Annotated in this window: 104 protein-coding genes (1 of these 104 cut by a window edge); 59 read left to right on the top strand and 45 right to left on the bottom strand. The window is 66.6% G+C overall.

Annotation, left to right across the window (positions count from 1 at the left end; translation table 11 throughout):
* Both QNJ67_00520 and QNJ67_00515 read left to right on the top strand, forming a co-directional pair.
* Nucleotides 1-430: the 3' end of an ASKHA domain-containing protein gene (locus QNJ67_00520; protein MDJ0607432.1), read on the top strand. It extends 1,628 nt beyond the left edge of the window; the window shows 430 of its 2,058 coding nt (coding positions 1,629-2,058); its start codon lies off the left edge, out of view; its stop codon occupies nt 428-430.
* A gap of 249 nt (nt 431-679) precedes the next feature.
* Entirely contained in the window at nt 680-2,326 is a 1,647-nt protein-coding gene (locus tag QNJ67_00515) for an ABC transporter substrate-binding protein (protein MDJ0607431.1), read from the top strand.
* A gap of 123 nt (nt 2,327-2,449) precedes the next feature.
* Here QNJ67_00515 and QNJ67_00510 read toward each other — a convergent pair whose 3' ends face one another.
* Complete coding sequence (locus QNJ67_00510) at nt 2,450-2,677, bottom strand: hypothetical protein (GenBank protein MDJ0607430.1); 228 nt, start codon at nt 2,675-2,677, stop codon at nt 2,450-2,452.
* A 162-nt stretch (nt 2,678-2,839) separates the two neighbouring features.
* Here QNJ67_00510 and QNJ67_00505 point away from each other — a divergent pair, with 162 nt between their 5' ends.
* The 4 genes from QNJ67_00505 to QNJ67_00490 all read left to right on the top strand — a co-directional run bounded on the left by QNJ67_00505 (nt 2,840) and on the right by QNJ67_00490 (nt 5,641).
* On the top strand, nt 2,840-3,400 hold the full coding sequence (locus QNJ67_00505) for an HD domain-containing protein (GenBank protein MDJ0607429.1): 561 nt from the start codon (nt 2,840-2,842) through the stop codon (nt 3,398-3,400).
* On the top strand, nt 3,397-4,572 hold the full coding sequence (locus QNJ67_00500) for a hypothetical protein (GenBank protein MDJ0607428.1): 1,176 nt from the start codon (nt 3,397-3,399) through the stop codon (nt 4,570-4,572). The genes QNJ67_00505 and QNJ67_00500 overlap by 4 nt, the downstream gene beginning before the upstream one ends.
* Nucleotides 4,573-4,828: 256 nt before the next feature.
* Nucleotides 4,829-5,233, top strand: a complete 405-nt coding sequence (locus QNJ67_00495) for a Rap1a/Tai family immunity protein (GenBank protein ID MDJ0607427.1) — start codon at nt 4,829-4,831, stop codon at nt 5,231-5,233.
* Nucleotides 5,234-5,287: 54 nt separating this feature from the next.
* Entirely contained in the window at nt 5,288-5,641 is a 354-nt protein-coding gene (locus QNJ67_00490; GenBank protein MDJ0607426.1) for a glycine zipper domain-containing protein, read from the top strand.
* A gap of 136 nt (nt 5,642-5,777) precedes the next feature.
* Here QNJ67_00490 and QNJ67_00485 read toward each other — a convergent pair whose 3' ends face one another.
* Entirely contained in the window at nt 5,778-6,929 is a 1,152-nt protein-coding gene (locus QNJ67_00485) for a hypothetical protein (protein MDJ0607425.1), read from the bottom strand.
* Nucleotides 6,930-6,972: 43 nt separating this feature from the next.
* Nucleotides 6,973-7,983 carry a GlxA family transcriptional regulator gene (locus tag QNJ67_00480; GenBank protein ID MDJ0607424.1) on the bottom strand — a complete coding sequence of 337 codons (1,011 nt, stop codon included), beginning with the start codon at nt 7,981-7,983 and terminating at the stop codon, nt 6,973-6,975.
* A gap of 255 nt (nt 7,984-8,238) precedes the next feature.
* Here QNJ67_00480 and QNJ67_00475 point away from each other — a divergent pair, with 255 nt between their 5' ends.
* The 4 genes from QNJ67_00475 (at nt 8,239) to QNJ67_00460 (ending at nt 13,566) form a co-directional block, all read left to right on the top strand.
* Nucleotides 8,239-9,492, top strand: a complete 1,254-nt coding sequence (locus QNJ67_00475) for a sarcosine oxidase subunit beta family protein (GenBank protein ID MDJ0607423.1) — start codon at nt 8,239-8,241, stop codon at nt 9,490-9,492.
* A 20-nt stretch (nt 9,493-9,512) separates the two neighbouring features.
* Nucleotides 9,513-9,806, top strand: a complete 294-nt coding sequence (locus QNJ67_00470) for a sarcosine oxidase subunit delta (protein MDJ0607422.1) — start codon at nt 9,513-9,515, stop codon at nt 9,804-9,806.
* Nucleotides 9,807-9,914: 108 nt separating this feature from the next.
* Nucleotides 9,915-12,974 (top strand): sarcosine oxidase subunit alpha, encoded by a 3,060-nt coding sequence (locus QNJ67_00465; GenBank protein ID MDJ0607421.1) that lies wholly within the window; start codon nt 9,915-9,917, stop codon nt 12,972-12,974.
* Nucleotides 12,967-13,566, top strand: coding sequence for a sarcosine oxidase subunit gamma family protein (locus QNJ67_00460; protein ID MDJ0607420.1), 600 nt, complete (start codon nt 12,967-12,969; stop codon nt 13,564-13,566). Before QNJ67_00465 ends, QNJ67_00460 begins: the two co-directional genes overlap by 8 nt.
* Before the next feature lie 28 nt (nt 13,567-13,594).
* On the opposite strand, the gene QNJ67_00455 is transcribed toward QNJ67_00460, so the two are convergent.
* Nucleotides 13,595-13,966, bottom strand: coding sequence for a helix-turn-helix domain-containing protein (locus QNJ67_00455; GenBank protein ID MDJ0607419.1), 372 nt, complete (start codon nt 13,964-13,966; stop codon nt 13,595-13,597).
* A gap of 237 nt (nt 13,967-14,203) precedes the next feature.
* Between QNJ67_00455 and QNJ67_00450 the strand changes: the two genes are divergently transcribed.
* Nucleotides 14,204-15,634 carry an amidohydrolase family protein gene (locus tag QNJ67_00450; GenBank protein MDJ0607418.1) on the top strand — a complete coding sequence of 477 codons (1,431 nt, stop codon included), beginning with the start codon at nt 14,204-14,206 and terminating at the stop codon, nt 15,632-15,634.
* Nucleotides 15,635-15,784: 150 nt separating this feature from the next.
* Nucleotides 15,785-17,368 (top strand): ABC transporter substrate-binding protein, encoded by a 1,584-nt coding sequence (locus QNJ67_00445; protein ID MDJ0607417.1) that lies wholly within the window; start codon nt 15,785-15,787, stop codon nt 17,366-17,368.
* A 72-nt stretch (nt 17,369-17,440) separates the two neighbouring features.
* Here the strand turns inward: QNJ67_00445 and QNJ67_00440 are convergent, their stop codons facing one another.
* The 4 genes from QNJ67_00440 to QNJ67_00425 are packed head-to-tail and all read right to left on the bottom strand — an operon-like array spanning nt 17,441 to nt 21,354.
* Nucleotides 17,441-18,475: a dipeptide ABC transporter ATP-binding protein gene (locus tag QNJ67_00440; GenBank protein MDJ0607416.1), complete on the bottom strand. Its 1,035-nt coding sequence runs from the start codon at nt 18,473-18,475 to the stop codon at nt 17,441-17,443.
* Entirely contained in the window at nt 18,472-19,512 is a 1,041-nt protein-coding gene (locus QNJ67_00435) for an ABC transporter ATP-binding protein (protein ID MDJ0607415.1), read from the bottom strand. The genes QNJ67_00440 and QNJ67_00435 overlap by 4 nt, the downstream gene beginning before the upstream one ends.
* The gene (locus QNJ67_00430; GenBank protein MDJ0607414.1) at nt 19,513-20,394 is read right to left on the bottom strand and encodes an ABC transporter permease; all 882 of its coding nucleotides are present in this window, start codon (nt 20,392-20,394) and stop codon (nt 19,513-19,515) included.
* 18 nt (nt 20,395-20,412) lie between these two features.
* A complete protein-coding gene (locus QNJ67_00425; GenBank protein ID MDJ0607413.1) occupies nt 20,413-21,354 on the bottom strand; it encodes an ABC transporter permease in 942 nt (313 codons plus the stop codon).
* 570 nt (nt 21,355-21,924) lie between these two features.
* Between QNJ67_00425 and QNJ67_00420 the strand changes: the two genes are divergently transcribed.
* Nucleotides 21,925-23,199 (top strand): hypothetical protein, encoded by a 1,275-nt coding sequence (locus tag QNJ67_00420; protein MDJ0607412.1) that lies wholly within the window; start codon nt 21,925-21,927, stop codon nt 23,197-23,199.
* Nucleotides 23,200-23,232: 33 nt separating this feature from the next.
* Here QNJ67_00420 and QNJ67_00415 read toward each other — a convergent pair whose 3' ends face one another.
* The 3 genes from QNJ67_00415 to QNJ67_00405 all read right to left on the bottom strand — a co-directional run bounded on the left by QNJ67_00415 (nt 23,233) and on the right by QNJ67_00405 (nt 26,468).
* The gene (locus QNJ67_00415) at nt 23,233-24,711 is read right to left on the bottom strand and encodes a M81 family metallopeptidase (GenBank protein MDJ0607411.1); all 1,479 of its coding nucleotides are present in this window, start codon (nt 24,709-24,711) and stop codon (nt 23,233-23,235) included.
* A gap of 100 nt (nt 24,712-24,811) precedes the next feature.
* Complete coding sequence (locus QNJ67_00410) at nt 24,812-25,453, bottom strand: DUF2185 domain-containing protein (GenBank protein ID MDJ0607410.1); 642 nt, start codon at nt 25,451-25,453, stop codon at nt 24,812-24,814.
* Nucleotides 25,454-25,547: 94 nt separating this feature from the next.
* On the bottom strand, nt 25,548-26,468 hold the full coding sequence (locus QNJ67_00405) for a division plane positioning ATPase MipZ (GenBank protein ID MDJ0607409.1): 921 nt from the start codon (nt 26,466-26,468) through the stop codon (nt 25,548-25,550).
* Nucleotides 26,469-26,734: 266 nt separating this feature from the next.
* Here QNJ67_00405 and QNJ67_00400 point away from each other — a divergent pair, with 266 nt between their 5' ends.
* The 8 genes from QNJ67_00400 (at nt 26,735) to QNJ67_00365 (ending at nt 32,758) form a co-directional block, all read left to right on the top strand.
* Complete coding sequence (locus QNJ67_00400) at nt 26,735-27,424, top strand: ParA family protein (GenBank protein ID MDJ0607408.1); 690 nt, start codon at nt 26,735-26,737, stop codon at nt 27,422-27,424.
* A gap of 279 nt (nt 27,425-27,703) precedes the next feature.
* A complete protein-coding gene (locus QNJ67_00395) occupies nt 27,704-28,270 on the top strand; it encodes a DUF2336 domain-containing protein (protein ID MDJ0607407.1) in 567 nt (188 codons plus the stop codon).
* 54 nt (nt 28,271-28,324) lie between these two features.
* Nucleotides 28,325-28,756 carry an arsenate reductase (glutaredoxin) gene (gene arsC, locus QNJ67_00390; protein MDJ0607406.1) on the top strand — a complete coding sequence of 144 codons (432 nt, stop codon included), beginning with the start codon at nt 28,325-28,327 and terminating at the stop codon, nt 28,754-28,756.
* A 358-nt stretch (nt 28,757-29,114) separates the two neighbouring features.
* Complete coding sequence (locus QNJ67_00385; protein MDJ0607405.1) at nt 29,115-29,960, top strand: amino acid ABC transporter substrate-binding protein; 846 nt, start codon at nt 29,115-29,117, stop codon at nt 29,958-29,960.
* An 18-nt stretch (nt 29,961-29,978) separates the two neighbouring features.
* Nucleotides 29,979-30,698 (top strand): hypothetical protein, encoded by a 720-nt coding sequence (locus QNJ67_00380; GenBank protein ID MDJ0607404.1) that lies wholly within the window; start codon nt 29,979-29,981, stop codon nt 30,696-30,698.
* Nucleotides 30,699-30,749: 51 nt separating this feature from the next.
* On the top strand, nt 30,750-31,532 hold the full coding sequence (locus QNJ67_00375) for a class II glutamine amidotransferase (GenBank protein ID MDJ0607403.1): 783 nt from the start codon (nt 30,750-30,752) through the stop codon (nt 31,530-31,532).
* A 28-nt stretch (nt 31,533-31,560) separates the two neighbouring features.
* Nucleotides 31,561-32,022 carry a hypothetical protein gene (locus QNJ67_00370; GenBank protein ID MDJ0607402.1) on the top strand — a complete coding sequence of 154 codons (462 nt, stop codon included), beginning with the start codon at nt 31,561-31,563 and terminating at the stop codon, nt 32,020-32,022.
* 10 nt (nt 32,023-32,032) lie between these two features.
* Nucleotides 32,033-32,758 carry an META domain-containing protein gene (locus QNJ67_00365; GenBank protein ID MDJ0607401.1) on the top strand — a complete coding sequence of 242 codons (726 nt, stop codon included), beginning with the start codon at nt 32,033-32,035 and terminating at the stop codon, nt 32,756-32,758.
* Nucleotides 32,759-32,800: 42 nt separating this feature from the next.
* On the opposite strand, the gene QNJ67_00360 is transcribed toward QNJ67_00365, so the two are convergent.
* Complete coding sequence (locus tag QNJ67_00360) at nt 32,801-34,372, bottom strand: trimethylamine methyltransferase family protein (GenBank protein MDJ0607400.1); 1,572 nt, start codon at nt 34,370-34,372, stop codon at nt 32,801-32,803.
* Between the two features lie 139 nt (nt 34,373-34,511).
* Here QNJ67_00360 and QNJ67_00355 point away from each other — a divergent pair, with 139 nt between their 5' ends.
* Both QNJ67_00355 and bmt read left to right on the top strand, forming a co-directional pair.
* A complete protein-coding gene (locus tag QNJ67_00355) occupies nt 34,512-34,922 on the top strand; it encodes a GFA family protein (GenBank protein ID MDJ0607399.1) in 411 nt (136 codons plus the stop codon).
* A 120-nt stretch (nt 34,923-35,042) separates the two neighbouring features.
* Nucleotides 35,043-36,110, top strand: coding sequence for a betaine--homocysteine S-methyltransferase (gene bmt / locus QNJ67_00350; GenBank protein ID MDJ0607398.1), 1,068 nt, complete (start codon nt 35,043-35,045; stop codon nt 36,108-36,110).
* Here the strand turns inward: bmt and QNJ67_00345 are convergent.
* Both QNJ67_00345 and QNJ67_00340 read right to left on the bottom strand, forming a co-directional pair.
* Nucleotides 36,107-36,316 carry a cold-shock protein gene (locus tag QNJ67_00345; GenBank protein MDJ0607397.1) on the bottom strand — a complete coding sequence of 70 codons (210 nt, stop codon included), beginning with the start codon at nt 36,314-36,316 and terminating at the stop codon, nt 36,107-36,109. The genes bmt and QNJ67_00345 overlap by 4 nt on opposite strands.
* Before the next feature lie 130 nt (nt 36,317-36,446).
* Nucleotides 36,447-37,160, bottom strand: a complete 714-nt coding sequence (locus tag QNJ67_00340) for an HAD family hydrolase (GenBank protein MDJ0607396.1) — start codon at nt 37,158-37,160, stop codon at nt 36,447-36,449.
* 246 nt (nt 37,161-37,406) lie between these two features.
* Here QNJ67_00340 and QNJ67_00335 point away from each other — a divergent pair, with 246 nt between their 5' ends.
* Both QNJ67_00335 and QNJ67_00330 read left to right on the top strand, forming a co-directional pair.
* Complete coding sequence (locus QNJ67_00335) at nt 37,407-38,369, top strand: radical SAM protein (protein MDJ0607395.1); 963 nt, start codon at nt 37,407-37,409, stop codon at nt 38,367-38,369.
* A complete protein-coding gene (locus QNJ67_00330) occupies nt 38,366-38,926 on the top strand; it encodes an HD domain-containing protein (GenBank protein ID MDJ0607394.1) in 561 nt (186 codons plus the stop codon). Before QNJ67_00335 ends, QNJ67_00330 begins: the two co-directional genes overlap by 4 nt.
* On the opposite strand, the gene QNJ67_00325 is transcribed toward QNJ67_00330, so the two are convergent.
* The 3 genes from QNJ67_00325 to argS form a co-directional block, all read right to left on the bottom strand.
* A complete protein-coding gene (locus tag QNJ67_00325) occupies nt 38,914-39,543 on the bottom strand; it encodes a DUF2799 domain-containing protein (GenBank protein ID MDJ0607393.1) in 630 nt (209 codons plus the stop codon). The two genes, QNJ67_00330 and QNJ67_00325, sit on opposite strands and share 13 nt — an antisense overlap.
* Before the next feature lie 90 nt (nt 39,544-39,633).
* The gene (locus QNJ67_00320) at nt 39,634-40,782 is read right to left on the bottom strand and encodes a 2'-deoxycytidine 5'-triphosphate deaminase (protein MDJ0607392.1); all 1,149 of its coding nucleotides are present in this window, start codon (nt 40,780-40,782) and stop codon (nt 39,634-39,636) included.
* Nucleotides 40,783-40,934: 152 nt separating this feature from the next.
* Nucleotides 40,935-42,704 (bottom strand): arginine--tRNA ligase, encoded by a 1,770-nt coding sequence (gene argS, locus QNJ67_00315; protein ID MDJ0607391.1) that lies wholly within the window; start codon nt 42,702-42,704, stop codon nt 40,935-40,937.
* Nucleotides 42,705-42,895: 191 nt separating this feature from the next.
* On the opposite strand from argS, the gene QNJ67_00310 reads away from it, so the two are divergent.
* Together QNJ67_00310 and QNJ67_00305 are read left to right on the top strand one after the other, a co-directional pair.
* The gene (locus QNJ67_00310; GenBank protein ID MDJ0607390.1) at nt 42,896-43,768 is read left to right on the top strand and encodes a hypothetical protein; all 873 of its coding nucleotides are present in this window, start codon (nt 42,896-42,898) and stop codon (nt 43,766-43,768) included.
* Nucleotides 43,769-43,861: 93 nt separating this feature from the next.
* Nucleotides 43,862-44,290, top strand: coding sequence for an META domain-containing protein (locus QNJ67_00305; protein ID MDJ0607389.1), 429 nt, complete (start codon nt 43,862-43,864; stop codon nt 44,288-44,290).
* Nucleotides 44,291-44,307: 17 nt separating this feature from the next.
* On the opposite strand, the gene QNJ67_00300 is transcribed toward QNJ67_00305, so the two are convergent.
* The 3 genes from QNJ67_00300 to QNJ67_00290 are packed head-to-tail and all read right to left on the bottom strand — an operon-like array spanning nt 44,308 to nt 47,098.
* Entirely contained in the window at nt 44,308-44,451 is a 144-nt protein-coding gene (locus QNJ67_00300; GenBank protein ID MDJ0607388.1) for a hypothetical protein, read from the bottom strand.
* Nucleotides 44,452-44,468: 17 nt separating this feature from the next.
* On the bottom strand, nt 44,469-46,064 hold the full coding sequence (locus QNJ67_00295) for a cisplatin damage response ATP-dependent DNA ligase (protein MDJ0607387.1): 1,596 nt from the start codon (nt 46,062-46,064) through the stop codon (nt 44,469-44,471).
* Nucleotides 46,061-47,098, bottom strand: coding sequence for a ligase-associated DNA damage response exonuclease (locus QNJ67_00290; protein ID MDJ0607386.1), 1,038 nt, complete (start codon nt 47,096-47,098; stop codon nt 46,061-46,063). Before QNJ67_00290 ends, QNJ67_00295 begins: the two co-directional genes overlap by 4 nt.
* A 365-nt stretch (nt 47,099-47,463) precedes the next feature.
* Between QNJ67_00290 and QNJ67_00285 the strand changes: the two genes are divergently transcribed.
* The 5 genes from QNJ67_00285 (at nt 47,464) to QNJ67_00265 (ending at nt 53,481) form a co-directional block, all read left to right on the top strand.
* Entirely contained in the window at nt 47,464-47,898 is a 435-nt protein-coding gene (locus tag QNJ67_00285; GenBank protein MDJ0607385.1) for an HIT family protein, read from the top strand.
* Between the two features lie 48 nt (nt 47,899-47,946).
* Nucleotides 47,947-48,861, top strand: a complete 915-nt coding sequence (locus tag QNJ67_00280) for a pseudouridine-5'-phosphate glycosidase (protein MDJ0607384.1) — start codon at nt 47,947-47,949, stop codon at nt 48,859-48,861.
* 94 nt (nt 48,862-48,955) lie between these two features.
* Nucleotides 48,956-51,364: a ligase-associated DNA damage response DEXH box helicase gene (locus tag QNJ67_00275; GenBank protein MDJ0607383.1), complete on the top strand. Its 2,409-nt coding sequence runs from the start codon at nt 48,956-48,958 to the stop codon at nt 51,362-51,364.
* Complete coding sequence (gene pdeM / locus QNJ67_00270; protein ID MDJ0607382.1) at nt 51,361-52,053, top strand: ligase-associated DNA damage response endonuclease PdeM; 693 nt, start codon at nt 51,361-51,363, stop codon at nt 52,051-52,053. The genes QNJ67_00275 and pdeM overlap by 4 nt, the downstream gene beginning before the upstream one ends.
* A gap of 6 nt (nt 52,054-52,059) precedes the next feature.
* Nucleotides 52,060-53,481 (top strand): deoxyribodipyrimidine photo-lyase, encoded by a 1,422-nt coding sequence (locus tag QNJ67_00265; GenBank protein ID MDJ0607381.1) that lies wholly within the window; start codon nt 52,060-52,062, stop codon nt 53,479-53,481.
* A 119-nt stretch (nt 53,482-53,600) separates the two neighbouring features.
* On the opposite strand, the gene QNJ67_00260 is transcribed toward QNJ67_00265, so the two are convergent.
* The gene (locus QNJ67_00260) at nt 53,601-54,764 is read right to left on the bottom strand and encodes a 2-aminoethylphosphonate--pyruvate transaminase (GenBank protein ID MDJ0607380.1); all 1,164 of its coding nucleotides are present in this window, start codon (nt 54,762-54,764) and stop codon (nt 53,601-53,603) included.
* Between the two features lie 105 nt (nt 54,765-54,869).
* Here QNJ67_00260 and QNJ67_00255 point away from each other — a divergent pair, with 105 nt between their 5' ends.
* The 6 genes from QNJ67_00255 (at nt 54,870) to QNJ67_00230 (ending at nt 61,472) form a co-directional block, all read left to right on the top strand.
* Nucleotides 54,870-55,742 (top strand): LysR substrate-binding domain-containing protein, encoded by an 873-nt coding sequence (locus tag QNJ67_00255; protein ID MDJ0607379.1) that lies wholly within the window; start codon nt 54,870-54,872, stop codon nt 55,740-55,742.
* Between the two features lie 30 nt (nt 55,743-55,772).
* Nucleotides 55,773-56,513, top strand: a complete 741-nt coding sequence (locus QNJ67_00250; GenBank protein MDJ0607378.1) for a sulfite exporter TauE/SafE family protein — start codon at nt 55,773-55,775, stop codon at nt 56,511-56,513.
* Nucleotides 56,514-56,789: 276 nt separating this feature from the next.
* Nucleotides 56,790-57,734, top strand: coding sequence for an ABC transporter ATP-binding protein (locus QNJ67_00245; protein MDJ0607377.1), 945 nt, complete (start codon nt 56,790-56,792; stop codon nt 57,732-57,734).
* A 13-nt stretch (nt 57,735-57,747) separates the two neighbouring features.
* Nucleotides 57,748-58,482: an ABC transporter permease subunit gene (locus QNJ67_00240; protein ID MDJ0607376.1), complete on the top strand. Its 735-nt coding sequence runs from the start codon at nt 57,748-57,750 to the stop codon at nt 58,480-58,482.
* 5 nt (nt 58,483-58,487) lie between these two features.
* On the top strand, nt 58,488-60,389 hold the full coding sequence (locus QNJ67_00235; GenBank protein ID MDJ0607375.1) for a Gldg family protein: 1,902 nt from the start codon (nt 58,488-58,490) through the stop codon (nt 60,387-60,389).
* A gap of 30 nt (nt 60,390-60,419) precedes the next feature.
* Nucleotides 60,420-61,472 (top strand): DUF4340 domain-containing protein, encoded by a 1,053-nt coding sequence (locus tag QNJ67_00230; protein ID MDJ0607374.1) that lies wholly within the window; start codon nt 60,420-60,422, stop codon nt 61,470-61,472.
* 21 nt (nt 61,473-61,493) lie between these two features.
* Here the strand turns inward: QNJ67_00230 and QNJ67_00225 are convergent, their stop codons facing one another.
* The gene (locus QNJ67_00225) at nt 61,494-63,098 is read right to left on the bottom strand and encodes a PAS-domain containing protein (GenBank protein ID MDJ0607373.1); all 1,605 of its coding nucleotides are present in this window, start codon (nt 63,096-63,098) and stop codon (nt 61,494-61,496) included.
* 330 nt (nt 63,099-63,428) lie between these two features.
* Here QNJ67_00225 and QNJ67_00220 point away from each other — a divergent pair, with 330 nt between their 5' ends.
* Nucleotides 63,429-64,049: a LysE family translocator gene (locus tag QNJ67_00220; GenBank protein ID MDJ0607372.1), complete on the top strand. Its 621-nt coding sequence runs from the start codon at nt 63,429-63,431 to the stop codon at nt 64,047-64,049.
* A gap of 13 nt (nt 64,050-64,062) precedes the next feature.
* Here QNJ67_00220 and QNJ67_00215 read toward each other — a convergent pair whose 3' ends face one another.
* Complete coding sequence (locus QNJ67_00215; GenBank protein MDJ0607371.1) at nt 64,063-64,878, bottom strand: LOG family protein; 816 nt, start codon at nt 64,876-64,878, stop codon at nt 64,063-64,065.
* Nucleotides 64,879-65,089: 211 nt separating this feature from the next.
* On the opposite strand from QNJ67_00215, the gene QNJ67_00210 reads away from it, so the two are divergent.
* Entirely contained in the window at nt 65,090-65,281 is a 192-nt protein-coding gene (locus QNJ67_00210; protein MDJ0607370.1) for a hypothetical protein, read from the top strand.
* Nucleotides 65,282-65,316: 35 nt separating this feature from the next.
* Here the strand turns inward: QNJ67_00210 and QNJ67_00205 are convergent, their stop codons facing one another.
* Together QNJ67_00205 and QNJ67_00200 are read right to left on the bottom strand one after the other, a co-directional pair.
* Nucleotides 65,317-65,670, bottom strand: a complete 354-nt coding sequence (locus QNJ67_00205) for an AzlD domain-containing protein (GenBank protein MDJ0607369.1) — start codon at nt 65,668-65,670, stop codon at nt 65,317-65,319.
* Complete coding sequence (locus QNJ67_00200; protein MDJ0607368.1) at nt 65,667-66,419, bottom strand: AzlC family ABC transporter permease; 753 nt, start codon at nt 66,417-66,419, stop codon at nt 65,667-65,669. Before QNJ67_00200 ends, QNJ67_00205 begins: the two co-directional genes overlap by 4 nt.
* A gap of 326 nt (nt 66,420-66,745) precedes the next feature.
* Here QNJ67_00200 and QNJ67_00195 point away from each other — a divergent pair, with 326 nt between their 5' ends.
* From QNJ67_00195 to QNJ67_00170, 6 genes are all read left to right on the top strand, one after another.
* Nucleotides 66,746-67,762 carry a tripartite tricarboxylate transporter substrate binding protein gene (locus QNJ67_00195; GenBank protein MDJ0607367.1) on the top strand — a complete coding sequence of 339 codons (1,017 nt, stop codon included), beginning with the start codon at nt 66,746-66,748 and terminating at the stop codon, nt 67,760-67,762.
* An 80-nt stretch (nt 67,763-67,842) separates the two neighbouring features.
* Complete coding sequence (locus QNJ67_00190) at nt 67,843-68,373, top strand: tripartite tricarboxylate transporter TctB family protein (protein ID MDJ0607366.1); 531 nt, start codon at nt 67,843-67,845, stop codon at nt 68,371-68,373.
* Nucleotides 68,374-68,397: 24 nt separating this feature from the next.
* Nucleotides 68,398-69,891, top strand: a complete 1,494-nt coding sequence (locus QNJ67_00185; GenBank protein MDJ0607365.1) for a tripartite tricarboxylate transporter permease — start codon at nt 68,398-68,400, stop codon at nt 69,889-69,891.
* Between the two features lie 93 nt (nt 69,892-69,984).
* On the top strand, nt 69,985-70,734 hold the full coding sequence (locus QNJ67_00180; GenBank protein MDJ0607364.1) for a sulfite exporter TauE/SafE family protein: 750 nt from the start codon (nt 69,985-69,987) through the stop codon (nt 70,732-70,734).
* 208 nt (nt 70,735-70,942) lie between these two features.
* Complete coding sequence (locus QNJ67_00175) at nt 70,943-71,569, top strand: ribose ABC transporter permease (GenBank protein ID MDJ0607363.1); 627 nt, start codon at nt 70,943-70,945, stop codon at nt 71,567-71,569.
* 192 nt (nt 71,570-71,761) lie between these two features.
* A complete protein-coding gene (locus QNJ67_00170; GenBank protein ID MDJ0607362.1) occupies nt 71,762-72,043 on the top strand; it encodes a hypothetical protein in 282 nt (93 codons plus the stop codon).
* A gap of 416 nt (nt 72,044-72,459) precedes the next feature.
* Here QNJ67_00170 and speB read toward each other — a convergent pair whose 3' ends face one another.
* From speB to QNJ67_00150, 4 genes are all read right to left on the bottom strand, one after another.
* Complete coding sequence (gene speB / locus QNJ67_00165; GenBank protein ID MDJ0607361.1) at nt 72,460-73,410, bottom strand: agmatinase; 951 nt, start codon at nt 73,408-73,410, stop codon at nt 72,460-72,462.
* Nucleotides 73,411-73,510: 100 nt separating this feature from the next.
* A complete protein-coding gene (locus QNJ67_00160; GenBank protein ID MDJ0607360.1) occupies nt 73,511-74,815 on the bottom strand; it encodes a multicopper oxidase family protein in 1,305 nt (434 codons plus the stop codon).
* 119 nt (nt 74,816-74,934) lie between these two features.
* Nucleotides 74,935-75,420, bottom strand: a complete 486-nt coding sequence (locus QNJ67_00155) for a c-type cytochrome (GenBank protein ID MDJ0607359.1) — start codon at nt 75,418-75,420, stop codon at nt 74,935-74,937.
* Nucleotides 75,421-75,489: 69 nt separating this feature from the next.
* The gene (locus QNJ67_00150; GenBank protein MDJ0607358.1) at nt 75,490-76,896 is read right to left on the bottom strand and encodes an aminotransferase; all 1,407 of its coding nucleotides are present in this window, start codon (nt 76,894-76,896) and stop codon (nt 75,490-75,492) included.
* 146 nt (nt 76,897-77,042) lie between these two features.
* On the opposite strand from QNJ67_00150, the gene QNJ67_00145 reads away from it, so the two are divergent.
* From QNJ67_00145 to tagF, 7 genes are all read left to right on the top strand, one after another.
* Complete coding sequence (locus QNJ67_00145) at nt 77,043-78,158, top strand: P1 family peptidase (protein ID MDJ0607357.1); 1,116 nt, start codon at nt 77,043-77,045, stop codon at nt 78,156-78,158.
* 232 nt (nt 78,159-78,390) lie between these two features.
* Nucleotides 78,391-79,839 carry a type VI secretion system-associated FHA domain protein TagH gene (tagH, locus tag QNJ67_00140; protein ID MDJ0607356.1) on the top strand — a complete coding sequence of 483 codons (1,449 nt, stop codon included), beginning with the start codon at nt 78,391-78,393 and terminating at the stop codon, nt 79,837-79,839.
* 44 nt (nt 79,840-79,883) lie between these two features.
* A complete protein-coding gene (tssJ, locus tag QNJ67_00135; GenBank protein MDJ0607355.1) occupies nt 79,884-80,405 on the top strand; it encodes a type VI secretion system lipoprotein TssJ in 522 nt (173 codons plus the stop codon).
* Between the two features lie 80 nt (nt 80,406-80,485).
* Nucleotides 80,486-81,820: a type VI secretion system baseplate subunit TssK gene (tssK, locus tag QNJ67_00130; GenBank protein ID MDJ0607354.1), complete on the top strand. Its 1,335-nt coding sequence runs from the start codon at nt 80,486-80,488 to the stop codon at nt 81,818-81,820.
* A 5-nt stretch (nt 81,821-81,825) separates the two neighbouring features.
* A complete protein-coding gene (gene icmH, locus QNJ67_00125) occupies nt 81,826-83,208 on the top strand; it encodes a type IVB secretion system protein IcmH/DotU (protein MDJ0607353.1) in 1,383 nt (460 codons plus the stop codon).
* Between the two features lie 56 nt (nt 83,209-83,264).
* Nucleotides 83,265-86,801, top strand: coding sequence for a type VI secretion system membrane subunit TssM (gene tssM / locus QNJ67_00120; protein ID MDJ0607352.1), 3,537 nt, complete (start codon nt 83,265-83,267; stop codon nt 86,799-86,801).
* The gene (tagF, locus tag QNJ67_00115; GenBank protein MDJ0607351.1) at nt 86,783-87,487 is read left to right on the top strand and encodes a type VI secretion system-associated protein TagF; all 705 of its coding nucleotides are present in this window, start codon (nt 86,783-86,785) and stop codon (nt 87,485-87,487) included. The genes tssM and tagF overlap by 19 nt, the downstream gene beginning before the upstream one ends.
* A 202-nt stretch (nt 87,488-87,689) precedes the next feature.
* Here the strand turns inward: tagF and QNJ67_00110 are convergent, their stop codons facing one another.
* The 7 genes from QNJ67_00110 to QNJ67_00080 form a co-directional block, all read right to left on the bottom strand.
* Nucleotides 87,690-88,445, bottom strand: a complete 756-nt coding sequence (locus QNJ67_00110) for a hypothetical protein (protein MDJ0607350.1) — start codon at nt 88,443-88,445, stop codon at nt 87,690-87,692.
* Nucleotides 88,446-88,554: 109 nt separating this feature from the next.
* Nucleotides 88,555-89,340, bottom strand: coding sequence for a hypothetical protein (locus QNJ67_00105; protein ID MDJ0607349.1), 786 nt, complete (start codon nt 89,338-89,340; stop codon nt 88,555-88,557).
* A 41-nt stretch (nt 89,341-89,381) separates the two neighbouring features.
* Entirely contained in the window at nt 89,382-90,239 is an 858-nt protein-coding gene (locus tag QNJ67_00100) for a transglutaminase family protein (protein ID MDJ0607348.1), read from the bottom strand.
* 25 nt (nt 90,240-90,264) lie between these two features.
* Nucleotides 90,265-90,624 carry a DUF4280 domain-containing protein gene (locus QNJ67_00095; protein ID MDJ0607347.1) on the bottom strand — a complete coding sequence of 120 codons (360 nt, stop codon included), beginning with the start codon at nt 90,622-90,624 and terminating at the stop codon, nt 90,265-90,267.
* A 49-nt stretch (nt 90,625-90,673) separates the two neighbouring features.
* On the bottom strand, nt 90,674-92,161 hold the full coding sequence (locus QNJ67_00090) for a DUF2169 domain-containing protein (protein MDJ0607346.1): 1,488 nt from the start codon (nt 92,159-92,161) through the stop codon (nt 90,674-90,676).
* Between the two features lie 39 nt (nt 92,162-92,200).
* On the bottom strand, nt 92,201-95,431 hold the full coding sequence (gene tssI / locus QNJ67_00085; protein ID MDJ0607345.1) for a type VI secretion system tip protein TssI/VgrG: 3,231 nt from the start codon (nt 95,429-95,431) through the stop codon (nt 92,201-92,203).
* A 123-nt stretch (nt 95,432-95,554) separates the two neighbouring features.
* Nucleotides 95,555-96,070, bottom strand: coding sequence for an Hcp family type VI secretion system effector (locus tag QNJ67_00080; GenBank protein MDJ0607344.1), 516 nt, complete (start codon nt 96,068-96,070; stop codon nt 95,555-95,557).
* 249 nt (nt 96,071-96,319) lie between these two features.
* Between QNJ67_00080 and QNJ67_00075 the strand changes: the two genes are divergently transcribed.
* Nucleotides 96,320-96,448 (top strand): hypothetical protein, encoded by a 129-nt coding sequence (locus tag QNJ67_00075; GenBank protein ID MDJ0607343.1) that lies wholly within the window; start codon nt 96,320-96,322, stop codon nt 96,446-96,448.
* Here the strand turns inward: QNJ67_00075 and QNJ67_00070 are convergent.
* Nucleotides 96,445-98,109, bottom strand: a complete 1,665-nt coding sequence (locus QNJ67_00070) for a sigma 54-interacting transcriptional regulator (GenBank protein ID MDJ0607342.1) — start codon at nt 98,107-98,109, stop codon at nt 96,445-96,447. The genes QNJ67_00075 and QNJ67_00070 overlap by 4 nt on opposite strands.
* 35 nt (nt 98,110-98,144) lie before the next feature.
* Nucleotides 98,145-100,844, bottom strand: coding sequence for a type VI secretion system ATPase TssH (tssH, locus tag QNJ67_00065; GenBank protein ID MDJ0607341.1), 2,700 nt, complete (start codon nt 100,842-100,844; stop codon nt 98,145-98,147).
* 436 nt (nt 100,845-101,280) lie between these two features.
* On the opposite strand from tssH, the gene QNJ67_00060 reads away from it, so the two are divergent.
* The 3 genes from QNJ67_00060 to dctP all read left to right on the top strand — a co-directional run bounded on the left by QNJ67_00060 (nt 101,281) and on the right by dctP (nt 104,323).
* Nucleotides 101,281-101,817, top strand: coding sequence for a TRAP transporter small permease subunit (locus QNJ67_00060; GenBank protein ID MDJ0607340.1), 537 nt, complete (start codon nt 101,281-101,283; stop codon nt 101,815-101,817).
* On the top strand, nt 101,814-103,136 hold the full coding sequence (locus tag QNJ67_00055) for a TRAP transporter large permease subunit (protein MDJ0607339.1): 1,323 nt from the start codon (nt 101,814-101,816) through the stop codon (nt 103,134-103,136). Before QNJ67_00060 ends, QNJ67_00055 begins: the two co-directional genes overlap by 4 nt.
* Before the next feature lie 86 nt (nt 103,137-103,222).
* Entirely contained in the window at nt 103,223-104,323 is a 1,101-nt protein-coding gene (gene dctP, locus QNJ67_00050) for a TRAP transporter substrate-binding protein DctP (GenBank protein ID MDJ0607338.1), read from the top strand.
* Nucleotides 104,324-104,401: 78 nt separating this feature from the next.
* Here the strand turns inward: dctP and QNJ67_00045 are convergent, their stop codons facing one another.
* The 7 genes from QNJ67_00045 to tssA form a co-directional block, all read right to left on the bottom strand.
* Nucleotides 104,402-104,767 carry a hypothetical protein gene (locus tag QNJ67_00045; protein ID MDJ0607337.1) on the bottom strand — a complete coding sequence of 122 codons (366 nt, stop codon included), beginning with the start codon at nt 104,765-104,767 and terminating at the stop codon, nt 104,402-104,404.
* 408 nt (nt 104,768-105,175) lie between these two features.
* Nucleotides 105,176-106,192 (bottom strand): type VI secretion system baseplate subunit TssG, encoded by a 1,017-nt coding sequence (gene tssG, locus QNJ67_00040; GenBank protein ID MDJ0607336.1) that lies wholly within the window; start codon nt 106,190-106,192, stop codon nt 105,176-105,178.
* Complete coding sequence (gene tssF, locus QNJ67_00035) at nt 106,156-107,919, bottom strand: type VI secretion system baseplate subunit TssF (protein MDJ0607335.1); 1,764 nt, start codon at nt 107,917-107,919, stop codon at nt 106,156-106,158. The genes tssG and tssF overlap by 37 nt, the downstream gene beginning before the upstream one ends.
* 2 nt (nt 107,920-107,921) lie before the next feature.
* Nucleotides 107,922-108,335: a type VI secretion system baseplate subunit TssE gene (gene tssE / locus QNJ67_00030; GenBank protein ID MDJ0607334.1), complete on the bottom strand. Its 414-nt coding sequence runs from the start codon at nt 108,333-108,335 to the stop codon at nt 107,922-107,924.
* Between the two features lie 14 nt (nt 108,336-108,349).
* Nucleotides 108,350-109,834: a type VI secretion system contractile sheath large subunit gene (gene tssC, locus QNJ67_00025; protein MDJ0607333.1), complete on the bottom strand. Its 1,485-nt coding sequence runs from the start codon at nt 109,832-109,834 to the stop codon at nt 108,350-108,352.
* 97 nt (nt 109,835-109,931) lie between these two features.
* Nucleotides 109,932-110,426, bottom strand: coding sequence for a type VI secretion system contractile sheath small subunit (gene tssB, locus QNJ67_00020; protein ID MDJ0607332.1), 495 nt, complete (start codon nt 110,424-110,426; stop codon nt 109,932-109,934).
* A 58-nt stretch (nt 110,427-110,484) separates the two neighbouring features.
* On the bottom strand, nt 110,485-112,155 hold the full coding sequence (tssA, locus tag QNJ67_00015; protein MDJ0607331.1) for a type VI secretion system protein TssA: 1,671 nt from the start codon (nt 112,153-112,155) through the stop codon (nt 110,485-110,487).
* Nucleotides 112,156-112,247: 92 nt separating this feature from the next.
* Between tssA and QNJ67_00010 the strand changes: the two genes are divergently transcribed.
* Together QNJ67_00010 and QNJ67_00005 are read left to right on the top strand one after the other, a co-directional pair.
* Nucleotides 112,248-113,339, top strand: coding sequence for a protein phosphatase 2C domain-containing protein (locus tag QNJ67_00010; GenBank protein MDJ0607330.1), 1,092 nt, complete (start codon nt 112,248-112,250; stop codon nt 113,337-113,339).
* 72 nt (nt 113,340-113,411) lie between these two features.
* On the top strand, nt 113,412-114,091 hold a 680-nt coding region (locus QNJ67_00005; GenBank protein MDJ0607329.1), incomplete at its 3' end, for a serine/threonine-protein kinase.

The raw sequence follows: 114,091 nt of genomic DNA, 5'->3' as shown, positions 1-114,091 counted from the left end.
GATGGACCACCTGGAGATCGATTCCGTCGACCGGATTGTCCTGGCCGGCGCGTTCGGCAGCCATATCGACGTCAAGTACGCGATGATTCTCGGCATGATTCCCGACTGCGACCTCGCCAAGGTCTACGCGGCCGGCAACGCTGCGGGAACCGGCGCCCGAATCGCCCTGCTCAACCAGAAGGCCCGGGACGAGATCGAGCGGGTGGTGCGCCAGGTCGAGAAGGTGGAGACCGCGGTCGAGCCCAAGTTCCAGGCGCATTTCGTCGAGGCCATGGGCATCCCCCATGCGAGCGCCCCCTATCCGAACCTGAGCCACGCTGTGCAGCTGCCCGCGCGCCCGGCGCCGGCGTCGGCCGACCCGGAAAAGGGACCGCGCCGCCGCCGCCGCCGGAGCGAACGCACGTCGGCCGTGAGCGAGGACGCGCATTGAGAAGCCGCTCCGGAATAATGGAGACCAAATCAAGAACTGGTGCGGAAAGGCTTCGGAGAAAAAGAGCGACAGTCATGAGGCTAAAGACTTGGCCTGACTACTACTCTTCCGGAGTCATGGCCGATGGACGGCCTTTACATCCGCCGCCATTTGGTCAAGATGCTTGAAACTCCGGGAAAGCCGCAGGGCCACGAAACAATGCGTCGGCCCCGAGACCATTCACCGCATTGAACATCAGGGAGGTTCCAAATGAGTGAAAGACAACATCCGCACATCCCGAAGCTCAAGGAACAGCTAGTCGAGGGGACGATCGACCGCCGCGAGTTTCTGCGCTACTCGACCTTGCTTGGTTTGTCGGCGAGCGCCGCCTACGCCTTCGTCGGCAAGGTGACGGGCCAGCACTTCGTGGCCCCGGCAAAAGCCGCGATGCCCAAGGGCGGCAACCTGAAGATCTCCATGCGCGTGCTCGAGGTGAACGACCCGCACACCTTCGATTGGGTCACCGACTCGAACATCGCGCGCCAGGTCTGCGGCTACCTGACTCAGACCGGCCACGACAACGTCACGCGGCCCTATCTGGCCGAGAGCTGGGAGGTCAGCGACGACCTGAAGACCTGGACGCTCAGAACCCGCAAGGACGTCAAGTGGCACAACGGCCGCCAGTTCACGGCCGAGGACGCCGCCTGGAACCTGAGGCACGCGCTCGATCCCGAGACCGGCTCCTCCGTGGTCGGCCTGATGAAAGGCTACATGCTGAACGAGGGCGCCGACGGGAAGACGGTGCTCTGGGACGCCAATGCCATCGAGGTCGTCGATCCCCACACGCTGCGGCTGAACCTCAAGGCGCCGCAGGTGGCGGTGCCGGAGCACCTCTTCCACTATCCCATGATCATCGTCGATCCGGAGGAAGGCGGCAAATTCGGCGTCGGCTCCAACGGCACCGAGGCCTTCGAGCTGGTCGAGCACCGTGTCGGCGAGAAGTCGATCCTGCGGGCCCGGTCAGAATACTGGGGCGAGGGTCCCTTCCTCGACCAACTGACCTTCATCGATCTGGGCGACGACCCCTCGGCCGCGATCGGCGCGCTGGCGTCGCGTCAGGTGCACGGCATCTATCAGGGCGACATCTCCCAGCTCGACGTCTTCAAGGGCATCCCGGGCGCCGTCATCCACCAAGCGGACACGGCCCAGACTGCCGTGGCCCGCGTCCAGGTCGACCGCGACCAGTTCAAGGATCCGCGGGTCCGCAAGGCCATGCGCCTCGCGGTCGATCCGAACTCGATCCTGCAGATCGCGCACCGCGGCCTGGGCAAGCCGGCCGAGCACCATCACGTAAGCCCGATCCATCCCGACTACTTCCCCTTGCCGGAGATGAAGCGGGACGTGGCGGCGGCCAAGAAGCTGCTCGCGGACGCCGGCCACAGCGACGGCATCAAAATCGAGATCGCCTGCAAGCAGGATCCTTCCTGGGAACTGACCGCCGTCCAGGCGATGGTCGAGCAGTGGAAGGAAGCCGGCATCCGGGTCGACATCAACGTGATGCCCTCGGCGCAGTTCTGGGACAACTGGGACAAGGTGCCCTTCGGCTTCACCTCGTGGACCCACCGGCCGCTCGGCTTCATGGTGCTCAGCCTCGCCTATCGCAGCGGGGTGCCGTGGAACGAATCCAACTACGCCAACCCGAAGTTCGACGAGATCCTGACCAAGGCCGAAGGCACTTTGGACGTGGAGGAGCGCAAGCTCCTGATCAAGGAACTCGAGATGATCATGCAGGAGGACGGCCCGATCGTTCAGCCGATCTGGCGCGCCGTGTTCAGCGTGATGAACGAGAAGGTCAAGGGCTGGAAGCAGCACCCGACCGACTACATCTTCGGCAACACGCTCGGCATCGAGTCGTAGGAGTCGAACCTCGGGAAGCGGTGCCAAAAAGCGCATCTCGAGGCGGAAAATTCGGGCGCTCCGACCGGAAAGGCCGGGCGCCCCTTTTCTTTTCGCGCCGGAGAGGCGTCTTCTACCAGGCGGTCAGTAGCGGCCCTCCCTGCGGTCTTGCCGGCGCTCCTTTTTCCTGACGTCGGCCTTCTTCCTGCTGTCTGAGTCCTGCGAGCTGTTATGGCCGTGGCCGGCGTGATGGCCATGATAGCCGTGATAGCCGTGATAGCCGTAGCGGTGATGATAGTGGCATCCGGGAAGGGCCAGCAGAACGCCCATGGCGAGGGCCGGAACGGCGAGCTTGATGATCGTGGGCCTCATGGCGGTCACGCTCCCTATCTGACAAGTCATTGATGTTTCTTAAATTACGGGGAAAAGACGCGGGCCATCCCCGGTGCCCTGCGTTCGAATGCCGTAGCATTCGCCGGCCGTTTGGTGTTTACCTGAAAACTGGGACGCCGCCCCCAGCGAAGGAGGAACGCCATGGACACCGTCAGCTTCATTCGGATGGATCAGGGAACCCGCGAGGACTACGCGCTGATAGACGCGGCCCTAGCGCGCCACAAGGCGGCGACCCACGCCGACAACATCCTGAACCTGCTGAAGGCCATGCGCGGCGAGACTCTGGGCTTCAAGATCGACCGCTACCAGCATTCGCTACAGACCGCCACCCGGGCGCGACGCGACGGGGCGGACGAGGAGATGCAGGTGGTCGCCCTGCTGCACGACATCGGCGACGTGATCGCCCCGGACAATCACAGCGAGGCCGCGGCAGCCGCCCTCAAGCCCTACGTCAGCGAGACCAACTATTGGCTGTTGAAGCACCACGGCCTGTTCCAGGGCTACTATTACTTCCACCATTACGACCAGGACCGCAACGCGCGCGACCGCTACCGCGGCCACCCGGCCTTCGAGGTGACCGCGGACTTCTGCGAACGCTGGGATCAGACTTCCTTCGACCCGGCCTACGACACCCTGCCGCTCGAGGCCTTCGAGCCGATGGTGCGCAAGATCCTGGCCCGCGAACCGCGCTACGCGGCTTGAGCGGGGTGTCGGACCCCGGGCGCGGCGGCGGACCGGCCAAGAGCGTCCGGGAACCCTTCCGGTTCTTCGATAACCGGGGCAAGTATCTGCTCTTCGCGACCACGACCAGCGAGAAGCGCAAGATCGCCGAGCGCGCCGGCCTGGAGCTCGAGCAGCTCTCGCCCAAGCCGCCGGCGCTCAGGATCTTTCAGGCCGGTGCCGGTGAAGGCACGCTGCTCAACCTTGCCCTGCGCCACCTGCACCTGCGATGGCCCAACGCACCCTTCTTCGTGGTGGTCAAGGAGAACAGCGCCGAGTTCGTGCGCCTGGCGGTCCGTACGCTGGCGGACCGCTTCCGCGAACACCCGGCCCTGGTGATGGTGATCACCAATACCCGCTACACCGAGGCCGCCGCGATCGATCCCGATGTCGGGATCGGGTCCGATGCCACCCACTGGCGCGAGGTCGCCCTCGAGGGAACCTCGGCCTACGGCTTCGCGGCGCAACTCAACCGAGAGGCCGGTTTCATCAACCGGGCCTGGCAGGAGATGGAGGACTGCGCCGAGGAAGAGCGGACCGCGACCAGGCCGAGCGTCCTGGTCCTCTATCGCAAGGACCAGAGCTTCGCCCTGGACCGCATCGTCCCGAGAAAGACGGGGGCGGCCTGGGCCTACGATCTGATTCTGGCCGCGCAGCCCTACCGCAGCCGCCTTCCCGCCGAGACCAAGGCCCGCTGCCTCCTGGCGCCGCTCGCGCGGGCGTTGGCGCCCGGCGGCAGGATGCTGGTGGTGCAGTCGACCGGCGAGGACCCGGGCATGGAGATCGTGCATGAGGTCTGGCCCGACGCCGCGCCCTTCCCCACCCCGCGGCGCAGCCTGCTCGAAGCGCTGCGCAGGGCGCTGGGCAAGGACGCGCGCGGCTTCCGATTTCCCGCCCTCTCGGACGACGCGGCGAAGTTCTTCTACCGCCTGCAGCTCAACCCCGACGAGCTCGACTCCGCGATCGGCACATCGACCCTGCTGGCCGCCTGGAACGCCGCCACCTATGTCGCGCAGATCGACGATGCGCGCCTGACCGAAGCCATGTCGCAGGACGGCTATCTGCGCGCCACGCAGAAGGTTCTCCAAGCCAACGACGGCCTCTGGTTCAAGAACGAATGCCTGGTCGTGACCAGGCCGGAAAAGCGGACGTAAAGCCGATCATGTTTCCTCGGGTCCAATTCGCAGTTCCATATCCGGGCGGGTCGGCGCCGGGGTCACGTTGCTCTTCAGTTGCAGTTCCAGTCGTGGCATTGTACGGGCCGTCGACCTGTCACCTTTGACCCACGTCAACCTCCCGCCACTGGGTGCATGATACGAGCGGCGGTACCTTGTCATCAGACGAGTTTTCCCGGGCGGAAGACGATGAGCAGACGTCAGTAAGACAATGAAACAGATAGGGAGTTGAGCCATGTACAAGAGATCGGTCCTAGCCGCCCTTCTGTGGGCAAGCGTCGCAATCTTCTCGCCGGCGTTCGGCCAGTCGGCAAAGATCGCGGGCTACGACCTTGGAGACTTCGAAACGAGAACGACGGCAAGTCTCGTCAATATCTGCACGATACAGAGCGGGCATAGCGACTACCTCGAAGCGCTCAGCTTCTGTTACGGCTTCTTCGCGGGCGGCGGCGCCTATCACAATGGTTTGGTCGCGGTCGAATCCTACAACCCGATTGTCTGCGCGCCGCCCAAGGCAACGATTAGCGAGGCGGTTGACATCTTCGTCGCCTTCGCCAAGTCGAACCCCCAGACCTCGGAATGGCGGGCTATGCGGACGATCGTGACCGCTCTGGCCGAGCAGTGGCCGTGCAAAAAGTAGAAGCGTTGGCATTGGATGTGATCCTGGAAACGATGGAGCGATGAAATGCATGCGGTGTTGAAGGCAAGAACCGTCGAATTCGGTCTGGTTCAGATGGCGCGCTGGACGGCGCCTCTCCTGGTGGTGTTCGCGCTGGTTCTCGGCGGTTGCGAGATGTCCGAGACCCAGGAACGGACGGCGAAGGGAGTGGGAGCCGGAGCAGCCGTCGGCGCCGCGGGCGGCGCCCTCTTCGGGGCCATGGCAGGGTCTCCCGGGATGGGCGCGGCGATCGGCGCGGGCGTGGGCGCGGCCGCAGGCGGTGTTGGCGGCTACGTCTACGATCAGCACGAGAAGCGGAAAGACAGCGACGCGGAGAACGAGCGGCTGCGCCGCGAGAACGAGGAGTTGCGGCAGCAGCAGAACCAATAGAAGACCCTCAACAAGCGTCTCGATGTTTCTGGGGTGTAACAGCCCCGGTTCTCATTACGTGGCCTGGGTAGTACCCAGGCCTTTTTTTTGCACCGGCACGACATCCGTCGCCGCGAAGTTTTGGTTGCGATCTGCTCTAGTCCCCGAAGGCACCGCCTTCGACGACGAAGGACTCGTCGATGAACCAGAGGCCGCCATGGCGCGAGAGGACCTCGCGGGTCGCCTCGAGGTATCTGCCGGAGGTCATGGCCTCGGCGAGTTGAAGGTCGTCGATCTGGGCGACGTAGACCGCGGCGTTCCAGGCGGTCAAGAGGATCGACATCTGGATCGGCTCGGCCAGCTCCTCGGACCGGGAGTGCAGACCGTAGCGGAACAGCGTGTGGTTGTCCGGCTCGATGGCGAAGCTGCGCCCGGGCGCGGAGCGGCGCAGCTGCTCACCAAGCGCTCTCATGACCATGGGCGCCGGCGTGCGGAACGGGCTCTCGTCCGGCCACACGCCACGGATGATCTCCATGCCGGGGTCCTGGCCGGTCGACTGGATCACCACCATGCGCCCCGCCGGCGCCAGGGCCCGCGCCAGGGGCTCGAGCACCAGCCGTGACTTGGTCTCTGCCGGGGTGCGGGTCCGGTAGGGCTGCGCCGCGATGACCAGGTCGTAGTTGCCCCCATCGCCGCCCTTCTGGGGCACGATGCCGTCGAGTTGGAACTTCCGGTCGGCGCGATAGAGAATCAGGACCGAGGGCGTCACGTAGAGCGGGTTGCCGGTCTTCTCGCTGTTGCGCACCTGCCACCAGTCGACCAGCAGCGGCTGTAGCTCGGTAATCTGGGCATCGAACTCGTGGGCGCTGCCGCCCTCCAGCGCGACCTCACGCCACTGCAGGGTTGCCTGCTTCGCCTTCGATTCGGGACGCAGGTGCGGGGCCTCGCGGTAATGCAGGTTGGTCACGGCCACGACCATCTGAGGATGCTCCGCGAAGCGATCCGGCAGCTTCTCCAAGGTCATGCGGACGTCTTCGACCGAGATCTCCTTGCCGACCACCAGAAAGGGCACGGTCGGAAAGCGCTCGTGCAGCTGTCGCAGGACGTCCGTCAAGACGGTGCCATCGCCCATGCCGGCGTCAAACACGCGAAGCGCCGGAGGGCTCGGCCGCAGGCTCGCGAGCTCGCCGCCGACCCGCCGGGCGATCGCCCACTTTTCGCCGCAGGTCGTGACGAACTGGAGGTACTTCTCCCGGTTGTCGAAGAAGCGGAAGGGCCGCTCCCCGGCGCCGGCGCTCGCTTCGCTCACGGGCCCCCTCGTCGCTATGCCGCCTATTCGGGGAAACCGGCCGTTACTGGGCCGCCATGCCAGCCAGCTCGGGCTTCGTCTCGGAGACCGTTGGCAGCCCCCGTTCCCGACGCGGCGTTCGGCCGAAGAAATCGCGGTAACACTTCGAGAAGTGCGACGCCGAGACAAAGCCGCAAGCCAGCGCCACGTCGATCACCGACATGTCGGTCTGCAGCAGGAGCAGACGCGCCTTGTTGAGTCGGAGCTCGAGATAGTAGCGGGCCGGCGAGCGATTCATGTACTTGCGGAACAGGCGTTCGAGCTGCCGGGTCGATAGCCCGGCGCTCTTGGCCAGTAAGCTCCGGGGCAGCGGTTCCTCGAGGTTCTCGTTCATCTGATCAATCACCGAGAGCAGCTTCGGATGGCGCACCCCGAGGCGCGCCGGCAGGGACATGCGCTGGTGGTCGTGCCGGTCGCGGATGCGCTCGTGCATGAACTGGTCGGCCACGGCGACCGCCAGCTCGTGGCCGTGCTGCATGGCGATGACATTGAGCATGAGATCGATCGCCGCGGTCCCGCCGGAACAGGTGAAGCGGTTGCGGTCAATCTCGAAGAGCTCGGAGGTCAACTCCAGCTCGGGATAGTTCTCCGAGAAGCTCGCCAGGTTCTCCCAGTGAATGGTGCAGCGATAGCCGTCGAGCAGGCCGGCCCGGGCCAGCACATGGCTGCCGGTGCACAGCGCCCCGATATCGATTCCACGTCGCCCGGCGCGGCGCAGCCAGGAGAGCAGCGGCTTGTCTTCCAGGCGGTGGATGTCGAGGCCGCCGCAGACCGCCACCACGTCGCACTGCACCCGGTCGTCGAGCGCGCCGTCGGGCTGCAGCATGATGCCGTTCGAGGCGGTCACGGGCCCGCCGTCCGAACTGTAGAGCCGCCAGCGGTAGAGTTCCTCGCCGCTCGCTCGGTTGGCGAGGCGCATGGCTTCGACGGCCGAGCCGAAGGCGATCATGGAGAATCGCGGCACCAGCACGAAGGCGACCTTGAACGGCAGCTCCTTCACAGGTGAACCCAGCATGGTCAATCAGCCTCGCCCCCGTCCCCGCCCAATTTTCCGGGACATACCAAGACTTTGGCACAAGAATCAGCCTGTCGCTAACGGAAAAAATCCTGGCGGGGAATCGCAAGCCTGATCAGGGCACATGACGCTTTTTGAGCGACCGCCAGGAAGCCTGATATGGTACGCAAGCGGTTGCCGCGTCGGTCGTCGCGTGGCATTGCTTTGCGGGAAGGCGCCCTTGGCGCGGCATCTAGGGGAAGGACAAGGGCGCGGATGAAGTCCCGGTATTCGATCTTCAGCCTGGCGCGTAACGCTCTGAATTATCACGAAGATTGGCCCGAGGCCTGGCGCGCGCCCGAGCCCAAGGCGGCCTACGACGTGGTCATTATCGGCGGCGGCGGCCACGGGCTGGCCACGGCCTACTACCTCGCCAAGGAGCACGGGATCACCGACGTGGCGGTGATCGAGCGGGGCTGGCTGGGCGGCGGCAACACCGGGCGCAATACCACCATCGTCCGCTCCAACTATCTCTGGGACGAGAGCGCGGCGCTCTATGAGCACGCGCTGAAGCTGTGGGAAGGTCTGAGCCAGGAGCTGAACTACAACGTCATGTTTAGCCAGCGCGGCGTGCTCAACCTCGCGCACAACCAGCACGATCTCAGGGAGATCTCGCGCCGGGTCAACGCCAACCGCCTCAACGGCGTCGACTCAGAGTTCCTCGATGCCCAACAGGTCAAGGCGTTCTGCCCGCCGATCGACCTCAGGGCGAAGGGCCGCTACCCGGTGCTCGGCGCCTCGCTGCAACGGCGCGGAGGCACGGCGCGCCACGACGCGGTGGCCTGGGGCTACGCCCGCGCGGCCGATGCCCGCGGCGTCGACATCATCCAGAACTGCCCGGTCACCGGTATCGAGGTGGAGAACGGCCGGGTGCGGGCGGTCGAGACCGCCAGGGGCAGGATCGAGGCCAAGAAGGTCGCCATCGTGGTCGCCGGCCATTCGGCGGTGTTGGCGGAGATGGCCGGCTTCCGCCTGCCGGTTCACGTCCTGCCGCTGCAGGCCCTGGTTTCCGAGCCGGTCAAGCCGGTGATCGACTGCGTCGTCATGTCGGGCGCGATCCACGCCTACATCAGCCAGTCCGACAAGGGCGAGCTGGTGATCGGCGCCGGGGTCGACCACTACGTCGGCTACGGCCAGCGCGGCAGCCTGACCGTTACCGAGGAGACCCTGGCCGCGATCTGCGAGCTCTTCCCCCTGTTCCGCCGCATGCGCATGCTGCGCCAGTGGGGCGGCATCGTGGACACCTGCCCCGACGCGAGCGCGATCATATCCAAGACCCCGGTCGACGGCATTTTCATCAACTGCGGCTGGGGCACCGGCGGCTTCAAGGCGACGCCGGGCTCCGGCTGGGTGTTCGCCCACACCATCGCCAAGGACGAGCCGCACCCGCTCAACGCCGCCTTCAGCCTGGATCGCTTCACCGGCGGCTACCTGATCGACGAGCACGGCGCCGCTGCTGTGGCCCACTGAGCAGTCCGGGAAACGCGCCCATGCTTCTCATCCCCTGCCCCTATTGCGGACCGCGCGCCGAACTGGAGTTCTCCTACGGCGACGAGGCGCATATCGCGCGTCCCAAGCAGCCGGAGAAGCTGAGCGACGAGGCGTGGGCCGACTACCTCTTCATGCGCAACCACGTGAAGGGCGTGTTTTTCGAGCGGTGGGTTCACGTCCACGGATGCCGGCGCTGGTTCAACGTCGCGCGCGACACCGTGACCTACGAGATCCTCGCGGTCTACGAGATGGGCCAGAAACCGCCCAAGATCAAAGCGCGCGGCTACGTATAGGCGATACCGACGTGCAACAAACTTACACCCCTCGTTTGTCATTGCCGGACTTGATCCGGCAATCCAGGAGCGGCCGGCATCCCTGGATGCCCGGGTCGGGGCCCGGGCATGACACTCAAGGGGATCCAGGTGCCCCAGGGCCGGAAAACTAGAATGGCGCAGAGCTTCCGACTTTCAGAAGGCGGTCACGTCGATCGCGGCCGGCCCCTCGGCTTCCGCTTCAACGGCCAAGGCTACCAGGGCTACGCCGGCGACACCCTGGCCTCGGCCCTGCTCGCCAACGGCGTCCACCTGGTCGGGCGCAGCTTCAAGTATCATCGGCCGCGCGGCATCGTGACGGCGGGACCGGAAGAGCCCAACGCCATCGTGCAGGTCGGCCAGGACCCGCAGACCGACCCCAACATCCGGGCGACCCAGATCGAGCTGGTCGAGGGCCTGACCGCCCGCTCCCAGAACTGCTGGCCCAGCGTCGGCTTCGACATCGGCGCGGTCAACAACCTGGCGTCGCGCCTGCTGCCGGCCGGCTTCTACTACAAGACCTTCATGTGGCCTGCCTCGTTCTGGATGAAGTACGAGCACTTCATCCGCCACGCGGCCGGCCTGGGCAAGGCGCCGAGCGGGCGCGACCCCGACCGCTACGACCAGACCTACGCGCACTGCGACGTTCTGGTGGTCGGCGGCGGACCAGCCGGCCTGGCCGCGGCGCGGGCCGCCGCCGCGACCGGCGCCCGGGTCATCCTGGCGGAGCAGGACTTCCAGTTCGGCGGCGACCTCCTGGCCCAGCAAGACGAGAAGATCGGCGCCAAGCCCGCGCTCGACTGGGTCGCGGACACGCTGATCGAGCTCGGCAAGTCGAGCGAGGTCCGCCTGCTGCCGCGCACCACGGTCTACGCCTACTTTGACCACAACTTCCTCGGTCTGGTCGAGCGGGTAACCGATCACCTCGACGAGGCGCCGGACAACCTGCCCCGCCACCGACTCTGGAAGGTCAGGGCGAAGCAAGTCGTCTTGGCGACCGGCGCACTGGAGCGGCCCCTCGTCTTCGCCGACAACGACCGGCCCGGGGTCATGCTGGCCGGGGCCTGCCGCACCTATCTCAACCGCTACGCGGTCAAACCCGGCAAGCAGGCGGTGGTCTTCACCAACAACGACGGGGCCTACGGCACGGCGCTCGACCTGCACCGGGCCGGCGTCCAGGTCGCCGGCATTGTCGATCTGCGGCCGGCGCCGGAAGGCCCCCTGTCCGAGCAGGCCGACGCTCTCGGTCTGCCGATTCTGAACGAGCGGGCCGTCGTCGCGGTCGAGGGCGGCAAGCGGGTCAAGCGGATCCGGGTCGCGCCGCTCGGCGCCGACGGTGCCAGCGTGAGCGGCGAGGGCGAGGCCCTGGACTGCGACCTGCTGCTCTCCTCCGGCGGCTGGAACCCGACGGTCCATCTGCTCTCCCAGTCCAAGGGCACCCTGGCCTGGGACGAGCTGCGCGGTTGCTTCCTGCCCGACAAGGCGGCCCAGGCGACGATCAACGCCGGCGCCTGCAACGGCGCCTTCGGCCTGGCGGGCTGCCTCGAACAGGGCCATGCCGCGGGTGAGACGGCCGCCGCCGAGGCCGGCTTCCCGGCCAAGGGGCGCGGCAAGAAGCCGCCGAAGGCGATCGACCGGGGCTTCCTGCCGGCCCGCTGGCTGTGGCTCGTGCCCTCCAACAAGCCGCTCGGCCGCGGCGGCAAGCATTTCGTCGACCAGCAGAACGACGTGACCGCCGCCGATCTGAAGCTGGCCATGCGGGAAGGCTACCGCTCGATCGAGCACATCAAGCGCTATACGACGACCGGCATGGGCACCGACCAGGGCAAGACCGGGAACGTCAACGCCATCGGCATCGTCGCCGAGGAGCTCGGCGAGCCCCTGCCCGACGTCGGCGTCACCACCTTCCGGCCACCCTATACGCCGGTGACCTTCGGGGTGTTCGCGGGCCGCAACGTGGACGCGCTGCTCGATCCGGTGCGCAAGACGCCGATGCACGCCTGGCACGAGCAGAACGGCGCGGCCTTCGAGGACGTCGGCCAGTGGAAGCGCCCCTGGTACTATCCCCGGGCGGGCGAGGACATGCACGCCGCGGTGGCGCGCGAGGTCAAGGCCTGCCGGGACTCCCTCGGCATCCTCGACGCCTCGACGCTGGGCAAGATCGACATCCAGGGCAAGGACGCGGTGACCCTCCTGAACCGGGTCTACACCAATGCCTGGAGCAAGCTGGAGGTCGGCCGCTGCCGCTACGGCCTCATGCTAGGCGAGGACGGCATGGTGATGGACGACGGCGTCACCGCCCGCCTAGGCGAGCACCGCTTTCTCATGACCACGACGACCGGCAACGCCGCCAGCGTGCTCGCCCACCTGGAGGAGTGGGTGCAGACCGAGTGGCCAGAGCTCGAGGTTTTCATGACCAGCGTCACCGAGCAGTTCGCCACCGCCTCGATCGCCGGCCCCAACGCCCGCGCGCTCCTCGGCGGGCTGACCCGGGACATCGACCTCGCGCCGGAGGCCCTGCCCCACATGAGCTTCGCCGAAGGCACGGTGGCCGGCATCCCGGCCCGGGTCTTCCGCATCTCCTTCACCGGCGAGTGCGCCTTCGAGATCAACGTGCCGGCGAGCTACGGCCTGGCGCTCTGGCAGGCCCTCATGACCGCGGGCGCCAAGTACAGCATCACGCCCTACGGCACCGAGGCCATGCACGTGCTGCGCGCTGAGAAGGGCTACATCATCGTGGGTCAGGAGACCGACGGCTCGGTCACGCCGCTCGACCTCGGCATGGACTGGATCGTCTCGAAGAAAAAGGACTTCATCGGCAAGCGGTCGCTCAGCCGCAGCGACATGGTGAAATCCGACCGCAAGCAGCTGGTCGGCCTGCTGACCGAGGATCCGCAAGCCGTTCTGCCCGAGGGCGCCCAACTGGTCGAGACGGTGCTGGGCAAGCCGCCCATGCCGATGCTCGGCCACGTCACCTCGAGCTACATGAGCCCCAACCTGGGCCGTTCCATCGCCATGGCCCTGATCAAGGGCGGCCGCGAGCGGATCGGACAGAAGGTCTTCGCGCCCCTGGCAGGCGGCAGTACACTGGCGGCGGAGATCACCGCGAGCGTGTTCTTCGACGCGGAAGGAGAGCGGCTCCGTGGCTGAGCAGTTCCTCAGACAGAGCCCCTTGGCCCACCTGGGACTCGAGGGACAGGCACAGGCCGATATGGGCGAGGCCGGCGTTGCCCTGGCGGAACGTCCCTTCCCGGCGATCGTCGACCTGCGCGGCGAATCCGGGGCCCTCGCCGGCCCCTTGAAGGCGGCTTTCGAGATCGACCTGCCGCGTGAGGCCGGAGGCACGGCGCACAAGAACGGGCTGAGCGTTCTCTGGCTTGGTCCAGACCAGTGGTGGCTGGTCGACGAAAGCGGCCGCCTTGCTGCCGTCCAGGTCTCGGACGCGCTGAGCGGCCCGGCCCATGCAGCGACGAACGTCGGCGAGAGCCGGACCCGCATCCGCGTGTCGGGCCCCCGGGCGCGGGACCTGCTCGCCAAGGGCTGCCCCCTGGACCTACATCCCCGGGTCTTCCCCGAGGGTAGCTGCGCCCAGAGCCTGGTCGCAAAAGCCGGGGTTCTGATTCACTGCCTGGAGGACGGCGCCGGCTACGACCTCTACGTCATCCGGTCGTTCGCCGAATATCTCTGGCGGTGGCTCGCCGACGCCGCCCGCGAATACGGCTTCGCCGTTCTGCCGCGCTGAGCCGCCCGAAGGCGGCGACCCGTTCCAATCAGGCCGCGTCTCTCTCCTGCTGGTCCTGGATCATGGCGCTCAGCGCCTCGACCTGATCGGACAGGCTCTCGAGGCTGCGCCGGACCTGCTCGAGCTGCTCGGCGATCTGCATCGGAGTCGCCTGCGGCACTTCCGGCGCGAAGCGGTCCGTGCCTTCGACCAGCCAGGTCGGAGCGACGCCCAGCATCTGCGACAGGGTCAACAGCCGGTTCGTCCGCGGCGAGGTCTCGTCCCGCTCCCAGCTGGTCAGCGTTCGCGTCTTCACGCCCAGGCGCCGGGCAAGCTGGGCGGTCGTCAAATCGGCCCGTTCGCGCGCCGCGCTGATTCGTTGTCCCAAAGTATCGAGTTTGTCGCTGTCGATGACTTTCACGGCATTTCTCCATGAACGAGGGTTCGCAGGAATTGGGACTCGGCGCGGCGTGACCTGCGGCACGGGCTGTCTATCGCAAAGATCGCGACAGCGCGATAGTCTCTTTACTACTTTCTGCAGATTTTCTCTCCGGCAGTTCGGGAGCAGGGGAGATGCGCAGGCGCGGTCTTGAGTCGTATCCGGCCTAGGCCGTCTGCGTCGCGCGCTGCTGACCCGGCAAACACGAAAGGACGCGCCATGTCGACCTGGATCAAGTCCGCGGAATGGGTGGTTGCCTGGGATGAAAGCGAAGGGTGCCACCGCTACCTGCGCAACGCCGACGTGGTGTGGAACCGGGACGGCATCGTCCACGTCGGGCCCGGCTACCGGGGCGCGGCCGACGAGATCATCGAGGGCGACGGCCTCTTCGTGCTGCCGGGCTTGGTGGACATCCATTCCCATCCCGCCTCCGAACCCGCGTTCCGCGGCCTGCGCGAGGAGCACGGCCGGCCGCGCATGTACATGACAGGGCTCTACGAGCGGTGCATCGCGTTCCGGCTGGACCATGAGGGCATGCTGGCCTGCGCCGAGGCGGCTTATTGCGAGCTGCTGCAGAGCGGCGTCACCACCATCGCCGACCTCTCCGAGCCCTACCCCGGCTGGCTCGACCTGCTCGCCCGCAGCGGCCTGCGGGGCTACGTCGCACCGGGCTATGCCGCCGCGCGCTGGCGGCTCGAGAACGACTACGAGCTGAAGTTCGACTGGGATGAGGCCGCCGGCCGCCGCGGCTTCGAGGCGGCGCTCTCGCTGGCCAGCGAAGCCGGGGCGCACCCGAGCGGCCGGCTGAACGGCATGCTCTATCCCGCGCAGATCGAGACCTGCCCCGCCGACCTGCTGCGCGACAGCGTCGAGGCGGCGGCGGAACTGGGCGTTCCCGTCACCACCCACGCCTCGCAGAGCGTCTTCGAATTTCAGGAGATCGTGCGGCGCCACGGCAAGACGCCGGTGCAGTTCGCCAACGACCTGGGAATCCTCCGGCCGGGCATGATCGTCGGCCACGCGATCTTCATCGACGAGCACTCCTGGCTGCACTGGCCGACCCGAGAGGATCTCCGGATCCTGGCCGACAGCGGCGCCGCCGTGGCCCACTGCCCGACGCCCTTCGCCCGCTACGGCACGCTGCTGGAGGACCTCGGCCGCTACATGCGGGCCGGCGTCACGGTCGGCATCGGAACCGACTGCGCGCCCCACAACATGCTGGAAGAGATGGGCCGGGCCGCGGTGCTGGCGCGGATCGCGGCCGGCGACATCGAGACCACCTCGACCGCCGCGGTGCTCCACGCCGCCACGGTCGGCGGCGCCGCCGCCCTGGGCCGGGACGACATTGGACGGCTGGCGCCCGGAAAGAAGGCCGACCTGGTCGTGGTCGATTTGGCGCACCCGCACATGCGGCCGGTGCACGATCCCCTGCGCAGCCTGATCTATACCGCCGCCGAACGGGCCGTGAGCGACGTCTATGTGGACGGCCGCAAGGTGGTCGAGAAGGGCCGTGTGCTCGGCCTCGATCAGGAAGCCGCGCTCGCCCGCCTCCAAGAGGCCCAGGCCCGCATGCTGGAGGCAACCCCCGCCTACGACTACGCCGGCCGCCCGGCCGATGCCATCGTGCCTCTGTCCCTGCGGCTCGGCTGATTGGGCGAAGGCCGGGAGAGTGGCCCGCTCTAGGCAAGGTAGCGGAATTGCGTCATGCTGTTGTCACGAGCGGGGGAAATGCCCGACCCAAACAAAGAGACCCCGGCCGAAGGGGCCCATGGATTACTCGAGACACCCAGGGAGGTATCCATGTCATTGCTAGCGAAACGTCTTTTCACCGGCGCCGTTCTGCTCGCCGGACTTGGGCTGGCGGCCGCCGAAGCCTCGGCGGAGTCGGTCCTCAGGGCCAAGGTCCACGCCGACCTCAAGAACCACGACCCGATCTGGACCACGGCCTATATCACGCGTAACCACGGCTACATGGTCTACGACACGCTCTTTGCCATGGACGAGAAGTTCGAGGTCCATCCCCAGATGGCCGAGGGCGCCGTGGTCAGCGACGACGGGCTGGTCTACACCATCACGCTGCGCGACGGCCTGAAGTGGCATGACGGGACGCCGGTCACCTCGGCCGACTGCATCGCCTCGATCGCCCGCTGGGGCAAGCGCGACGGCATGGGCCAGCAGCTCATGTCCAACATGGCCTCCATGGAGGCGGTCGACGACAAGACCTTCAAGCTGACCCTGAGCAAGCCCTGGGGCCTGGTCCTGCCTGCCCTCGGCAAGATGAGCTCCAACGTGCCCTTCATGATGCCCAAGGCCATGGCCGAGACCGACGCCTTCGAGCAGGTCCCCGAGATCATCGGCTCGGGGCCCTTCAAGTTCGTCAAGGACGAGTGGGTGCCCGGCAGCAAGGTGGTCTACGTCAAGAACGAGGACTACGTGCCGCGAAGCGAGCCCGCCAGCGGCCTCGCCGGCGGCAAGGTGGTGCATTTCGACCGGGTCGAGTGGCTCTACATCCCCGACCAGAACTCGGCGATGAACGCCCTGATCAACGGCGAGATCGACTTCTTCGAGGAGCCCCAGACCGACCTGGTACCGGTGCTGGAAGCCTCGCAGGGCGTGGTCGTCGAAGTGATCGACACCAAAGGCAGCCAGGGCTGGCTCCGGATGAACCACATGCACCCGCCGTTCGACAAGGCGGAGGCGCGCCAAGCGGTGCAGCTCATGGTCGACCAGCCGACCTACCTCCAGGCCATCGCGGGTGATCCAAAGTTCTTCCAGACCTGCCCGGCGATGTTCGTCTGCGATACGCCCTATGCCACGGACGTCGGCTCCGAACGGGTGATGAGCAACGACCAGGCCAAGGCGATCGAGATGCTCAAGGAGGCCGGCTACCACGGGCACAAGGTCGTCCTGATGCATCCGACCGACCTGCCGACCTTGAGCAACGCCACCCAGGTCACGGCCCAGCTGATGCGCCAGGTGGGCTTCGACGTCGAGGTTCAGGCCATGGACTGGTCGACCCTGACCTCGCGCCGGGCCGAGACCAAGGCCCCGGCGGACGGCGGCTGGAACGTCTTCCATACCTCCTGGATCTCGCCCGACCTCATGCACCCGGTCGCCAACATCGGCGTTTCGGGCGGCTGCGAGGAGAAGGCCTGGTTCGGCTGGCCCTGCGATCCGGAAATCGAGAAGCTGCGCGAAGCCTTCGCTTTCGAGACCGATTCCGCGAAGCAGAAGGCGCTCGCCGAGCAGGTCCAGGGCCGCGCCATGGAGATCGTCACCTACGTGCCGATCGGCCAGTACCAGGAGCCGCAGGCCTGGCGGGACAACGTGACCGGCGTCATCAAGTCGCCGGTCCTGGTGTTCTGGAACATGAAGAAGAACTGAGCGGCAACGCTCGTCCGGCCCGCCGGCTTCGATCGCCGGCGGGCCGCTTTCCTTGTTCTCTCCAGACGAATTCTAGCTTGCGGCCGGCGCGTCCGCCGGCTGTCCGACCTCGCGCAGGTGGCAGGCGACCGTGTGGCCCGGCTGGACCTCGACCAGGGCCGGCGCCTCCTCGCGGCAGCGCCGCATCACGTAGGGGCAGCGGGTATGGAACCGGCAGCCGCGCGGTGGGCTGATCGGGCTCGGCACGTCGCCCTGGAGGATGATCCGCTGCCGCTCGATCTCCGGGTCGGGCACCGGCACCGCCCCGAGCAGCGCCTCGGTGTAGGGGTGCAAGGGGGTGGTGAAGAGCGTCTTCTTGTCGGTCAGCTCGACGATCTGCCCCAGGTACATGACGGCGACCCGGTGCGAAATGTGCTCAACCACCGCGAGGTCGTGCGAGATGAAGAGGTAGGTCAGGCGGTATTCTTCCTGGAGGTCCATCAGCAGGTTGATCACCTGGGCCTGGACCGAGACGTCGAGCGCGGACACCGGCTCGTCGGCGACGATCAGACTGGGGCTCAGGGCGAGCGCCCGAGCGATGCCGAGGCGCTGGCGCTGCCCGCCGGAGAACTCATGAGGGTACTTCAGCATGTGCTCGCGCTTCAGCCCGACCCGCTCGAACAGTGCTGCGACCTGTTCTTTGCGCGCCGAGCGCGTGGTGCCGTTGCGGTCGTAGTTCTCCAGCGGCTCGGCCACGATGTCGCCGGCAGACATGCGCGGATTGAGCGAGGAATAGGGGTCCTGGAACACGATCTGCATCTGCCTCCGGTAAGGCAGCAGGTCGGCGCCGTGGAGCCGGGTGATGTCCCGGTCGTGCAGGTTGATCGTGCCGTCCGTGGTGTCGATCAGGCGCATGATCAGCTTGCCCACCGTGGTCTTGCCGCAGCCGCTCTCGCCGACCAGGCCCAGGGTCTCGCCCCGTCGGACGTGGAACGACACGCCGTCGACCGCGTAGACGTGGCCGACCGTCGACGAGAAGAGGCCCTTCTTCAACGGGAAGTACTTCTTCAGCCCTTCAACTTGCAGGACCGTCTCCGTCGCGTTCCCGTTGCCCGCGCCGCCGGTCATGGCTCCGCCAGTCTCCCGGCCTCGAAGCAGGCAACGCGGTGGTTTGGGCGCAGGGCTTCGAGCGCTGGCGACGCGCCGCGGCAATGCTCGGTCGCGTGGTCGCAGCGCGGCGCGAAGGCGCAGCCGGGAATGTCCTGCAGCAGCGAAGGCACGGTCCCCGAGATCTCCTGGAGCCGGTAGCGCGTGTCCTCGACGACGCGGTTGAGCCGGGGAATCGACCCCATGAGGCCCCGGGTGTAGGGGTGCAGGGGTCGACCGAAGAGCTCCCGGGCCGGCGCTTCCTCGACCTTGCGCCCGGCGTACATGACGATGACCCGCTCGGCCATCTCGGCGACCACGCCCAGATCGTGGGTAATCAGGATGATCGCGGTCCTCAGGTCCTCCTTGAGTTCCAGCATGAGATTGAGGATCTGCGCCTGGATCGTGACATCGAGCGCGGTGGTCGGCTCGTCGGCGATCAGCACCTTGGGATTGCACGACAGCGCCATGGCGATCATCACCCGCTGACGCATGCCGCCTGACATCTGATGGGGATACTCGGTGAGGCGCTGCCGGGGATCCGGAATGCGCACCAGGTTGAGCATCTCGGCGGCGCGGTCGTCGGCTGCCTTCCTGGAGAGGCCCTGGTGCAGGATGATGGATTCCGAGATCTGTCGCCCGACCGTGAGCACCGGGTTGAGCGAGGTCATGGGCTCCTGGAAGATCATGGAGATCGCGTTGCCCCGGATGTCGCGGATCTCCCGCTCCGACGCGGTCAGCAGGTTGCGCCCCTCGAAGAGGATGCGTCCCGAGACGATGCGCGCCGGCGGCTGCGGCAGGAGCCGCAGGATTGACATTGCCGTGACGCTCTTGCCGCAGCCCGACTCGCCGACCACGCAGAGGGTCTCGCCGCGGCGCAGCGCGAAGGAGAGTCCTTCCACTGCACGCACCACGCCGTCTCGTGTCTCGAAGTGAATCCTGAGGTCGTCAACCTCGAGGATCGGATCCGACGCCTCCTGCGGTCGATCGGCTTCCGAGAGCGCGGCCGGCCCGGCCATCTAGCGCATCCGCCGCGCGATGCGCGGGTCCAGGGTGTCACGCAGGCCGTCGCCCAGGATGTTCACGGTCAGCACCATGAAGGCGAGGCAGAGGCCGGGGAAGAAGATGATCCAGGGCTTGATCTGAAAGAACACCCGGCCCTCGGCCATCATGTTGCCCCAGCTCGGCACCTCGGGCGGCGTGCCTGCGCCGAGGAAGCTGAGCAGGGCCTCGACGATCATCGCCGAGGCGCAGACGTAGGTTGCCTGGACCATCAGCGGCGCGAAGGTATTCGGCAGGATGTGGCGCAGCAGGATCTTGGGCAGGCGCGTGCCCGAGGCGACCGCCGCCTCGACATAGGGCTGCTCGCGGATGGTCAAGACGACCGCGCGCACCAGCCGGACCACGCGCGGGATCTCGGGCACGGTGATGGCGATGATCACGTTCTGCACGCTCGAGCCGAAGAGCGCCATGAGGGCGATCGCGAAGAGGATCCCCGGGATTGCCATCAGACCGTCCATCACCCGCATGACCGTGGCGTCGATGATGCGGACGTAGCCGGCCAGGAGCCCGATGACGAGGCCGATCGCCGTGCTGAGGACGGCGACGCTGAGGCCGACCGTCAGCGAGATCCGAGTGCCGAAGACGGTCCGGGCGTAGACGTCGCGGCCTAGGTGGTCGGTGCCGAACCAGTTGGTCTCGCTGGGCGGCTTCAGGCGGTTGATCGGGTTCAGCTCCAGCGGGTCGCTGGCCAGCCAGGGCGCGAAGACCGCGACCGCGGTCATGGCGGTCAGGATCGTTACGCCCACGACGACGGTGGGATTGCGCCGGCCGAATTCGAGGGTCCGTTCGAGGCGCCCCTTCGGCGCCTCCAGCGCCAGGTCTCCCGGTACCGCAACCATCGATGCCGCTTTCCCCGTCTAGTAGCGGATCCTCGGATCCAGGAAGGTGTAGGCGATGTCGACCATGAGATTGATCAGCACGTAGATCCCGGCGAACAGCAGGATGATGCCCTGGATGATCGGGTAGTCGCGCCGCAGGATCGAGTCGACGGTCAGCCGTCCCAGCCCGGGAATGTTGAACACGCTCTCCGTGACCACCACGCCGCCGATCAGCAGCGCGATGCCGATGCCGATGATCGTAACGATCGGGACCGCGGCGTTCTTCAGGGCGTGACGCAGCAGGACCACGGTCGAGGCCAGACCCTTGGCGTGGGCCGTGCGGATGTAGTCCTCGGTCAGGACCTCCAGCACGCTGGCCCGGGTGATGCGCGCGATCAGCGCCGTATAGAGCAGGGCGAGGGCCAGGCTGGGCAAGGTGATGCTGCGCAGGAACGGCAGGAAGCCCTGCTCGATCGGCACGTAGCCCTGGACCGGGAACCACTTCAGCTGGATCGCGAAGACGTACATCAAGATATAGCCGATCACGAAGACCGGCACGGAGAAGCCGAGGACCGCGACCACCATGGTCAGGCGGTCGATGATCGAGCCCGCCTTCCAAGCGGCCAGCACGCCGAGCGGGATGGCGACCACGACGGCGATCACGATGGTCGCGAGCGACAGCGCCAGGGTCGGCTCGATCCTCTGCCGGATAAGGTCGGCGACCGGCAGGTTGGAGAAGATCGAGATTCCGAGGTCGCCGTGCAGCAGATGCCACACCCAGGTGCCGAACTGAATGTAGATCGGCTGATCGAGGCCGAGCTTGGCGCGGATCCGCTTGATGTCCTCCGGGCTCGCGTAGTCGCCGGCGATCACCGCGGCCGGATCGCCGGGCGTGAGGTGCAGCAGAAGAAAGACGAAGATGCCGACGACCGCCATCACCGGGATGGTCGAGAACACGCGTCGGATGATGTAGGTGTGCATGCGGCGCCCGATGAAGTGCCTGGCCGTGTCGGCGGCAGTGTTTCAAGTGTAGTCGCCACGTCGCGTCGCGGTAAAGGCGCGTGAGAGCGATGCCTCCGCCTGCCGCCCTGTGTGGGCCGGGGGACCGAAGAGAGGTGCAGAGGACCGACACGACCTGCCAGGCGGACGCCTTGCGCCCCCTCTAACGCCGCGATCGCGGTCGATCTCCTTCTATTGCCCGTCCGAAACGCCGATTCTGCCCTCGTCCTCGGTAAAACTGCCGGAAGTCTGTCGGCTGCATTATTGGCAAGGATTTACGGACATTACCTACGAGATCCAGAATTGTTAGCGTTGCGTCTCTGGGAAAGAATGCCTCCTGCTGTGGCAAAAGCCACACTTAGGAAGTTCGTCTTGCGATAAAGATGGATTATGGGGGAGCAGTGAGTGCTGTTTGATAATCAAAACGAACGGATAACCGGTAAGAACACCAACCGTTTGGCCGATCTGAAGCCGATCTAGGTTTGTCCAAATTCGATTGGTCAGGCACTCCCCCGGGCAACTCCAGACCGTGTTCGCCGGAGGAGGCAGATCATGACATATCGAAACGCGACAAGAACTGCTGCAATCGCGTGCTGCTGCCTGTTTGCCACAGCATGCGCCGAGTGGAATTCGATCTATCGGACCCAGGATCTCAAGAACGAATCACTCGTGACCGATGCGAAGCAGCGTGTCGTCTTGAACGTGCCCGCGCGCGGCGGGCCCGCGGTCAACATGCCGGCAAGAATCTACTGCGCGGAGCCCAGTCCGGACGTTGCGCAAGCCCTCTCCCAGAGCCTGTCAGCCGCCCTTGAGGTGGAGATTGGGAGCAAGGGAAAAGGGTCCGGGCAAGTCGCCCAGTCATCGGTGGAGAGCATTGCCCAGCTGGGCGAGCGCTTGGCCACGATCCAGCTTCTGCGTGACGGTTACTACCGAACCTGTGAGGCCTACGCGAACGGCGCCGTGTCGGATACCACCTACGCCATGATCCTCGGGGGCATCGACGACGTGATGGCCACGCTCCTTTCGGCGGAACTGGCGGCGGGCGCTTTTGGGCGTGCCCTCGCAAAGGCAGGCGGCGAAAGCGCCGCCGGAACGGGGCTTGGACCGGGCGTGGATCCCGAAAAGATTGCGGCAGCTCAGAAGGAGCAGGTTGACTTCCAGGCCGAGATAGCCGCGGAGGAAAAGCGAAAGGAGCAGGCGGAAGCTGCCGGCAATCAAGACGACGTCAAGAAGTCTGAAGTCAAGCTGGCAGAGCTCCGTGTCAAAGAGCAGGGCGCCGCCGATCGACTTCGGGAAGCAAAAAGGCCGAGTGCATTCGCTTCGGCTTCCAGTCGACCGGGCCAAAGCATCGGCCAATTGTTACGGCAAGGGTCTACGAACAGCGCACAGGCTGTAACGGCAATACACCGGACTTTCATCGAACAACCCAATCTCGATGCCTTGTTCGTCGCCTGCGTAACGGCGCTCGACCGGACGCATCCCCTCAATAAAGACGGTGTAGATCCCTCGACACCGATGGTGTTGTACACCAGCGGTGAGTATCTCAAGGGAAAGCCAAGAAGAACCGTCTTCACCGAGGTTTGCGAGAATCTCTTTTCGGTACCTGCTGCAGACGCTCAGGGACAAATTCCGAACGCCAATCACATGCCCTTCTTCAAGATACTCGACATCGGGTTTAAGATCAGAACAGAAACCGGCCGACAGAAGGTGCATATGAGCTGTCTTCGCCAGATCGAGGATGCCGATAGATCCTGTAAACAGGGCGACCAGAACTACTGCGTTCACAGGGATAAACTTCTAATCTTCTGCAATGGGGACAATAACTAAGCGCACAGCCCCCCATCGAAGGCGGCGTGGAGGCTAGAACTCGTTGATCCTGTCTAGCGGGAAAATCGGGCGCCGCAGCTCGCGATAATCCAGGCGGCTGTTGTCGGACGTCGTGACCCCCTCACCGTCGCAGGTCAGCGTCGTACCGGCGATCGGCGCGAACCCGGCACGGTAGTGGATCCTCGACTTCAGGATCAGATAGCGCGTCACCCTCGGATCGATTCCGACACTGGTGAAGATGCCGAGGTCCCAGGGCTCGTGATGGCGGGAGACGACAACGATCTTCATGCCATCGCTTTCCAGGACCGCGGTCGGGCCCGTGTGGACCTCCATGCCAGTGTACATCGGCCCGCGCACGGTCCAACGGCCGTCGCTCAGCACCCTCACCTGTCCCGTGATCTTCAGCGGCCGGCCCTTCAGCCCGACGCTGGGCATGTCGGTGCGGCCGCCCAAGTGGATCGTCACCGTCGCCCCGACGCCCGCCGACTGCATGGCTTCGACGGCGGCCGGATCCCAAACCGCCGCCACGGCGACGTCGCGCAGGCCCTGGCGCCGCACCTCTTCGATCACCGTCATGACGTCCTGCGTCCCGCCGGAACCGACGTTGTCCGCGTGGTCCAGCAGCAGCACGGGCCCCTCCTCCAGCCCGGCCGCTTCGGCGACGGTTTCCGTCAGCAGCCGGTGCCGATAGACGAAGTCCTCCCGCGCCGACCAGGCCGCGTCGAGCAGGCGGTCGCGCGCCGCCTCGGCGCGGGCGCGGTCGCCGTCGGCGACGGTCAGCGCCGACACGCCGGCATCGGGAATATCGGCCAGGGGAAAGCCGCCGAACAGGGTGGCGGCCAGGCAGCCGCCCGCCTCTTCCGCTTCGGCCATCGCCTGAAGCCGCTTCATCGGCTGGTCCGCCGTCCCCATGCGCAGGGTCTGGGCCAGCAGCGGCGCCCGGCCCCAAGCCTGCACAGGCTCGACCTCGCCGGCCAGAGCGCGCAGCAGCACCCGGCCGATCTGCTCGCCGACCGCATACATGTCGACGTGGGGATAGGTCTTGTAGCCGATCGAGACGGTGGAATTCTCGACCATGACCTCGGTCAAGTTGCAGTGCAGATCATAGGTGCAGGCGATCGGCAGTCCCGGCGCGACACGGCGCAGCTCGGCGAGCAGCGCGCCCTCGCCGTCCGACAGGTGTTCGACCACCATGGCGCCGTGGAGGTCGAGCAGCGCCCCGTCGAACCCGCCCTTCGCCGCCGGCTCGACGATGGTCTCGACCATGCGCTCGAAGCAGGCCCTTTCAACCGGGGCGCTAGGCATGGCCTCGGCGGCCAGGGGCGTGGCGATATCCGCGCCCGCGCCACGGGCGAGGTCGAGATAGGCGCCGATTGGCGTGTTGGTTCCGCCCAACGCCCCGGGCACCGCCTCGCCCCGGTGCAGGCACCAGCTCTCGAAGCGACGCCAGTCGGTCGGTACTGGCGAGAAGGTGTTGGTCTCGTGCTTCATCATCGCGACCAGAAGCCGCATCACAGCCTCCTTGGGCTGTCTCTTGTCCGTTTGTTGCTGTGAACAAGGTTAGCCCAGACCGGAGGAGAACTTCAGTATCGGAAAACCTCCGGGCGCAACATCACGAGTCCTCCGGGCTCCAGTCCGTGACCGTTTCCCAGTCGCCCTTCTCCTCCGCGCGCTCGAAAGCGCAGCCGACATCGGCGCGAGAGATCTGGAGCAGCGTCGGATCGCGGTCGGCCAGCCAGTAGATGTTGCAGATCCTGATGTTGCCGGCGTCCTCCATGAAAGCCTCATCCTCGTCGCCACGATACAAGCGCCAACCGGAATCCTCGGGCCGTTCGGACCCCTCGCGGTAGGCCCAACAGGCCTGCCGCCCAGACTCGAGAACGAGTGCCGAGACCACAGCGGACTGCTCGCCAATGGTCAGGTAGGAGGGATCATCGGGCGTCAAAAGGGTCCGGGCTATATGGTTTGCCTGGAACTCTATGGTGTCGCCAAGCTCCAGATCATGGATGTAGACCGGCTGGTTATCGAGTACGCCGCAATAGCGGCAGATCGCGCCGTCCTCGATGCGCTCATTGACCTGGACCCACATGCGCTCGGCGCGGGGCTCGTCCTCGCCGGGGTCTCTCAGAATGAAGTGAAGACGTACAAGGTCGCCCACCTGGCACTCGTGGCGTTTCTTGGCCGAAGGGATGAAAAAGCTTTCGGGCGATGCTTGGGCGGCGGTCACGACGTCTTCAAGATACCAGCTGCGCATCGTTCGGGCCCCCGGGAATCGACCAACCGGGAAAACTAGCCGAAAGTGGTAAAGGCTGCGTTTCCGTCCGAGAGAGGCTGCTTCGAGCCGATCACTAGATCGACAGCCGCCCCGACTCCGCCAGGCCGGTGACGACCTTGCCGGGAGACCGCACCGGCCGCCCGGGCGGGTCCATCGCCCCGAGGAGATCGACCAGGGACCACATCTCGGCCTTGGCGGCCTCCTCGCTGCGGCTGGGGGTGCGGCCCCGGAACACCTGCAGGTCGTCGAGCACGGTCAGCCCCTCGAGAAAGAGTTCCCGATAGATCACCCGGTCCCGGACGTCGCGCGCCAGGCGATAGCCGAGCGAGGCCTGGAGCTGCTTCAGGACTTGTTCCAGCTGTATCTGGTTGCGGGTCTGGGGCCTAGACACCCGGTTACGTACCACGATCCAATCGAGCGGCTGCCCGCCCGCGATCATACGCGAGCCCCAACGGTCCAGCACGCTCAGGCAATAGCGACTCGGCCCCACCACGGTCTGACCGGATTCGTCCATGCGGACGAGGATGTGCAGGTCGACGAAGCTGTCGTTGAGCGGCGTCACCAGGGTGTCGGCCAGGACATGGGCCAGCCTGGAGCAGAAGGTGTCGCTGCCGGGCGTATCGACGACGATGTAGTCATTCTCCAACAGCGCCTGGAAAGACTCGGCGATCCGCGTCGTGTCTTCCGCCTCCGCCGCCGCCGTGCTGTCGGCGGTCGAGTGATGCAAGGTTCGGTGGGCGGGCACCTCCAGCGCCGGATTCCCGGCCCCGCGTTCCCTGGCGGCCCGTCGCTTGCGATACTCCACGAATGCGGTGAAGGACTTCTGCTCGCTGTCGAGGTCGAGCGTCCCGACCGCGTAGCCGCATTTCATCAGGGCGACGGCGATGTGCATCGCCAATGTTGACTTGCCGGTTCCGCCCTTCTGGTTTCCCACCGTGATCACGCGCGGGCGTACCGCGCGTTCGAACCAAGCGGACTTGAGGTCTGTCTTCATCAGGGCTGCTCGTTGCCTGCGTTCGAGAGTTCGTTCGATGACAGCTTTCGCGTTCCGCGGTCCTCTCCAGGACTCTCATAGAGTTTCATGACTTGCTTTGTGGGGCAACAATATATTGCCGAGTGTCAGGGCGGGAGATACTATATGTATTGATAAGGGGCAGTTTGTGTCGGAAGACTCGGCCTGCGGCACAACGCTACGCCTTCCCAAGTCCGGGGCATCCATCATCGGACAGTGAAGGCGGGACTGAAACGGAGGGAATTTGTATGCGCGTCCTGGCCTTTGCGAGCCAAAAAGGAGGATCGGGGAAAACCACGTTGGCGGCCAACGTGGCCGTTCAGGCGGAACGTGAAGGGAGCGGCCCCGTCGCTTTGATCGACACCGATCCCCAGGGCAGCTTGGCGGAATGGTGGAACCAGAGAAGCGATCCGACGCCGGTGTTCGCCCACGTCTCGGTCGCGCACCTGCCGGAACATATCGCGCAAATGGAGGCGCGCGGAATCAAGCTCCTGGTCATCGACACGCCGCCGGCGATCAAGGCGACCATCGGCCATGTCGTCAACGCCGCCGACCTCGTGGTGATTCCAGTGCGGCCAAGTCCGCACGATCTGCGCGCCGCAGGGAAGACGGTGGATATCGTCGAGAGCCTCGGCAAGCCTTTGGTCTTCGTCATCAACGGCGCCCATCCGACGGCGAGAATTACCACGGAGGCGGCGATCTCCCTGTCCCAGCATGGACCGCTCTGTCCCGCCGTCATTCGTCAGAGAACCGACTACGCCGCGAGCATGATCGACGGGCGCGCGGCCATGGAGATCGCCGGGAACTCGAGATCCCCCGAAGAGATCGCGCAGCTCTGGTCCGACCTCAAGGAGAGGCTGGAGAAAGGCCGCCGGCATCGAGCCCATTGGCCGCGCACCGCCCCGACAGAGAACTATCAGGCCAACACTGCGCTTTAAGGCCTGTTGTCAGTTGCGTCGCGCTCCTGGTCCGAGTGAAATCGACCCGCTGTTAGGCGCGAGGAGGAAGGACATGCGGAGCATATTCGACGACGAGCAACGTGGCAGCGGGTCGATTACACCGGATCCCTTCGGGACGGGACGGGGCGCATTTGCGCCGAGGCGGCGTCGCGGAAGGCCTTGTGGGGCCCCACCCCACGGCGCCTCCCGCTCCTGGCCCCGGCGCAAATGCGCTCCCGCCAGGAACGCGACGTAACCGACAACAGGCCCTAGGCAACAATGGCGAACAGCAAGAAGAAGGCAAAAGCGGCGTCCCTGACCGGAGACCTTCTGGTCCGCGAGAGAGGAAACAGCAAGGCGGGCTTCGTGCTGGTTGGCGGGCGTGACGCCCCATCGCGGGCCAGTCCGGCGGAGGTCGCCGCCACTGAACCGGCGGCGGCCCACGACATGGAAGCCCGGCCGCCAAAGGCGCAGCTCCGCAGCATTGACCTAAGCCCTGCGGGCGGGAATTCCGCGGATCCGCAGGCGCTGGTCCAGGCCTTGCGGGGCGGCCAGATCGAGCAGGCTGAGCAGCTGTTCGGCGTCATGACCGGGCTCTCCGCCCGGAAGGCCAAAAAAGTTCTCTACGGCGACTCGGGCCAAAGCCTGGCCATGGCCTGCCGCGCGCTCTGCTTCGACCAGTTGCAGTTCGCCTCGACCTTCATCCTGACCCGTAAGCTTGGCCTCCCGGAAGCGGAAGCCGACCCCAGGTTGCTCAGCCGCGCGAGCCAGGTCTTCGAGGAAACCGGGCAAGAGGCCGCGCTTGAAGTCTTGGACGCCTGGCGCCAGGACGACGACCGCGCGTAGACTGTCTGTGTCGCCGCGCCCCCGCCGGGCCGGGCAGCTTGGGGGCAGAGAAGCGTGTCCATCGTCATTCACCACAATCCCGACTGCGGGAACTCGCGGAACGTGCTCGCCATCATCCGGGCCGCCGGCAGCGACCCGGTCGTGATTCCCTACCTGGAAACCGGCTGGACCCGGCCGCAACTCCTGGGACTCTTCGCGGCGGCGGACCTGACGCCGCGCACGGCGCTCCGCACGACGAAATCACCGGCCGAGGAGCTGGGACTGACCGACCCGTCCTGCGACGAGGACACGATCCTGAACGCCATGCTCGAGCATCCGGTGCTGGTCAACCGGCCAATCGTCTGCACTCCGAAGGGCGTCAGGCTGTGCCGGCCGAGCGAGGCGGTTCTCGACCTGCTCGAGCGGCTCCCGCCGGGGCCGCTCTACAAGGAAGACGGCGAGATGATCCTGGATGCCGAGGGCGCGAGGGTCGGCGCCGGAGCCTGAGGCTACCCGCCGGGCCCGCGGGGATCAGGTTTCCTTTGCGCAGTCCCGGCTCGACCGGGCATACTTGCGAACGACTCGAAACAAACGAAAGGAGGTGATCCCATGTCTAGTGATTACGGTGCCAAGACGGTGAGCCCTGGTACTCTTCGCAGGCGGTGGAGCAGCCTCTTTCGCCAGCGCTGAGCACCGAGACTTCGGTCTGAGGACTTTCCTCTGGCCCATTCACGGAAAGGCGGCCTCCGGGCCGCCTTTTTCCTTTCCCGACTTGCTCCGGCAGCGGGAATCTCGGCGATTGACTCTTCGGGTCCAAACGAAGAAGAGAAGCGCTGCTCAAACCGCCGGGAGGGGAGGAAAACCCATGCGCCTAGGTTTCTTGTCAGTGCTCGTTGCCCTTTGTTTTGCCGGGACGACCGCCTCGGCCGACACCTTGGACCAGATCAAGAAGAGCGGCGTCGTGAAGATCGCCTACCGGACCGATGCGCCGCCCTACTCCTTCAAGGATGCCGTCGGCGAGCCCAGCGGCTACACAGTCGATCTCTGCCGCGCGGTGGCGGTCGGGCTGAAGGCACAACTCGGCCTCGAGCAAATCTCGATCGACTACGTCCCGGTGTCCACGCAGGACCGCTTCAAGGTCATCCAAGACGGGGCCGCCGACATGCTGTGCGGTGCTACCACGGCGACGCTGTCCCGTCGGGAACTTGTGGACTTCTCGGTGCCGGTCTTCGTCGACGGTGCCAGCGTCCTGTTCCGCACCGACGGCCCGCGTAACTTCGAGGCCCTGGCCGGCAAGAAGATCGGCGTTCGGGCCAACACGACCACCGAAGAGGCCCTGGGCAACACGCTCAAGAAGATGGCGATCAATGCCGAAGTGATCGCCGTTTCCAGTCACGACGACGGCCTCAACAAGCTGGCCTCCAAGGAAATCGAGGCCTATTTCGCGGATCAGGCGATTCTCTTGTTCCTCTTGGTCAAGAATCCCTCCGCGCGGGGCGCACTGAGCCTCTCCAACCGCTTCTTCACCCACGAGCCCTATGCCATCGGCCTGCGCCGAGGCGACAGCGACTTCCGTCTGGCCGTGGACCGCGCGCTCAGCCGCATCTACCGCAGCGGGAAGATTTCTGGAATCTTCAAGGAGAACTTCGGCACGGTCTCGCCGAGCGACATGATCAAGGCGCTCTTCATCGTCAGCGCGATGCCCGAGTAGCCCGATCGGCGTGCGTCAGTGGAAGCCCCCGGCCTGAACGTTGACGTCATTCTCTTCGACGTCGGAGGCACGGTCTTCGACTGGCGCGCCGCCGTCGCGGCAGCGCTGCGCGAAACGGAGGCCTTGGCTTTCCGGACCGCCGATCCCGAGGCCTTCGGCGCCGCATGGCGCAGGCAGTCCCTGATCGAAGTCGAGGCCATCGCCGAGGAAAGGGCGCCGTGGCGCCCCTTCGATCCGGTGCTCGAGACTTCCCTGGACCGGACGCTGACCGATTTCGGAATCGGCGATCTCTCCCCGCGCGACCGTGAGATCCTCCTGAAGGCCTGGGAAGCGATGCCGGTCTGGCCAGAGGTCCCAGCCGCCCTCGCCCGTCTGCGCCGCAGGTTCTTCATCGCGCCGCACACGATCCTCAGCCTGCGAATCGCCGCTTTCAGCTCGCGGGCGGCCGGACTCGGCTGGGATGCGATCATATCCTGCGATTCTCTCGGGGCGACCAAGCTGAACCCGGAAAGCTACCGCCGCGCCCTCGCCGCCATCGGCCGCCCGGCGGAGCGGGTCTGCTTCGCCGCCGCCCATCCCAGCGATCTCCGCGCCGCCGGCGCGCAGGGCATGAAAACGGCCTACATCGTCGCCCAGCTCCACGACTACGGCGACGACTACGAGGACACCGGCTTCGCGGCGGAGTTCGACTTGGTCGCGGAGGACTTCACCCATCTCGCCGACCTCTTGGGGGCGTGATCACCTCTGGGGCCGCTTGCCCGCGCGCGCGCCCGGGCTAAACTTGCCGCCATGTGCGAGCTGCTCGGCATGAACTGCAACGTCCCGACGGACATCCGCTTCAGCTTCTCGGGGCTGATCCAGCGCGGCGGGCGGACCGATCACCACCGAGACGGCTGGGGCATCTCCTTCTACGAAGGTAAGCGCTGCCGCAGCTTTCACGACCCCAAGCCGGGTTGCGAGTCCGAAATTGCCGAACTGGTCCAGAGCCACTCGGTGAAGAGCCTCAACGTGATCTGCCATATCCGCAAGGCGACCAACGGGCGGGTTTCTCTCGAGAACACCCACCCCTTCACCCGCGAGCTCTGGGGCCGGAGCTGGTGCTTCGCCCACAACGGCAAGCTCAAGGGCGTCAAGACCCGGCCGCTCGATCACTACCGGCCGATCGGCACGACCGACAGCGAGCACGCTTTCTGCTGGCTGCTCGACCAAATCCGCGAGCGCTATCCGGCGCCGCCCCGGAGCGACCGCGCTTTGCGCAGGCTGATCCGGACGCTGGCCGAAGAGCTGGCGGCGCTCGGCACCTTCAACATGCTGCTCTGCGATTCACGCTACCTCTACTGCTTCTGCAGCACGAAACTGAGCTGGCTGACCCGCCGCGCGCCCTTCGGCGAGGCCAGCCTGATCGACACCGAGCTGACTGTGGACTTCGCCAAGGAGACCACACCCAAAGACATCGTCACCGTGATCGCGACACGGCCCCTGACCGAAGGCGAGGACTGGGTCGTCATGGAACCAGGCAGCCTGGTTGTGTTCCACGACGGACTGCCGATCTCGCCTTCGGGTCGATCATGAAGCACGCTCGGAACCATCGGAGGTCCGCATGACGCCCAAGCTACCGAAAGCCGCGCACCTGCTCCTCGTCTGGGTCCTCGCCCTGACGGCGGCCTGTGTAGGCGCCGGCGCGTCGGAGACCCCCGAGCCGCACTACGACGCGCGGCTGATCGGCAAGGTCGGCGACGTGACCCGGCCCGAGAGCGTCTGGATCGGCGCGATCGAGATCCGCCTGCGGACGCCCTTCGTCCTCGACGGGCGGCGGGACGACGCACTGGCGTTCATGCGCGCGCTCGCCGTGACCGGACGCGAGGTGGAGTGCCGGCTGACCGGTGCACGGATGGCCGCGCCAGGGGGCGGCGCGCTGGTGGGCGACTGCGTCGTCTTCGGGCCGACCGACGGGCGCGAGATCGATCTCGGCACGCGTCTGATCGAGCGCGGCTTCGCGCGGCCTTGCAAGGACCCCGACGTAATGATCACGATCTGGCCGCCGGTCTTCGACTGCCTGTGAGACTCGGGCGGTGATCGCTTTCAGACTGCTCCTCGTCGCCCTCTGCGCCCTGGTTCCGACGGTTCTGCCGGCGACGTCGGCCCTGGCGGAAGCCTCGGGTCCCGACTTCTATCGCGTGGTCGACGTCGACGCGACCGAAACGCTCAGCCTCAGAACCGGCGCCTCGACCGGGTCTACCGTCATCGCCGAGCTGCCGCACGACGCCGGCGGTCTGGCGAACATGGGGTGCCGCGGCGGGCTGACTTTGCAGGAGTGGACCGAGGCGAGCGAGAGCGAGCGTGAAGCATCGCGTCACCGCCGCTGGTGCCTGGTCGGCTTCGAGCGGGTGGTCGGCTGGGTCCCCGGCCGTTTCCTCGCCGAGGGCGGGCCGCCCGACCGTTTCCGCGGCGGCGGGCGCCTCGGCGCGCTGCGCGGCTCCGAGTGGCGCCTGGTGCGGATCGGCGACGGACTGGCCGACCTCGAGGCCACGATCGCCTTCCAATCCGGCGGGCACGTCAGTGGCGACGCGGGATGTAACCGTTTCATGGGAAGCTACGCAGAGGATCGCGGGTCGCTCTCGGTCGGGCCGCTGGCTACGACGCGGAAGATCTGTCCCGAGGAAATCATGGCGGGTGAGGCGCGGTTCCTTGCAATGCTGGAGGAAAGCAGAACCCGGGCCGCCTGGCATCTGGTGCTCGCGCTGCTAGACGAGCGCGGCGGCGTCGTTGCGCAATTCGCGCGCATGGACTGGGATTGAACGGAGTCGAACAGAACCGGGTCGGTAGGAAGGCTGTGCGGCTCACGCGAAGGCGTCGGGCATAGAATCCTTGCGCTCGCGGATGAAGGCCATGAGCGCCTCGTCGACGCCGGGGTCGAGCGCCGGGGCCTCGTATTCGGCGAGCCATTTTTTGCACAGTGCGTTGGCGCGCTGGACCGTGTCCTTGGAGCCCTCGGCCTCCCACTGCTCGAACGAGTTGTTATCGGCCACGGCCGAGCGGTAGAAGGCGGTCTCGAAGTTGGCCTGGGTATGGGCGCAGCCAAGGAAGTGCTGGCCCGGGCCGACCTCGCGGATCGCGTCCATGGCCTGGCCGTTCTCGGTGATGTCGTAGCCCTGGCAGAAGGTCTGCATCATGCCGAGCTGGTCGGCGTCGATCACGAACTTCTCGTAGCTAGAGACCAGGCCGCCCTCTAACCAGCCGGCGGCGTGGAGCACGAAGTTCACGCCGCCGAGAACCGTGGGCATCAGGGTCTGGCTGCTCTCGTGGGCCGCCTGGGCGTCGGGCGTCTTGGCCGCGCAGAGCGAGCCGCCGGAACGGAACGGCACCCCGAGGCGGCGGGCCAGCTCGGCCATGCCGTAGAGCACCAGGGCCGGCTCCGGCGTCCCGAAGGTGGGCGCGCCCGACTGCATCGACATAGAGCTCGCGAAGCTGCCCATGATGACCGGCGCGCCGGGCCGGACGAGCTGCGCGAAGGCGATGCCCGCCAGGGCCTCGGCCAGGGTCTGGGTCATCACGCCGACCGGCGTGACCGGCGCCATCGCGCCCGAGAGGATGAATGGCGTGACGATGGTCGCCTGGTTGTGCCGGGCATAGACCTTGAGCGCCCCCAACATGGTGTCGTCGAAGGTCATCGGCGAGTTGGCGTTGATAAGGCTGACAACCACCGTGTTCTCTTCAACGAAGTCCGCGCCGAACACCAGCTTTGCCATCTCGACCGTATCCTCGGCCCGCTCGGGCGCGGTCACCGAGCCCATGAAGGGCAGGTCGGAATAGCGCAGGTGGCTGTAGACCATGTCCAGGTGGCGCTTGTTGACCGGGATGTCGACCGGCTCGCAGACCGTGCCGCCAGAGTGGTGGATCGAGGGCGCCATGAAGGCGAGCTTCACGAAGTTCTGGAAGTCCTCGATCGTCGCGTAACGCCGCCCGCCGTCCAGGTCGCTGACGAAGGGCGGTCCGTAGACCGGCGCGAATACCGTGGCGTCGCCGCCGATCCGGACCGTGCGCTCCGGGTTCCGCGCGTGCTGCACGAACTCCTTGGGGGCCGAGCCCTGGATCAGGCTGCGGCACAGGCCCCTGGGAAAGCGCACCCGCTCACCGTCGATGTCGGCGCCCGCCTCTTTCCAGATTGCGAGGGCCTCGGGATCGTCGCGGAACTCGATCCCGACCTCCTCGAGGACGGTATCGGCGTTCTCCTCGATAAGCGCGAGGCCTTCCTCCGAGAGGATCCGATAGGGCGGGATCTGCCGAACAATCGGTTTCTGCTTGCCGGACTTGGCGCCGCGCCGGGCCGCCCGGCGGGCGTCTGCGCCGCCGGCCTCGCCCCGGCCCCGCCGGCCGCGGCGCGCCCCCGCTTCAGTGGCCGTGTCGCTCATGCGTCTGGACTCCTCGCTCACGCCGCCGGATTATTCGCGGCTGGCCCGCGGCGCCTCTTGCGTCTTCGCGACCGGGAAGAACGCAGATGCGGCGCGACCCCGCTCCGCCTTCATACTATACCCGCATCTGGAGACCAGGATGACCTCAAGCGACAATCCGACGTCGAAGGCCGGCGGCTGCCTCTGCGGCGCCGTGCGCTACCGCACCACGGGCCCGCTGCGCCCGCTGATCGCCTGTCACTGCGGCCAGTGCCGGCGGATGAGCGGCAACTTTGCGGTCGCCACGGCGGTTTCCCGCGCGGGCCTGGAAATCGACGGCGAGGACGCCGTCACCTGGTTCGTCGCGAGCCCTGGCTTTCGGCGGGCATTCTGCCGGACCTGCGGCTCGCATCTGTTCTGGGATCGCGACGGCGCCGAGACCGTGAGCATCTATGCCGGCAGCCTGAATCAGCCTACCGGACTGCACGTGGTCGAGCACATCTACGTCGACGACAAGGCCGACTTCACGCTGATCGACGACGGCCTGCCAACCCGGCCCCGGGGACGCTGACCCCGTTTCCGACGGAGCGCAAAGCGCTTGACCTTGTGCACCGCAATATATAGCGTTTTCAAGGAGTAGCGGCCCATTTCCTAGTCTGCCGCCCTCTTCTTTCACGGAGACAACAAGGCTATGCCCCAGCAGGGGATCACTTCGCTCCTCGCCGCCCGGCCCTGGTTGCTCGCCGACGGCGCGACCGGCACCAACCTCTTCCTGGCCGGGCTCCAACACGGAGACGCGCCCGAGCTCTGGAACCTGACGAACCAGGTTCCGGTGCGCGATCTCGTGCGAAGTTTCGTCGATGCGGGCGCCGACATCGTTCTGACCAACACCTTCGGCGGCACGGCCCAGCGGCTCAAGCTGCACGAGGCGCAGAACCGCGTGGTCGAGATCAATCGCGCCGCCGCCGGCCTGGCGCGGGAAGTCGCGGACGCGGCCGGGCGGCCGGTGCTGGTCGCCGGGTCCATGGGCCCGACCGGCGAGCTGTTCGAGCCGCTAGGACCGCTCACCGTGGCCGAGGGCACGGCGGCCTTCGCCGAGCAGGCCAAAGGATTGGCGGCGGGCGGGTGCGACCTCCTGTGGATCGAGACCATGTCTTCGATCGACGAGCTGACCGCCGCCGTCAGGGGCGCGGCCTCGAGTGGGCTGCCGGCCGTCTGCACCATGAGCTTCGACACCAACGGCTGCTCGATGATGGGGGTCACGCCGAGCCAGATCGCCGGCATGATGGGTCAGCTCGAGTCCCGCCCCGTCGCCTACGGCGCCAACTGCGGCGTCGGCGCCGCCGAGCTGGTGGCGACAATCGTCAGCATGGCCGAGGCAGCGGCGCCGGACGATGTGATCATCGCCAAGAGCAACTGCGGCATTCCCGAGTTCGTCGAAGGCGAGATCCACTACACCGGCACGCCGGAACTGATGGCGGACTATGCCACCCTGGCCCTGGACTCCGGGGCCCGGATCATCGGCGGGTGCTGCGGCACGACCGCGAAGCACCTGCGCTACATGCGCGAGGCGCTCTTAGAGCACAGCAAAGGCGAGAAGCCCAGCGTGGAGGATCTGATGGAGCGGCTGGGACCGATCTCCAGGGGCGCGCAGAACCTGTTCGCCAAGTCACCGCTCGGAGAGAAACCGAAACAATCGGAACGCGGCGCGCGACGGGGCCGCCGCCGCGCCGCACGCGACAAGGCTCCTAGCTTCTAGCCGGGAAACTTCAGGTTTTCGGCCGAGCTGCGACCGCCCTGCCCGGGCACCAGGTCGTATTCGACCTCTTCGCCCTCCTCGAGGTTGGCGCGCCCCGCCTTCTCTACCGCGGAAATGTGCACAAAAGCGTCCTTGGAGCCGTCGTCGGGCATGATGAACCCGTAACCCTTGACGCTGTTGAACCACTTGACCTTGCCTTTTGCCATCGCACCTTCCTCGCGCAGCTTTGCAATTCGACCCCTCGGGCGATGCGGGATCGCGGGATCGATCGTTCGATTGCTGGGGTATGGTGATCAGGCGGCCGGATATCAACCGGCAATCGCGACCGGGGCCGGATTACAGCTTCGAATTCTTGTCAAAAAAATCTTCTAACATGCTGATAGAAGGAAAAACAAAATCGGCCTTGTCGGCCAGTTCTGCACGGGTGCTGGTTCCGGTCAGCACGCCGATCTTAAGACCGACGCCGGCGCGCCGGCCCATCTCCAAGTCGTGCGGATTGTCGCCCACGACGGCGGTCTCACGGGGATCGAGACCGACCGAGCGACAGAACCCGTGAACCATGCCCGGACCCGGCTTGGCGCCGTAGCCGCTGTCGTAGCCGGCGAGGAACTCGATCTCGTCGAGTATGTCGAAGGGTCCGAGGGAGGCTAGCGCGCCGGCCTCGCTATCGCTTGTCGCGACGCCCAGAGACAGACTGCGGCCCTTCAGGCGCCGAAACAAGGCGGCCAGATCGGTCACCGGGACCGCGTGGCGGGCGCCGCCTTCGACGAAGGTCCGTTCCACGGCGGCGAGCAGGTCCGCTCTGCCTCCGCCGGGCAGGAGTTCGGCCCAAGCGGCGCAGATTTCAGCCGTGGTGCCGGCCGCCAGCAGCGACCCCGAGCGCACCCGCCCGCTCCGCTCGTCGTAGCCGCCCGCTTCCAACAAAGGCGGTATCAGCTGCGGGTGATCGGCCGCGGCCGCCGCGGCGGCTTCCCGCAATACCGGGAGCCAGGTCGCCGCGAAGTCCAGCAGCGTGCCGTCCTTGTCGAAGAGTACCCCCCGAATGGCCATCACAGTCCCCCGCGGCGGGATGCGGTCAGAAGCCCGACGCCGTCGCACGACAGCTAAGCGTTAGAGGCAAATTCACATCAATGTGAAAGGATCGGCAAGCCCACTTCCCCGCGGCCAGGTCCGGCGGCGGGCAACTCCAGAATTTGTGATTGTGGCAACCCCGACCAGTCGCCTATCTAAACACGTGTCGGTTCGTTCGACCGACGGTTCCCGACGAGCAGTCGAAACAGCAGGCAAGGACCCAGCATGACCCAGGCCCTGACCCTTGAGCTTGAGCGCTCGAACCCCGGCAAGTTCCAGGACCCCGAGCGGACGGCCAAGGGCGAGCAGCGCGCGTCGGTCGGCCTGACTTCCCTGGCGACGCTCTGGTTCAATACCGGGACGCTGTGCAATCTGGCCTGCGTCAACTGCTATATCGAATCCAGCCCGAAGAACGACCGCCTGGTCTACATCACGGCCGAGGAGGTCTCGGCCTACCTCGACGAGATCGCCGAGCTGGGTCTGCCGACCCTGGAGATCGGCCTGACCGGCGGCGAGCCCTTCATGAATCCGGCGATCATGGAGATCCTCGAAACATCGCTGTCGCGCGGCTTCCAGACCTTGGTGCTGACCAACGCCATGCGGCCCATGATGAAGTGCGCCGACAGCCTCGAGGGCTTGCTCAAGCGCTACGGCCAAGCCCTGGTCCTGCGGGTGTCGATCGACCACTACACCAAGGCCATGCACGAGATCGAGCGGGGTCCGCACAGCTGGCAACCGACTGTCGACGGGCTGACCTGGCTGGCGCGGAAGGGCTTCAATGTCCGCGCCGCGGGGCGCAGCATGTGGCACGAGTCGGACGAGGAGCTGCGCGCCGGCTACGCGCGCCTGTTCCGCGAACTCGGCATCGGGATCGACGCCGCTGACCCCGAGGTCCTGGTGATCTTCCCCGAAATGGACGCGGATGCCGACGTCCCCGAGATTACGGAAAGCTGCTGGGGCATCCTTGGTATCGCGCCCGAGTCGATCATGTGCGCCAGCTCCCGGATGGTGGTCAAGCGCAAAGGCGACCTTCGCCCGGTCGTCATGCCCTGCACGCTGCTGCCCGATCAGGATTCCTTCATCATGGGCAATACCCTCGCCGAGGCCCAGGACAAGGTGATGCTCAACCATCCGCACTGCGCCCGCTTCTGCGTCCTCGGCGGCGGGTCCTGCAGCAAAGCGACGTGAGCCTTCGGATCACCCGCGCCTACGCCCTGGCGGCCGCGCGCCACGTCACCCAGAAGCGTAAGGGCGAGGCCAGGGAACCCTACATCAACCACCTCTGCGAGGTGGCTGAGCTGGTCGCCGAAGCGACCGACGGCGCGGACGAGAACCTGATCATTGCCGCGATCCTGCACGACACGATCGAAGACACCGAAACGACCTACGGCGAGATCTTGACGCTGTTCGGTCATGACGTGGCCGACCTCGTCCAGGAGGTGACGGACGACACCTCCTTGCCGTCGCGGGAACGCAAGCGCCGGCAGATCGAGAACGCGCCGAACCACAGTACCCGGGCCAAGATCCTCAAGCTGTGCGACAAGACGTCGAACATCCGGGCCATCGCGACCAGCCCGCCGGCCGAATGGTCGGAACAACGCCGGCTCGACTACCTGGATTGGGCGCGCAGCGTGATCGACGGGCTGCGCGGCGTGCACGCGGACTGCGAGGCGCGCTTCGACGAAGCGCTGGCCGAGGCCGAGCGCATCTACCGCGGCCGGACCGGGAAGGATCAGCCGCGGTAGCGGTTGTCGATCTCTTCGCGGTAGGCTTCGTACTCGGCCTCCGCGTCGGCGTAGTCGATCTCGAGCGTGCGGATCGACCGCTCGAGATCGATCTTCTCCTCGGTCAGCTGTTTCAGCTCGATCGCGATTGCGGCCCGCTCGGTAGGAATCAAGGTCGGCTCGACCAGGCGGGCGGTCTTCTCGACTAGGAGGAATTCGATCTTCTCCGCCCGGGCCTTGCTCCAGCTCAGCTCCTTGCCGATCCGGTTCACCTCGCTGCGCCGCTGATAGAGGCCGAAGCCGTCGGCGTGGGCCGCGGCGAAGGCCGCTTCCTGCGAGACCGGGCAGATCCCGCCGTAGCGCTTGCCGCTCAGGCCTAGATTGTAGCCGTTGACCGGCCGGCAATAGCCGGTCAGACCCTCGCCGTGGCCGACCATGTAGTCGTCGAACTTCGCGGCGATGCCGAATTCGGCGCAGGCCTTGCGGTGACGCCCGAAGCTGTCGGCGCTGTAGCCCTTGGCGCCGTCCTCGTAGCCGATGGCGCGCCAATCGGCGGTCTGGCACTGGGCTTCGTCCATGCCCTTGCTGGCGCAGCCGGCGAGAGCGAGCAAAATCAAAGAGGCTAGTATGGAGCGCATGGTCGTTCCTCCGGATATCCCGGAGGTTTAGGCGACCTGCTTTAAGGCTCGGTTAATCCTGGGGCGATTGCTCGTACTCGGTCGACCTGATCAGTCCCGCTTGAAGTGCTTGCTGAGCGCCAGGCCCTGGCGCTGGTAGGACGAGCCGATGTCGCGGCCGTAGAGCTTGTCCGGCTGGTCGAGCAGGCGCTCGTAGACCAGCCGGCCGACCACCTGGCCGTCTTCCAGAACGAAGGGCACCTCGTGGGAGCGCACTTCGAGGACCGCGCGGGTTCCGCTATCCTCCGCGTGGCCGAACCCCGGATCAAAGAACCCGGCGTAATGGACCCGGAACTCGCCCACAAGTGTATCGTAGGCGACCATCTCGGCGGCGTGATCGGGCGGAACAGTGACCGATTCCTTCGATGCCAGGATGTAGAAATCGTCGGGATTGAGGATCAGGCCCTCGCGCGGCCGAGCACGGATCGGCTCCCAGAAGTCCTGGATCGCATAGGCCTGTTCGAGGTCGACATCGATCAGCCCCCGGTGCCTGCGGGCCTTGTAGCCGATCACGCCTTCGGGCTCGCGCGGCAGGTCGATGGTGAGCGGAATCCCCTGGGATATGTCGCCGCCCGGCAGGTCCTTGTCGATCAGCCGGACCTGGTCGTGAAGCCGGCGCAGGGCGCTGTCGCTGTAGTGGTGCGAGCCACGCCGCAGGCGAAGCTGGTTGAGCCTGGAGCCGCTGCGCACGACGACGCTGAAGGCGCGCGGCGATATCTCGACGTAGAGGGGTCCCTGGTAGCCGCTCTCCACGCGGTCGAACTCGACCGCGCGATCGGCGATCAAGCGGGTGAAGACGTCGATCCGCCCGATCGAGCTCTTCGGGTTGGCGAGGCCGTAGATCCGGCTGCTGAGCTTGAGCTCTTCCTGCAGGGGCGCGATGTAGACGCAGCCCTTCTCCAGCACCGCGCCGCCCTCTAGGTCGATCTCGTGCATGCCGAAGGCGGCGATCTTCTCCTCGACGGTCGACCGCGGTCCCGGCAGAAAGGAAGCGTTGACCCGGTAGGCCACGGGACCGAGCCGCAGGTCGAGGCTCGAGGGCTGGATCTGCGCCTCCGCGATCGGATTGCCGGCGCGGATCTCACCGACCCTGAGCAGTTCGCGGATCGCCTGGGACGGCAGGATTCCCGTCGAGTGACGCAGAAAAGACGGCCCGTCGCCGTCCGCCGTGATCGCCAAAGGTTCCAAGGCCTGCGACATGCCACGTGACCTCCCGGAGTAGGCGCTCAAGCTATCGTTTTGTTTCAATACGATAAAACACTTTCTTTTGCACACGCCGGAAGAAAAAGCCCACCGTTCTGTCCCGGCCTAGCCGCCGGGAATCCAACAGCTATTCAGGTTTTCCCCGCTTCTCACATACGCTCCGGCGTTTCAATCCCCAGCAGCGACAGGACCAGCTCCAGCTGTTTCAGGCTGACCGCCGCCAGGCCCAGGCGGGAGGCGCGCAGGGCTTCGTCGGTCTCGCTCAGGATGTGGCAGTTCTGATAGAAGCGGCTGAACTCCTGGGCCAGCCCGTAGGCGAAGTCGCAGAGCTCGTTGGGCGCGCGCCGCTCGTAGGCGGCGGCCACCGCGTCGGGCAGCAGCCCCAGGGTGATCACGAGGCTGCGCTCCACCTCGCCCGGCGGGAGGATTGCGCCGGGCTCGAATCCCCGCGCCTCGGCCTTGCGCAGCAGCGACTTGATGCGCACCGCGGCGTAGAGCAGGTAGGGGCCGGTCTTGCCCTCGAAGCGGGTGAAGCGGTCCAGGTCGAAGATGTAGTTGGACAGCCTGTAATTGCTGAGATCGGCGAAGCGGATCGCCGCCAGGCCGACCTTGCGCGCGATCTCGACCCGCTCTTCCTCGGGGTAGTCCTTGGCAAGACCGGCCTCGTCCAGGCGCTTCAACGCCATCTCCTTGGCACCGTCGATCAGGTCGCCCAGTTTCATGACGCCGCCCGCGCGGGTCTTGAAAGGCTTGCCGTCGGGACCGTTGACCGTGCCGAAGCCGATGTGCTCCAGGGCCGCGCCGCCGTCGATCCCGGCCTTGTGGACCGCCCGGAACACCTGCTCGAAGTGGAGGTGCTGGCGCTGATCGACCACGTAGAGCACCAGCTCGGGCCCGATCTCCCGGCGGCGGTGCTCGACCGTGGCCATATCGGTCGTGCTGTACATCACCGCGCCGTCCGACTTCAGCAGGATCAGCGGCGGGATCTCCTTCTTGTCGCCCGCCTCGGCCACCGATACGACAATGGCGCCCTCGCTTTCCTCGGCGACGCCCTTCTCCCGCATGTCATCGACCATGGGCTCGATCAGGTCGTGGACCACCGCCTCGCCGAGCCAGAGGTCGAAATGCACCCCCAGGCTGCCGAAGTCCTTCTTCATGGCGGCGATCGAGATGTCCATGAAGTGCTGCCATAGCGCACGGTATCCTAGCCGCCCGACCTGCAGCTCGGCGGTCGCCTGGCGCGCCTTCTCCAACTCTTCCGGCTCGGCCTTGCAGCGCGCCGCCGCCGCGGGATATGTCCGCTCCAGGTCCTCCAGGGTGACCGGGCTCTCCGCCGGATAGGGTCCGTTGAACGCGGAGTCGAAGTAGGGCCAGTCGGGGTGACGCTGTGCCAGCTCGTTGATCAGCATGCCCATGGGCAGCCCCCAGTCGCCCATATGCACGTCGCCCCAGGTCTTGTCGCCGGCGAAGGCGAAGAGGCGGCGCAGCGAGTCGCCGATGATCGAGGCGCGTAGGTGGCCGACGTGCATCGACTTGGCGACGTTGGGCCCGCCGTAGTCCAGGATCACGCGGCGCGGCTTCTCGACCTCGGGGCAACCGAGGCGCGGATCGGCGGCGATCGCGTTGGCCCGTTCCGCCAGATAGGCGTCGGTCACGTCGATGTTGATGAAGCCGGGGCCGGCGATCTCGGTCCGGGCGATGCGCGGATCAGCCTTCAGGACCGGTCCGGCCAGGATCTCCTCGGCGATCTGGCGCGGCGCCTTTCGAGCCTGCTTGGCCGCGGGCATGGCGCCGTTGCACTGGAACTGCCCCAGGTCGGGACGGTCCGAGCGGCGCACCCGACCCAGGTCGCGCGGCAGGTCCAGGGCCTGGAAGGCGTCGGCCACAAGGTCGGTCAGGATGGCGGTGAGAGAAGCCATGGATTGGCGGCAACCGTCGCTGCGTTGGGCAGGTCGAGGACCGCCCGGAACTCGCCGAGCGGGATAGCGCAGCCGGGGCCGGCGGACAAGCCCCGGCGGTTTCGCGACGGCCCGGGTCGAATTTCAGCGCGCGTCGCGATCGGTCCCTGTCATCCTTGCCTATAGAACAGAGCGCCATCGGAGCTCGCGGCATGAGCCACTCATCCGCCCAAGAGCAGGACGGCGGCGATCTCGTGGACCTCGAACGCTATCCGATCCACGAGCCCGGCCGCCGTCCCTACCAGGATCTCGTCGAGAATTGCCGCCGGGAGATCGCCGCCCGCGGCTGTGTCTCCCTGCCCGGCTTCCTGACCGACGCGGCGCTCGCCGCGCTGCGGGCCGACAACAAGGAAGTCTCGCACCGCGCCTTCGTCTCGAAGTGCCGGACCAATGTCTATTTCGGCGTGGACGACGAGAGCCTGCCGGCCGGCCATCCCAAACGAATCTTCATGGATCGGACCAGCGCCTTCGTCCCGGCCGACGAGATCGACGCCGGCTCGGTGCAGCGCCGGCTCTACGACTGGCCTCCGTTCACGGCCTTCGTGGCCGACTGCCTGGGCGAAGCGGTGCTGCACAAGTACGCGGATCCGGTGGCCGATACCATCGTCAACGTGGTCGGGCCCGGCGAGGCCTTCCCCTGGCACTTCGACACCAACGACTTCTCGGTCTCGATCCTGACCCAGCCCGCCGACGAAGGCGGCCTCTTCGAATACGCCCCCAACATTCGCTCGGCTGATGACGAGAACTACCCGGGCGTGGCGCGGGTCCTGGCCGGCGGGCGGGAGGGCGTGCTCTCGCTCGATCTCTCCCCCGGCGATCTGCAGATCTTCAAGGGCCGCAACTCGCTGCACCGGGTGACCGAGGTCGCCGGGGCGCGGCCGCGTTTCACGACGATCTTCTCCTACGCCCGCGAGCCCGGCATGATCGGCCGGGTCGAGCGCACCCGCCAGCTCTACGGCAGGGTGCTGCCTGTGCACATCCAGGCCGAGAAGGCCGGCGAGCGCAGCGACCGTCTGGAAGACTGATTGGCCCTACGGCGGTCACTTTCCCGGCGACGGATTCGGCGATCTGGCCTAGTCTGTCCGCCTATCTTGCCCCCTTTCGAAGGAGCATGCGCCATGGTCCGGCCCCGATACCTTCTCGCCCTCGCCCTCTCCTCCGCGCTGCTGTCCTCTTGCGACACGATTGGTGGCGGCGATCCTACGCTGACCGGGACCTACTGGCGGCTGGTCGAGCTGGAGGGCAAGCCGGCCGAGCCCGGCGCCGAGGACCGGGAGATACACCTCGTCCTCGAAGCGGACATCGAGAAGGTTAGGGGCTATGCCGGCTGCAACAACTTTACCGGCGGCTTCGAGACCGATGGCCAAAGCTTAAGCTTCGGCCCCGTGGCGGCGACTCGCCGCGCCTGCATCGGCAACATGGACCAGGAGCTGGACTTCCTCAACGCGCTCGACCGGACGGAACGCTACACGCTGACCGGCGACGAACTGGTGCTCTACGACAACAAGGGCGCCGCCAGCCTGGGCTTCGAGGCCGGCACGCCCTGAGAGTCGGTTGCGGGGCCTCAAGCGGCCCACATGTCGTGCAGGAAGTCTTCGATCCGGGTCTTCAGCGTCTCCGACTCGCGCGATAGCTCATGGGCGGCATCGAGCACCTGCTCGGCAGCGGCGCCTGTCTTCTTGGCCACCCCGGAAATGTTGGTGATCACCTGCTACCGCGTCCGCGTCAGCCCTCGATCATCGCTTCCAGCGTCTCGACCTTGTCGGCCTCGGCGGCCGGCTTGTCCCAGCGGATCCGGTGGATCCGCGGAAACCGCATGGCGAGGCCCGACTTGTGCCGGGTCGAGGGATGGACGGCATCGAAGGCGACCTCCAGCACGAGGCCGGGCTTGACCGCGCGGACCGGGCCGAAGCGCTCGACCGTGTTGTCGCGGACCCACTTGTCGAGCCGCCTCAGCTCCTCGTCGGTAAAGCCGAAATAGGCCTTGCCGACCGGCACCAGCTCCTCACCCGCCTGCGCCCGGCGCCAGGCCCCGAAAGTATAGTCAGAGTAGTAGGACGAGCGCTTGCCGTGGCCCCGCTGGGCGTACATCAGGACGGTGTCGAGGGTGAGCGCGTCCCGCTTCCATTTGAACCAGGGCCCCTTTTGCCGCCCGGCCACATAGGCGCTGTCGGCGCGCTTGAGCATCAGGCCCTCGATGCCCCGCTCGCGCGCCGTCGCCCGGCGCTCTCGGAGCTGGTCCCAGGTCCCGAACTCGATCAGCGGCGAGAGATCGAGGCGCGCGGGCCGAGCCTCGGAAAACCAGGTCTCCAGGCGCCGGCGACGTTCCGCGAGGGGAAAGCCGCGCAGATCCTCGCCGTCGAGGAACAGCATGTCGTAAGCCCTGAGATGCGCGGGGAAGCCGGCGAGCTGCTTGGCCGAGACCGTCTTGCGATTGAGGCGCTGCTGCAGGTCGTTGAAGGGCGCCACCGCGCCGTCGCGCACGACCAGCAGCTCGCCGTCGAGCACCGCGTTGAACCGCGCGGCCTCAAGCAGGTCCGGGAAGGCGCCGCCGATCTCGTCGCCGTTGCGCGAGAACAGCTTGGCCTGGGCGCCGTCGGCCGCCAACTGGACCCGGATGCCGTCCCACTTCCACTCGGCGAGGAAGTCCCCGGGCGACAGCGTCGCCATGTCCGTCTCCTCGAGCGGGTGCGCCAGCATGAAGGGCCGGAAGGCCGCGCGCTGATCGATGCTCGGCTTGGGCCCGGAACCCTCCAGCCAGGCGAAGAGTTCCTCGAACGGCGGCTCGATCCCGTGCCAGAGCTCCTCGATTTCCGCCAGCACCCGGCCCTGGCCACCCTCGCCCGGGAGCGCGGCCAGGGCGGTCTTCGCAAGGCGCGCCGAGACGCCCACCCTGAGCCCCCCGGTGATCAGCTTCAGCAGTGCCCAGCGGCCGGTCGCGTCGAGTGCGTCGAGCCAGGCCGCGAGCAGACGGGGAACCTCGCTGCGTCCAGCACTCCGCAAACGCTCGACCACCTCGGTAAGCGGCGGCGCGGCCTCGGCGCCGGGCCGCGCCGGCCAGATCAAGGCGGCGGTCTCGGCGAGATCCCCGACATAGTCGTAGGACCAGGCGAAGAGCACCGGATCGACCCGAGACTCGACGAGGCCCCGGATCAGGGCCGGCTTCGCCGCGGGGAAGTCGCGCCGTCCGGTCAGCGCCGCCAGGGCGTAGCCCCGCGCCGGGTCCGGAGTCGCCTGAAAGTAACGGGTCATGAGGCGCAGCTTGTCGTTGCGCGAGGACGTGAAGACCAGGCGGTCGAGCAGCTCCGCGAAATCCTTCACGCCGACGCCTCCGCCGGCTCGGTTTCCTGCTCGTCCTCGCCGCGGCCGACCAGGGAGAGCGCCCGTGCGCTCAGCCCGACCTTGGCCGCCTGATGGACCAGGGCCTCCTCGTTGCCGTGGGTCACCCAGACTTCCGCGGCACCGACCTCGGACAGGGTCGCGGTCAACTCGTCCCAGTCGGCGTGGTCCGAGATCACGAGCGGCAACTCGACACCGCGCTGGCGCGCCCGCTGGCGCACGCGCATCCAGCCCGAGGCCATGGCGGTTACCGGTTCTTCGAGGCGCCGCGACCAGCGGTCGGCCAGCGCCGAGGGCGGCGCCATGACGATCTCGCCGCGCAGCTGCTCCTTCTCCACCCCGGCGACCGGCCGCAGGTCGCCGAGCTCGAGACCGAGATCCTGGTAGAGCCGGGTCAGGCGCGTAAGCGCGCCGTGCAGATAGATCGGGCGCTCGAATCCCGCCTCGCGTAGTAGCGCGATGACCCGCTGCGCCTTGCCGAGCGCATAGGCGCCGATCACGTGGGGACGCTCCGGGAAGGCGGCGAGAGAGGCCAGCACCTTGGCCACCTCCTGATCCGCCGGCGGGTGGCGGAACACCGGGAGCCCGAAGGTCGCCTCGGTGATGAAGACGTCGCAGCCGATCGGCTCGAACGCGGGACAGGTCGGGTCGCGCCGCCGCTTGTAGTCCCCCGACACCACGACCCGGGACCCGCGCCACTCCAGCACCGCTTGGGCGCTGCCGAGAACGTGGCCCGCGGGCACCAGCCGAACCGCGACCTCACCGACTGTCAGGGTCTCGCCGTAGCCGAGGCTCTGCTTCGTGACTCCGGCCGCATCGCCGTAGCGGACTTCCATGATCGCAAGCGTCTCGGCAGTCGCGAGCACCGATTCGTGACCGGGCCGCGCATGGTCGGCGTGGCCGTGGGTGATCACCGCGCGGTCTACCGGCGCGGTCGGATCAACATAGAATCCGCCCGGCTCGCAGTAGAGACCCCTGCCCGTGACCCGCAGCCAATCCTCGGCGCTGACGCTCATGACGACAGCCTAGTTCGGAACATGGCCGGCCGGAACCACTTTGTGTTTCGCCTCGGGACGCGTGAAACCGCGCCAGATCATGTGCTTAGGATCGAAACACGATCCATTACCCGAGACGAAGCCCGCCTTTCCGGCCGGTGACTTCGGGCCAGGACAGATCGCGCTCGAGGCCGCGCACCGCGACGAGCAAAATAGCAAAGATAGCCACAAACAAAACACCTAGTCGAAACCGAAGGCACTCTTGGGAATTTTTGCACCTTGTTTCACGAAGTCTCCTGGCGTAACCATGGTTAACGAGGATTCGTTGTTCGTAGTCTATCAATTACTTTTGAAACTTTTCCCGCCATCAGCCGGATCGGCGCAGGATGACCGCAGCGACCCGAGCGTCGAGTTCCTTCACGCTCCATGACATGCTCGAAAGGGACACGTTTCCCGTCGCCCGCTGGGCGCTTTCGCGCGTGCTCCTGATGAACGACGCCAATTTCCCCTGGCTCATCCTGGTTCCGGAAAGGCCGGGCCTGCGCGACCTGCACGACCTCCTACCGAACGACCTGGCCAAGGTCATGGACGAGATCGTACGCGCATCGCGCGCGCTGCAGGGCCTGTTCAAGCCGGACAAGATGAACGTCGCGGCGCTCGGCAACATGGTGCCGCAGCTTCATATCCATGTGATCGCGCGGTTCGATACCGACCCCGCCTGGCCGAAGCCGGTCTGGGGCGCGGTGCCGGCGAGGACCTACGAACAGGAAATCGCCGAAGAGCTGGTATCCGATCTGCGCTCGGCCTTCGCCGCTCTCTGATACCGAATCCCGCTTTCGAAGCGCAGGCGCGGCGCTATCATGCCGGCCATGCCCGATCCGTTCGAGATTCGTCCGGAAATTGCTGAAGCCGTTGCCCGCCGCCGACCCGTGGTCGCGCTCGAGTCGACGCTGATCGCGCAGGGGCTGCCCTACCCCGACAACCTGGAAACCGCCCTCGGCGCCGAGGCGCGGGTGCGCACCGCCGGCGCCCTGCCGGCGACCATCGGGATCGTCGGGGGCGGCGTCGTCGTCGGATTGAACCGCGCGGAGATCGAGGCCTTCGCCACGGGGTCCGACGTCCTCAAGGTCAGCCGGCGCGACATGGCCCGGGCGGTCGCCGCCGGCGTCATGGGCGCAACCACCGTGGCGGCCACGCTGTACGCGGCGCAGCGCGCCGGCATATCGGTTCTGGCGACCGGCGGGATCGGCGGGGTTCACCGCGGCGGCGAAGCCAGCCTGGACATCTCCGCGGACCTGATCGAACTGGGCCGCACGCCCGTGGCCGTGATCGCCTCGGGGGCCAAGTCGATACTCGACCTGCCGCGCACGCTGGAGATGCTGGAGACGCAGGGGGTCGCGGTAATCGGCTATCGCTGCGACGAGTTCCCGGCCTTCTACCTGCGCTCGAGCGGCCTCGCGCTCGAGGCCCGGGTCGACACGCCCGCCGACGCGGCGGCAATCCTGCGCGCCCAGCACGCACTCGGCCTGGGGAGCGGGACGCTGATCGCCAACCCGCCGCCCGACGGCGCCGCGCTGGATCGCGACGAGCTGGAGGCCTGGCTGGCCGAGGCGGAACGGCGCGCGGCGGCCGAGGACGTCATCGGCAAGTCCCTGACCCCCTTCCTGCTGCGGCAGCTCTTCGAGCTCAGCGGCGGGCGCACGCTCGCAGTGAACAAGGCGCTGATCGAGGCCAACGCCGCGCTCGCGGCCGAGATCGCCCGGGAGCTCGCCGCCCATGACTGATGTTGCCTTGAACGTCGGGGAGACGGCCGGTCCGCCGGCCGCCGCTGGCGCCATCTCCCCGCTCCTGCCCCAGCAGTTCGCCGCCTGGTTCAGGATGCGCGGCTGGGCGCCGCACCGCCACCAGCTGGAGATGCTCTCGGCCGCCGATGCCCAGGAGTCGGCCCTGCTGATCGCGCCGACCGGCGGCGGCAAGACCCTGGCCGGTTTCCTGCCCAGCCTGATCGAGCTCTTCCAGGCGCCCCACACCGGCCTGCACACGCTCTACGTTTCGCCGCTGAAGGCGCTTGCGGTCGACATCCATCGCAACCTGACCACGCCGATCGACGAGCTGGGTCTCGAGATCGCCTGTGAGACGCGCACCGGCGACACGCCCCAGTCCAAGCGCCAGCGGCAGCGCCGCCGGCCGCCGCAAATCCTGCTGACCACGCCCGAGTCGCTGTCGCTCCTGCTGTCCTACGCCGACGCGCCCCGGGTGTTCCAGGGCCTGCGCTGCGTGATCGTCGACGAGCTGCACGCGCTGGCCGACAACAAGCGCGGCGACCTGCTCAGCCTCGCCCTGACCCGGCTCCAGGCGCTGGCGCCGGCCTGCCGGCGGGTCGGTCTCTCGGCGACGGTGCCCCATCCCGACGCCCTGCTGGCGTGGCTCTCGGCCAGCGGCCGGACCGACCGGGAAGCACCGCGCCTGATCAAGGCGCCCGGCGGTCCCGATCCCGAGATCGATATCCTGGTGACCCGCGAGCGGCTGCCCTGGTCCGGCCATATGGCGATCCACGCGCTAGCGGAGGTCTACCAGCGGGTCCGCGAGGCCGGGACGACGCTGGTCTTCGTCAACACCCGCGCCCAGGCCGAGCTGGTCTTTCGCGCCCTGTGGCGGCTCAACGAGGACGCCCTGCCGATCGCGATGCACCACGGCAGCCTCTCGGTCGAGCAGCGGCGCAAGGTCGAGGCCGCCATGTCGGGCGGCCGGCTGCGCGCCGTGGTGGCGACCTCGTCCCTCGACCTGGGGATCGACTGGGCGGCGGTCGACCTGGTGATCCAGGTCGGCGCCCCCAAGGGCGTGTCGCGCCTGCTGCAGCGGATCGGCCGCTCGAACCACCGCCTCGACCGGCCGAGCCGGGCGCTCCTGGTGCCGGCCAACCGCTTCGAGGTGCTGGAGTGCCGGGCCGCCCTCGAAGGTCTGCGCGCCGGCACCCTCGACGGCGACCCGCCGCGCCCCGGCGGGCTTGACGTGCTGGCGCAGCACATCCTTGGCACCGCCTGCTCGCAGCCCTTTATTGCCGACGCGCTCTATCGCGAGGTCACGCGGGCCGCGCCCTACGCCGACCTCGGCCGGACCGATTTCGACGATGTGCTCGCCTTCGTGGCCGACGGCGGCTACGCCCTCGCCAACTACGAACGCTACCGCCGCCTGTCGCGCGATCCTGACGGGCGCTACCGCATCGTGTCCCAGGTGCACGCCCGCCGCTACCGCATGAACGTCGGCACCATCGTCGAGGCCCCTACTCTCAAGGTGAGGCTCAGGCGCGGGCGCTTTCTCGGCGAGGTCGAGGAGTACTTCGCCAACGGGCTGGTGCCCGGCGACACCTTCGTCTTTGCCGGCGAGCTGCTGCGCTTCGAGGGCGTGCGCGAGACCTGGGTCGAGGTGAGCCGGGCGCAGAGCGGCGACGAGCCCAAGGTGCCGGCCTTCATGGGCGGCCGCCTGCCGCTCTCGACCCACCTCGCCGACCGGGTGCGCGGCATGCTGGAAGCGCCGGCCCGCTGGGGCGCCCTGCCCGAGGCGGTCGGCGAGTGGCTGCGCCTGCAGCGCTGGCGCTCGGTCATGCCGCCGGCTGACGGCCTGCTGGTCGAGACCTTTCCGCGCGGCCACAAGCAGTTCATGGTCGCCTACTGCTTCGAGGGCCGCAACGCGCACCAGACCCTTGGGATGCTGCTGACACGGCGGATGGAGCGGGCCGGCCTCGGCCCGCTCGGCTTCGTCGCGACCGATTACGTGCTGGCGGTCTGGAGCCTCGAGGCGGTCACCGACGTGGCCGGCCTGTTTGACGAGGACATGCTGGGCGACGACCTTGAGGCCTGGATGGCCGAGTCTTCCATGCTCCGCCGGACCTTCCGCAAGGTGGCGGTGATCGCCGGACTGATCGAGCCGCGCTCACCGGGCCGTGAGAAGACCGGGCGCCAGGTCACCTTCAACGCCGATCTCATCTACGACGTGCTGCGTAAACACGAGCCTGACCACGTGCTGCTGCGCGCGACCCGGGCCGACGCCGCCGGCGGCCTGACCGACATCCGGCGCCTGGGCGACATGCTGAGCCGCGTCCGGGGCCGCATCGTGCACCGGGCCCTGGACCGCGTCTCGCCGCTCGCCGTGCCGGTTCTGCTCGAGGTCGGCAAGGAGCAGGTCTACGGCTCCGCGCTCGACGAGCTCCTGGACGAAGGGGCGCGGAGCTTGATCGAGGAGGCCACGCAACTGGACGACGACCCGCAGGCCGAGATGCCGCTATGAGCGGCGCCCTCGCGCTCCGGCTGAACGGCGCGGACCTGCTGGCGGATCGCAGCGGCGCCCTGTTCTGGCCGGCCCGGAAGACCCTAATCGTGGCCGACCTGCACCTCGAGAAGGGATCGGCCTTCGCCGAGCGCGGCCAGCTGCTGCCGCCCTACGACACGGCCGCCACCCTGGAGCGCCTGGAGGACGTGGTCACCCGGCACCGGCCCGAGCGCGTGATCGCGCTCGGCGACAGCTTTCACGACAAGCGCGCCGCGGCCAGGCTCGCGCCGCGGGACGGCGACCGTCTGCGCACCCTGACGGCGGCGCTCGACTGGACCTGGGTCTGCGGCAACCACGACCCCGCGCCGCCGGAAGACTGGGGCGGCACGGCCGTCGAAGAGGTCGTCGCCGGGCCGCTGCGCTTCCGCCACGAGGCTGAGGCCGGCCGGCCGGCGGCCGGCGAGGTCAGTGGGCACTTCCATCCCAAGGCGGCGGTCCGGCTCAAGGTCAAGCGCGTCACGGGGCGCTGCTTCGTGACCGACGGGCGGCGCCTCATCCTGCCCGCCTTCGGCGCCTATGCCGGGGGGCTCGACGTGCTCGACCCGGCGATTGCCGGGCTCCTGGTCCGACAGTTCCAGGTCTACCTGCTGGGGCGCGACGGACTTTTCCCTTTTCCCAAGTCCGCCCTCTCGCCGATCGCGTACTGATCCATCATGACCTCATCGCCAACGATCCTCTGGTTTCGGCAGGACCTCCGCCTGACCGACAACCCCGCCCTGGCCGCCGCCGTCGAGCGCGGCGCGCCGATCCTTCCGCTCTACATCCTCGACGAGGAATCGCCGAACGCCCGGCCTTTGGGCGGTGCGGCGCGCTGGTGGCTGCACCACAGCCTGGCCGCGCTCGACGCCGGGCTACGGGCGCGCGGCGCGGCCCTGATCCTGCGCCGCGGACCGGCGGCCCGGATCGTCTCGGAACTGGCCGCGGGCCACGAGGCCGGCGCCGTGTTCTGGAACCGCTGCTACGAGCCCCACACCCGCGACCGCGACGGCGGCATCAAGAGCGACCTCAAGGCCCGCGGGATCGAGGCGCGCAGCTTCAACGGCGGCAGCTTGAGAGAGCCCTGGACCATCGAGACCAAGAGCGGCGGCCCTTTCAAGGTCTACACGCCCTTCTGGCGGACCCTGCACGCCACGCTCTCCCTGCCGCCCGCCCGGCCTGCGCCCGAGACGGTCGCCGGCCTGGATAGCGAGAGCGACCCCTTGGAGTCCTGGGGCCTGCTGCCGACCGCACCCGACTGGAGCGGCGGCCTGGCCGAGACCTGGCGTCCCGGCGAAGAGGGCGCGCAGGCGCGGCTAGAGCGGTTCCTGGAGCGGACCGGATCCTACGGCGCCGAGCGCGACCGGCCCGACTGGAGCGGCACCTCGCGCCTCTCGCCCCACCTGCACTGGGGCGAGATCGGCCCGGCCCAAGTCTGGCGCGCCGTGGCCGCGCGGCACGACGCCGATCGCGCAGAGCCCTTCCTGCGCCAGCTGGCCTGGCGGGAGTTCTCGACACACCTGCTCTACCACTGGCCGACCCTGCCGGAGCGCTCCTGGAAGGAGAGCTTCGAGGATTTCCCCTGGATCGACGACGAGCCCGGTTACCGGGCCTGGTGCCGCGGCGAGACCGGCTATCCGATCGTCGACGCCGGGATGCGCGAGCTCTACGCGACCGGCTGGATGCACAACCGGGTCCGCATGATCACCGCGTCCTTCCTGATCAAGGACCTGCTGGTGCACTGGAAACGCGGCGAGGCCTGGTTTTGGGACACCCTGGTCGATGCCGACATGGCGAACAACAGCGCGTCCTGGCAGTGGGTTGCCGGCTCGGGTGCCGACGCCGCGCCCTACTTCCGCATCTTCAATCCGGTGCGCCAGGGCGAGAAGTTCGATCCCGAGGGCGCCTATATCCGCCGCTGGCTTCCCGAGCTGGCCGCCCTGCCCGACGCCCACATCCACTGCCCCTGGGAGGCGCCGGGCGATGTCCTGGCGGATGCCTCTGTCAGCCTTGGCCGGAGCTATCCCCGGCCCATGGTCGACCACGCGGCGGCCCGCAAGCGGGCGCTCGCCGCGCTGGAGACGATCAAGGGCCGCTAGAGCAGATCCGGGTTTGACTGAATCGCCGGAGGCGATCCATCCAACCCGGTGAATCTGCTCTAAACCTCTGAAATAGAGCGGATTCACATGTTTAGTTGGAAACCACGAAGTGGTTCCATCTAAACATGATCCGCTCTGGAGGCGGCGCCCGGCGTGCAGTTGGTGACGCCCATCTCGGCCAGGCTCTCGCGCACCGCGGCGAGCGCGCCCTCGATCTCGGTCTTGCCGAGCCGCCCGATGCAGCCCATGCGGAAGCTGTCGGCGACGGTCAGCTTGCCCGGATAGATGACATAGCCGCGCCGGCGCAGGCTCTCGTAGAACACCGCGAAGTCGAAGCGCGGATCGGCCGGCATGTGGAAGGTGACGATGATCGGCGCCTGCAGGCGGTCCGGCAGCAGCGTCTTGAAGCCCAGCGCCCGCATGCCCGCGACCAGGGTCCGGCAGTTCTCGCGGTAGCGCCCGCCCCGACCCTCGACGCCGCCCTCGGCCTCGAACTCCTCCAAGGCCCTGTCGAAGGCCAGGATCGCGTGGGTCGGCGGCGTGAAGCGCCACTGGCCGTTGCGCTCCATGGCGCGCCACTGGTCGTGCAGGTCGAGGCTGAGCGAAGGTGCGTTGCCCTCGGTGCTTTCCAGGGCTTCGCGCCGGGCGATACAGAAGCCGAGGCCCGGCACGCCTTCCAGGCACTTGTTGGAGGAGGCGACGACCGCGTCGAAGGCCAGGCTGCCGGCGTCGAGCGGCAGCGCGCCGAAGGCGCTCATGGAATCGATCAGGAGGCGCCGGCCGTGGCGGGCCACGACCTCGGCGATCTCGTGCAGCGGGTTGAGGATCCCCGAGGTGGTCTCGCAGTGCACCGCCGCCACGTGGCCGATCGCGCCGTCGGCCGCGAGCGCCCGGTCGAGCGCCTCGAGATCGGTCGGCGTGTCCTCGGGCACCTCCTGGGTGACGAAGGACCGGCCCAGCACGCCGCAGATCTTGGCCATGCGCGCGCCGTAGGCGCCGTTGATCAGGATCAGGACCTTGCCGTCCCGCGGCACGAAGCAGCCGAGCATGGCCTCGACCGCGAAGGTGCCGCTGCCCTGCAGGGGCACGCAGACGTGGTCGCCGGCCGCGCCGGCCGCAGTCAACAGCCGTTCCCGGACGCGGCGGTTGACGGCGATGAAGTGGGTATCGCGGGAACCGAGGTCGTGCAGCATGGCCGCCTTCACTTCGGGAGAGGTGGTCAGGGGCCCCGGCGTCAGGAGCCAGGGGTCGCCGGTCGGGGTCGCCGCGGGGTCTCGTGCCATGGGTCTCGAGCCTTCGTTATCCTGTCGATTGCTGTTGCCCAGACTAGGTTTGGGACTTTACATAATTCCAATCGATATTTTGGATATAAGGTATAGGTAAAGCCGATGAATTGGAGCCAGCTGCGCGCCTTTCATGCCGTCGCCTCGGCCGGGAGCTTCACCAAGGCCTCGGAGCGGCTCCACGTCACCCAGCCGACCCTCTCCGGCCAGGTCAAGGCCCTGGAGGAGACCTACGGCGTGCAGCTGTTCGAGCGGCGCGGCCGGGGCATCGCCGTGACCGGGCTGGGGCGCAGCCTGCTGGAGATTACGCGCCGCCTGCACAATCTGGAGGCTGACGCGGAGCAGCTGCTCTCGGCCGCGCGTGGCCTGGCCCAGGGTCAGCTCCGCGTCGGGGCGGACGCGCCCTACCACGTCGTGCCCCTGCTCGCCGCCTTCAACCGCCGACATCCGGGCATCGAGCTCTCCATCAGCTTCGGTAACTCGGAAAAGGTCCTGCAGGACCTCTTCGACCGGCGCACCGAGGTCGCCGTGCTGGCCAATCTGCGGGTCGACCAGCGGCTCTTTGCGCTGCCCTTCCGGCGCGAGCGGCTTCTGGTCTTCGTCGATCGGGGCCACGCCTGGGCCCGGCGCCGCTCGATCCGCCTGGCGGACCTCGCCGGCGAGCGGCTGGTGCTGCGCGAGCCGGGCTCGACCACCCGCGCCCTCTTCGAGACGGCGCTCGCGGAAATGTCGATCGAACCGGGCGCCGTGCTCGAGATCGGCAGCCGCGAGGGCGTGCGCGAGGCGGTCGCGGCCGGTCTCGGCGTCGGCGCGGTCTTCGAGAGCGAGTTCGCCCCGGACCGCCGGCTCCATCCGCTCGAGCTGCGCGACGCCCCGCTGGAAGCGATCGAGTACGCAGCCTGCCTGGAAGAGCGGCGGCCCCTGCGGGTGGTGCGCGCCTTCTTCGACCTGCTAAAAGAGAATGCTCCGGTCGTCTGAAACCCGACCGCGCAGGGGGTTCGCGAAAGCATGGACCTGGACTTCGCGCTCGTCGTTGCGGGCGCTTTCTTCTTCGCAGCCTTCGTGAAGGGCGTGACCGGCCTCGGCTTCATGACCACTTGCTTGCCGATCCTGGCCGCCACGATCGGACTCAAGACCGCCTTGCCCCTGGTGATCGTGCCCTCGCTGTCGAGCAACGTCATCGTGATGATCCAGGCCGGACATTTTCGCGAGACGGTCCGGCGTTTCTGGCCGCTGTTCGTGGCCGCCGCTCCCGGCCTCGTGATCGGGCTGACGCTGCTGGTCTGGATCGAGCAGGCCGAGGCGGCCGCGGTCCTAGGGCTCGTGCTCGTGGCCTATGTCGCCTTCGCCTTCGCCAATCCCCACCTCGCCCTGCCGGCCCGGCTCGAGCGGCCGCTCGCACCCCTGGTGGGTTTCCTGACCGGCACCGTCAACGGGCTCACCGGCTCCCAGGTGATGCCCGTGCTGCCCTATCTCCTCGCCCTCAAGCTCGACCCCAACCGCTTCGTCCAGGCGATCAACTGCTCCTTCACCTTCTCCAGCCTGATCATGGCCGCGGGCCTGACCCAGGTCGGGCTGATGACGCTCGAGACCGCGGTCGCCTCGGTGCTGGGGATCCTGCCGGTCTACCTCGGGATCAAGGCCGGTCGCCTGTTCGGCCAATGGCTCTCGCCGGCCATGTTCCGCAATCTGGTGTTGGTCCTGCTACTGATTCTCGGGCTCGGCCTGGCGGTGCAGGGCGTGCATTAGCCGGCCGCGGGGCCGCCGCCTTTCCCCTTGAAAGCGCCGGGAGATTGGCCTACATCCGAGCGCGATCAGAAGACGGACGACGCAAGCCCGTCCCGATCCCAGGGTTGCGAGGCGCGACGCGGTCCAACGGCGCGAGTGGACCGCGAATAACGAGACCACGAACAACGAGGCTAGCGTGTCGGAGCGGTTCCCGGGAATGACTCATCGCATCACATCGCCCTTCGAAGCCACCACCATGACTTCTCTTTCGAGCTAGTTCGGAGGAGCGCTCAGACGATGGAAAACCTGCTTGAGATCCGCGGCCTGACCAAGCGCTTCGGGCCGGTGCTCGCGGTCGACAAAGTCAGCTTCACTGTTGAGCGGGGCGAGGTTCTTGGTTTCCTGGGGCCGAACGGCGCCGGCAAGTCGACCACCATGAAGATGATTACCGGCTTCCTGGCCCCCAGCGCCGGCACCGCACTCGTGGCCGGTCACGACGTCGTCGTCGATCCGCTCGAGGCCAAGCGCCGGATCGGCTATCTGCCCGAGGGCGCGCCAGCCTACGGCGACATGACGCCGGCCAGCCTGCTCGATTTCGTCGCCGAGGTCCGCGGCCTGACCGGCGTCCGGAAGGCCGAGCGGCGCAACACGGTGATCGATCGCCTGCAGCTCGGCACGGTCCTCGAGAGGCCGATCGAGACCCTGTCCAAGGGCTTCAAGCGGCGCGTCGGCCTGGCCCAGGCCATCCTGCTCGACCCCGAGATCCTCATCCTCGACGAGCCGACCGACGGCCTCGACCCGAACCAGAAGCACGAGGTGCGAGGGCTGCTGAACGAGATGGCCGGAGACAAGGCCATCGTCATCTCGACCCACATCCTCGAGGAGGTCGAGGCGGTTTGCAGCCGCGCCATCATCATCGCCGGCGGGAAGATCGTGGCCGACGCGGAGCCCGAGGCCCTGAAGGCCCGCTCCGCGCGGCACAAGGCGGTCGCGCTGAGGCTCAAGACGGCCGATGCCGCGCGCGGCGCCGAACTGCTCAGCAAACTCGATGCCGTGACACGGGTCGAGACCGTGCGGGAGAACGGCGCCTCGACCGAGATCCTGGCCTACCCCAGCAACGGGCAGGACATCCTGGCGCCGGTCCACGGCTCCCTGGCCGAGGCCGGCGTGGAGGTCGAGGAGATCTTCCTGGAGCGCGGGCGCCTCGACGAGGTGTTCCGCCAACTCACGGCCACGGCCTAGGAGCGCCGGGACGATGCGCAATCTCTTCCTGATCTGCCGGCGCGAGCTGGTCGCCTACTTCTCGTCGCCCCTGGCCTACATCTTCATCGTCGTGTTCCTGGCGATGAGCGGCGGCTTCACCTTTTTCCTGGGCGCGTTCCTCGATCGCGGCCAGGCCAACCTGTCGCCGTTCTTCCAGTTCCATCCCTGGCTCTATCTCGTGCTGGTGCCGGCGCTCGGCATGCGGCTCTGGGCCGAAGAGCGCAAGACCGGCACAATCGAGTTCCTCATGACGCTCCCGGTCTCGACCGGACAGGCGGTCGTCGGCAAGTTCCTGGCCGCCTGGATCTTCGCCGGCATCGCTCTCGCCCTCACCTTTCCGCTCTGGATTACCGTGAACTACCTCGGCCAGCCGGACAACGGCGTGATCCTCGGCGCCTATCTGGGCAGCTGGCTGATGGCCGGCGGCTTCCTCGCCATCAGCGCCTGCATGTCGGCCCTGACCAGTAACCAGGTGATCGCCTTCGTACTGGCCGTGACGGTCTGCTTCCTGTTCATGATGAGCGGCCTCGATCTGGTCCAGGCCCTATTCCGGGGGTGGGCGCCGGAGACACTGATCGACGCCGTGGCCCGGCTCAGCTTTCTCAGCAATTTCCTGGCGATCTCCCAGGGCGTCATCGATCTGCGCAACATCGTCTTCTTTCTCTCTCTGATCGGCGTCGGCTTGTTCATCAACACGGCACTGGTCGAGATCAAGAAGGGGGCCTGAGCGACATGCTGCAACGATTGGGCGCCGTCGACCGCAACCGTCTGGCCCTCGCCTCCATCGTTCTCGCCCTGGTTTTCTTCGTCTGCGTCAACATCCTGAGCGCCAACCTGCTCAAGACAGCGCGCATCGACCTGACCGAGGAAGGCCTTTACACCGTCACCCCGGGAACCAAAGAGATCCTGCGCACGCTCGAGGAGCCGATCCGCATCCGTTTCTACCGCTCGAAGCAGATCGACCAGCTGGGCCCGGCCTTCGCCAGCCACGCCAACCGTGTGGGCGAACTGCTCGACGAGTATGGGCGGCTGTCCGGCGGCATGATGCAGGTCGAGCACTACGACCCGGAACCCTTCTCGCCGGAAGAGGATCTCGCCGTGGCCGACGGGCTCCGCGGGATCGTGATCGACGACAAGGGCACCCAGATCTTCCTGGGGCTGGTCGGCCGCAACAGCACCGACGACACCAAGGCGATCGCCTACCTAGCGCCCGAGCGCCGCAATTTCCTGGAATACGACCTGACCAGCCTGATCCACGACCTCAACCGTCCGGAGAAGCCGGTCATCGCGGTGCTCGGCGGCCTGCCGCTGCGCGGCGACCAGTTCAACCGTTTCCAGCCCTGGGCGATCCACGACTCCATGCAGGAGTCCTTCGAGGTGAGATCCCTCGAAGGCTCGATCGACGCGATCGCCGAGGATGTCCAGGTGGTGATGCTGGCGCAGCCGGGAAGCCTAGACGAGAAAACGATCTACGCGGTCGACCAGTTCATCATGAGGGGCGGCCGGGTGATGGCCTTCATCGACCCCTACACCGAGGCTACGGACCGGTCCCGGATGGGCCAGCCGCCCGCGCCCAGCGACGCGGTCGCCGTCGCCCCCCTGCTCGAGGCCTGGGGCATCGAGATCGACGGCGACACGGTGATCGGCGATCTGCGCAATTCGGTTCAGGTGCGGGCGCCGCACCAGGGCCGGGACGTGGTCACCAACTATCTGCCCTGGCTCGGCCTCAACGAGACCCATTTCGCCGCCGAGGACGTGGTCACCGGGAACCTGCGCCAGCTCAACCTGCGCAGCAGCGGCGCGATCGCCAAGCGCGAGGGCGCCGAGATCACCGTCGAACCCCTGGTCCGCAGCAGCGAGCTGGCCATGCAGATCGACGCGGACCGCGTGCGCTTCGCGCCCGACCCGGTCGGCCTGCTGAACGAGTTCCAGGGCGCCGGCCGGCCCTTCACCCTGGCCGCCCGGGTGACCGGTCCGATCAAGAGCGCCTTTCCCGACGGGCCGCCGGAGTCGGTGACGGACGAGGCGATCCGCGAAGCGCACCTGTCCGAGCCGGCGGCGCCGCTCAACGCCATCGTGGTCGCCGATGCCGACATCCTGGCCGATCAGAACTGGATCCAGAGCGGCAACCTGCTCGGCCAGAGCTTCTCCGTGCCGATTGCCAACAACGGCGACTTCACGATCAACGCCCTGGACAATCTCAGCGGCAGCCGCGGCCTGATCGAGTTGCGCGGCCGCGGGCTGCCGCTGCGCCCCTTCGTCGTGCTCGAGGTGATGGCGCGCCAGGCGGAAGAGCGCTTCCGGAGCAAGGAGCAGGACCTGCTCACCAAGATCGCCGAGACCCAGGACAAGATGCAGGAACTGCAGCGGCAGGAGCAGGAGGCGGGCATCATCCTGAGCGCCGAGCAGCAGGCCACGATCGACGACTTCCGGGACGAGATGATTCTCATGAGGCGCGAGCTGCGCGACGTGCAGCTCGCATTGCGCCAGGACGTCGAGCGGCTGCAGTCGCTGCTGCGCGCCCTCAACATCTGGGCCGTGCCGCTGCTGGTCGGTCTGGTCGCCTGCGTTCTCGCCTATCTGCGCCGCCGCCGCGCCTTCCGTTTCGAGGAGTCGGTTCATCATGCGCAGTGACGATTGCGGATCCGCAGGAGAACCCCGTCCATGAGCCCGAAGGTCTTCCTCGGCTGGCTCGCGGCGACAACGGCGACGCTGGTCGCGGCGGTCGCCGTGACCCTGTCGCAGCCCAACCCGGCGACCGTCTCCCTGGTCAACGAACCCGCCTTCCCGACGCTGCGCGCCGATCCGGATGCCGCGGCGAGGATCACGATCCGCCAGGGCGGGCTCGCGGTCACCATGGAACGGTCGGCGGACGGCGTCTGGGCCACGCAGGAGAAGGACGGCTACCCCGCCGATCCGGCAAAGCTCAGAGCGCTCCTTGTGGCCATGGCCGACATGCAACTGGTCGAACGCAAGACCGCGCGGGCCGAGGGTTTTAAGCGCCTGGAGGTCGAGGACCCGGACAGCGAGGACGCCCAGTCCCGCCAGGTCACGGTCGCGGCGGAAGACGGCACCCTGCTCGCCGAGGCCCTGTTCGGGCGCGTGGCGGAGCGCTTCACGGGCGGGCGGGACAAGGGCACCTACCTGCGCCGGCCGGGCGACGATCACGCCTGGCTGGCCGCCGGCGGGCCCGCGCTGCCGGAAGACACCATCGAGTGGCTCGCCCCCCAGATCGTGAACATCGCCAACGACACGGTCGCGACCATCGAGATCCAGCCCGAGGACGGCGAAGGCTACACGGTGCGCCGCGACCCCGAGAGCGCCGACCTGATCCTCGAGCCGCTGCCCGAGGGCAGGCAGCCGAAGAGCAGCGCTCTGAGCCGGCTGACCTCGGGCCTGGCCTTCGTCGAGCTCAACGACGTCCGTCCCAAGGCGACCTTCAACACGCCGGAGACCTATCCGCTGGCGCGCCTGACCACCGAGCAGGGGCTCGAAGTGACCGCGCGGCTGTTCAAGGACGGCGACGACACCTGGGCCGCCTTCGAGGCCCGTGCGACCGGCGCCACGGCATCGGACGACGGGTCGGCCGATCCGGCGGCCGAGGCGGCGGAGATCAACGCCCGCGTCGGCGCGTGGGTCTACCTGATCGACGGCTTCATCGTCGAGCGGCTGACTCTGCCGTTGGAAGAGCTCCTGGAGGAGGACGGCACCTCCTGACCGGCCAAGAGGCCGTCCGGATCAGGAGGCGGCGCGGGATGGCGGCTCGGAAACGCTGTCGTCGCCTGCTTGGGACAGGGGCAGCCTAAGCATGGCCCGGGTGCCCTGCCCGATCTCGCTCTCGATCGACAGCGTGCCGCCGTGGAGTTCCGCGAGACCGCGGCTGATCGCCAGACCCAGGCCGGTCCCTTCGCGCTTGCCGTAGGGATTCGATTCGTAGCGCTCGAACGGCCGCATGAGCCGGGGCAGAACCTCGGCCGGGATCCCGACGCCGTTGTCCTTGATCGAGACCTCGACGCCGTCGTCGAGCCGCCGCGAGCGAACCCAGACGGTGCCTCCGGCCGGCGTGTACTTGATGGCGTTGGAAAGCAGGTTGATCAGCACCTGGCGGATCGCCTGCTCGTCGAGCATGACCGCCGGCAGGTCGTCGTCGGTCTCGTCGATCAGCACCACCTCCGCCTCCTGGGCGGAGCCCCGGACGAGCCGGAGGGTATCCCTCACGATCAGATGGAGATCGTCGAAACTGAAGGTCAGTTCGTAGCGTCCCGCGTCGATCCGCGAGAGATCGAGAAGCCGGTTCACCAGGCGCAGCAGGTGATGCCCGCTGTTCAGAATGTCCCGCGCGTACTCGGCGTGGCCGTCCCAGTCGCCGGCGGGAGGCTTCTGAAGCAATTCGGCGAAGCCGATGATGGTATGCAGCGGCGTTCTCAGTTCGTGGCTGATGTTGCGTAGGAAGTTCGCCTTGGCCCTGTTGGCGTGCTCGACCTCGTCATTGGCCAGGCTCAGCGCCTCGGCCATGCCGACGGCGTCGACCGCCTGCTGCTCGAGCTTGTGCTGCACCATTTCAAGCTCGTTGATGGTCTCCTCCAGGGTGGCGCCGCGCAGGATCAGCGCCTGCTCCCTGTTCTTCAGATCGGTGATGTCGGTGAACACGGTGGCCGTGCCCCCGTCCCGGATCCGCCGCTCGCGCGACATCATCCAACGGCCGTCCTGAAGCTGGAAAACGTAGCTGCCAACCGGCCGGACGTGCTGCTCGCCCCAGTTGTCGAGCATATAGCCGACCGCCACGTCGTCTCCGTCCATGGCCGATTTGGCCAGGACCGCCGCGGTGTCGTGGAACGTGGTGCCGATCTCAGGCCGGTTCTGCTCGGGAAAGAGATCGAAGAACAGCTGGTTACCTAGATAGAGCTGGTCCTGCTGGTTCCAGAGCGCGAGCCCGTCGGCCGCGCCGTCGAGAAAGTCCCGCAGCCGAAGGTCGGACTGCTTGAGGTCGGTGACATCCTGCCAGAGGGAGATCAGCCCGAGCCCCTTGACCGGCCGGTCCTTGACCTCGATCCAGCGGCCGTCGGTCAGCCGCTCGATGGTCGGGCGCGGCGGCATCTCGAAGCGCCGCGCCATGCGCCGCTCGATCCAGGCCTCCGGATCCTTGATGACCTCCTCGCCCGCGATCTCGCCACCCTCGACGATCATCTCGAGGATCTCGCCATAGGTCATGCCGACCAGCTGCTCGACGGTCTCGAAACTCCGGTAGACGTAGCGGAAATGTTCGTTGCAATAGATCAGGCGATCTTCGGTATCGAACAGGGCGATGCCGGTCCGCAGGGCGTCCAGCGCCCCGAAAACCATCTCGCAAATGCGGCTATCCTCGCTCGAAGCCATTGGCACAGAGCAATATCCGATCTCTGCCCGATCCTCGGCGGTGCGATCCCCGCGCTTGCGGCAAACCACGGAACCGAGACCACTTATCCCAGTCGACGACGTATAAGATTTCGATCTTAGGCAGCGAACCGTTAATGAGAGCTAATGAGATATAACTATTCTATTAATACTAATTTTGGTTGCGAAGCCCGTGATCGAATGGGGAGCCAGGATCCGCCCGCGATTTAACTTGCGCGGCGCGCGTGCTTCGAGGCTTGCTTGGCGGGTCGCCCGCCCGATGCTCCCGGAGAGACAGGCATGAACCCCGAGCTCTATTTCGCTTTCGTCGCCGCCACCGCCGTCATGATCATGCTGCCCGGGCCGAGTGTCATGCTGACGGTCGCGCACGGCATGGCCTTCGGTCCGCGTGGGGGCCTGATTACGCTGATTGGCATCGTCAGCGGCATCTCGCTTCAGCTCGCGATAACGCTGGTCGGCATGACCTCCTTCATGATTTTCATGACCGAGTGGTTCGAGATCCTGCGCTGGGCCGGCGTCGCCTATCTCGTCTATCTGGGAATCCAGCAGTGGCGCGCCGATCCGACCGCGCCGGACCTGCCGAACGGGTCCGGGAGCTCGCCCCGGTCCCGCTTTCTCCAGGGGTTGGTGATCACCGTCATGAACCCCAAGAGCATGATCTTTCTCGCGGCCTTCTTTCCCCAGTTCATCGACCCGGCGGTTCCGCTGTCTGTTCAGCTGCCGGTCCTGAGTGTGACCTTTGTCGCCATCGCCTTCGTCTTCACCGGTCTCTGGCTGATCCCGGCGGGCCAAGCCGCCCGCTGGTTCCGCGGCGCGAGCCGGGCGCGCTGGCGCAACCGGATCACGGGATCGCTGATTCTCGGGGCTGGCGTCGGACTGGCCCTGGCGCGCCGTGGCTGAGCGGGGCGACGGCTCAGAGCGTGGCGCCGGGACTCTCGAGCCCGTAACGACTCAGTTGGTCGGTAATGAAATCATAGGCTTGGTCGATAGAATCCGTACGGAACATGAGATCGATATCGCGGACGTCGATCGTCCCGTGGTCTGCCAAGGCGTCGAAATCTACGACCTCGGACCAGTAGCGTTCGCCGAACAGGATGATCGGCATGTGCTTGCGGATCTTCCTGGTCTGCACCAGCGTCAGCAGCTCGAAGAGCTCGTCGAGGGTTCCGAAGCCGCCGGGCATGACGACGACGGCCTTGGCCAGATAGGCGAACCAGAACTTGCGCATGAAGAAGTAGTGGAAGTTCAGGGCGAGTTCGCGGGTTATGTAGTGGTTCTCCGGCTCCTCCAGGGGCAAGGCGATGCCGAGGCCCATGTTAATGCCCTTGGCTTCCGAGGCGCCGCGATTGGCCGCCTCCATGATGCCGGGACCGCCGCCGCTGCAGACCACGAAGCGCCGCTCGGTCTCGTCCAGCGCCTTGGACCACTCGGTCAGGCGACGGGAAAGCTCGCGGGTCGCCTCGTAGTAGGCCGAAAGCGCCAGCCGCTTCTCCGCACGCGCGGTGTCGCCGCCACCGGCGCGGGCCGTTTCCAGCTCGGCCTCCGCCTGCTCCTTCGAAATGATCCGCGACGAGCCGAAGAACACGATGGTATCGTCGATCTTGTAGCGCTCGAAACGGCTGCGCGGTTCCAAGTATTCGCCCAGGATCCGCAACGGCCGGGCATCGGGCGAGTCGAGGAACGCGTTGCTCGCGAAGCTCTTGGCCGGACGCTCGTTATCTCCGCTCATGCTTCAACCACTCGAAAGCTGATCGACAAAGGGGACGGGGACGTGCCAGAGGATCGTTCCCGCACAGTGGGTGTGGATGCGGATCGCCCAATGGCCAAGTGGAGTTAACCATACAAGGGTTACATAATCCTGACCACAACCTTTACTTGCATAGACTCCTCACAAGGCGCCAATCGTGATAGCCTCTGGCGTTCTTGTCGGGATAGGCGACATGATCGAGATCATGATCGAACGCTGGGTCAATCGCGACGGCAGCACCGACCACGTGTGGTCCCTGTGGGAGAACGGCACGCGCATTCAGATCGGCAACAGGCACAGTGACGCCGACAACGCCGAGACCGAGGCCCTGGACTTCTGCCGCGAGACCCTGAGGGCGGAGCCCGATCGCATTTCCCGTCTCTGAGGTCAGGAACCGCCCCGCGGCGCCGTCGCGCCCGGTCACCCGAGCCATCCGGATTGGCGGGCCAGGGCCAGCAGGATGAAGGCCGCGACGCCGCCGAGCACGCCCGGCAGGACCCGTTTGCGCCAGAGGAAGAACACGGCGAAGGCGAAGGCCGTTGCGGCGAGGCGGTCGGACAAGGGTGTCTCGGCCAGCACGCCCATGGGCATGATGATCATGCGCGCGATCAAGCCCGAGACCATGGCGTAGGAAACGCAGCTTACCCATTGAAAAATAGCGCTTTCGGGATCGATGCGTGCGGAGAACACGACACCGAGGGCGCGCCAGAAAAAGGTCGCGGCGATGCCCAGCAGCACGACCGGCCACGCGCCCAGCTCGCCCGCCACGCTCACGCCCTCCCCTTGGTCGCCCTGAAGGCGAAGAACGCCACCGTGCCCGCGACGAGGCCGGTGGCGAGCACACCCCAGTCGGGCGAAACGAGGTGCAGCAGGGGACCGGTCACCGCGCCGATGACCAGCGCGTAGGCGATCATCCGTCCGCGCATGCCGGCGAACAGCAGGGCGAAGAAGATCGGGTTCAGATAGACCAGGCCGACCGTCACCGGCCTAGGCAAGACATCGCCGGTCTCATAGCCGATCGCCGTGCCGATCACCGCCGCCGTGATGCAGATCGCGGCGAACAGCATGTAGTAGAGCCGCCGGTGCCGGCCGGAAAGCCCCGGCCCTTCGCGCAGCGCCGCGGCCCAGGTGTTGATCGACATGAGCTGGACCAGACCGAACAGCCAGGCCTGGTGCTTCAGTCCGCGCCGGATCATCGGCAGGAAAGCCACCGCCATGGGCAGGAACCGCGCATTGGCCAGCGAAGAGGCCATGACCACGGCCGCCGTCTCGGCCCCGGCGGCGTAGAGCTCGGCCAGCACGAGCTGTCCCGGCAGGCCCCAGACGCCCGCTGTGGTCACGACGGCCATCCAGAACCCGAAGCCGCTCTCGCGGGCCAACGCGCCGAACCCCATCATGCTGGTCAGCAAGACGAGGGATGGCAGGCCCAGCGCCTGGCTCAGGGCGCGGCGGACGACCGACGCGGTGTCTACCGCGCTGGCGGAGTCGTCGCTTGCTCGATCGGAAATGCCCTGCCCCTCCACCGACCCGGAACGCGAGGAGGCCGCTGTTCCGCGCGGCCCGCCCGACGAATTCTTAAGAGGCTCTCGGCGTCTTGCAAGGTCGGGCGGAGTGGTGGGACCAGCGGCCAGCGGCACTGGCACCCCGCCTCTCGGTCGCCTCCCCGGCGCGGCCCGACAAAAAATTTGACAATTCGTCCCGGTTCTTGGTTCCTACGCGGGCCCAGGCCCGGGGCGCGTCACAAAGGTGGTGCGCCACCGCGACGGCTGGTGCAGAGTGAGACAGAGATCGGCGGCGTTCGAGACGCCAGCCCGACAAAAGAAACGGAACGACAGGGAGAAGGATAGTGATGCGTCAGAAGCTTCGCGTTGGCGGCGTTCTCGCCGCGGCCCTCGTCGGTTTCGGGTTGGCGATGCCTGCCCAGGCCAGCGAGGACAACCTGCCGGCGATGATGGAGAAGCCCGGCGGCTTTCCCGAGCGGCCGCTCACCATGATCGTGCCCTACGGTCCCGGCGGCGGTTCGGGCCAAGTGTCCCGCGCCATGATCGAAGGCGTCAAGGACGTCACGGGGCAGGACATCACGCCCGATTACAAGCCGGGCGGCTCGGGCATGGTCGGCCTCAAGACCTACATGGCAGCGCCGGCCGACGGCTACACGGTGCTAGAGCACATCGACGACGCGACCAGCGCCTACGCGATCGGCAAGAGCAAGGTCCACCCGGCCAACGATCTGATCCCGCTGGTCATCTCGCAGATCACCTTCAGCCAGATCTACATCCGGAAGAGCGAGACGCGCTTCACCGACTGGAACTCCTACGTGGCCTACGTCAAGGCCCAGGGCGGCAAGTCGACCATCGCCAACGTTTCGGGCGAAGGCTCGATGGAGCGGATCAACATGAACCGGATCGCCGACCACTTCGGCTTCAAGGTGCAGCAGATCAGCTTCGACAAGGGCGCGCCGCGCTACGGCGCGCTCAAGGGGGGTCAGGTCGACGCCCTGTTCGAGCAGCCGGGCGACGTGCGCGGCTTCCTGGAGAGCGGCGACTTCAAGCCGATCCTGACGCTCCTTAAGGAACGTCCGCCGGCATTCCCGGACACCCCCTCGATGACCGATGTCGGGCTGACCTTCACGCCGCTGATGCGGTTCCGCGGCTTCTACGTCCACAAGAACGCCCCGCCCGAGCGGGTCAAGTGGCTCCAGTGGGCCTTCCAGAAGGGCTTCTATACGCCGAGCTATCAGGCCTTCAACAAGAAGAAGTTCATGGATCTGATCCCGAGCTTCCGGGACACCGAAGGGGCTCGGCAGCTGATCAACGAGACCATGGAGATCTACCGGAAAACCTACAAGGAGATGGGGCTGATCTAGGCCCTCGACCCCGTCATGTCTGACGGTCCAGCGGCTCCGGCGGGGCACCCCGCCGGAGCCGGCTTCAAGGAAGGGTTTCCATGGGTAGATTGACCCTCGGCCAGTGGTTCGAGGTCGCCATCTGGTTGGCTGTCGCCGGGATCGCCTACCGCTACACCTTCGAGTTCGACCGCGACGTGGAGATGTACCGCTTCGGCGCGGACGGCTGGCCCCGACTCTTGATCCTGTTCATCTTCCTCGCCGCGATCGGACAGTTCATCCAGGACCTGCGGGGCAATGAGGTCGGAACGGGGCCCGGCTTCCTCGATTCCTTCGCCGACCAAGGTCCGGCCTTCGTGCTGCGCATGGGGCTGACGCTTGCGTTGCCCCTGGTCTACGCCTCCCTGCTCCAGGGCATGGGCTTCTACTTCCTGACACCCTTCTTCCTGGCGGGCTACCTCTTCCTGACCGGCGAACGCCGGGTGGTACCTCTGATCTTCTTTCCGCTCGGGATTTTTACCGTGATCACCCTGATCTTCACCCGCCTGCTCTACGTGGGGCTGCCGACGGGCTACTGGCCCGGCTTCTACGACTTCGGCAACTGGTTCGTCGTGCTCGTGCGCGGCCTCTAGGAAACGCGGGGTCAAGGGTCACTCATGGAACAGTTCCTTGCCGGCGCGCTTACCCTGGTCAGCAGCCCGCTCAGCATCGGTATCTTCTTCGCCGGTCTGATCGGCGGCCTCCTGTTCGGCGCCATCCCGGGCGTTTCCATGCTGACCCTGGCGGCGATCTTCCTGCCCTTCTCCGGCCTGCTCGAGGCGACCGACGCGATCATGTTCTACTCGGTGCTCTACTGTTCGGGCACCTACGGCGGCGCGGTCACGGCCATCCTGTTCAACATCCCCGGCGCCCCAGAGAACGCGCCGACCGCGTTCGACGGCTACCCCATGACCAAGCAGGGCCTGGGGGGCAAGGCGATCGGTGCCGCCGTTCTCTGCTCCGCACTGGGCGGTACCTGCTCGGTGATCCTGATGATGCTGGCGACTCCCCTGCTGGCAGACATTGCGGTCAGCTACTTCGGACCGCCGGAGATCTTCGCCCTGGTCTTCTTCGGCATCGCGGTCGCCTCCTCGGTCGGCGCCCAGACGCTTTGGAAGGGCTGGCTTTCGGTTCTGCTCGGCCTGCTCCTGGCGACCGTCGGGCTCGATCCAGTCGCGGGGATCGAGCGCTACACCTTCGATTTCGTCTATCTCCTGGCCGGTCTCCACTTTATTCCCGTCATCCTGGGCTTCTTCGCGGTCGCCGAGGTGCTGGTGCAGGCCGAGCGCCGAGTGCGCGGCGCCTACGACATGCCCAAGTTCGTGACCTCCTTTCCATCCTGGCTCGAGTTCTGGCGGCTCAGGTTCGCCGTCGCCCGCTCGGTCGTCCTCGGCTTCTTCTCCGGCATCCTGCCCGGCATCGGCGCGACCCTCGCCGCTTTCCTCAGTTACAACGAGGCGGTGCGCTGGTCCAAGAACAAGGAGAACTTCGGCAAGGGCGAACTGGAGGGGGTGGTAGCATCGGAGACCGCAAACAACGCCGCGACCGGCGCCGCCATGATCCCGCTCCTGGCGCTCGGCCTACCGGGCGGCGCCCTGACCGCCATGATGGTCGGCGTCTTCCAGATGCACGACATCGAGCCGGGCCCACTGGTCTTCATCAACACGGCGGATCTGGTGTGGGTCGTCTTCGCGGCCATGTTCTTCGCCAACATCGCCATCCTGGTGCTCGGCGTCTTCGAGACCAAGACGGTGCTGCACCTGCTGCGGATCCCCTTCGAATTCCTCGCGCCGGCGATCCTCCTGCTGGCCACGGTCGGCGCCTACGCCGTGCGCAACCTAGTGATGGACATCGGCGTCATGTTCGCGGCCGGCATACTCGCCTTCTTCCTGCGCCGCACCGGCTACTCGATTCCGGGAATCGTTCTCGGCCTGATCCTGGGCAAGCTCGGCGAGCAGAACTTCGCCCAGGCCATGCAGTTGGTCAGCTACGACTTCGTCGAGTTCGGCAGCCGTCCGATCGTCGCCGTCCTGCTGACGGCGAGCGTCCTGACCATTTTAGCCAACGTCTATCGCGCGCTGTCGGGAAAGCGCCGCTCGGTCGAGCTCTGACCGGAGCCGCTGGCCGAGACGGCAGCGGCGCCCGGATCGCGGCGAGGCGGAGAGAGCTGGGCGGGGTGCAGGAGAACGCGGACCGGCCTGTGCATGCCTGAGATCGATCCCCTCGCCCTTGGCATCGTCGTCTCCGCAATGGTCCTGGGCGGCGCGGTCAAGGGCATGGTGGGCATCGGCCTGCCCGCTGTCGCGCTCGCGCTCATGTCTCAGTTCCTGGAGCCGTCGCTCAGCCTGCCCCTGCTCTGCTTCCCGATCCTCGCGACCAACCTGTGGCAGGCGGTCCACGCCGGCCGGGTGCTCGAACCGCTGCGACGCTTCTGGCCTATGATCCTGTTCCTGCTGGTGACGCTGTGGTGGAGCGCCCGCCTCGCAGCCGGGTTCGATGCCGAGGCGCTCTACGGCCTGATCGGCGTCGCCATGATGGTCTTCACCACGACCAGCCTGTTCACGCCCCACCTCGTCGTCTCCGAGCGGACCGGACGCGTGCTCGGACCGGTGGCGGGAGCTCTCGGCGGCTTTCTGGGCGGCATCTCGACGATATGGGGACCGCCGATGATGATGTATTTCGTTCTCCTGCGGCTCGACAAAGAGGCCTTCATCCGCGCGACAGGCCTGGTCTGGTTCGTCGCCTCGATACCGCTCGTCTTCGGCTACATCCAGAACGGCTTCCTGAACGCCACGACCGCACCGCTTTCCGCCCTGGCTACGGTGCCCGCCTTCGGCGGGATCTGGCTCGGCCTCTTGCTGCGCCGGCGGGTCAATCAGGAGGTTTTTCGCAAGGTACTCTTGGTTGCGATCTTCCTGCTCGGCCTCAACCTGCTTCGACGCGCTCTGTTCTAAAACGGTGAAATTCATGCCAACCTATGCGTTTCCTTTACCCTTCCGGACCGATCCTGCGTTGCAAACCCACCTCGTTTCGGCCCTTGTTTGGCCACAAGACCTCGCTCACATAGTCTGATAAGCCCAGAGACCGCCGTTTTGCCCATACCTCGCCTCGTGAGGATCGGCCCTGCCGAGAGCGGCGAGGAACGGAAGAGAGGCCTCCACCATGCAGACCCTCCACGAAACGAAACGCCAGGTCCGCGACAATCTCAGCTTCATCCGTCGGGCGATCCGGCGCCCCGGAAGCATCGGCGCGGTCATGCCCAGCGGCAAGAGCCTGGCCGGAGCCATGGCGGCCGAGGTCGATCTTGCGGCGCCGGGCCCCGTCGTCGAACTGGGCGGCGGCACGGGAAACATTACCTCCGCCCTGCTCGACCGAGGCATTCCGGCGCGCGATCTCGTCGTCATCGAACGGGAGCCTGACCTGTGCCAGGTCATCGCCCGGCGTTTCCCCCAACTCCGCGTGCTGCAAGGCAACGCCACCCGCCTCGGCCGACTTCTGCGCAACGAGCGCGTGCCGCCGGTCAAGGCCGTGGTTTCGGGCCTGCCGCTGCTCTCGATACCCAAGCGGATCGAAGAGTCGGTCATCGCCCAGGCCTTCTCGGTTCTCGACGATGATGGGATCTTCATTCAATTCACCTACGGCCCCCTCGCTCCGATCGGGCGCGCGGTGACGAACGCCCAGCACCTGGTCGGCCAGAGATCGGAATGGGTGCTCGACAACATGCCGCCGGCCGCCGTCTGGGTCTACCGCCGCCGACCGATCGGCGAAGCCCTGAAACACGCCGGTTAGAATTCTCCGATCCCTGATCGGCCGGCGCTGGCCCCGCCTCGGAAGAGGCCCGCGCGATCGGCAGCGGCGGTCACCACAAAATTGACTCTTTCGTTTGATAGGCATCTCTTCAACAGCTTGTCCGGGAAAGATGAGGCGCGATAGAAGGCAGGAATGGACCGCCCAGCCCATGGGCCCCATGGGAGTGCACAGGTGAAGCAACTCTGGTCATCGGTGTCGCACTGGCTGTCGTCTCTCCGGCCGGACCGGGTCCGGGAAGAGCCGGTGGAGATCCAAGCCGGCATGTCCTTTGCCCGGATGATCGCGTCGAACGTGACCGAGACGGCCGAGGTCAACGAGGTGGTCATGGACAGCTCCGGCATCCCACACATCCGCTTCACCGTCTGGGTCCGCGATCAGAACGGCTTGCACGACGAGGGCACGCGAATGCTCTCACAGAGCTCGTTCCTCAACACCTATCACAAGCTGCGCTGAGCGCTAGAGCAGTTCCGGGTTTGACTGAATCGCCGGAGGCGATCCATCAAGCCCGGTGAATCTGCTCTAAACCTTCGATGTAGAGCGGATTCACATGTTTAGTTGAGACCACGAAGTGGTCCCATCTAAACATGATCCGCTCTAGGGCCTGTTGACACTCACGTCGAGTTCCTGGTCCGAGTGAAATCGGCCTGCTGTTAGGCGCGAGGAGGAAGGACATGCGGAGCATATTCGACGACAAGCAACGCGGCAGCGGGCCGATTTCGTCGGATCCCTTCGGGAGGGGGCGCATTTGCGCCGGGGCGGCGTCGCGGAAGGCCTTGTGGGGCCCAACCCCACGGCGCCTCCCGCTCCTGGCCCCGGCGCAAATGCGCTCCCGCCAGGAGCGCGCCGTGAGTGTCAACACGCCCTAGCGCCTACCCGGCCGTGCGCCGCCGCGCCAGGAGGCAAAGAAATTCGCAGGCCAGATGCGCGGCCGCCAGCGCCGTGATCTGCGCGTGGTCGTAGACCGGAGCCACTTCGACCAGATCCATCCCGACGAAGTCGATTGGCACGAGGCCGCGCAGGATCGCTTGGGCCTGACGGGTCGACAAGCCGCCGCAGACCGGCGTTCCCGTGCCCGGGGCGAAGCTCGGGTCGAGGCAGTCGATGTCGAAGGTGAGATAGGCCTTGTGGTCGCCGACCACCCGTTTGATCTCGGCGATGGCGGCCTCGACCCCGTTCTCGTGAATCCACTCGGCGTCGAGGATCGTGAAGCCATGGGTCTCTTCGTTGTAGGTGCGCAGGCCGACCTGGACGGAACGCGCCGGGTCGATCAGGCCCTCCTGGGCGGCGTGGTAGAACATGGTGCCGTGATGAACCCGCTTGCCGTCCTCGCGCCAGGTATCCGAGTGCGCATCGAAGTGCACCAGCGACAGGGGACCGTGGCGCTCGTGATGCGCCTTCAGCAGGGGGTAGCTGGCGTAGTGGTCGCCGCCCAGGCTGAGCAGCGTCACCCCCTTGCCGATCACGCCGGCCGCGTGAGCCCGGATCGCCTCGGTGATGGTTTCCGGCATCCCGAAGTCGAAGTCGCAGTCGCCGTAGTCGATCACATTGAGGGTCTCGAAGGGATCGAGACCCCAGGGCCAGGGCTTGCCCCAGGAGAGGTGCGCCGAGGCGGCCCGAATGCCCGCCGGCCCGAAGCGAGCGCCGGGCCGGTTGGTGGTGGCCAGATCGAAGGGAATCCCGCTGACCGCCACATCGACGCCGTCCAGCTCCTGCGTGTAGCGGCGGCGCATAAAGCTGAGCGCGCCCGAGTAGGTGTGCTCCTGGCCCATGCTGTTGCGGTCGTTGCCCGCGAAAGCGCGGTCCGGTGTCCATTCTTCCATGGCGGTTCTCCAGCGATCGGCCGGCCTGGGGAAACGCGCGGCCGACGGAAGCAAAGCCGAATTCCCTGGGCCGGGCAAGATGCACCGGAGGCAGGCGGTCTCAGAGCACCTTGAACCAGCTGGCCATACCGGCGGCCTGATGCTCGAGCATGTGGCAGTGGATCATCCACTTGCCCGGATTGTCAGCGACGAAGGCCGCCTCTACCCGTTCTTCGGGATCGAGCAGGACAACATCGCGCCAGGCCGAGACCTCGGGCTTCCGGCCGTTCCGGCTGATCTCCCGGACGTGATGGCCGTGGAGATGGATCGCGTGGGGCCAGCGGGTCTCGTTCGCCATCTCGACCACGACGGTTCGGCCCCGCTCGGCCTCGAACAGCGGCGTTTCGGTCCGGCCCGCCACGCCGTTGAAGGCCCACGCTTGCCCCTTGGCGACGAGCTCGCGGATGCCGAGGGTCTCGCCCTGATAGACCGCGCTCTCCATCCTGCCCATGGCGCCGCCGGTCATGACCAGCGGCGCTCGGAGCGCCCCGGCAAGCGCGATGTTCTTGGCAAGCGGATTGTCGGGAAGCCCGAGCGGTGCATCAGAGGCGTTGGACCGCACGACCGCCGTTGGATCGTAGACCAGGCGGGCCGCCAGGAGCGGGTCGCGGTGAGAGACCTCGAAGATAGGCGCTTCGCTGCCGGGATCCAGGGCCATGTCGACCGCGAGGTCGCAGCGCGCCCCGGGCGCCAGAACTATCAGGTCCTGCGCCGGCCGGTGCGGCTGCACGGGCTGTCCGTCGAGCGCGATGACCTGAGGCGCGTGCCCTTCGACGCGGAAGGTCATGACCCGGGCGGTTGCCGTGTTGGCCAGGCGTATGCGCACGCGCTCGCCCGCCTTGACCGCGAGGTCCGGCTGCGAACGGCCGTTGATCGTCAGCCAGTTGCCCAGGCGTCCGGCGTGGGACCAGTCCCTCATATGGCCGAACGAGGCTTCGTCGATTGCACCTTCCGCGGTCAGGCGCCAGTCGTCGGCGAGAAAGACGAGCTCGCGGTCGAAGGCGGGCGGCTCAGCTTCGTCGACGATCAGGAGACCGTAGAGACCGCGCGCCAGCTGTTCCCACGAACGGCTGTGCGGGTGGTACCAGAAGGTTCCAGCGTCCGGGACCAGGAAGCGGTAGTCGAAGGCGCCGCCGGGCGGCACCGCCTCCTGGGTTAGTCCGGCGACGCCGTCCATGGCGTTGTCGATGCGGATTCCATGCCAGTGGACCGTCGAGGCCTGCGGCAAGGCGTTCTCGAAGCGGAGCGCGAGCGTGGTTCCCTGGGGCACGCGCAGCACCGGGCCGGGCACCTCTCCGTTGTAGCCCCAGACGCGCGCGGGCGCCTTGTCCGGTCCCATCAGCGGCGCCGTGGCGGGCCCGGCCACGAGCCGGATCGGTTCCGCCGAAGCTGCGGTGGCGTGCCGGAACGCAAGGCCGTACAGGCCGGCGAACGCGGCCGCGCCACCGAGAAAAGCCCGGCGCGACGCTGCGGGCCGATCGCGTGTCACCGGCTGTAGCCTGCGTTGAGACGGTCGTGCCGCGCCTGGATCTCCGCCGGCCAACGGCTCTTGATGTAGGACAGCACGGCGATGATCTCGTCATCGCTCAAGACGTCGGCATAGGCCGGCATGTCGCTCTGATAATCCGGCCCGGCGGCGACGGACAGGCCGTGCTTGGTCAGCTCGAAAAGCACGACGTCGGAATGATGCCAGGTATGCCCGCTTTCGTCGTGCGGCGGCGCCGGCAGGCGACCGTTCGCCTTGCGCTGGCGCCAGTTCGGCTCCCCTTCCAGGCGCGCACCGTGACAGGCGGCGCATTCCCGCGCGTAGATTGCCTCGCCGGCCGCGACCACTTTCGGGTCGCCGGCCAGGAGAACCGGGTTGCGGCTGGCCACTTGGCGAGCGGCGACGAAGGCCATACCGAGCACCACCAGGGAGACGGCGGCCCAGGAGACTGTCGAAAGACGAAACTTCAGGGTCCTACCCCGCATTCACCGAGTTTTCCAAGGCGTGCCGGCAGGCTAGCCCTTCCAGCGACTGCAAGGTCAAGCCGAGACGCGCTAGGGCTTCCACAAGCCCTGCCGTTCTACGTCCGCCATGGCCAACTCGATCCCCTTGCGAAGCAGGCCGACCATCTCGTCGACCTGGGCCTCGGTGATCACCAGGGGCGGCGACATGACGCACATGTTGATCAGCGGGCGGACCAGCAGGCCGAGGCGCTGGCAGTGCGCGTCGATCCGCGCGCCGATGTCGTAGTCGAGCAGCAGGGCGTCCTTGCTCTCCCGGCTGATCACGCACTCCACGCAGCCCATCAGGCCGATCCCGCGCACGTCGCCGACGATCGGGATGTTGCGCAGTTCCTGCAGCCGGGACTGCAGGTGGGCGCCGACTGCCCGGGCGTGGTCGAGCAGCCCCTCGTCCTCCATGATCTCGATGTTTTTCAGCGCCGCCGCGCAGGCCACGGGGTGGCCCGAGTAGGTATAGCCGTTGGAGAACATCGCCCCCTTGGCCGCCTCGCCGCTGATCTGGGAGAAGACGCGGTCCGAGATCAGCACGGCGCCCAGGGGCTGGTAGCCTGAAGTCAGGCCCTTCGCGCAGGTGATGATGTCAGGTTCGAGGCCGAAAACGGCTTCCGAGGCGAAGAAGTGGCCGAGGCGGCCGAAGGCGGTGACGACTTCGTCCGAGATCGTCAGCACGTCGTACCTGCGGCAGACGGCCTCGCACTTCTTGTGGTAGCCCTCGGGCGGCACGATGACCCCGCCCGAGGCGAGCACCGGCTCGGCGATGAAGGCCGCCACCTTGTCGGGCCCGATCTCGAGGATCTTGTCCTCCAGTTCGCGGACCCTGGCGTCGCAGAAAGCCTCGACCGACATGCCTTCGGGCCGCCGGTAGGGATTGACGTCGGAGAGGTGGTGGATCAAGTCCGTCTCGAAGTCGAAGTAGGACTTGTCCCGCTCCTTGCCCGAGCAGGAGGCGCTCAGGTAGGTGCTGCCGTGATAGGCCTTGTTCCGCGAGATGACGTGCTTCTTCTCTGGCCGGCCCTTGTGGTTGTTGAAGAACATGACGAAGCGCAGGGCTGAGTCGACGGCCGTCGAGCCGCCGGTGGTGAAGAAGACGTGGTCGAGATCGCCGGGCGCCAGCGCGGCGAGCTTCTCGGCGAGCAGCGCCGCCGGCTCGGTCCCCAGGCCCCAGGGTGAAGCGTAGGTCAGCCGGCGCGCCTGGTCCGCAATCGCTTCGACCATCTCTTCGCGGCCGTGGCCGACGTTGACGCACCACATGCCGCCGGGACCGTCGATCAGCCGGTTGCCGTCGCTGTCGAAGACGTAGATGCCCTCGCCGCGGTCGATCATGGTGCGCCGGTTGTGGCCGGCTTCGGCGAGCAGTTCCCAGGGATGCAGGAAGTAGTTGTCCTTGGCCTGCAGGATCGCCGTGCTGTTTCGCGGCGGCTTCTTGGTGATCTCGTTCATCGCCGTCCTTCCGCCATTTCCAAGTGTAGGGCATGCTTGCGAGGAACGACTATGCACGTCCCGGCGCCGACACTTCAAGCCGCCGCCCACAGTGCTATGATCGTCGCCGGACCGCCGTTCCTCGCGCCAGGAGGTCTCGCCCGCTCGTGTCCCATCCCCATCACGCCACCCCTGGCGGCAAGCCCCGCGGCCGAGCGCTGGGACTGCCGTTCGACGGCGATCCCGGCCCGGTCAACGCCGTCACCGACGTGCCCGGCGTCGAGGTCGGCTATACGACGATCATCGAGGGGGACGGCCCCCTCGTGGTCGGCCAGGGGCCGGTCCGCACCGGGGTGACGGCGATCCTGCCGCGCGGCAGGGCCGGCGCCGACCGGCCGGTGTTCGCCGGCATCCACGCGCTGAACGGAAACGGCGAGCTGACCGGCAGCCACTGGATCGAGGAGTCGGGCCAGCTGGAAGGGCCGGTCACCCTGACAAACACGCATTCCTGCGGCCTCGCCCGCGACGCGACGATCCGCTGGCTGGTCGAACGTCACGGTCTGCCGGCGGACGCCTGGGGCCTGCCGACGGCGGGCGAGACCTATGACGGTGATCTCAACGACATCAACGGTTTCCACCTGCGTGACCACCACGTCTTCGCAGCGCTCGACAACGCCCGCGGCGGCGCCATCGAACTCGGCAGCGTGGGCGGCGGTACGGGCATGATCTGCTACGACTTCAAGGGCGGCTCGGGCAGCGCGTCGCGCCGGGTCTCCCTTGGGGACCGGGACTACACGCTCGGGGTCTTCGTGCAGGCCAACTTCGGGCTGCGCCACGAACTGGTGATCGCCGGCGTGAACGTCGGCCGCCACTTGACCGGCGACGAGCTTCGCAGCAAGCCGGCCGGATCGATCATCGCGCTGGCGGCAACCGACGCTCCGCTCCTGCCCCATCAGCTGAAACGTCTGGCGCGTCGAATTTCGCTCGGCATGGCACGATCAGGTGGTATTTCTCACAACGGATCGGGCGATATCTTTCTAGCCTTCTCGACAGCCAACGGCGGAATCTGGTCGAGCGGTGCGGGCGACCGGCAGGCGGTCTTCCTGACGAACGACGCTCTCGATCCCCTGTTCCAGGCCGTTGTGCAGGCGGTCGACGAAGCCATCATTGATTCAATGATCGCCAACGAGACAATGGTGGGCCGGGACGGCAGGACGTCCGTCGCGCTGCCGAGAGAGCGCCTGGCGCAGGTCCTGGGCCTGCAGAGCCGGGCGGGACACTGAAGGAGGCAGGCTCAAGACGCGAGATCGGCCCGGCTTCATGAGACCGGGCATAAACACTCGATTGCAAGATCCTAAGTCTGCACGATTTGCACTTGCAATCGCCAGCCCGTGCCGGATTGGCGCGGGCGAAATGGCTATGCTAACCTCATCAAGGGCATAGCCTCCGGGTTGGTGCGGGTCGATGATGGACGACCGGCTGCTGCGAGACGAAGAGGCGCGACGAGGTGGCTGGGTGACGCTGACGCTGCAGATACTGGATGATCACCGTCTCCTTGGAGCCGGCGATAACCAGAGGACTCTGGGGTCCGGCACCCTGACGATTGGGCGCGGCCGCGAGAACGATTGGGTCTTGCCCGATCCGGAGCGGGTGATCTCCAAGCAACACTGCGCCATCGCCTCGGTCGACGAAGGCTACGTGCTGACCGACACCAGCTCAAACGGCGTGTTCGTCAACGCGGCCACCGAGCCGGTCGGGCGCGGCAATAGCGTGGCACTGCAGGACGGCGACCGGATCAGGATCAGCCATTTCGAGTTCATGGCGACGCTCGCGGCCGCCGCCGCAGCGCGGCCCGAGCCGGCACTGGCGCCGGTCGGCGCCTTCGCCCCGACGACCCGGCAAGAGACGGCGGCCCTGCCGGACGACGCCTTCTTGGACGATTTGCTCGGCCCGGGCCGCAGCGGCCACGCTGCCGAGGGAAGCGAACTCGACGAGTTGCTGGGACCCGGGGGCGAGGTCACGAGCCGCACGACCAGTTTCACCGAGGCCGCCCCGCTACCGATCCCCGACGAGAGCTTCGAGCTGGACCCGCTCGAGCCGCCGGCCAATCCGCTCGGCAGCGAGACCGCGTCGGCGATCGAGCACATCCCGAGCGACCAGGATGTGTTCGAGATCCCGGGTGCCATTCCGGAGGACTGGCTGGACAGCCCCGACGAACGCGCAGAGCCGATCGAGGAACCGCCCCCGCCGCCGGCCGCCGCGCCGCCCACGGCCGAAGCCGTGCCGCCCGCGGCCCAAGTGGCGCCGCCCGCGGCCCAAGCGGCGCCGGCGCCCCAGCCGGCGCCGAAGACCGAGGAGAGCGCGGCCCCGGAGGACGTGTTCCTTGAACACTTCCTGAGAGCCGCCGGCCTCACCGACCTGCGGATCGACCCGGCGCGGCAACGGGAAACCGCCGAGATCCTCGGCCGCGTCTATCGCGAGATGATCCAGGGGATGATGGAGATCCTGTCCGCGCGCAGCAGCATCAAGAACGAGTTCCGCCTTACGCAGACGGTGATTCAGCCGGTCGAGAACAATCCCCTGAAGTTCTCGCTCAACGTCGACGAAGCCATGAGCACGCTGCTGACCAAGTCGGGCAAGGGCTACCTGCCGCCGGTCACCGCCGTGCAGGAAGCGGTCGACGACCTCAAGGCACACCAGATCGCCATGCTGGCGGGCATGCAACAGGCGCTCAACGGCCTGCTCGCCCGCTTCGATCCAGCAGCTCTCGAAGACCGCATGGCGCGCGAGAAGAGCGCATCCGCCATGCTCGGCGGCAAGAAGGCCCGCTATTGGGACGCCTTCACCAAGCTTTACGAGAAGATGGCCGCGGAAGCCGAAGAGGACTTCCACAGCGTCTTCGGGCGCGAGTTCGGCAAGGCATACGAGGAGCAGGTACGAAGACAGAAGCGCCGGCGGGCCTGAGCCGCGCCGCCGGGGCGGACGCTAACGGGGAGATGGGGTGAGCCATGATCAACGCGACGATCCCGCGAGGAGCAAAGCTTGCGGCGAGCTTGTTGGCCCTGCTGTTTCTGGCGGGCTGCATCTCGGACGCCGCATCGGGCGTCACCTCGGCGGTCCTGGACAAGATGTTCGAAGAGGGGCCGACCGAGATCGAGGCGAACATGGAGGCCTCGGACGACGTCAATCCCGACGCTGACGGCGAGGCCTCTCCGCTGGTGGTCCGGCTCTACGAGCTGAAGTCGCCCACTTCCTTCAACAACGCGACCTTCTTTTCCCTCTACGACAGCGATGTCGCGGAGCTGGGGGATGACATGAAGGGTAAGGAGGAGTTCGAGCTCCTGCCGGGCGAGAAGCTGGAAATCGAGCGCGAGCTCCAGCCGGAAGTGCGCTACGTCGGGTTCATGGCCGGATACCGTGACCTGGACAACGCCTCGTGGCGGGCCGTGGTCGAGGTCGAGGAAGGAAGCTCGACCGACATTACCGTCGCTTTCCAGCGGCTCACGGTGGAGATCGTCGAGGTCGACTGATTGCGGCAGACGCCCGCCGGCCGGCCCGGCCCGTGCGGGGCGCACCGCGGTCTCGAGGGTGATATTGGACAGGGAAGTACATGACACTCGTGAATAAGGTCGTCTGGTCCGAGGGGATGTTTCTGCGTCCCCAGCATTTTCAGCAGCAGGACCGCTATTTCGAGAACCTGATCGGCAAGTGCTCGTCGGCCATGCAACCCCACGCCTGGGGTGTCGAGGCGCTCAAGATCGACGCGGATCTGCTGGAGACTGGCAAGTTCGCCCTCACACAGTGCAGCGGCATCATGCCGGACGGCACGCATTTCGATCTGCCCGGAGAGGCCGATGCGCCGATTAGCCGCGACCTGTCCGAGGACGTGGAGAACGCCATCATCTACCTGGCCCTGCCGGTGCGCGACGCGCAGGGCCTGGACATCGCGCTGAACGGCAGCGCCAACGGCCATCGCCGATACCAGTCGAGCGAGTCCGAGGCGAACGACGCCAGCGGCATCGCCGATCACCCGGCCCAGATCCAGGTCGGGCGGCTGGCGTTCCGGCTACTGCTCGAGAGCGAGGAGCGCGAGGGCTATCACTGTCTCGGACTGGCCCGGATCGTTCAGGTCGGCTCCGACAAGAAGGTCCTCTTCGACGACGACTACATTCCCTCGGCGATTGACTGCCAGGCGGCGCCTAAGCTCTCCGGCTTTCTGCGCGAACTCGAGGGCCTTCTCAACCAGCGGGCCGAGAGCCTGGCCGGCCGTATGGCCGAACCGGGCCGGGGCGGTACCGCCGAGACAGCCGATTTCCTGTTCCTTCAGGTGGTCAACCGCTACCAGCCCCTGGTGACCCATCTGGCACGGCAGCAGCATATCCATCCCGAGGCGCTCTTCCGGATCCTGATCGAGATGGCCGGCGAGCTCTCGACCTTCACGACCGAGACGAAGCGGCCACCGGCCTTTCCGGCCTATCGCCACGAAGCTCTCAAGGAGAGCTTCGAGACGGTCTTCGCAGTGCTGCGTCAGTCCCTCAGCATGGTTCTGGAGCGGCGCGCGGTGGCGATTCCGCTGGAAGAGCGGAAGTTCGGCATAAGGGTCGCGACCATCGCGGACAAGAGCATGCTGGGCGACGCACTCTTCGTGCTGGCCGTTGGAGCCGAGGTGCCGGCCGAATCCCTGCGCCGCACCTTTCCGGCCCAGATCAAGATCGGGCCGGTCGAGAAGATCCGGGATCTGGTCAACAAGGCGCTGCCGGGAATCGGCCTGGAGGCGCTGCCGGTCGCGCCGAGACAGATCCCGTTCCATGCCGGCCTGACCTACTTCGCCATGGACAGCAAAAGCGGCTTCTGGAAGGACCTCGAAAGCTCCGGCGGCCTCGCGCTCCACGTCGCCGGCCGTTTCCCCGGACTTGAACTCTCCCTTTGGGCCATCAGACGGTAACAGCCATGCCGGAACGTGATCCCTTCGCAGATTTCAACAGCGAGCCGGAAGATCTCGAACGCACGATCATCGTTCCGGCGCCGGGCGGCCGGCGCCGACCGACCGGCGAGTCCCCGGCGCCGGCCCCGCCGCCGCCCCGTGCGGCGCCGCCGCCGCCACCGCCCGCAGGCGCCGTTCCGAACATCGTGGGCAGCGGGAAGAACCCGCTGATCAAGGCGGCGGGCGCCGCCTTCGCGCTGGTCCGGCGGCTGCGCGAGACGCCCCAGCATCCCGACCCGGAAGGCCTGCGCAACAGCGTGATCGGCCTGGTGAAGAGTTTTGAATCCCAGGCCCGGGAGTTCGGCGCCAACGCCGAGGCGGCCTACGCCGCCCGCTACGCCCTGGCCGCCCTGATCGACGAGTCGGTGCTCTCCATGCCCTGGGGCAGCCAGAGCAGCTGGTCCCACGAGAGCGTCCTGGTCACCCTCCATAACGAGGCCCGCGGCGGCGCCAAGTTCTTCCAGATCGTCGACCGCATGATGGAGAACCCCGCCGCCAACATAGACCTGCTGGAGTTCCTGCACCTCTGCCTCTGCCTCGGGTTCCAAGGCAAGTACGCGGTCGTCGAGGACGGCCAGCAGGAACTGGAGGCGATCACCCAGAACCTCTACCGCGCGATTCGAAATCAGCGCGGCGAGATCGAACGCGATCTGTCACCGCGCTGGCAGGGCCTGACCGATCGCCGCCCGGCGGTCGCCCGCATCGTGCCCATGTGGGTCGTGCCGGTCACGGCCCTCGGGATCGCGGTGCTGATGTTCCTCGGCTTCAGCTACGCCATAAACCGCTCGTCCGACGACGTTTTCGCCAGCATGAACAAGCTGGGCCGTGAAGGCGGTCCCCTGGTCCAGCTGCCGCAACCGGTCAGCGAGCCAGTCCGCGTCGAACGCGTCACCGTGGCCGAGCAGGCGCCGACCGAACGTCCGGCCGAGCGCCTGCAAGCGCTGTTGCAGCCGGAGATCGATCGGGGACTGGTGGAGGTCTCCGATCTGGGGAACGCGACGAAGATCCTGGTTCACAACCTGAACCTGTTCCGCTCGGGAAGCGCCCAGGTGACCGACAACTACAAGCCGGTCCTGACCCGTATTGCGGAGGTGCTGAAGAACGAGCCGACGCCGGTCCTGGTGACCGGACATACGGACAGCGATCCGGTCCGCGGCCTGAAGTTCCAGTCCAACTGGCATCTCTCGGTCGCCCGGGCCAAGTCGGTGGCGACGTTCCTGGCCGCGTCGCTCGGCACCAAGAACCTCAAGATCGAAGGCCGCGGCGCCGACGATCCGATCGCGAACAACGAGACCGTCGAGGGGCGGCGGATCAACCGGCGCGTCGAAATCAGGGTGCCGGTGCAATGACGCGCGGCAATACGGCAACAGGGCGAGGCGCCGCGGCGGCGCGGAAAGGGCGATAGATGTTCCGCAAGCTCTTCGGCTGGCTCGCGAACCGCTGGGTCATCTCGGCCATCGGGATCGCCCTGCTGTGCCTGATCATCTGGTATCTCGGCGAGTTCATCGCCTTCGCCGGCTGGGCGCCCCTCCAGTTCCCGGAAACCCGGCTGGTCGTGATCTTTCTGATCGTGGTTTTTTGGCTGGTGCAGACGGTCTGGTCGCTGTTCAAGGCGCGCAAGACCGACGCCCAGGTGATGGAAGGCCTGGCGTCGGCGCCCGAGGGTCCCGACGCCGGCAGCCAGGCCTCCGACGAGGAGATCGCCGCGCTCCGCGACCGCTTCAAGGAGTCCCTCGCGATCCTGAGAAAGGCCAAGCTGGGCGGGCGCGGCGGCCGCCGCAGGCTCTACCAGCTGCCCTGGTACCTGATCATCGGCCCGCCCGGCGCCGGCAAGACCACCGCGCTCAAGAACTCCGGCCTGAAGTTCCCCCTGATGGACCGCTTCGGCAAGGACGCGATCCAGGGCGTCGGCGGCACGCGCAATTGCGACTGGTGGTTCACCGACGAGGCCGTGCTGCTGGATACCGCAGGACGCTACACGACCCAGGACAGCGACGAGGCGGTCGACAGCGCCGCATGGTCGGGTTTCCTCCAGCTCCTGCGCAGGCATCGGCGGCGGCGGCCGATCGACGGCGTTATCGTCGCGTTCAGTCTGCTCGACATCGCCCAGCAGAGCAGCAGCGATCGGGGCCTGCACGCCCAGGCGGTGCGCAAGCGCCTGCAGGAGCTGGCCAACGACCTTAAGGTCAAGGTTCCGGTCTACGTGGTCTTCACCAAGTGTGACCTGATCGCCGGCTTCGTGGAGTTCTTCGAAGATCTCGGCCGCGAAGGCCGCGGACAGGTCTGGGGTGCGACCTTTCCCCTGCAACAGTCGCAGCGGCCGGAGAGCGCGGTGCCAGCTTTCGCCGCCGAGTTCGACGCCCTGGTTCAGCGGCTGGACAACCGCATGACCTTCCGCCTCGACCAGGAGCGCGATCCCCGGCGCCGCGGCGCGATCTACGGCTTCACCCAGCAGTTCGGCGGACTCAAGGACGTGCTCGCCGACTTCCTCGCCGAGGCCTTCCAACCGACGCGCTTCGAGGAGCCTTGCCTGTTGCGGGGTGTCTATTTCTCGAGCGGCACCCAGGAAGGCAATCCGATCGATCGCGTCCTGAGCTCGATCTCCGGCACCTTCGGCCTGGACCGCCAGGCCCTGCCGGCCTTCAGCGGCCCGGGGCGCAGCTACTTCCTGACCCGGCTGCTGCGCGACGTGGTGTTCCAGGAGGCGGACCTGGTCGGCCATACCGGCTTCCTGCACACCTACCGGGGCTGGATCCAACGGGGCGCCTATGCCCTCACCGGCCTGGCGCTCTTGACCCTCACAGCGTCCTGGACGACCAGCTTCCTCGCCAACCGGAGCTACATCGGCGACCTGGAGTCCGAGGTCGAAGCCTACCGGACGACCGCGCGGGAAATGGCCGAGGGCGAAGGGACGATCCAGCAGGTCCTGCTTCCACTCGACGAGCTGCGCGCCGTCACGGGCGGCTACGATGACCGGGACCGGCCGGTTTCCCTGGCCATGGGATTCGGCCTCTATCAGGGCGACAAGCTGGGCGACGCGGCCGTCTCGGCCTACCGGCGGGCCCTAAACGCGCAGCTCCTGCCGCCCATCGTGAAGGGACTGGAGCAGCAGATCCGCGCCTACGCGGCGGCCGATCAGCCGGAGGTCCTCTACCAGGCCCTCAAGGCGTACCTCATGGTCAGCCACCCCGCGGTGTTCGACCCGGCGTTCTTCAAGTTCTGGATCCTCCTCGACTGGAACCGGCAACTGCCGGGAGCGGCTAACAAGGCGACGCGGGACAGCTTCGAACGACACCTGACCGCGCTTCTCGAATACGACATCGACGCGCCCAAGCCGGACGGGCGGCTGGTCAAGCAAGCGCGCGCCGTCCTGTCCCACGAGCCGGTCGAGACCAGGGTATTCGCCGATCTTAAGCAGCAGGCCCAGCAGAGCAGGCTCGAGGAATGGCGCGCCACCCAAGCGCTGGGGGATGCGGCCAACAGGTACTTCCAGCGCAAGAGCGAGAAATCCATGTCCGAGGGCGTGCCGGGTCTCTTCACCCGCGCCGGCTTCACCAACTTCTTCCTCGCCAAGAGTCCCGAGCTGGTCAAGGTCGCGGTCGACGAGAGCTGGGTTCTCGGGCCGGAGTACAGCGAGCGCCTGGGCGACCTCGACCCGAAGCAGCTGACCGCCGCGGTCAGCGCGCTCTATTTCGAGGAGTACGCCCAGGTGTGGGAGGATTATCTGGCCGACATCGACATCGTGGCCTTCAAGAGCTTCGGCGAGGGCAGTGAGGTCGCCCGGGTCCTCTCGGATCCGGACTCCCCGGTCAGCCTGCTTCTGGCCGCGGTGACCAAGGAAACCAAGCTGATGTCGCTCGATCCCGCCTTGGAGGGCGAGGCGCTGACGGGCCGGCTGGCCAACATCAAGGCGCAGTTCGAAAAGCTTCTCGAGGTGGCGCCGGCGGCCCAGGCGGCCGGCTTGATCGACAACCCGGCGGAGGCGGTCGAGATCCGCTTCGAGGACATCCACAACCTGTTCCGCACCGATGCCGGCAAACCGCCGATTGACCGGGTGCTGGCGCTGATCTTCGACCTCTACGCCTATATGAAGACCGCGCGGCGGACCGGCGGGGACAATGACGAGGCGGTCGACAACCTGCGGATCGAGTCCGGCGTTCAGCCGGAGCCGCTCGGCCGGTGGCTGGCGACGCTGGCCCGGCAGACCACCGCCCTGACCGCGAGGAACGTCCGCGAACGCCTGAACTCGGCGTGGTCCGGCGAGATGGCGCGCTACTGCCGGCGGGCATTCTCCAACCGCTATCCCCTGATCAAGAACAGCACGAATGACGCCAACCTGAGCGACTTCGCCCGCTTCTTCGGACCCCAGGGCATGATGGACAACTTCATCGCCAAGCACCTCAGCCCCTACGTCGACACCACGGTCACGCCCTGGCAGGCCCGCTCGGCGAGCGGCGTCTCGTTGGGCATCTCGGGCAGCACCCTTCAGCAGTTCGAGCGCGCGGACCGGATCCGGGAGGCCTTCTTCCCGGGGAACAATGCGGTACCGAAGATCCGCTTCGAGATGCGGGCGGTCAAGCTCACCAAGGCCGCGCGCCACGTGCTGTTCAAGCTGGGCGAGGAGAAGCGGCTCCTCTACCGCCACGTGGACACGCGCTGGAAGCCCATGGAATGGCCGCCGCCCGACGGGCTCATGCAGGCTGTCGTCGAGTTCAAGCCGGTCTCCGGCACCGCGCGGCCGCGAATTAAGAAGGAAGGCGACTGGGCGCTGTTCCGCCTGCTCGACGCGGGCAGACTGTCCGGCACCGGACGCTCGGAGCTCTATCGGTTAAGCTTCGAGGCCGACGGCCTCGAAGCTGTGTTCGAAGTCAAGGCCGGCAGCGTGATCAACGCTTTCGACCGTAGCGTCATCGGGGGCTTCCAATGCCTGGGGAGCCTCTGAGAGCGCCAGGTTACTACGGCAAGGTCCCGGCGCGCGGCGACTTCGTCTCGCGGCGCGTGCCGCGGGCCTTTCTCGATCCCTGGGACTCCTGGCTGCAGCGCGCCGTGGCGGCGAGCCGCGTGGCCTTGGGCGAGAGCTGGCTGGACGCCTACCTGACCGGGCCGATCTGGCGCTTCGCCCTGGGGCCGGGTCTCTGCGGCGAGCGGGCCGCCGCCGGCCTCGTCATGCCCAGCGTCGACTCCGTCGGGCGCTACTATCCCATGACACTGGCCGTCCTGTTGGACGGCCGGCCCAACCCCTTCGCGCTGGCGGTGCAGGGCGAGGCCTGGTTCGGCGCGGCCGAGGAGCTGGCGCTCACCTGCCTCGAGGAGTCCTTCGATCCCGAGGGCTTCGACCAGGCGCTGATCGAGCTCGACGGGGTCGGCCTCGACGATCTCGAGCTGCCGGAAGCGGCGGGCGTGCCTATCGTGGGCGAGGACGAATTGTCCTGGGCCAAGGCGCAGCCCGATACCGCCGCCTTTCCCGCCGCCGCCTATCCCGACCTGCTCGACAGCTTCGTCAGGGCGCGCCGGGAACCCTATAGCCTCTGGTGGACCCTCGGCTCCGACCGGGTGCCGCCCGGCCTGCGCAGCTATCCCGGTCTGCCGCCCGAGGAGAGCTTCGCAGGCTTTCTGCGCGCAGCCTGATTTGAATCGCGTTCTCCCGGCACCGCTTCGCGTATCCGCTTGCCCTCCTTGTCATGCCCGGACTTGATCCGGGCATCCAGAGTTGCTGGCGTCCGTCTTGCAGCTGCCCTGGATGGCCGGATCAAGTCCGGCCATGACGAAAGGGGGTCGGCGGAAGTGCGACCGGTCGGCCCTCGGTGAGCGACCTGCAAAAGGCCGCGGGCTACCCGACCAGAGCCAGAACCTCGTCCTTGAAGGGGTCGTTGAGGCCGGCGATACCCTCGAGGTCGACCAGCTCCTCGAAGACCGGCATGCCGGAAAGCTGGATGACGGTCTCGATCAGCTCGTCCTGGGGCCGAAAGGTTGGCAGCTGGGCGGCGATGACAACGCCGGGCACGTTGCCGGCGTCGACCGAGGCCTCGACCGCGACCGGAAACCTGAGGTCGCGCATCAACTCCGACACGGCGGGCGAGATCTCGACCAGCTTGGCCATGGTCAGGCTGCGCAGGACCAGCGACTTGACCTCGTCGCCGCTCGGTTCCTGGCCCTGGGCCCGCTGCTCCATCAGGTCGGACAGCGTGTAGCCGCCGCCGTAGCTGAGCACCCAGCGCACCGGCGAGGTGATGGTGGCGGTTCGCCCGCCCTCGCCGCCGACCTGATAACGGTACTGCCAGTTCTCGATCTCCAGCTGGTTCTTGATGTTGGGCACCGGCGTCGTCAGCTTGGCGCTGAGATCGAAACCGTCGCGGCAGATCGTCTTGAAGGACTCCTCGAGCTCGACGAAGCGGTTGTCGGCGCCCGGAACCTTGTCGGTAAAGGCGCTCTTCATGAACTCGCCGAGGACCTTGCGCGGCGCGAACAGCGGGCTGAGCGTCGAGAGATAGCCGGACAGCCGCTTCTGGAGATGCTGGGAAATCTTCTGGGAGGCTTCGCGCAGTCGTCCCATGTTCCCCATCTCGATTTCTTTGACGGTGGTCATGGCTCCTGTCCGCTCCCCCCTTCAGGATGCCTAGTCCCAGATAGTCTCGACAAACGAGGCGCTTTGCAAAGTTTTTTCTGAGACCGCTTTGAGGATCCGCCGCAAAAAGCTACGAGAGAGACAGGACCCTGACCTCGGCCTCGTCGCTGCCGGGATGGCTGCCCAGTATCAGCTTCTCGGGCTGGCCCTCCACCTTGACGTAGTAGGAATCTCCCGGACCGAGCTTGTTCTGCACCGACCAGGCGACGAAACGGTCGTCGCCCAGCGTCGCCTCGATGCCCTGGGCCTGATACTCCAGCACGGTCTTCTCCGGCAGCTGGCCGCGCGGGCCGACCGCGTGGTGCGTGATCTTGGCGTCCCCGCTGACCCCCAGCATAGCGCCCTGCCAATCCTCGCCGTCGGGGCCGATCTCGAACCACTGACCGATCAGCGAGTGGGCGATCACATTGAAACGGAAATCCTCCGCCGGCTTTTCCGCGGCGCCGTAGGCGGCGGCGACCAGCTTGGCGCCCCAGCCGCCGTCGCTGCCGTCGAGCGGCAGGCCGCCGCCCAGCAGGCTAGGCAGGTTCTCCGGCAGGCCGTCCAGGCCGAGGCAGACGATTCGGAAGCCGTCGCCCCGCCCTTCCCGGGCCATGGCGGCGACCAGCGACAGACCGTAGCGCAGGCGCGGCTCGGCGAAGTCCTCGAGCCGGCCGGCGATCAGCCAGATTTCCGCCTTGGCGGGGTCGAGCAGGATTCCGCCGAGCTCGGCCCAGGCGACCTTCTCCAGGTCGTCGACCCAGGGCGCCCCCGAGATCTCGAGGCCGTAGCGGCCGAGCGCCGCCACGGTCTCCTGCGGCTGCGGCGTCCCCTCGCCTTCCGGCAGCCAGGTCAGCCAAATCTTCTTACCCGCCATGAAATCCTCGCTTTTTCTCCGGCGGACAGGGACTCAAGCAGTCACGCCGCATCCTGAACCATATTCACCGAGACCCGCAAGCGATGGCGCCCGCTGCAGGTCCCGCGCAGTGGCACCACATCCCGGTAGTCCCGTCCCCATCCTAAGGTCACGTGGCCCGCGCCGACCAAGCTGCCGACAGTCGGATCGAAGTCGACCCAGCCCAGACCCGGCACGTGGACGGCGAACCAGGCGTGGGACAATTCCCCAACGACCGGCGCATCGCCGACCCGCGCTGAAGAGGTGTCCAGGTATCCGCTGACATAGCGCACGGGCAGGCCAAGCGAGCGCAAACAGGCCGCCGCCACGTGGGCGAAGTCCTGGCAGACGCCCCGTCCAAGGCGCGCCGCCTCCGACGCCGTTGTCTCGACGGTGGTGGCACCCGGGGCGTAGGCGAAGTCGCGATGGATCCGTTCCGTCAGATCGGAGGCGCCGAGGAGGATCGAACGCCCGGCCGGAAAAGAGGATCGTACATAGGCCTCCAGCTCCGGCGAACACTCGGTCAGGGCCGTCGCGTCGACGCAGTGCCGGAGGCTCCCATCGCTCGAGGCCTTACGCACCTCTTCCCACGACGGTCCGGCGTCGAGGGCAGGCGGCTTGGCGCGCGAGCACGCCACCACATTGATCGCGCTGACCTCGAGGTGGCTGTGCGCGGTCGGCACATCGAAAACCGTGACCCAATTGCCCGAGGCGTCGCGCGTGCAGCTTTGCGGGCCGCTCAACGGCCTGACCACCAGTTGGTGGAAGCGGCAGGTCTGGTAGGCAAGATCGCGCACGCGCATGCGGGCCTCGAGGCTGCACGATTCCGTCGGCGCTTCGAAGTCGTATCGCGTCGTGTGGACGATCCGGTAGACGGTCACGTTCCGAAGCCTCTCGCGGTGTCGGCTAGTTGACCTCGGTGCCTACCGAGTTGCCGTTTGTTATGGAGATCTGACCGCCGAACTGACAGAGGCAGACACTGCCTTCATGCAGGGCGACCGCATCGCCGATCATGACCGTCGCCACAGGAGCCGGCGGCGGCAGCCACGAGCCCGTGATGACCGGTTTGCAGGGACCGGAGGGCGCACCGCCCATTACGGCGGGATGCGTCGGGCTCGAACAGGTGCCGAAGGTCGGGATGTTGGCCGGGCCGATGTTCTTGACCGTGGCGGCCATGGTGACGCCGCTGAAAACCGTCGAACTGCCGGGCGGGAGAACCAAGCGGCAGGGCGCCGCGCCGAAACTGCACCGCATTTCCGCACCCATACAAACCATGCCAGGCATTGCTTTCTCTCCTTATCTTTCGCCAGGGCCGCTAAGCCGCCGGCCCTACAAGGGTTTCTTGCGGTTCCACCTCTTCGACGCTGTCCGAGGGTTCCTTTGCGAAGTCGTTGAGGACGACAAGAAATCCCACACCATCACCGTCCGGCGGGCGACCGGCCCCGAAGCCGGCCGTCAGCACGTCTATCGATTCGATCTCGGCCGCATCCTGCGGCGGCCAGTCGGGAACCGATCGAGCGGTTTCCGCGAGCTGATCAAACGGCTGGGGCGCTTCCTCGGCCCCCGCCACCAGCTTCGCGACGAGATTGGAATCGTCGTTCTTCAGGAAACCAAGGAGATCGGCGTAGCCGGATTCCGAATTGCCGAGGAAACTCTGAATCTCGGGGGGGAGAGCCGCCGTCTCCTGTTCCATTTGAGCAGCCAGACCGCCGGGACCACCGACCCCAACCTGTTCGGCAAGGTTGGGCGACGCTACAGCCGCTACGGGATTTGACAGACCCGCCGGCGCGCTGTCGATCGAGACACCGGCGGAAGCCAGGGCCGAGGTGACGCCCGCCGCGCCCTCCGCCTGCGGGCCGGAAAAGCCATCGCCGGCCAGCCCCGCCAGACCTTCCGTCCCGCCACCGGGGTCGCCGAAGAAATCTTGCAGCTCCTGCGGCATGCTTGTGGAGTCGAACCCGAATTCGGCCATTGCCGCTTCCATCTGCGCCGACGGGTCGGCGCCTTCGGCCGCTTCGGTCTCGGCCCCCGACAAGAGCAGCGCCTCGTAGTCTGCCGCCGGCCGGGTCCGGTCCAGGGGTTCGCCGACCAGCAGGATCGCGCCCTCGGTCTCCATACCCTCGGCATCGACGGAGGTCCGCCCGCGCCAGATCAGGGTCAGACGTGCCGCCGCCGGTTCGATCCAGAGCGTGTCGAGGTTCATCATCACCTCTTCGATTTCGCCATCGCTACGTCGCAAGAAGCAGCGCACGCGGAATCGTGGAAGCTGTCCGGCGAACCGCGCCCGTTCCTTGCCGACGAAATCGAGAGCGAACTCCTCGTCACCCCGCAGGTAGGCCGGTGACTGCATCTCCTCGGCGGCGGCGTTGAAGTAGTGCCAGTCGACGTCCGCCCGGAACCGCGGCCAGTGGGTGCGGAACCAGTCGTCACCTTCGGGCCCGGCGAGCGAGAGGCGGCGGCCCGCTCGCCGGGGCTGAGGGCCAAAGTCGTCGAGGCTCGCCCGTTGAGCGCCGACCTGCATCCTTTCCACTTGCCAGCCCTCGAGCCCCGGCCGTGCCAGGACGAGGATGTCGGCGCAGGGCTTGAAGGGCGCGAAATCGTCCTCGTAGAGCGGCGCCGAGCCGGGCTGGTCCGAGGCGAAGCGGTCGGCAGAGAGAGGCTCCTGCTCGCCCGCGACCCGCGCGGGACCGCCCGGGACCTGATCGAACAGCCCCTTGACGATCACGGTCAACTGATCGTCGTCGGCTGTGTTCCGCGTGAAGATGGAACCGACCTCGAAGGGCGTCTCGTTGCGCGTTTCCATGTGCCGAATACCTGTCTAATCGCCCGCTTCGTTCCCGCCTCAGGGTACCGGCGGCGCGGGAGGCAGCGGCCCAGCGGGCGGCGCGGGCACCGTCGGTGCCGCCGTCACCGCAGGGGGATTGAGCCGGATCCGGGTCGACTTGATCGTGATCTCGTTTTCGGTCAAGCGAATCTCCGATGTCCCGATCGAGAGCACGATGAAGTCTTCCTTGATCTCGATCGTTGGCTTCCCCTCGGCGGTATCGGTGTCGACTTTCCTCTCGAGCCAATTCTTGACACCGTCGAGGATACTCCCGGCCTTGGAATCAGAAGACACATTCAGGGATGAGGAGCCGCCGGCGAGCAGACCGAACAGGGGAAGCAGCCTGACCAGGCCGGCGCCGCCGATCACGCCGCGCCACCATTGTCCCAAGGCGCTGTGAGCACTGCCGTTCACCTGCAGCATGATACTGCTCTTGGCGATCAGGTCCTGCTCCTCGATCACCTCGTAGGAACGCCCGCCGGAGAACTTGAAGTAGCCTTCCGAACCCCAGGTGTACTTCCAGTCGTTGTCCGCCTCGAGTGTCAGGCTGTCGTGATAGTCCACATCCAAGCCGCCCCGGTACTGGCCGGTCGCGCCGTACTCGGCGGCCAGCTTGACGCCGAAGAACAGATCGGTCTCCAGCCAGCAGGACTTAGAGTGCCGGCTGCCGCAAAAGCTCTCGTTGCTGGTTCCGTCGAAGCAGGAGTTCTGGGTACCTTCGAAGCTCTCCTCTGCGTGGCCCTTGAAGATTTCCTCCTCGTAGCCCTGGTAGTCGGTCTTGGTCCAGCCGTTGCGCGTGATCTCCGTCGTTCCCCAGGTATCCGCGTCGCGGTATCCCTCGGCGCCCTCCTTGTCGAGCGGTCCCGTCTCGGTCCACTTGAAGCTGACGTTGCCGGGAACGTTGCTGCCGTCACGCAGGGTGCCGTTGACCGCATCGACACTAACGGCGCTGTTGCACAGGATCTGCCGGTAGTTGCCGCTGACGATTTCCACCTTGTCACCCTGGGTCGTACTGAGGCGATTGCCGGCGACGTGGTCGCGCCAGACCACGCCGTTGCGGAACTTGGCTTTGGAGGCCTCGTTGGTGCGGGAGGGATTACCCTCGTTCTCGTCATTGCCCTCGCTGACGTTGTCGATAAAGCCGGTGAAGTGACCTTCCTGCCGTTCTTGCGTGGAAACCTTGATCTGACCACCCGAGACCGCGTCGGTCTCGCTTCGCTCGAGCCCAGGCACGCCGTAGAGCTCATCCCCCGGCTCCTTGTGAAGCGGCAGCCAGGCAGAGTCCTCGCCCTCCTTGACCTTGGACCCATCGCTGCGCGGCAGGTTGGCACCCATACGTAGATAGGCCTCGATCTTGTCATTCGGGAGCGGCTGGTCGCCGGGCCTTGCGGGGCCGGTGTCATTGGGATCATCCGTCGCAGGATCCTCGCCCTCGTATCTGAACTTGGGATCCTGGGTGACAATGGTTTGCGGCGGATTGTTCTTGGTCGGGTCCAGATACGCCTGCGGCACGTGCATGCGCAGGTAGCGCCCGAGTCCGGCACCTATGATCGGATCCGCCTCGCTCTCGCTTACGAAGCCCAGACTCTCCTGTCCCTGTTGCTGGCTTGTAAGCGCGGTCGTGGGCGCGGGCCGCTCGGCGGCCGTGGCAGTCGGTTCCGTCCGCGCGAGGCGCACCGCCGGCGCTAGCCCTTGTCCTTGCTGCTGGTTCCCAGAGAGCGCCTGTCCAGGCCCGCCGGGTCCGTCTTCCATCTCGATCAGGATGCCGCTAGGTGTCTGGATCCGGTTTTTCGTGTGGCTCTCCGAGTTGACCACGCTCTTGTTGAGGGGGTTGGGCACCACGCCGCTAATGACCGGTCGGTCGGGGTCGCCGCCGATGCAGGTCCAGAGGACCTCCGTGCCCTTGAGCAAGGGGAAGTGCATGCCGTGCTGACCGCCGCCATAGGGCTGCGCCATGCGCACCCAGCGGGTCGCCTTGCCCTCGGCCGTGCCGCTGACGTCGAATGGCATGACCAGCTTATAGCGCCCCTCGCCGTCGATCTCGGCGCGGGTACCGGGGCCGCTCGCGTCGATCACCGCGTTCATCACCCCGGTGAGCTTGGGTTTCGCCGTGCGCCGCACCGGGCGGTAGGCGACGGTTTTCGGAACCGCGCGGAACTCGTTGCGGTATGAGGTCGCCTCGCCGCCTTCGCCCTCGCCGAAGCCCGTCGCCTCCGACGAGGCCTGGCTGCCGACGTGGCGCACGGCGGTTAGCAGGTACTCCTGGTTCAGGGCATCGCTGAAATGCTCCGTCAGTTGGAAAAGGTGGCCGGCGGTGAAGCCGTGGCAGTCGCCCTCGCCACGGTAGAGAGCCTTGCCGCAGAGCACCTCCTCGGCGCGCACCTGGGCCAGCGCCTGGCCCTCTTCCGGCGTCTTGAAGTGGTCCCCGTAGTGGCAAACCATACCGTAGCCTGCGCCTTCCACGGGCTTCTCCGCCTGTAGCGGAGTCATGGGTGTGCGGTAGTTGTAGTCCTTCAAGAGCACCTTGTCGGTGATCTGGCGGCGCCGACTGGCGAGGAACTGGACCGACTCCGCCAGGCTCGAGCTGGTGCCCGAGGGCAGCACGTAGGGAAAGCTGCTCTCCTCAGGCACGGACGGCAGGTGGACGTTGGAATCGCAGAAGACGATCCGCTCGCGGTCCTCGCCCTGCTCGAAGAAATAGTAGATGCCGACGTGCTCGAGCAGCCTGGAAATGAAATCAAGATCGGACTCGGCGTACTGCACGAGGTATTCCTTCTGGGGATAGCTGCCGAGCAGGCGGAACTCGAAGTCGTCGGCGGCGAAGTCGAAGGTCGAGTTGCCGGCCGGGCCCTTGCCCTTGGAGCCCTTCAGCTCCTCCTCGACGATCTCCGGAATGGTCCTGTTCTGGTAGATCTGGTTCTGCCGGGTCAGCGACATCATCCAGAGCCTGGGCACCAGGACGGCACGATAGGCGTAATGACCGTGCTGGCCTTCGCGGCCGAGCTCGATCTCGGAGAGGACCCCGTGAATCTTGCGGAGTTCACCGTCGTCGCCGCGTTGGAAGGACAGGGTGGCGGGCCGTCCCAGGGCGGCGTCGAGATCGACGTCAGGGCGGTCCGAGACCAGATCGACGACGAAACGGTAGGGCCGGGAAATCTCTTCCTCGCCCTCGAAGCGGACGACCGCGAAGGTGTCGTGGTCCAGCGCCTTGGACTCGAAAAAGATGTTCACGTGGTGCTCGCTCGACATCAGCCTGTCCCCCAAGCTTCTGTAATCAATGAGCGGCGTGGCGCCCGGCGCGGGAACCCTCCTCGTCCCCGGCGCCGGGCCCACCCGCAGAAGAATAGATTGTTAGTATAAGTATAACCGGTGTCAGACTTTCGGCGCGCGCCAATCGTCGCTCGCCGACGTCCCGGACGCTTCGTGCGTCCAGGTGATCCGACGGTAGCTGAACGAGATGTCCTGCAGGTGCGTGAAGCTTGCGTTGGACGGGTCCTGGCAGTGCGGCATCGAGTCTTGGATGTCGACCACGATCGCGTCGTCCAGCGTGATGGTGTAGTAGTGCTCCTGCGTGCCTGCGGCCGAGGTGCGATACCACTTGATCTCTACCTTGGGCAGCTTCTCGCCCGAGCAGAGCGCGTTCGCGAACAAGGGCGAGGACTTGTCGAAGATCTTGCTGACGGTCAGCGGCTGGTGCACGCGCTGGCCCGAGGGCTGTCCGCTCTGCGGATCGCGGGGGATGATCACGTTGTGCTTGAAGCCGTTGATCAGGACCTCGTCCTCGTGGCCCTCCTGCCAGATGTTGCCGACGCTAGCCTCGGTGAAGGCGCCCTCGGTCATGTTTCCTTGGGTGGTACCCTCGGCGGTCATGTATGCGGGTGTTGGCATTTCTCATCTCCTGTTCTTCGCGGCCATGGCCCCTGCCATGCCATGCCCCCTACATCACAAGAAGCGTGCCAAAGTCGGGAATGCCGCCGCAAAAAAAATGACGAGTCTCTGAAATCACTGGGGAAATCGACGCGCAGGAGGATAGGGCGCCTCCCTGGTGCGGAACGCAGGCGCTTCATCGGTCATGCGGATTTCTGCACAGCCGCGGACTGACTGTGCACGATTCGTTACACCCGCCGGTGGCCTCCGTTGCCGCAAGAGCGCCTGCCCTCGGCTCGGTCGGAAGCACTAGATGATTTCCAGGTGATGGAGCTCTACCGGATCGAAGGCGGCAAGCCGGTCGAACGCTGGGAGCTGCGCCAGCCGATCGAGCGTTAGAGCGGGCGCTCGCGCCGCGCTTCCGCGCCGCCGCCTTCCGGACGGTGGATCCGGTACTTGTTCATCTTCTCGATCAGAGTCCGGCGCGAGATATCCAGCTCCTTGGCGGTCCTCGTCTGGTTCCAGTCGAACTGATCGAGCTTCCGCTCGATCAGCGAGGCCTCGAACTCACCGACGGCTTCGCGCAGACTGTCCAGGGAGTCGCCGGCAACCACGGGCGGCAGTTCCGCGCCGTTGAGGACCTCGTCCGGCAAGAAGTCCGGCAGGACGAAGCCGCCATCCTCGGCCAGCAGAACGGCCCTTTCGATCAGGTTGCGCAGCTCCCGCACATTGCCCGGGTAGTCATAGGCCATGAGCAACCGCATGGCGGTCGGCGCGAAACCCTTGATCGCCTTGTCATAGCGCTCGCTCGACTCGGCGAGAAAGTGATGCAGCAGGGTCGGCAGGTCCTCGCTGCGCTCGCGCAGGGGCGGCAGCGTGATGGGAAAGACGCAGAGTCGGTAGTAGAGGTCCTCTCGGAACGCGCCCGAGGCGACCTTCTCCTTCAGGTCGACATGGGTCGCGGCGACGACGCGCAGATTGACCTTGCGGCTTTCCAGCGCGCCCAAGGGCCGGACCTCGCCTTCCTGCAGGACGCGCAGCAGCTTGGCCTGGAGCTCGAGGGGCATGTCGCCGACCTCGTCGAGGAACAGGGTTCCACCGTCGGCAAGCTCGATCAGTCCCTTCTTATCGGACTTCGCGCCGCTGAAAGCGCCCGCCTTGTAGCCGAACAACTCGCTCTCCAGCAGTCCTTCAGGCAGCGCCGCGCAGTTCTGGGCGACGAACTCCCTGCTCTTGCGACGGCTGTTGAAGTGGATCGCCCGGGCGATCAGCTCCTTGCCCGTGCCGGTCTCGCCGCCGAGGAGCACCGTGGCGTCGGTGTTCAAGACCTTGGTCATCAGCTCGAAGACCTGCTTCATGCTTTTCGCCGCCCCGACGATGCTGGCGAAGCGGTACTGGCCCTCGATCTTGTCGCGCAGCTGCCTGTTCTCCTGCTCCAGCTCCCGGTTGCTGTGATCGAGCACCTGGATCAGCTGCCGATTCTGCTCGATCAGACGCACGTTGTTGAGCGCCACGGCCGCCTGGGAGGCGAAGGCGAGGACCACGCCCCGGAGCGCTTCCGGGAAGCCGATCAGTTCGCCGGTCTCGCCGTCGCGCATGTTCGAGAGCTGGAGGACGCCGATGGTGACCTCTTCGTGGTTGCGCAGCGGCACGACCACCAGCGAACGCGTGCGGTAATTCAGCAAGCTGTCCTGCCGGTAGAGGTCGGCGAAATCGAAGCCGGAGTAACGGTAGATGTCGTCGACCTCGATCAGGTCTCCGGTGAAGGCGCAGCGGGCGAAGACGTTGGCATGAGCCGGCCGGCCCTGGTCGAACAGTGCGACCGGCGCGACTCTCGGCCGCTGATCGCCCAGCACCTCGTTCTGGTAAACCTCGAGCAGAAGGTGGCGCTTGGTGTCGTCGAGGATGTAGATGCGGCCGGCCTCCGAGCGGGTCAGGTTGCGCGCCCCGCTGAGGATCATGCTGAGCAGACGGTTCAGGTCCCGCTCGGTCGAGAGCGATGTGGTGATTTTGATGAACTGCTCGACCGCCTTGGCCGGAGTCTGGTTGAGCGCGATCACGAGGTGACCCTCCCGACGGCTAAATGGCCGCCCCGCTAGTGGAAAGTGAGTATGAAATCTCCGTCCTTGCCGACGCTGGCTTCGAGCCGCTCCGCGGTCTCCTCGGCGCCCATCATGTGCAGGATCTCCGTGGAGATCTTGGGCAGCAGCGTGCGGTTGATAATGTGGTCGATGTTGCGCGCGCCGGTCTCCACCTCTTGGCAGCGCTGGGCAATCTGATCGACCAGGTCGGGTTGCCAGGTGAAGTCGATCTTCTGGCTGCCCTGGATCCGCTTGGCCAGCTTGCGCAGCTTCAGCTCCACGATGCCCTTCATGGCGTCGCCGACGATCGGCAGGAAGGGCACGATCTGCATGCGCGCCAGCAACGCGGGCTTGAAGTGGTTGCTGAGCACAGGGCGGATCGCGTTGCTGATCACGTCGAGCGGCGGCGGTTCCGAACCGCTGCACATCTCGGTGATGATGTCGCTGGCCAGGTTGCTGGTCAGTAGGACGATGGTGTTCTTGAAGTCGATCAGCCGGCCTTCGCCGTCTGACAGCATGCCCTTGTCGAAGACCTGGTAGAACAGGTTCATCACCTCGAGGTCGGCCTTCTCGACCTCATCGAGCAGCACCACCGAATAGGGCCGCTGGCGCACGGCCTCGGTCAGCATGCCGCCCTCGCCGTAGCCGACATAGCCCGGCGGAGAGCCGATCAACCGTGAGACCGAGTGCTTCTCCTGGAACTCCGACATGTTGATCGTCGCCATGAAGCGCTCGCCCCCGAACAGCAGGTCGGCGATGCCGAGCGCCGTCTCGGTCTTGCCGACACCGCTGGGGCCGACGAAGAGGAAGACGCCCATGGGCGCGTCGGGGTTCTGGACGCCAGCCTTGGCCGAGCGGATGCCCTCGTCGACGATGTCGACCACGTGATCCTGGCCCTTGATCCGCCGAGCCAGCTCGTCCCTGAAGCCGAGGATCGTCTTGGCTTCGTCCTGGACCATCTTGCCGAGCGGGATGCCGGTCCAGTCAGCGATGACCGCCGCCACGACCTCAGGGCTGGCCTCGTAGTGGACCAGGGGCTGGCCGTTCTGCAGGGCGGCTAGGGCAGTCATGGCCTGGTCGAGCTCCTTCCTAGCAGACTCCTTGTCGATCGGCGGGGCCTCCGCGGCTGTCTCCTCTCCGGACGCCTCTTCTTCCGTTACTTCCGCCGCGTCATCCGCTTCCTGCCCGGCGTTGGCGCGCGCCAAGGCCTGGCGCAGCTCGAGGATCTTCTCGACGTGGCCGCGCTCGGCCTCCCAGCGCCGGCCCAGTTCGTCCAGTTCCCCCTGGATCGCGGCGATCTCGTCGTCCAGCTCTGCGACCCGTCCGTCGTCGTTCCGGGTCTCCGCCTCGATGTCGCGCAGGACCGCCGTGCGCTCCCGCTCCAGCGCCTTGATCCGCCGTTCCCGGTCGTCGATCGCATCGGGCTTCGAGCTGATCGAGATCTTGACCCGGGCGCTCGCGGTGTCGAGCACGTCGACCGCCTTGTCCGGCAGCTGCCGTCCCGAAACATAGCGCGCCGACATCCGCGCGGCGGCCTCCACCGCGTCGTCGCGCACGTAGACGCCGTGGGCCTCTTCGTACTTCTCCCGGAGGCCCCGGATGATCGTGACCGCTTCCTCGGGCGAGGGTTCCTCCAGCTTGACCAGCTGGAAGCGCCTGGCCAGCGCCGGGTCCTTCTCGAAGTACTTCTTGTACTCCGACCAGGTGGTCGCCGCGATGGTGCGCAGCTCGCCCCGGGCCAACGCGGGCTTGAGCAGGTTGGCCGCGTCGCCCATGCCGGCCTGGCCGCCGGCGCCGATCAGGGTGTGGGCCTCGTCGATGAAGAGGATGATCGGCTTGACCGAGGCCTTGACCTCGTCGATGACCGCCTTCAGCCGGTTCTCGAACTCGCCCTTGACCCCGGCGCCGGCCTGCAGCAGGCCGAGGTCGAGGCCGTAGATCTCGACGTTCTGGAACAGGTCCGGGACGTCTCCCTCCACCACCTTGAGGGCAAGGCCCTCGACCACGGCGGTCTTGCCGACGCCGGCCTCGCCGACGGCGATCGGGTTGTTCTTCCGGCGGCGCCCGAGGATGTCGATGATCTGGCGGATCTCCCGGTCGCGGCAGAACACGGGGTCGATCTCCCCGGCCCGCGCCCGGCCGGTGAAGTCGATGGTGAAGCGGCCGAGCGCGGAGTCCTCGCCGCGATCGACCGCGGCCTCCCCTGGGCCCGACGGCGCGGCGCCGAGCGGCGCGGCCTCTTCCTGGGAGCCGGCGGTTATGTCGAAAAGGCTGCGGCGCAGGTCCTCGGCGCGGATCGGCGTTAGCTCGTCGGCGAAGATGCCGTAGGCGTAGCGGTTCGGGTTAGCGGCCAGAACCGCGATCAGCAAGCCGGAGCGGATCTCTCGAATGTCGTACTCGATCGAGCCGAGCATCCAGGCTTCCTGGAGCAGCTCGATCAGGAGCGGCGAGAAGACCGGCTTGCCCTGGTTGCCGGTGCGGCAGGCTTCGACCGCCCGCTGAACCGCTTTCTCCACCCGGGCCGGATCGATCTCGTAGTGGCGCAGGATGACCTGAAAATCGTGGTTCGGGTCGCCGATCAGCATGAGCAGGAGATGCTCGATCGAGACCTCGTAGTTCTCGCGGGAGACGCAGAGGCCCGCCGCGCCCTCGAGAGACCGCCTGCAGTAGGGATTCAGTCTCTTGAACAGAGACTTGAGCTCAACGTCAATCATGCCACCCTGCTCCCCGCTTGCCCGGATCACGCAATCCCGGCCGTGCCGAGCCGCATACCGGCGCGCCTCCTGCCACGAACCGCCCGGCGCGCGTCTCTCCCCAAACGCGAGACAGGCAACTCATTTGTATGAACTATATCACTCTGCTTGCATTTGCGGGGTGAGTTTTACCACTTCCCGGTGCTTCAGCTGGGCCCGGGCACCACAAATTAAGTTGCGTTCCGTCCAGGACTTTACCAACCTAATCGCCGCGGCAGGGCTGACGAGAAGGCAGGCGGCGGAACCGCCGGGGGAACGGGGGACAGCTTCAATTGGCGGAACCGGGCCGGCGCGGCGCAGGTCTTCGGGCCACGATCGCCGCGAGGCCGGGTTCGAGTTGACGGGGACGGTGTGGGTGACGCGAGCCAGCGATAGCACCAAAGGCGGCGGCTGAGGCATGCCCAAGCCGTTCCTTCTCTACGTCAAGTACGTCGACTTCGCCTCGGAGAAGGTCGGCCGGCTGGCCATGCTGCTGGTCTTCGTCATGATCGGCGTGCTGCTGCTCGACGCGGTCACGCGCAACATCATCCGCATCCCGCTGTCCTGGTGCGTCGAAATGGCGCAGTTCACCATGGCCGCGTACTACATACTCGGCGGCGCCTACTCGATGCAGCTGGGCGATCACGTCCGCATGGACCTGATTTACGACCGGGTCTCAGAGACCATGAAGGCGAAGCTCGACGTCGCGACCAGCGGCTGCCTGCTGTTCTATCTGGTCTGCCTGCTGTTCGGTTCGATCTCGAGCACGATCTACGCGATCGAGACCGGCCAGCGAAAGTTCTCCATGTGGAATCCCTCCATGATTCCCATCAAGTGCATCATGGTTTTCGGCATCGTGCTGATGCTGCTCCAGGCGATATCCATGCTGTTCAAGGACATCGCCAAGGCCAGGGGTCAGGCCATCACCCATGAAGGGGAGCAGCCGACCCTATGAGTCACGAGCTCATCGCCATCACCATGTTCGCCTCGATGCTGCTGATGCTGCTGACCGGGCAGCGGGTCTTCGCGGCGATCGGCTTCGTTTCGGCCGCCGCAGCCGCCCTGCTCTACGGCACCGGGGCCATCGAGATGCCCTTCAACGCGGCCTTCAAGCTGTTCAACTGGTACCCGCTGCTGACCCTGCCGCTCTTCGTTTACATGGGCTACGTGCTGTCGGAATCGGGCATCGCCGACGACCTCTACCGCATGTTCCACGTTTGGATGGGCGGCCTGAAGGGCGGGCTGGCGGTCGGCACCATCGGCCTCATGGTGGTGATCTCGGCAATGAACGGCCTCTCCGTCGCCGGCATGGCGATCGGCGCCACCATCGCCCTGCCCGAGATGCTGAAGCGCGGCTATGACAAGGTCATGATCACAGGCGTGATTCAGGCCGGATCGTCACTGGGAATCCTGGTGCCGCCCTCGGTCGTGCTGGTGCTTTACGGCATGATTGCGCGCCAGCCGGTCAGCCAGCTCTGGCTCGCCGGCGCCATTCCCGGCCTGATGATGGCGACGCTCTTCGTCATCTACATCGTGGTGCGCTGCAGGATGCAACCGCACCTAGGGCCGACGGTCTCGGAAGAAGACCGCAACATGCCCCTGGTCGAGAAGCTGAAGCTGCTGCGTGCCGGGATCATTCCCTTCCTGATCTTCTTCTTCATGACCGGACTTTTCGTCATGGGCATCACCAGCCTGGTCGAGAGCTCGGCGGTCGGCGCGACGGCCGCGACGCTGGCCGCCCTGATCAAGCGCCGCCTCAGCTTCCAGGTGATGGAGGCGACCCTGAAGAAGACGCTCGGCATCTCCTGCATGTTCCTCTGGATCATCCTGGCCGCGCTCTGCTTCGGCTCGGTGTTCGACGGCATCGGGGCCGTCCGGGCGATCGAATCCCTCTTCATCACGCGCTGGGAGCTCACGCCCTGGGAAGTGCTGATCATGATGCAGCTCTCCTACATCGTGATGGGCATGTTCCTCGACGACACGGCCATGCTTGTGATCGTCGCGCCGCTCTACGTGCCGCTGGTGATCGCGCTCGGCTTCAACCCGATCTGGTACGGCGTGCTCTACACGATCACCTGCCAGATCGCCTACATGACGCCGCCGTTCGGCTACAACCTCTTCCTGATGCGGGCCATGGCGCCGAGAGAAATTACCCTTCCGGACATCTACCGATCCATCATACCCTTTGTGGCCGTTATGACGTTTGGCCTGATCCTGGTGATGGCCTTTCCGCAGATCGCGCTCTGGCTGCCCGAATATGTGCGCGGCAAGTGAGCGCATCGAAGGGTTCTGGCGAGGAATGGATAAGAGATGAGCCCGCCGCTGAAGGACGGGCCGCAACAAGAGAAAAGGAGGTTCACATGACGGATACGAAACGCAAGAAGAAGGTCAAAGGACAGGAAACAAAAGTCCAGCGCCGCGACTTCCTGAAGAAGGCGGGCGTCACAACGGCCGCGGCGGCCGCGGCGGGCACCTTGGCCGCGCCCTACGGCTATGCCCAGTCCAATCCGATCCGGTGGCGGCTGCAGACCTACTCCGGCGCACCGCTGGGCGCCCACGTCATCAAGCCGCAGATCGAGGCCTTCAACAAGGCGGCCCACGGCGAGATGGAGATCGAGCTGTACTACGCCGACCAGCTGGTGCCGACCGACGAGTTGTTCCGCGCCATGCAGAACGGCACGATCGACGCGGTACAGAGCGACGACGCCACCATGGCCTCACCGGTCGACATCAACGTGTTCGGCGGCTACTTCCCCTTCTCGACCCGCTACAGCCTCGACATGCCCGTGCTGTTCAAATACTACGGCCTCGACCAGATCTGGAAGGAGGCCTACGACGAAGTCGAGAACGTCGAATGGCTCTCGGCCGGGGCCTGGGATCCCCTGCACATCTTCACCAAGGAGCCGATCCGCAGCCTCGCCGACATGCGCGGCAAGCGCGTCTTCGGCGTGCCGACCGCCGGCCGCTTCCTCTCGCGCTACGGCCTCATCCCGGTCACGCTGCCGTGGGACGACATCGAGGTGGCGATCCAGACCGGCGAGCTCGACGGCGTCGCCTGGTGCGGCTTCACGGAGGCCTACGAGGTCGGCTGGGCCGACGTCTGCAACTACGCGCTGCTGAACAACGTGACCGGCGCCTGGTGCGGCTCCTACTTCGCCAATTCGAAGTCCTGGGCCAAGGTGCCGGCTCATCTGAAGGAGCTCTTCCTGATGTCGTGCGACCAGTCCCACTACTACCGCCAGGTCTGGTACTGGGGCGGCGAGGCCAAGCTCCGTGTCGAGGGCAAGAAGATGGAGCTGACCGAGATCCCGGCCGAGGAATGGAACCAGGTGGTCAAGGACGCCGAGGAGTTCTGGGACGAACTCGCCTCGATCAGCCCCCGGACGGCCAAGGTGGTCCAGGCCTACAAGGACTACACCGCGGTCATGGAGAAGGTCGGGGTCCCCTACCGCTACGGTTGACCATTCCCATCGACGACCTGAGGAGGACCCCCGCGCCGCACGGCACGGGGGTCTTCTCTTCGGCCCGCGCCCGGCCGGTCAGAGGAAGAGTTTCAACAGCAGCGACACCCCTAGGAGCAGGAGCGAGCCGAGAGCGATCCGTTCGGCGAACCAATGATAGGTGTCCCGCAGCGTCTCGCCGACCAGGCGCTGGGCGACCGTCGAGGGCGGACGGTCCTCTTTGGCGAGGATCAGCCAGGTTTCGGTATGCCGGTAGGGACGGATCGGGGCGATGGCCCCCAGCACCGCCAGAATCGACGCCAGCCCCAGCCCCAAGAAGCCGCCGGCGCGGGTCGCTAAGGCCGGATCGAAGCTCAGCCCGAGCATCAGGCAGAGTATGCCGAAGCCCGCGAAGCCGCAGGCTCTGCCGACGGAAATGAAAGCGGCCGTCTTGATCGCGTCCATAAGCACGGCATGCCGTTACGCCACCTACATTCTCAGACTAGCTGCATTTCGCCGATCTTCAAATTACTAAGCGATAGCGTGCAAGAGATTAGGGCCGAGACTCCGATCCGGTCTCATCATGCGGACTACTTCTAGGTTTCGTGCTCTCGCAACTTGTGCGCCCGCCCGGCGATCAATAAACCTGTCCGTCGTCTAAGCCGAACAGGCAATCTCGCACCGGACGGAGCACGATGCTTCACAAGAGAATACTGGAGTGGCAGGCGGCCCATCCGAACGTCACCTGGGCGTTCTGGATCGTGGTATGGGCGATCGTCCTTCTGCTTCTGTTCTGGCCCCGGCCGCTCGATTGAGCGAACCCGGCCGCGCGGGTCCTCCAGAGCAACGGATCGCGATTGACCGCGATCCGCTCTAGCGAAGCGGCAGGATCACTACCGGGTCGGCGCTTCGCTCGGTGGCGAGCCAGGTCGACCAGCCGAGACGGCAGGGATTGTCGGGCTCGAGCTCGAGCCGGGGCACCTCTTCACGCTTCAGGCCGAGCGCGAGGTCGTGGTCGAGCTGGTCCTTGAGCAGGAACGGCATTACCTCGCGCAGCTGGCCGTGATGGTCGCCTTCCGGCAGGAAGCGGAGGAAAGAGGGAAAGTCTAGCGGACCGACCTCCAGGCGAAACCGGCCGGCGATGTCGGGCACCCGTTCGCCCAGGGTACAGTCCTGTCCGAGGCGCGCGTTGGCCGCGCCGAGGCGGGCGCGCTGCTCCGGCCGAATGGTCACGTGGCGCTTGACGAACTGTCGCACCCGAAAGGTCTGGCCGTTGAAGTAGTGGGTCAAAATCCGCTCCAGCGCAGGCGCCGAGCGGCTGCCCTGGAGAAGAACGCCGAGACAGGCCAGCAGGCGCTCGCGCATGGCGACGGCCGGCGACTCCTCTTCCGCGACCTGGTCCAGGGCCGCGAGGCCGGCGAGCCAACGGCTCGACTGGTCCCCGCCGCCCGGGCGGAAACGGAGATAGAAGCGGTACTTCTCGAAGCAGCGGAACAGCAACGCGATGTAGCGGTGGTGGAAGAGATCCAGGAAGTCGCGCCGGTTGCTCTCCTGCTCGTTGCCGGAAATGATCGCCTCGGTGTAGAAGGCGGGCAAGGGCGAGACCGTGCCGTAGAGCCCGAGAAAGTTCACCGTGACGCGGTAGCGCGACTCTTCACCGCCCTCGTCCAGGCGTTCTATGGCGTCTGTGTCGGCGCTCGCGAAGCCGAGACTCGCCGCCGGACGGAACCGGATCGGTTCATCCTCGACCGGGCCGAGGCCGCCGACCGGCGCCTGCGCGCCCCGATCCGACATCAGGATGCGGACCGCCTGATAAAAGTCGAAACGACGGGCGCGTCGCAGCAGCTCGGCGACTAGAGTAGCTGCTGGCGCCCGCTTTGCGCTGTCCATTCGTAATGCTCTCCCAGTTCCACGCCGGTCACCACCAGCTGATGGAAGGAATTCACGCTCGCGAAGAGGGAAAGGAACTCGCTGAGGACCGAGCCGAAGAGAAAGAGATCCCCTTCTCCGGCGAAGTTGCTCTCGCGCATGTCGATTTCGGTTCGCAGACCGCGCACCGGTAGGCCGCGATAGAGCAGGTCGATCGGCCCGGACTGCACGCCGACCAGGCCCTCGAGACGGAGCTTGCTCTCCCGCGCCAGCCGCCGGTCGTGGAGGCTGCGGAAGTCGTAGGCCGAGAGGATCATCCGCAGGCTCTCGAGCTGGGTCAGGGAAACGTAGTTCAGGGCGAGGTGCGAGATCAGCCGCCAATGCAGGCCTCCGCCCAGCGGCGGCAGGATCGACGGGCTCGCCGGTATGAGGTTGCGGAACCGGGCATTCTCCGGCGAGCTGCCCGTGGCCGTCGCGATGTCCCCCGCGCGCAAGGTCTCCGCCAAGTTCCGGTTGGTGGCGGTGATGCCGAGGGAGATGGTCTCGGTCGGCGGAACGGTCGCGCTGTCGCCGGCGGTCACGAAGGAGATGTAGGTCTCGGCGCCGCGCCCCACCGTCGCGGGATGCAGGCGCGTTCGGTAGAAGACCGCCTCCTCCTCGCCACCGACCGCCAAGTGCTCGAAGGACTCGAAAGCCTTGTAGAGCCGGCGCTTGCCGGTGCCCTGGATCCAGCCCTCGACCAGATCGACCGAATAGGTCTGGTAGTGCGACGGCTGCTTGGCCGAAGGCCAGACCCGGTACTCCATCTTGGTCTGGTCGACCCGGATCGGATCGGCGTCGCGCGTGAAGAGATTGACGATCGGCGTGCAGAAAAGGCGCAGGTTGTCCGCCTTGGGCCGCACCTGCTCTTCGAGGTTGCCGTCGAAGTCGAAGATCACTGTGAAGACATCAGCCATCTTCGAGCGGCGCAGCGGGGCCAGCCCGGTGATGTCCACGAACATGAACTTCTCGGGAAGACTGTAGTACTCCTGCAGCAGGCGGTAGCCCAGGAAGGAGGTCGGCGGATAGGGCAGCAGACCCTCTTCCTCGGCGAAGCCGACCGGGCGGACCGTATCGGCCGGCAGCAGGAAGCCCTCCCCGTCGGGTCCGGCCTTGCCCACCTGCACGCGCGCGCGGCGCACCTTGCGGCAGAGCCAGTAGTAGAGCGTGCGGCTCACGCCGGTCTCGCCGTGCAGGAAGATTCGCAGCTGCCTGAGGTCCAGGCTGTCCAGGGTGCTGCCGGGGAACAGCTGGAAGGTCACGGCGAGAGCGGAGCCGCCGGCCGTCTTTCCGGCCTCCACCTTTGTGATCGAGAGCGGCAGCAGGTCGACGGCGTAGCTGGTCTGGAAGCGGCAGGCCGTGCCTTCCACCGGGACCGAGTCGACCTCGGTGCCCCGTTCCACCCGGGTCGGCCCGGAAAGCGCGCTGGCGATAGGCTCGAACTCCAGGATCGACATCGAGGGCACGGGGCGCAGGTAATGGGGCCAGAGCAGCGAGATCAGGCTGTGCGTCAGCTCGGGCAGCTCGTCGTCGAGCTTCTGCCGGATGCGGCCGGACAGGAACGCGAACCCCTCCAGCAGGCGCTCTACATCGGGATCGTTCCCCTTGTCGGCGAGAAAGGGGGCGAGCTGCGGGTTGGCGCGCGAGAACTCCTTGCCCAGCTCGCGCAGATAGGCCAGCTCGTCCTGGAAGTACTTGTTCAAAGACAAGACTAACTCCAGACCTTCACCCGGCCCGACGGCCCGACCAGTGCTTCGAAGCTGACCGAACGCTCGTCGTCACCCAGGGCGAGGCGCCCGGCGATCTTGAACCTGAGATCGTAGGGGTCGTCGTCGTTGGCGATCGCGCGCACCGTCACCCGCGAGAGCCGCGGCTCGTACTTGTCGACCGAGGTCTGGATGGACTTGCGGATCACGTTCAGCGCGTCGGGGAAACGAGTCAGCAGATCGTTGAAGTCCGGCATCCCGTAGTCCGGCGCCACGGCGACGCTGCCCTGGCGCACGTTGAACATGCGGGTCAGGTGCTCCGCAACGGAGCGCATCGCTTCGTCGACATCGTGCGCGATGCGCCGCCCGCCGGTTTCCGGCGCGTCGATGCGTTCCAGAAGCGTTCTGGCGGCGGCCATCCCGGTCCCGCCGGTCAGCTCTTGTCGAGCTTACCGACCAGCGAAAGTGTGAAGCTCGCGCCCATGTACTTGAAGTGGGGCCTCACCGCCATGGAGACCCGGTACCAACCCGGATCGCCTTCAACATCGGATACGGTGATCTCGGCGTTGCGCAGGGGCCGGCGGCTGCGCACCTCGGCCGGCGGATTGTCCTGGTCCGCGACATACTGGCGGATCCAGGTGTTGAGTTCACGCTCCAGATCGGTCCGCTCCTTCCAGCTGCCGATCTGTTCGCGCTGCAGCACTTTAATATAGTGGGCCAAACGGTTGATTATGAACAAATAAGGCAGCTGAGTTCCCAGCTTGTAGTTGGTCTCGGCCGCCTTGCCTTCCTTGCTCTGTCCGAAGGTTTTCGGCTTCTGGGTCGAGTTCGCCGAGAAGAAGGCCGCGTTGTCGCTGCCCTTGCGCATGGTCAGCGCAATGAAGCCTTCGTCGGCCAGCTCGAACTCCTTGCGGTCGGAGACCAGTACCTCGGTCGGAATCTTGGTTTCAATTTCGCCCAAGGATTCGAATTGATGGAGCGGCAGGTCCTCGACCGCGCCGCCGCTCTGCGGTCCGATGATGTTCGGGCACCAGCGGAACTTGGCGAAGCTGTCGGTCAGCCGCGAGGCGAAGGCGAAGGCCGTGTTGCCCCAGAGGTAGCGGTCGTGATTGTCCTTGACGTTTTCCTCGTAGTTGAAAGCCTTCACCGGGTTGCTGTCTTCGCCGTAGGGCAGCCGCAGCAGGAACCGCGGCGCGGTCAGGCCGACGTAGCGCGAGTCCTCGGACTCGCGGAAGGAACGCCACTTGGCGTATTGCGGCCCCTCGAAGATCGACTTGATGTCCTTCAGGTTCGGCAGTCCCTCGTAGTTGTCCAGACCGAAGAACTGGGCGCCGGCCGCGGCGATGAAGGGCGCGTGGGACATGGCCGAGACGCTCGCGACGTTCTGCAGCAGCTTGATGTCCTGGGGCCCCGGCCCGAAGTCGTAGTTGGCGATGATGGCGCCGACCGGCTCGCCGCCGAACTGGCCGTATTCCGCCGTGTAGACGTGCTTGTAGAGGCCCGACTTCACGATCTCCGGCGAGTCCTCGAAGTCGTCGAGCAGGTCCTCCTTGGAGACGCTCAAGACCTCCAGCTTGATGTTCTCGCGGAAGTTGGTCTGGTCGACCACGTACTTCAGGCCGCGCCAGGCGGACTCGAGCTGCTGGAACTTGGAGTCGTGCAGGATCTCGTCGACCTGGGCGCTGAGCTTCTTGTCGATCTCGGCGATCATCAGGTCGACCATGCCCTTGTCGACCCGCTCCTCGGCGCGTTTCGGCGCCAGCATCTCGGCGACGAAGGCCTCGACCCCGCGCTTGGCGATGCTGTAGCCCTCGTCCGAAGGCTTCAGCCGGGTCTCGTTCATGATCTGGTCGAGCAGCGAACCTTCCTGCTCGAGCACCTCGGCGCCGGCCTCGGCCGCCTTTTCCGTTTCCGCCATCTCCGACTTCTCCCAGTTGTCCCGGCCCGGTCAATCGGACCGGATCCAGCGGTCCACCCTCAATATCGCCCGCGGAACCTCGTCTTTCCGGCGGCGGTCACTTCTTGCCGTCGCCGAGCCCCAGTTCATCGAGCAGCTGCCCGCGCGAGCCCTCGTCCGCCAAGACCGCCTGAATCGTTTTCCGAAAGGCCGGAACGTTGCCCAGGGGGCCCTTCAGGGCGGTCAGAGCTTCCCGTAACTCGAGCAGCTGATTGAGCTCCGGCACCTGCCGGACCACCGCCTCGGGCGAGAAATCTTTCAGGTTCTCGAACTTCAGCGAGACCGCCATTTCCTCGCCCTCTTCGCCCGAGAGCCGGTCCGGCACGTTGACGTCGAGCGCCAGCTTGTGCTCGCGCATCACCTGGTCGAAATTGTCCTTGTCGATATTGATCGCCTTGCGCTCTTCCAACGAGCGCTCGTCTTCCTGGAGCGTGTAGTCGCCGACCAGCATCAGCTTGAGCGGCAGCTCCACCTCCTCCTGGGCGCCGCCGGTGGCCGGACGATAGACGATGTTCACGCGCTCCTTCGGCGCGACCGAGCCTTCCTTTGCCATCACCTTCCCCGTTACTGTCTCGAAAAATGCTTTTAAGGCTTGGATTAACTAGAATTTTCTAGGCGGTAGTAAACCTCAACGCGGAGCCAATGTCCATTCTAATGACGCGAGCTTTCAGACGCTCGATACGTTCCAGACGTTGCGGCGAGACCTTGTCTTTCTTCGCCGTCTTCTCATAGCAGAGCAGGAGCAGCCGGGCCGTCTCGAGGCTGAGCGCCGGCTCCCACTCTTCGAGCCGGAAACGCGCCGCCTCCTCTTCCAGGTCCTCCAGCTGCGGCACCGCGAGATCGTCGCGGCCCAGTTCCCGGCAGAAGCCCGCCAGGGCGAGGCCCCAGTGGAACCGATCGCGCGCCGACCTGGCGGAAATGCGGCCGTCCTGGAACGCCGCGAAAGCCTCCTCCACCTTGCCGTCGCCGGCCAGCTGCCGCGCCTTGTTGCCGGCCTCGACCCAGGGGGACCCGCCGTCGGCGCCGGCGGCGGCTGCGGTCGAGGCGGTGCTCCCAGTGGCACCCCCAGTGGCGACCGCGTCGATCTCGTTCTTGATCCAGAGCCGGGTCATCTCGTCGGCGAAGGGCTGGCCGTCTTGGAAGGTCAGCTCAACAGCGTTGGGAAAGCGCGCGAGAAACCCTCTCAGGTTCTCGACGACCGCCCGACGCGCGTCGCCGTGCCCAAGCGCGGCCAGGGCGCCTGCGGCCAGACGGTGGCCATCGAGCCAGAAAGGCATGCGGCCGAGGCTGGATTCCACCTGTTCCAGCACAGCCCCGTGCTCGCCCGCCTCCTCGAGCGACCTGATCTGCTGCAGCCGCTCGGCCGAGGGCGGCCGGATTTCGGTCTTCCCGTTCTGATCGGGCGGCAACCGCTGCAGGCCCAGCCAGGCGGCTTGGCGAACCAGGGTGTAGGCGTTGGGATCGGCCGGCTTCTTGTCGCGCTGATAGGCGGCGACGGCGCGCAGCGTCTCCTGGCCGGCGCGGATCGCCTTCTGGAGATCCGAATCCGAGGCGATGCTGCCGACCGGCGCCGGCGGTGCGCTCGGACGCGGTGCCGGGGCGGGTGCACTCGGCGCCGGGTCCGGAGCCGGAACAGCCGGCGCCACCGCCGCCGGCGCGGCCGCTTGGGCCGCCTCGGAAGCGGGCGCCGCGATAGTCTCGGCAGCCGCGGGCTCGGGGGTCGGCTCCGGCAAGGCACCGAGGCGGTCGGTCAAGGCGCGGCGCAACTCGCCGAAGCTCGGCGCCGCATCACCGAGCAGTTCCTGAAGCGCCGGCTCGAGCGTCTGGATCGTGGCGACAGTGGCCTCCAGCGCTTCACGGTCATCACCTGCGGGCTCTGTTCTCTCCTGGCGGTGACTTACCTTGTCGACCAGCCAGTCCAGGGCAGCCGCGCGCGCCCGTTTCCGCTTCAACGGCGGGAAGAGCTCGGGCCAAAATGTCGTGACCAGCTCCTGTATCATCGTCAGCCCGGAGCGCAGCCCGCTGTAGCCCTGTCGTTCGAACAGGGCCTGGCACAGGAAGCTGGCGACCAGAAGGTCCTTGGACTTCGTGCTGAGTATGCGGATACCCAGATCCTCGACGGTCCGCCAATCGACCGGCGAGCCGTTCAAGGACTCCAGCTTGGCGATCTCGGTCTCGATCTGTTCGAACTCGGGCTCGTAGCGGACCGAGGTCCCGCCCGGCGCTTGCGGGCTGATCGGCTCCGCGCCCAGAACCGTGATCGGATCCTTCTCTTCCGACACGCTCGTCCCCGTAACCTGCCTTCCGCGCGCTTCGCACCCCTGTCGCCTGACGGCGGCGGCTGGTCCGGCCTCGTGCCGACCAGGGCCCGCCTTTGCCGCCCAGCCTTCGCAGTTTGCCGCAGCGCCATCCTGGTGTCGAGCGCGGCCGCGTGCTCGCCTGCCCGCTCTCGCCCTTTACCGCGAACCGGAAAATGGGCCACACTGATCCCGCGAATCGCCGGTGGAACGCGACGCAGGTCGGCGGGATCATTTTGCTGCGTCCGCGTTCTGACGGCACTAGGGCGTCGACGTTTCCGAACGGGTCCGAGGGAGTTGGCCGCGTGAACCGCTCTGATCTGGGCGATGCAGCAGCAAGTGCTCTGACGTGGCGTTCGGTCGCCAGCTCCCACGTCGGCACCGTTCGCAAGGTCAACGAGGACGCCTTCCTGGATCGCCCCGATATCGGGATCTGGGCGGTTGCCGACGGCATGGGCGGTCACCAGGCGGGAGACGTCGCCAGCAGGACCATCGTCGAGGCCTTGGGCCGGATGCGTCCGGGACGGACCCGCGAGGAGCTCCTGCTCCAAGTGCGCGAACAGCTCTACGGCGCCAACGAGACCCTGCTGAGGCTCGCCGCCGAGCGGCGTGACGGCGCGGTGATCGGCAGCACGGTCGCGATCCTCGCCGGTTTTAAGGGGCAGGCAATCTGCCTCTGGGTTGGCGACAGCCGCATCTACCTGTGCCGCGGCGGGCAACTGCGCCAGTTGACCCGCGATCACTCCCAGGTCGAGGAGCTCATCAAGCTCGGTCTGCTGGACCGGGACGAAGCCGAGACTCATCCGCAGAGCAACATCGTGACCCGGGCGGTCGGTGCCCAGCCCGATCTTCAAATCGACATGATCGCCGGCGAACTGCACGACGGCGACGTCTACCTGATTTGCAGCGACGGATTGAACAAGATCCTGGATCATGATGAAATCTCGTCCATTCTTCAGACAAGCGATGGTCGGAACGTGGCTGAGCGCCTGATCGAACGGGCCGTCGAAGGGGGTGCGAGAGACAACGTCACGTCGGTCGTGGTGACCATTGGGCAGGCTCGGCCCGAGGACGAAGTCGGGTCCGGGGCGGATTTTTTTGGCCGCAAGCGGCGCGGGGAGGAAACGGGGGAGCCGGACAAGGGTCCGGGTCTGCAGGATTTCGATTAGGCGGGTGACTCGGCCCGGGGGAAGCGGGCCGAGGCATGAGCTTGGCCGAGGCTGGGAAAGAAGCAGGATTCGATGTACGAGCAGATAGGCCGCTACCGGATACTCGACTTGCTCGGGGAAGGCTCGATGGCGGAGGTCTACAAGGCCTACGACCCCCAGATCGACCGTGAGCTGGCGCTGAAAATCCTGAAGAAGGAATGGTGTCTCGACGACAGCTACGTCGAACGCTTCATGCGCGAAGCGAAGGCGGCCGGGGCCTTCTCTCACCCCAACATCGTGACGGTCTACGACATCGGCCAGATCGACAACCGGCCCTACATCATCATCGAGCTGGTGACCGGTTCGCCGCTCGGCGAGGTCTTCGAGCCCGGCACGCCCGTCCCAATGGAGAAGATTCTGTCGATCGGCATCCAGCTGGCCGATGCCTTGGACTACGCGCATAGCCACGGTGTCGTCCATCGCGACATCAAGCCGAGCAACATCATGGTCCTGGCGGACGGCCAGACGATCAAGATCGCCGATTTCGGGATCGCCCATATCGACGATCCCAACGCCCAGCAGACCCAGGTCGGCACGGTCCTGGGAACGCCGCAGTACATGTCCCCCGAGCAGGTTATGGGGCAGAAGGTCGACGGCCGCTCCGATCTCTTTTCCGTCGGCGTCGTGCTCTACCAGATGTGCAGCGGCCAGAAGCCCTTCGAGGGCGATTCCATGGCGACGCTGCTCTACAAGATCACCCGCGACGAGCCCGA

The sequence above is a fragment of the Kiloniellales bacterium genome (assembly GCA_030064845.1).
GTDB lineage: Bacteria > Pseudomonadota > Alphaproteobacteria > Kiloniellales > JAKSDN01 > JASJEC01.
The sequence above is the reverse complement of the archived record's forward strand: the minus strand, read 5'-3'. Positions and strand labels throughout refer to the sequence as shown.

Bases quoted from the DNA above. Each gene is read 5' to 3' on its own strand.
- QNJ67_00355 (MDJ0607399.1), top strand. From the start codon at position 34,512: ATGACCTCAAGCGACAATCCGACGTCGAAGGCCGGCGGCTGCCTCTGC.
- tssM (MDJ0607352.1), top strand. From the start codon at position 83,265: ATGTTCCGCAAGCTCTTCGGCTGGCTCGCGAACCGCTGGGTCATCTCG.
- QNJ67_00220 (MDJ0607372.1), top strand. From the start codon at position 63,429: ATGAACCCCGAGCTCTATTTCGCTTTCGTCGCCGCCACCGCCGTCATG.
- QNJ67_00310 (MDJ0607390.1), top strand. From the start codon at position 42,896: ATGAGCCACTCATCCGCCCAAGAGCAGGACGGCGGCGATCTCGTGGAC.
- QNJ67_00210 (MDJ0607370.1), top strand. From the start codon at position 65,090: ATGATCGAGATCATGATCGAACGCTGGGTCAATCGCGACGGCAGCACC.
- QNJ67_00250 (MDJ0607378.1), top strand. From the start codon at position 55,773: ATGGACCTGGACTTCGCGCTCGTCGTTGCGGGCGCTTTCTTCTTCGCA.
- QNJ67_00215 (MDJ0607371.1), bottom strand. From the start codon at position 64,878: ATGAGCGGAGATAACGAGCGTCCGGCCAAGAGCTTCGCGAGCAACGCG.
- QNJ67_00360 (MDJ0607400.1), bottom strand. From the start codon at position 34,372: ATGAGCGACACGGCCACTGAAGCGGGGGCGCGCCGCGGCCGGCGGGGC.
- QNJ67_00275 (MDJ0607383.1), top strand. From the start codon at position 48,956: ATGCGCGGCTGGGCGCCGCACCGCCACCAGCTGGAGATGCTCTCGGCC.
- QNJ67_00400 (MDJ0607408.1), top strand. From the start codon at position 26,735: ATGCGCGTCCTGGCCTTTGCGAGCCAAAAAGGAGGATCGGGGAAAACC.
- QNJ67_00240 (MDJ0607376.1), top strand. From the start codon at position 57,748: ATGCGCAATCTCTTCCTGATCTGCCGGCGCGAGCTGGTCGCCTACTTC.
- QNJ67_00180 (MDJ0607364.1), top strand. From the start codon at position 69,985: ATGCCTGAGATCGATCCCCTCGCCCTTGGCATCGTCGTCTCCGCAATG.
- QNJ67_00305 (MDJ0607389.1), top strand. From the start codon at position 43,862: ATGGTCCGGCCCCGATACCTTCTCGCCCTCGCCCTCTCCTCCGCGCTG.
- QNJ67_00105 (MDJ0607349.1), bottom strand. From the start codon at position 89,340: ATGGCGGGTAAGAAGATTTGGCTGACCTGGCTGCCGGAAGGCGAGGGG.
- speB (MDJ0607361.1), bottom strand. From the start codon at position 73,410: ATGGAAGAATGGACACCGGACCGCGCTTTCGCGGGCAACGACCGCAAC.
- pdeM (MDJ0607382.1), top strand. From the start codon at position 51,361: ATGAGCGGCGCCCTCGCGCTCCGGCTGAACGGCGCGGACCTGCTGGCG.
- QNJ67_00095 (MDJ0607347.1), bottom strand. From the start codon at position 90,624: ATGGGTGCGGAAATGCGGTGCAGTTTCGGCGCGGCGCCCTGCCGCTTG.
- tssB (MDJ0607332.1), bottom strand. From the start codon at position 110,426: ATGGCAAAGGAAGGCTCGGTCGCGCCGAAGGAGCGCGTGAACATCGTC.
- tssC (MDJ0607333.1), bottom strand. From the start codon at position 109,834: ATGGCGGAAACGGAAAAGGCGGCCGAGGCCGGCGCCGAGGTGCTCGAG.
- QNJ67_00090 (MDJ0607346.1), bottom strand. From the start codon at position 92,161: ATGGAAACGCGCAACGAGACGCCCTTCGAGGTCGGTTCCATCTTCACG.
- QNJ67_00395 (MDJ0607407.1), top strand. From the start codon at position 27,704: ATGGCGAACAGCAAGAAGAAGGCAAAAGCGGCGTCCCTGACCGGAGAC.
- QNJ67_00495 (MDJ0607427.1), top strand. From the start codon at position 4,829: ATGTACAAGAGATCGGTCCTAGCCGCCCTTCTGTGGGCAAGCGTCGCA.
- QNJ67_00230 (MDJ0607374.1), top strand. From the start codon at position 60,420: ATGAGCCCGAAGGTCTTCCTCGGCTGGCTCGCGGCGACAACGGCGACG.
- QNJ67_00405 (MDJ0607409.1), bottom strand. From the start codon at position 26,468: ATGAAGACAGACCTCAAGTCCGCTTGGTTCGAACGCGCGGTACGCCCG.
- QNJ67_00475 (MDJ0607423.1), top strand. From the start codon at position 8,239: ATGAAGTCCCGGTATTCGATCTTCAGCCTGGCGCGTAACGCTCTGAAT.
- QNJ67_00235 (MDJ0607375.1), top strand. From the start codon at position 58,488: ATGCTGCAACGATTGGGCGCCGTCGACCGCAACCGTCTGGCCCTCGCC.
- QNJ67_00080 (MDJ0607344.1), bottom strand. From the start codon at position 96,070: ATGCCAACACCCGCATACATGACCGCCGAGGGTACCACCCAAGGAAAC.
- QNJ67_00375 (MDJ0607403.1), top strand. From the start codon at position 30,750: ATGTGCGAGCTGCTCGGCATGAACTGCAACGTCCCGACGGACATCCGC.
- QNJ67_00510 (MDJ0607430.1), bottom strand. From the start codon at position 2,677: ATGAGGCCCACGATCATCAAGCTCGCCGTTCCGGCCCTCGCCATGGGC.
- QNJ67_00515 (MDJ0607431.1), top strand. From the start codon at position 680: ATGAGTGAAAGACAACATCCGCACATCCCGAAGCTCAAGGAACAGCTA.
- QNJ67_00045 (MDJ0607337.1), bottom strand. From the start codon at position 104,767: ATGGACGCGATCAAGACGGCCGCTTTCATTTCCGTCGGCAGAGCCTGC.
- dctP (MDJ0607338.1), top strand. From the start codon at position 103,223: ATGACGGATACGAAACGCAAGAAGAAGGTCAAAGGACAGGAAACAAAA.
- QNJ67_00060 (MDJ0607340.1), top strand. From the start codon at position 101,281: ATGCCCAAGCCGTTCCTTCTCTACGTCAAGTACGTCGACTTCGCCTCG.
- QNJ67_00055 (MDJ0607339.1), top strand. From the start codon at position 101,814: ATGAGTCACGAGCTCATCGCCATCACCATGTTCGCCTCGATGCTGCTG.
- QNJ67_00425 (MDJ0607413.1), bottom strand. From the start codon at position 21,354: ATGCACACCTACATCATCCGACGCGTGTTCTCGACCATCCCGGTGATG.
- tssJ (MDJ0607355.1), top strand. From the start codon at position 79,884: ATGATCAACGCGACGATCCCGCGAGGAGCAAAGCTTGCGGCGAGCTTG.
- QNJ67_00465 (MDJ0607421.1), top strand. From the start codon at position 9,915: ATGACACTCAAGGGGATCCAGGTGCCCCAGGGCCGGAAAACTAGAATG.
- QNJ67_00440 (MDJ0607416.1), bottom strand. From the start codon at position 18,475: ATGACCGGCGGCGCGGGCAACGGGAACGCGACGGAGACGGTCCTGCAA.
- QNJ67_00290 (MDJ0607386.1), bottom strand. From the start codon at position 47,098: ATGAGCGTCAGCGCCGAGGATTGGCTGCGGGTCACGGGCAGGGGTCTC.
- QNJ67_00340 (MDJ0607396.1), bottom strand. From the start codon at position 37,160: ATGGCCATTCGGGGGGTACTCTTCGACAAGGACGGCACGCTGCTGGAC.
- QNJ67_00385 (MDJ0607405.1), top strand. From the start codon at position 29,115: ATGCGCCTAGGTTTCTTGTCAGTGCTCGTTGCCCTTTGTTTTGCCGGG.
- QNJ67_00480 (MDJ0607424.1), bottom strand. From the start codon at position 7,983: ATGCTGGGTTCACCTGTGAAGGAGCTGCCGTTCAAGGTCGCCTTCGTG.
- QNJ67_00320 (MDJ0607392.1), bottom strand. From the start codon at position 40,782: ATGTCGCAGGCCTTGGAACCTTTGGCGATCACGGCGGACGGCGACGGG.
- QNJ67_00190 (MDJ0607366.1), top strand. From the start codon at position 67,843: ATGGGTAGATTGACCCTCGGCCAGTGGTTCGAGGTCGCCATCTGGTTG.
- QNJ67_00435 (MDJ0607415.1), bottom strand. From the start codon at position 19,512: ATGGCCGGGCCGGCCGCGCTCTCGGAAGCCGATCGACCGCAGGAGGCG.
- QNJ67_00195 (MDJ0607367.1), top strand. From the start codon at position 66,746: ATGCGTCAGAAGCTTCGCGTTGGCGGCGTTCTCGCCGCGGCCCTCGTC.
- QNJ67_00450 (MDJ0607418.1), top strand. From the start codon at position 14,204: ATGTCGACCTGGATCAAGTCCGCGGAATGGGTGGTTGCCTGGGATGAA.
- QNJ67_00225 (MDJ0607373.1), bottom strand. From the start codon at position 63,098: ATGGTTTTCGGGGCGCTGGACGCCCTGCGGACCGGCATCGCCCTGTTC.
- tssH (MDJ0607341.1), bottom strand. From the start codon at position 100,844: ATGATTGACGTTGAGCTCAAGTCTCTGTTCAAGAGACTGAATCCCTAC.
- QNJ67_00420 (MDJ0607412.1), top strand. From the start codon at position 21,925: ATGACATATCGAAACGCGACAAGAACTGCTGCAATCGCGTGCTGCTGC.
- QNJ67_00430 (MDJ0607414.1), bottom strand. From the start codon at position 20,394: ATGGTTGCGGTACCGGGAGACCTGGCGCTGGAGGCGCCGAAGGGGCGC.
- icmH (MDJ0607353.1), top strand. From the start codon at position 81,826: ATGCCGGAACGTGATCCCTTCGCAGATTTCAACAGCGAGCCGGAAGAT.
- QNJ67_00345 (MDJ0607397.1), bottom strand. From the start codon at position 36,316: ATGGCAAAAGGCAAGGTCAAGTGGTTCAACAGCGTCAAGGGTTACGGG.
- QNJ67_00175 (MDJ0607363.1), top strand. From the start codon at position 70,943: ATGCAGACCCTCCACGAAACGAAACGCCAGGTCCGCGACAATCTCAGC.
- QNJ67_00150 (MDJ0607358.1), bottom strand. From the start codon at position 76,896: ATGAACGAGATCACCAAGAAGCCGCCGCGAAACAGCACGGCGATCCTG.
- QNJ67_00245 (MDJ0607377.1), top strand. From the start codon at position 56,790: ATGGAAAACCTGCTTGAGATCCGCGGCCTGACCAAGCGCTTCGGGCCG.
- QNJ67_00445 (MDJ0607417.1), top strand. From the start codon at position 15,785: ATGTCATTGCTAGCGAAACGTCTTTTCACCGGCGCCGTTCTGCTCGCC.
- QNJ67_00185 (MDJ0607365.1), top strand. From the start codon at position 68,398: ATGGAACAGTTCCTTGCCGGCGCGCTTACCCTGGTCAGCAGCCCGCTC.
- tssK (MDJ0607354.1), top strand. From the start codon at position 80,486: ATGACACTCGTGAATAAGGTCGTCTGGTCCGAGGGGATGTTTCTGCGT.
- QNJ67_00155 (MDJ0607359.1), bottom strand. From the start codon at position 75,420: ATGCGGGGTAGGACCCTGAAGTTTCGTCTTTCGACAGTCTCCTGGGCC.
- QNJ67_00370 (MDJ0607402.1), top strand. From the start codon at position 31,561: ATGACGCCCAAGCTACCGAAAGCCGCGCACCTGCTCCTCGTCTGGGTC.
- QNJ67_00325 (MDJ0607393.1), bottom strand. From the start codon at position 39,543: ATGCGCTCCATACTAGCCTCTTTGATTTTGCTCGCTCTCGCCGGCTGC.
- QNJ67_00415 (MDJ0607411.1), bottom strand. From the start codon at position 24,711: ATGCGGCTTCTGGTCGCGATGATGAAGCACGAGACCAACACCTTCTCG.
- tssI (MDJ0607345.1), bottom strand. From the start codon at position 95,431: ATGTCGAGCGAGCACCACGTGAACATCTTTTTCGAGTCCAAGGCGCTG.
- QNJ67_00280 (MDJ0607384.1), top strand. From the start codon at position 47,947: ATGCCCGATCCGTTCGAGATTCGTCCGGAAATTGCTGAAGCCGTTGCC.
- tagF (MDJ0607351.1), top strand. From the start codon at position 86,783: ATGCCTGGGGAGCCTCTGAGAGCGCCAGGTTACTACGGCAAGGTCCCG.
- QNJ67_00260 (MDJ0607380.1), bottom strand. From the start codon at position 54,764: ATGGCACGAGACCCCGCGGCGACCCCGACCGGCGACCCCTGGCTCCTG.
- tssG (MDJ0607336.1), bottom strand. From the start codon at position 106,192: ATGGACAGCGCAAAGCGGGCGCCAGCAGCTACTCTAGTCGCCGAGCTG.
- QNJ67_00335 (MDJ0607395.1), top strand. From the start codon at position 37,407: ATGACCCAGGCCCTGACCCTTGAGCTTGAGCGCTCGAACCCCGGCAAG.
- QNJ67_00255 (MDJ0607379.1), top strand. From the start codon at position 54,870: ATGAATTGGAGCCAGCTGCGCGCCTTTCATGCCGTCGCCTCGGCCGGG.
- QNJ67_00470 (MDJ0607422.1), top strand. From the start codon at position 9,513: ATGCTTCTCATCCCCTGCCCCTATTGCGGACCGCGCGCCGAACTGGAG.
- QNJ67_00285 (MDJ0607385.1), top strand. From the start codon at position 47,464: ATGACCGCAGCGACCCGAGCGTCGAGTTCCTTCACGCTCCATGACATG.
- argS (MDJ0607391.1), bottom strand. From the start codon at position 42,704: ATGGCTTCTCTCACCGCCATCCTGACCGACCTTGTGGCCGACGCCTTC.
- QNJ67_00110 (MDJ0607350.1), bottom strand. From the start codon at position 88,445: ATGACCACCGTCAAAGAAATCGAGATGGGGAACATGGGACGACTGCGC.
- QNJ67_00505 (MDJ0607429.1), top strand. From the start codon at position 2,840: ATGGACACCGTCAGCTTCATTCGGATGGATCAGGGAACCCGCGAGGAC.
- tssE (MDJ0607334.1), bottom strand. From the start codon at position 108,335: ATGGCCGCCGCCAGAACGCTTCTGGAACGCATCGACGCGCCGGAAACC.
- QNJ67_00265 (MDJ0607381.1), top strand. From the start codon at position 52,060: ATGACCTCATCGCCAACGATCCTCTGGTTTCGGCAGGACCTCCGCCTG.
- QNJ67_00410 (MDJ0607410.1), bottom strand. From the start codon at position 25,453: ATGCGCAGCTGGTATCTTGAAGACGTCGTGACCGCCGCCCAAGCATCG.
- bmt (MDJ0607398.1), top strand. From the start codon at position 35,043: ATGCCCCAGCAGGGGATCACTTCGCTCCTCGCCGCCCGGCCCTGGTTG.